Genomic DNA, 115,343 nt, shown 5'->3' with positions numbered 1-115,343 from the left:
ATGGATTTTATGACGCAGACATAGTCATCAATACATTACCACCAGCACTGGCATGCGAGTTGACTTATAATCCAGGACTTCCCGATGACTATCTAGAAATAGCCAGAAATACACATACCTGGATGCAAGGCAGCATTAAGTTTGGTTTGGGTTTTAAAACCGCTTTTTGGAAAGAACTCAACATTCCGGTAACCGCGTTTAGCAACTTTTCAGCGGCAAGCGAGGTGTATGATTATTCAAATCAGACCGGCGACCGCTTTGCCATCATGGGATTTTTGAATCCGCAAGTGAGCGCCATGGATAAAGCGACACGCAAGGATCAAGTATTGGAGCAGTTAAGTTCCTTTTTAGGGAAACCTGTCATGGATCATGTTTCCTATGAGGAATATGCCTGGAATGAAGAGCCGTTTACCGCTTCTGCAGGGACCATGAATCTGCCACCGCACCAGCATAACGGTCATCCTATTTTAAGGTCCAGTTTTAACAACAACAGTTTGATCATGGCTGGTTCTGAAACCAGTGCTGTCCTTCCGGGTTATATGGAAGGTGCTGTAAATTCTGCTTATAAAACCTTTGATCGTATAAAGGAATTGATTTGAGGTAGATTCGCTTTCGCGAAAGCGAAAATCAATTCATATCTTTAGGAACTTAATTTAGTTTCATGAAGAATTACACATTTTTACTACTTCTATTGTTGCCTTTACTGGCCGTTTCACAAAAGCTAGATCTGGATCTGGTTAAAAATCTCAAACCTAGAAACATAGGACCTGGCGGCATGTCGGGCCGTGTTACTGCCATCGATGTGGTAGAAAGTAACCCAGACATCATCTATGCAGGTACTGCCAGTGGTGGTTTGTGGAAATCTGAAAGTGGTGGCATCGCTTGGGAACCCATTTTTGACGATCAAGTCACGGCTTCCATAGGTGCAGTTGCAATACAGCAGTCTAATCCTAGCGTTATCTGGGCTGGAACAGGAGAAGGAAATCCTCGTAACTCGCTCAATGGTGGTTATGGGATCTTCAAATCGCTAGATGCTGGAAAATCCTGGCAATCTATGGGTCTCGAGAAGACACGACACATTCATAGAGTGATCATTGACCCTACAAATCCAGATGTTGTTTATGCCGCAGCCATAGGCTCTCCATGGGGCGAGCATCCAGAACGTGGTGTATTCAAAACCACAGATGGCGGGAAGACCTGGAACAAGGTTTTATACACCAACGACAAGTCTGGTGCGGCAGATCTAGTGATGGATCCTAGCAACCCTAATAAACTAATTGCAGCGATGTGGGAACACAAGCGTGATCCATGGTTCTTTAAATCTGGAGGTGAAGGTTCTGGTCTTTATATCACTCACGATGGTGGTGCAAACTGGAAAAAAATGACCGATAAGGAAGGTCTTCCAGGCGGTGAGTTGGGACGCATAGGTGTTGCCATAGCTCGCAGCAATCCAGATATTATTTATGCTCTGGTTGAAGCCAAAAAGAATGCACTTTACAAAAGTGAAGATGGTGGTTTTAACTGGAAGAAAATTAATGACAAGAGCGACATAGGTAACAGACCTTTCTATTATTCTGAAATCTATGTAGATCCCATTAATGAGAACCGAGTTTATTCTGTGTTTACCTACGTCAACGTTTCTGAAGATGGTGGTAAAAACTTTGAACAATTAATGCCAGCTTACGGCGCTAACAATGGTGTGCATCCAGACCACCATGCCTGGTACATACATCCAGAAGATGGCTCGTTTATGATTGACGGTAATGACGGTGGTTTGAACATCACTCGAGATAGAGGTAAATCCTGGAGATTCATAGGCAACTTACCGGTTGCACAATTTTACCATATTAATGTAGATATGGATATACCCTACAATGTTTATGGCGGTATGCAAGATAACGGTAGCTGGCGTGGTCCTGCCTATACCTGGCGCGATCAAGGAATAAGAAATAGCTACTGGCAGGAAATTAGCTTTGGCGATGGTTTTGACGTGGTTCCAGATCCAGACAACAGTCGTTTTGGATACTCCATGAGTCAGCAAGGCTCTGTGCAACGATTTGACTGGCAGACAGGAAATAACTACAGCGTTAAACCTACACATCCAGATCCAGATGTTGCATTGCGATTCAACTGGAATTCGGCAATAAACATCGATCCATTTGATAGCAGTACGCTGTATTTTGGGAGCCAGTTCGTACATAAGTCCACTGACAAAGGTTTGACTTGGACCGTGATCAGTCCAGATTTGACCACTAACGATCCTGAAAAGCAAAAACAAGGAGAATCTGGTGGATTGACCATGGATGCCACTGGAGCAGAAAATCATACCACACTGCTTGTCATCGAACCTAGCGCCGCAGAGCGCAATATTATTTATACAGGATCTGACGACGGTCGCGTTCATGTTACTAAAGATGGCGGCGGCAGCTGGACAGACATTAGTAAAGGACTTAAAGGCCTGCCTGAAGGAAGCTGGATTGCACAAATCAAAGCATCTGCAACAAAAAAAGGTCATGCCCTACTTGTTGCAAACGACTACCGCAGATTTAATTACGAGCCTTATGCCTACCGTACCACAGATTATGGTAAGAGCTGGAAACGCATTGTAGATGCAGACGATGTAGAAAGCTATACGTTAAGCATAATCGAGGCTCCAGACCAGAACAATCTCATGTTCCTTGGTACAGACGATGGACTTTACATCTCGATTGATGCTGGTGAGAATTGGGTAAAATACACCAATGGATTCCCTACGGTTTCTGTAAAGGATCTAGTGATTCATCCTAGAGAACAGGATCTAGTTATAGGAACCTTTGGACGTGCCGCATGGGTTTTGGATGATATTAGACCTTTGAAGGACATTGCTTCCGCGAAAGCGAAATACGATCAACCCATCAAATTATTTGAGCCGCCTATCGCTTATCAAGCAAGATATCAACAACCTACCGGAAGCCGTTTTGGTGGTGATGCCATTTATCAAGGTGAGAACCGCGGCAGCTCAGGATCTTTCAAATATTACTTTGACAAAGAACTTTCCAAGCAGGTGGATAGCACGGCAAGAGACACCATACGCCTTAAGATATACGATGGTGACCGTTTGATCAGGACCTTGGAATCCAAAGTTCCCAAAGAAACAGGAATCTATCAATGGAGCTGGAGACTGCGCGAGAAAGGTGGCAATTATCCATCGCGCAATATCAATAAGAGCAAAAGAGAAAATGCTGGTGTAGATGTATTGCCAGGAACCTATAAAGCAGTGATGGAATATGGAGATGTCACTAGTGAAACCATGATTACGGTTGAGGATGACCCACGAGTGGATGAATTGACCGCAGCAGACCGTAAGGCAAAATACGACGCCATGAAAAAGCTGGAAGCGTTGACCCAAGAGGTTTATGACATCACTCAAAAACTTGCCGAAAACAAAAAAACGGCCACCACTTTTAATGAGATGCTTAAAGAAAAAGATAAAAAAGCATATGAAGAACAAATAAAAACCACAGATTCCATTATCAAAGCCATTGAAAAGGAACAGGCAAAATACTTTGGATCAATTGATGAACGTCAAGGAATCACACGCAATCCAGAGGTTACCGTTACTCAACGTATAGGTAGCGCACGTGGGTACATCGATAGCCGTCAAGGTCCACAAACTAAAACGGAAAGCCAGTTGTTCGAGCAAGCCCAGCAAGCTGCCAACAAAGCCATGACCGAAACGCAACAGTGGCTGGACCAGACATGGGAGCCCTACAAAAACGAAATGAAAAATGTCCAGATCAACCTTTGGGAATAGTAGCCTATGAAAATGGAAAAAATCACCTTCCAGAATGCAGATGGCTATGAACTAAGTGGTCGCCTGGAACTACCTGTTGATCAAAAACCGCATAATTATGCGGTTTTTGCACATTGTTTCACCTGTAGTAAAAACTTTACGGCGACCCGCAATATCACGCGAGCCTTGACATCTTCGGGTTTTGGCGTGCTCAGGTTTGACTTTACAGGTTTGGGCGATTCTGACGGTGATTTTGGGGACACAAATTTCTCTGGCAATGTCGAGGATCTACTGGCCGCCATAGATTACCTGTCGACTCATCATAAAGCACCATCACTCGCCATAGGACATTCCTTAGGTGGTGCTGCTATAATTTTCGCTTCCGCGAAAGCGGAATCCATTCAAGCTGTAGCAACTATTGGAACACCTAGCGACACAAAGCATGTGAAACACCTTTTTGGCGATCAAATTGAAGCCATTATTGAAAATGGAGAAGCCGTGGTAGAATTGAGCGGTCGCCCGTTTAAAATCAAGGAGCAATTCCTGCGCGATGTGGATGAACAGATGTTGACGCAAACCTTGAGAGATATGCGCAAACCTCTATTAATTTGCCATTCACCACAGGATAACACGGTTGGAATACAGCATGCAGAACGATTGTATCACGCCGCGATCCATCCCAAAAGCTTTTTAAGTCTAGATGGTGCAGACCATCTTCTTACCAACAAGGAAGACAGTCATTATGTAGGCAATGTGATTGCGGGTTGGGCCAGTCGTTATCTGGAACTACCAGAAATAAAAACCATTAAATCCCGACATGAAATAGCTGCAAGTCTTAATGCCGCAGATGGTTTCACTACCCAAGTTAAAGCTGGAAAACATTACTTAACCGTGGATGAGCCGCTAGAAATTAAAGGAAATGACTACGGTCCTACTCCATACGATTTATTATCCAGCGGACTAGCGGCCTGTACCGTGATGACGATACAGATGTATTCCAAGCGCAAAAAATGGCACGTGGAAGATGTAGAATGTCATGTGACGTATGACAAGCAACATGCCGCTGACTGTGAAAACTGCGAGGACAATAGCTCCAAAATTGACACCTTCACAAGACACATCAAATTCCCTAAAGAACTGGAGGATCACCAAATTAAAAAACTACTGGAAATAGCCGATAAATGTCCCGTGCATAGAACCCTACATTCCAAAACTCAAGTGATCACACACCTGTTATGATCTTCACTTTTGAAACCACATTGACGCATAATGGTTGGGTTGGCGCCTTGATCATACCAGAGGATATTTCAGAACAGCTTGAATCAGCAAAAATCAAAAGAGTCGTAGCAGATTTAATCGTTTCAGGAAAGGAAATGACGCTCTATGCTGGCGTTATCAAAAGAAAGGGTATCAAATACTTGATGCTCTCTAAGGCAAACAAAAAAGCCTTAGCAATAGAAGAAGGCAATACCGTCAACGTCACCATGAAAGAAGATACCAGCAAGTATCAAGCGCCAATGACGGAAGAATTGGAAGCGGTTCTATTAAGTGATTATGAAGCTTATGAAATCTTTGAATCCCTATTGCCTGGTAAACAACGCAACATCATTTTCATGATTTATGGCATCAAGGATTCGCAAAAAAGAGTCGATGTGGCGCTCAACGCGATGGAGAATCTGAAAATGGGAAACCTCAACCCCATCAGGTTTGAGAAACTACTACCCTATTAAAATGAATTGATTTTTAAAGAATTGTGAAATGGTTGGTCGTGGTAAAGCACTTGACTAACTTTAACCATCAAATCTAATCACTAAAAAAAATCAAATGAAAAAATTAAACGTAGCCATCATGATCATGGCATTAGTTTTCACAGTCTCTTGTAAAGAAAAAGAAAGCGACGCAATGGACGAAAACAACATGGATACTGAAGAAGTTGAAATGAACGACGAAATGGATAACGAAGGCATGGATGAAAAAAAATCGATCGTAGTGCCTATGGGATCCAAAAGTGAAAGCAACGTAACTGGATCTATATCGTTTGTAGAAGAAAATGGTGTGGTCACTATGAGTGCAAACCTAACAGGGTTTACTGCAGCTGGGACACATGCGATCCATATTCATGAAAATGGGGATTGTAGCGCCATGGACGGTTCAAGCGCAGGTGGCCACTGGAATCCTACATCAGATGAGCACGGCGATTGGGGTGATGGTAGCTACCACATGGGCGATATAGGAAACCTTGAAGCAGATGAAGAAGGTACAGCTGTCCTTAAGTTTTCGACGGACCAATGGTGTATAGGCTGTGATGACGAAACTAAAAACATCGTAGGCAAAGGTGTTATCGTACACGCAACTGCAGACGATTTCACATCACAACCTAGTGGTGCAGCTGGCGCAAGAGTCGCATGCGGCGTGATTGAATAAGTACTTCCTATCCTGAAAATAAGAAATCTACAAGTCTCTAGCTTGTAGATTTTTTTTTGCATCTTTAAAAATCCTTAAAATACATTATGAATGCACAACCAGATCTATTAATTGCTCGCTTACAAGAAGGCAGCGAGGTCGCTTTTAATAGAATATATGAACGATATCACAAGGCATTGCATGGAGTCATCTTTGCGATTGTAAAAAATGAAGATGTTGCACAAGAGATTCTACAAGATGTATTTATTAAAATTTGGAAAAATGCAAATAGCTATGATAAATCCTCTGGAAGGTTTTTTACCTGGACGCTCAATATAGCTCGTAATGCATCAATAGATTACTTGCGCAGTAAAAATCATAAAAACAGCCTCAAAAACTTAAGTACCGATAATTTCGTAGATGTTATAGTGTCCAATGAAAATCTCGATGATCAAACAGATGGAATGTTTATCAAACAATGGGTGGAAAAACTAGAGCCCATGTGTGTAAAAATCATCGATATTATTTTCTTTAAAGGATTCACCTTTAAGGATGGAGCTAAAGAGCTGGATATGCCATCTGGCACATTAAAGACCAGACACAGAAGGTGTCTGAATAATTTACGAGAAATGATGATCAACTAATGACGTTAGAAGAATTAAAAAATAGCGGAGATCTAGAGGCGTACGTTTGTGGTGTATTGTCACGTGAGCGTTCTAGAGAGATCTCAAAGCAGATCAACGAGAGTGATGAGCTTCAATTAGAAGTTCAGCAAATCGAGGATGCTTACTTTAAACTTGCTGCTGGAATATCTCCTAAAATTGACGAGGTCAAAATTTATGAGAACCTACGCAGATATATAAAGGAACAAGGTCGTGATGAGGATGATTCCATCAACTGGAGTCAATATCTAGGATGGGCAGCTGCCGTATTGCTCTTTATTGGAGCTGGGTACTTCTTCCGTGAAAATACAAACCTTAATGAACAGCTGGTTGATACGGAGCGTACCAACAACATACTAAATAATGAGTTAGAACAACTTGACGAACTCAATGCTGATTATCAAGAAGCTCTTGCATTTATTAAAGATAAAAACACCGTTAAAGTCAATCTTGCTGGTCAAGGTGATTATGCCAACACTAGCGCTGTTGCGTTTCACAATCCGGTTAGAGATAAAACTTACGTAGATGTTTCTGGGTTGCCAGAAGCTCCAGAGGATATGACTTATCAATTATGGTCCTTAACACTAAATCCATTGACTCCTACTAGTCTAGGTGTGATGGCCATGAATGATCAAAAGTTCATTGAATTTGAAAACTCTTTTGATACGCAAGCCTTTGGTATTACTCTAGAAAAAGCTGGTGGAAGCCCATCTCCTACTCTAGAGAGACTATATACTTTAGGAGTTATAGAGTAATCATAGCACCACATTAATTTGCAAAGCCGCGACCTTTAAATAAGGTCGCGGCTTTTTTAGATGATGCTCAAAAGAATCCTGCGCAATTGCAAAACTTGTATATACCACATCTATATTTGAAATTGTAGACTACTATATCGGTAGGTTCATTTCAAAACAAAAAAATGCCTGACTCTTGCGAATCAGGCATTCCTAAACTAACCAACCAATAGTACTCTAGATTTCTCAAGCCTAGAGTGACTAACTATCTGTTTATAGATACGTAGAATAAGTAGTTATGGTTTTAAATAGACTGGATTTCTTTATAGGTCATAGGACCCATTTCATATTCTGTTTCCAGTAATTCCTCTTTAAAACTATTGGCCTCTTCTATTCTACCATTTTCTTTTAAAATCAGTGCAGAATGGAATTGTGCTACCGGTTCAAAGGTTTTACCTATCACGTGTTCTTCATGATTTGCCAGAGCCTCTTTAGGATTACCATTTTTAAGCAGCGCATATCCTAATAAGTCATACGTTTCAGGTGTGGCACGGTGGCTTACTTCCATATAAGCCAGTTCAACAGCTTCCTGCGTTTTTCCAGCATCAATGAGTTCATTAATTTTATAAGCGTTGTACATCGCTCCATATGCAGGATTACTGACTTTTTTCATGAAATCCTCTTTCAACGCGTTTGCCTCGTCTGTGTTATTTTCAAAAGCGGCAACCTCTGCCAGTTCAAGATTATAATCTGGTATAGGGTGACGTTCTTGAAGTTTTTCTAAAATTGTTCTAGCTTCTGCAGGATCGCGATCATTGGAATAGGCAATCCAAGCGATACCTTTTAAGGCATACGTATTTGTTGGATCCAATTCCAAGGTCTTTAAATAATATTCATAGGACTTATCTAATTGACCATTGTGGCCATAATAATCGGCAATGTTGGAATAACTCCATAGAACCTTGGCATTGCTACCACTTTGTTCCGCTAATTTCATGGCGCGCTCCATGAGCGATATCGTAGTTTCCAGTTGACCTATGTGGTCGTTCCATTTTGCAGCGCGTATGAGGTAAGAGTAGTCGCTGGTATTGCGTAGACTGTCCAGAAGGTTTTCAGCGGTAGAGTAATCACCCAACTCCATCGCAATATCAAATTGCACGAGCTGGCTCTCTGGAGCGCTGTAGATTTGAGTAAAGCTGGACATTAAGCTGTCTGCTTTTTTGAATTGGTGTTGTTTTATATAAGCTTGCGCCAGTGCTCGCTTTGCGTTCTCTGGTTTTATGGCTGTTTGTTTTACTACGCTTTCGCGAAAGCGTACTGACTCATTCAAATATGCTACATCTCCAGTGAGATCAAACAAGGTGTTGAGCTTTCCTGCAATCCTAGCATTCCAAACGATTCTTGTGGAGTCTCCATTGACCTCATCCTTGAGCTCTTGAATGTCAGTCTTTAATTTCTGAATGATCTGCTGTTCTGACTGGTTGAGATACTGCTCATAATCTTCAGGATCTGTGATGTTTTTGGAGACTGTTTTTTCAGCTTCTTGACAAGAAACCAAAATCAGCAACAATAGGGTAACGTAATATATCTTTTTCATAAGTGTAAAAATAACAAAGCCGATTCCAGTTAAAGAATCGGCTAGGTTTATAAATTCTAGTTTTCTAGAAACTAGCTGGTACTAAGTATGGGAACGTAGGAGATACAACCCCAGTTTCCAATCCAACATTATCGGTTACAAGTTCTGGCAAACCACCTTCACCATTAAAACGTGCTCCATCATTTCCACCAAAAAGTAGGATTAAAGAAACGTCAATAACGTCATCTTGTAATCTTCTTCCTGTCAAAAAGTTTGAAGTGCTTTCAAAATAGGTTGTTGGTCCAGTTGCATTAGGTGCTACTTGTAGAACATCCAAGGCTAATGCTGTAGTCAATAAAGTTTGGTTCAATCCTAAAATATTAGTTTCATATTCGAGAGTTGTTCCAGCAGTATTACTGTAAGCAGCATAAAGTCCATCTACTTTATCAGAAAAGACACCTTGCCATTGGGAAATTTGATTTGCAGGGATCGTAACGTTAAAAGCATTTTCCTGGGCATTTGTAGTTGGAAAAACAGTGTTGATTCCTGGACGACCCATTTGATCTTGTTGTACAAAAGTTCCAGTGAAATCAGTACTTGCGTTTATTGGACCTGTAATGTCATCATCATCGTTACAGCTTATTACAAGAGCGCTAACGGCTAGAGCAAAAACCATGTATTTTATATTAAATATTTTCATTGTATTCAGTTTTATAGTGTTGATTATTATCTCTTTTTGGTTTCTACCCAAACGTTGTAGGCAGCTGGTAAACCAGTAGTTGTATTCAATAATTGATCTACAATGTGTGGTGGTGCTGTTCCCAACATAGAATTAGGTATTTCAATAACAATCGCGTTAGTATTCAACGGTGCAAATGTATTGTTTCCAGTAGTTCCAAAACCTTCTGCTGGAGCGGTAGCGACAACATTATTAAAAGCTTCAAAATCAAAGAAGAAAGCATCTTGACGTTGACCGGCAAAGTAGCTTACACCACCTTCAGTTTTAGTACTTCCTATATCTACAGAAGTTTTGAATTGATTCACATCGATGGTGCTATTCAATCCTGTTTCACTAGGTCTGTATGGACCAAAGAAATACATCTTATCTCCTTGACGTAACGCTTGGATTACAAGATCTTCAACTACTCCTGGAGGCGTACCTTCTGCACCAGTATTGTCAATGTTGATTTCAATTAGTACGTTTTCATCAAATTGAGCACTTGCATCACCTGCAGGAAGTGTCACCACAAAAGTGGTAGCATCTACATTGTTTCCTTGAAAGGCATAAAAATCTGCAATATCAGAAGTTGTGTTAGCGACGGCTGGAGCGTCTAGGTGGTCAGCTGCGATAAACACGGCAGCTGCGGCACAAACCGCAATACTTGACCAAAGGGCAATTTTTTTCATAGTTGTTTTTGTTAGTAATTAGTAATATCTCTCTAATTAACGAACAACAACCGGTTATGGATTTGAAGAATATGTTAAACCATACTTAAAATTGCTAAAACAGGCCGTTTGACAGCGATTATCCTTCCAACCAACCCTTAAATTCCTTCACACGTTCCCTACTTACCACTAAATCAAATTCATCAAACGAGCTGATTTTAACCTTTAATCTAGAATTGGTGTACGCAACAATATCATTTATAGAGTCAATACTCACGATGGCCTGACGCGAAATTCTAAAAAACTTCTTGGGATCCAATTCGGTTTCCACATGTTCCAGTTTGGAATCGATCAGATAATTGCGGCCATTAAGTAGATTGATGTACGTTCCCTTATTTTCTGAATAGAACAATTGTATCTCGTCTGCCGTAAATAGCTTGATGTGTTCCCCAACTTTGACCGTATACCTGTTTTTATAAGAAGTGGTCTGATTAGTAAGTAGCGCAGCAATTTGCTGCAAGTCCGCAGGATTAATGTTTGCGACGGTGCTTTGAGAGTTATCGCTTTCGCGAAAGCGTAACTTATATTTATCTACAGCCTGTTCCAACTCTTCTGCATCGATAGGTTTCAAAAGGTAGTCAATGCTGTTAAGTTTGAAAGCTTTTAAGGCGTACTCATCATAGGCCGTTGTAAAAATAATGGCGCTGTCCACTTGAACGTGCTCAAAGATTTCAAAGGACAACCCATCGCTAAGCTGTATGTCCAGAAAGATCAAATCTGGAGCAGTGTTGCTGGATAGGTAATCCACGGCTTCTTTGACAGAATGCACGTTAGCACTAGCCTGCATTTCTATCTTTTCTAGCATCCGCGTTAACCTTCTGGCGGCAGGCTTTTCATCTTCTACAATCAATATCTTCATTGGTTGTTAGTTAAAGTTTGCGATTGATCCTGGTCCATGAGCTCACGCAATTTACGGTCTTCCCAGTCCTTGCCTGTGAATGGATTGAGCCTATAAACGCCAGCAGCGTGGCTAAGCAGCCCTATGCCCCAACCTAGTAATGGAAATAGAAACCATGGAAACCTCCATTGATCACCGTAATAATTAAGTGCTGCAAGACCTGCGTTTACAATAAAGTATATAATGACGTGGTTGTAAAAACTTTTGAGCTCTTCAACACGTGCTTTTGCTCTAGTGTATCGTTCTTGATATGTTTCTTGTGTATTCATGGTTAAAAGTTTTTATCGTTCATTAGTTCTTTGATCTTGTTTTGTTGCCATCTTGAGTTAAAGAAAATACTCTTGTCAAAACTGCGCTGGTACTGGAAGAAAAGGCCTATTCCCATACCTATGGCTGGAAAAATTACCCATGGAATACCGCCAGTAAAGTAGTTGAGCAATCCTAGGAAAAATAGGATGAACAGCATCTTGACTGCATCGTCATAGAACTTTTTCATGTCCTTGACCTTTTCCCTAGCCTGGACTAGTTTAAATTCTTCTATTTTAACTTCCATAACTTCGGTTTTTGAGGCTTGAATTTGGTTTTTGTTTAGTAACGGTAAGGACACTTTAAAATATTCCTTGTTTTTTTCAATAGTCATTTGATCAGTTGTCAATAAAGCATATCTAGATGCGATATTATTGAGACCAACGCCGGTACTGTTTTTAACGACTGCCTTTTCATGAAGGTTATTTTCCACCACTAATTGGTTGCCATCTTCATAAATGGAAAGTTTTAAAGGCTGGCTGTCGCTTATGGTGTTATGCTTGACTGCATTTTCAATAAGCAGCTGCAGGGACAATGGGACCATCTGTAAATCGGGATTTGAAACACTATCTGGAATGGAAATATCCAGGCTGTCTTCAAACCTCATCTTGAGAAGTCTTACATAGGTTCTGGCAAAAGCCAATTCTTCTTCCAGTGACACCAATCCTTTACCGCGTTGTTCCAGCACGTAGCGGTACACCTTGGACAGCGACGTGGTAAAATGGACGGCAGCTTCAGGATTTTCTTCAATGAGGGAAACTAAAACGTTGAGACTATTGAATAAAAAATGAGGATCCAGCTGATTCTTAAGTGCATCAAATTGAGCGGTAGCAGATCCTGCGATAACTTTTTGCTCCTTGATCTTAGATTTTTGAAGTTCCTTATAGAAAAAGAAAGCGTGAAAAATAAGCGTAATGATGAGTGTAATGATCACTCCAGAGGCATACCATTCCAGACTTTGCTTATCCAGATATTCCTGGACCGTCACATCATAAATAACTATCTGAATAAATCCAATGAGGAAAAACAGCGTCACCATAGTGACGATGATTGAGCCTATAATACCTGTAATCAATCGCCATACAGGTTGTTTTTGCCAGGATAAAAACCGATCCAGATAATCTACCAGTGCCTCATTGACAAACGTGAGAAAGAAGGCAAAAACACTATTCATGCCTATGTTTGACAAACTGTCCTTCAAGGTGGTATCAAAACCAGAAAGAAATAGGTTGACCAGTGTGATCCCAACACCTATAAGGATGCTGATAAGAATAAGACGTATGAGTTTATTGAATTTCATGATCTTGCGCGTTCCTTAAATGTAAATCTTATTGAAGAACGACACAAAGATGCCATGAAGTTACAGTTGGGACAAAAATGCGTCTACCCAACTGTTAAAAACCGCTACTGAATTGTAAAAAACACCAGTTTATGGTGCGCTTTTAATAGCGACCTCAGGAAATTCCGTTTTGATTTCACTCATCAATACCAGCTGTCCAGCTTCAAATGCAGTGTCCAGATCCTCTAGTGTTGGGTCAGAATTTGATGATCTATAATTATTGTAGTCCTGTATTACTATCCCATCAATGGTTCGGCGGTTGACGCTTTCGCGAAAGCGAAATCCACAATCATCCTCACAGTAAGAATAAGCCAGATAGTCCACGAGAAAATCTGTGGTATCGATCCAGTAAATGAATTCGTCCTCATGGTCCTCACCGCCACCATCTTCTTTAAAGGTCACCTTGATTTGATAATATTCCTGATCATTGATCTGATCCGTTCCCAGATTTTCCAGAATTACCGCATCACCATCCAGACTGTAGGGCAATTGTGCAAAATATACCACGCTGTTAAGTGAGGCGCTGTACCTGCTGCGCAGGGAATCTGGCAAGGAAACGATGCTGTCACTTATACTTCTTGTGAACCCATCATTATTAAGCTGATCCTTTACAAGGTCATTGCCTTTAGTAAATTCACGCTCATAGGTATAACGACCTCCATAACGGTCCACTTTGTATTTGATGCCTCTAAAGGTAAAGTCTAGCGTTGCATTTGCCGCAACGTCTGCACCGTGTGCCGTGATGCTTTTGGCAATGATTTCTTCAGCGGTTGGAGCATCTTCCTCGCAGGAAGTTAGAAGCAACATTGAAATACTAAGTAGGGAAAACCAGATCTTTTTCATTTCACAAATATATAACGATGCTCACGGACTGTTAAATTATATTTGCGTTAATGGATTTCAAGAACAACGTACAGATTAAAAACCGTAAGGCTCGCTTTGAATATGAACTGCTGGATAAATATACCGCAGGAATTGTTTTGGGCGGCACAGAGATTAAAGCCATACGTTTAGGAAAGGCCAGTATTGCAGAGGCTTTTTGTGAATTCAAGGATAATGAGTTGTGGATCATCAACATGACCATACAGGAATATTCACACGCTACACATTTTAATCATGCGCCTAAGGCAGCTCGTAAGCTTCTACTACAAAGACGCGAGCTGAAAAAACTGTATAAAGACGTGACCAACTCTGGTAATACCATCATCCCATTAGTCATGTTTATCAATGATCGAGGTCTTGCCAAAATACAGATTTCACTCGCAAAAGGTAAAAAGCTCTACGATAAAAGAGAGACGATTAAAAACCGAGACAACAAAAAGCGAATGGACCAGATCAAAAAAACTTACAACGCCTAAACAACTATTTGCACTTTTGAACGTCTATTAATTAGAGCATGGCTTAAAAATTGTTTGCATTGTTCTTAAAACACTAACCACCAAGCCGTTCATTTATGAAAGTATTTTACGCGTTTATTTTTCTCATTCCATTTTTATCCATTTCTCAAATTAAAGGTACCGTTACTGATTCTAGTGGTGAACCTATCCCGTTTGTGAGCATTTTTGTCAAAGACACCTACACAGGCACATCTTCAAATGTGGACGGCGTCTACAGTCTGGACGTAAAAAAAACAGGAAAAATTACGATCGTTTTTCAAAGTTTGGGCTACCAGACCAACGAAGTGAGCGTCACCGTTGATCAGCTGCCTTATAGTTTAGACACAACGCTGCAAAGCGAGACTACCTCGCTGGACGAAGTCGTCGTGCGCAGCGATGAGAATCCAGCAGACCGTGTGATACGTGAGGCGATCAGGAACAGAGGAGCAAATCGGCTTAAGAGTTCCAGCTATACTGCAAGTTTCTATTCTCGAGGCCTATGGCGCATGGATGATGTTCCAGAAAAATTCTTGGGGCAGGAAATAGGTGATTTGAATGGATCTCTCGATTCTCTTACTCGCAGCGGTATCATTTACCTATCAGAAACAGTAAGTAATATCTCCTATCAGGCACCAGATAATTTTAAGGAGTTCATTACGGCCAGTAAAATAAGCGGCGATGATCAAGGTTTTAGCGCTAATAGTGCAGAGCAGGCCAACTTTGATTTCTACAACAACAATATTGATTTGAATAATAGGATCGTCTCTCCTATTGCAGATTATGCTTTCAGTTACTACAAATACAAATTGTTGGGAACCTTCTACGACACTAATAATTTCTTGATCAACAAGATTGAAGTCATTTCTCGCAGGCCTAAAGACAACACCTTTAATGGTGTAATTTATATCGTGGAAGATCAATGGACTATCTACGGTCTGGAACTCACTACAACTGGCCAAAATATAAATGTGCCGGCCATTAAGGAATTGACCTTTGCACAAGATTTCTCATATGAATCCAAAACTAAGGATTGGGTCAAGCGCACCCAAAACATCACATTCTCCTTTGGGCTTTTTGGCTTTAAGGGTAACGGCAGATTCATAGCCAATTATTCTGATTATAATTTCAATCCGCAGTTTGATAAAAAGACCTTTGGAGCAGAAGTTCTAGCCTTCAAGCCAGAGGCCAACAAGAAAGACAGCTTGTTCTGGAAAAAGATCAGACCAGTGCCACTTACCATGGACGAAACAAGAGAATACGTCAAGAAAGATAGTATTGCGGCAGTGCGTAACGACCCTAAGTATAAGGATAGCGTCGATCGTGTGGAAAATAAATTTGGCGCACTGGATGTTCTCACGGGTTACACCTATCGCGACTCCAACGAGAACTATCGCATAAGTTATGAAGGCGTCATAGGCGCAGGTAATTTTCAGGGCTTCAACACCGTACAGGGATTTGTACTAGGTAGCGGCGTCAATTTCTCTAAAGGCTTTGATGACGACTACAACCGCAGCTTGTACACCGCTGTAAATTTTAATTATGGTACTAGCGATGACCGGTTGCGGTATGACGGTCGTATTTCTTATAGATTCAACCGTACCAATCGCAGGAGCATTACCCTTTCAGGTGGTACACAGGTATCACAAATCAACGCTACCAATCCTATTACTGGATTGGAAAATTCCATTTCCAGTCTGTTTTTTGAACGCAATTTTGCCAAGTTTTTTGAACGCGATTTTGCAAGAATCAGCTATTCTGAAGAAGTTACTAATGGCTTTTTCCTAGGTGGCTCCATAGGCTATGAAAACCGCCAACCGCTACAGAACACTACTGACCAAGTATGGTTCACCCAATCTGATGTGGATTATACGCCTAACAATCCGTTATTTCTGGATCAAAATAGATTGGCTTTTATTGATAATCATGACTTGCTCAAGGTAAGTGCTGGATTGACCATACGACCTGGCCAAAAATACCAGAGCTATCCAGATCAAAAATTCAACATCGTCAATGAAAAGTACCCTACCATAAGATTGGCATATGAAGGTGGCTTTGCGGCCAGCAACAGTAATTACAACTATCAGCAGATTAGTGCCAGCATCTGGCAAAACTTTGATCAAGGCAATCTGGGACGCAGTAGTTATTGGGTCAATGCAGGAACCTTTTTCAATGCAGACGGCATCTCGCTGGTAGATGCGCAGCATTTTAACGGCAACCAATTAAGATATAAGCTTGCCGCCTTGAATCCCTACGGTTTTGGATTGTTGGATTACTACGATTACAGCACTAATGAATCCTATGCTCAAGCACACGTACAGCACGACTTTAAAGGCTTTATCCTTGGGAAGATTCCTGGTATCAACCTACTCAATTACGATTTGATCGTGAGCGGTAAAGCGCTCATGACCCAGCGCAAGCCCTATTTTGAGGTAAGTGCAGGAATCGATAACATAGGTTTTGGTAGTTTTAGGCCATTCCGTGTGGATTATGTGCGCAGCATCACCAGCGGTAGAAACTATGGAGCTTTTGTGGTTGGGATTAATTTTGGGTTGTAGAAGGAGTTCGCTTTCACGAAAGCGAGATATTCAGTTAATAATTTATTTGTAGCTTAGAGTAATTGATTCCAAAAGTTTCGAATCCTGATGATGCTGTGACAATTGTTTTGTCAATGGACGTATAACCTAGTTCAATTATGAAAAGTTTCGAATTAAAAATTGATCAACCTTGTTCAGAAAATTGGCAAGACATGACCTCTAGGGAAAATGGTAGTTTCTGTTCTGCATGTCAGAAAACAGTGATTGATCTTACCATGTTATCTAAAAACGAATTATCCGCAAAATTTTCAAAGAAAAAAGCTGGGCATTGTGTGAGAATAAGCGAGGATCAAATGTCCACCCTAATGGCAAAAAGTGATTTCTTTGATGATTTTTCAATTCCATTTTCATCAACAGCGGCAACTGTTTTTATTGCTGGTGCACTTTTAGGTCCGGCTGCTTATGCAGAAGATGCAACTGTAAGTTTGACTCATTTAGTTGATCAACAAACTTCATCAAGTGATTTGAGAAGGTATTTGGAAGCTGGTAAGTCTAGTAATTGTGAAGTTTTAGAGCCGATTGTATTTAAAGGAACTGTTACTTCAGAATCTAACAATGAACCTATAGAAAACGCAAAAATTATTTTTATCTCTCAAAACACAGTATTAGTAGCTTACACAGATAGTAAGGGTTCGTTCAAACTGCCAATCCCGGAAAATCAAGTTAACGCAAAAAACTTAGTAAGGATGAGCTTTGATAAAGCGTTAGGAAATAATTTGAATCAATACGGCGATACTGATTTTATATACACCAGAGAGGAATTGATAGAATCACAAAAAGTAAAAGCTCAGCCGAAAAGATTTATTCTAGGTTACGTTACGTCGACTCGCGTTGTTGGTGAACCATTGGCCTTGTATCGAGGAAATGAAATTGATTTTAAGGATCTAAGATGGGCAATTTCGGGAAAAAAAGGAAAATTTAACTTAAATGGTAAAACGTATGAGCATTTTAATCCTGAGATTTCTCAAGAGGTCTTTGGCAAGAAAGCTAAATACGGTTTGTATGTGGTTATTGATGAGACCTTAAACCATTAATGCTTTCCGGTTTCGCGAAAGCGAAAAAATAGCCCACAAAAAAATCCCGCCTAGATCAGCCCTAAGCGGGATTTTGTAATTATTGATCAGCTTGAAAATGATGCTGGTAACTGCCTACTGGATCAGTCCCATTTCTTGCCAAAAAACTTAGATCTTCCAGATCCTTTTTTTCCGCCTTTGGAAGACGAACGGTCTCTTCCAGCGTCGCTATCGGTTGTTTTGGTACTGCGACCTTTAAAGCCACCAGATCTAGGTGCAGATCCAAAATCACCGTTAGAACGTCGCCCTTTGAATCCACCACCAGAATCACCATCTGATCTGCGGCCTTTAAAACCACCGCCATCGCGTTTGCCTTTAAAGCCACCACTACGACCACCACGATCTCTGGATTCTGTTACCTTACCATGATGCTCATCAACTCTCAATTCGCGACCATCGCGTTGCGTACCGTTAACCTTGAGCATTTGAGAGGCAACTTCTTCTTTTACATCCATAAAAGAGTGTGCGCCATCCAGAACGATACGTCCTATATCGTCACCAGTAAGACCGGTAACATCACATACGTAGCCTAACAAGGCACCTTTATTAATGTTGTCCTTGCGGCCTAGATTGATAAAGTAGGTTTTCATTCCTTCTTCCTTACCTCTATCATTCTTGCGACCACGATCACGACCACCACGTTCACCTCTACCACCGCGATCATCGTCACGTCCTTTGGAACGGTCGTTCACATCTTTGATGGAATTGCGTTTATAGATGGAGTTATATTCTTTAGTCAATAACTTGGCAATAAGATCTTCTTTGGAAATATCTTCCAATCTCTCTACCACACTCGTCATAAGCTCGTCGCTTATCTTAGGATTGACCTCTTGATTTTTTAGGTTGTCTGACCAGCGAGAAATACGCTTTTCAGTAATGGCATCCAGTGCGGGAACCTCTGCAGGTGCAAAGTTGATTCCCAATTTACTGGCGATATATTTAAGCTTTCGGTTATCACCTTTAGTAATCAACGCTAGTGATACTCCTTTTTTGCCAGCACGAGCAGTACGACCAGAACGGTGCGCATAAAACTCTGGATCATCTGGTAAGGCAAAGTGAATCACGTGCGTGATATCATCAACATCGATACCACGAGCAGCAACGTCTGTCGCGATCAAAAGTTTCAAATTCTTATCACGGAATCTCTTCATCGCAGCATCGCGTTGCGCTTGTGACATGTCACCATGTAGTGCCTCAGTGGCGTAGCCGTTGTTGTTCAGCTCATCTGCTACTTTTTGAGTATCGCGTTTGGTGCGACAAAACACCACACCAAACATATCTTCATGATAATCCAGGTAACGACGCAATGCTTCTGTCTTATCAGACGCCTTGAGTTGTACCGACTGGTGCTCAATGTTGGTGTTGACAATGTTTTCTTGATTGACACGTACTTCTTCTGGTTGCACCATGTACGTATCTACAATGCGCTTGATCTCACGCGCCATGGTAGCACTAAACAACCAGATCCTGCGACCGCCATCACTCTTTGAAAGAATAAAGTCGATGTCTTCCTTGAAGCCCATGTTAAGCATTTCATCTGCTTCATCCAGCACCATGAATTTAAGAGAGTCAAGGTTGACTTCCTTACGTTTCATTAGGTCCATCAAACGACCAGGCGTGGCCACAACAATCTGCGCACCGCGACGTATCTCGCGTATTTGTGTCATGATGTTGGCACCACCAAAAACAGGAACCACGTTAAGCTTGCCCATCTTTTGGGACATTTGCTCCATTTGCCCACAAATTTGCTGGGCAAGTTCTCGAGTAGGTGCAAGAATCAATGCTTGCGTTTCTCTCGAGTTAATATCTATAAGATCCAATAAGGGTAAACCAAAAGCAGCAGTTTTTCCCGTACCAGTTTGCGCAAGACCTATGAAGTCTCCGTCGTGTTTCAATAAAATGGGAATGGACTGTTGCTGAATCTCTGTTGGGGTTTCAAACCCCATTTCAGCGAGGCCGTCTAGTAACGGCTGTGAGAGCCCTAAGGCTTCAAAATTTTCCAAATAACTATATTTAATTATTTTGCAAAAGTACGATTAATTAATCGCATTATAAACGGTATTAACGTTTTGAAGATCAGCTTTTAATAGGCTGCTATTTTTGCAAGGTCTCGCTGGAAAATCAGTCGATAAACTCTGTGAATTCCTCGATGGATTTGCGCTTGGGCAAATCGGCAGATTGATTTGCTACGGTTCCCATGTAGAAAAAACCTAGAAATTGACCGTTGGGACTGGTTTCAATCGCCTCAAATTCGTTCATGTTTGCAAAACTCTTAGGCGAGCTCCAGTAAGCGCCATAACCCAATTGATGGGTCATAAGCCACATATTTTGCACGCTCATGGAAACCGCAGCAACCTCTTCCCATTCTGGGATGCTTTCCTTCTTGTCCCTATTGAGAAAAATGAGAATGATGGCAGATGATTGCTGCATCTTTTCGGCCATCTTTTTGGTCTTCATGCTGCCAGATTTTCCAGTACTTTTTTCAAACTGCTCGCCCATAAAGGCGCTCAGTTTTTGCAAGCCAGCACCACGCACCACCTTATATTTCCACGGTTGTGTTTTTTTATGGTTGGGAGCCCATCGCGCTGCTTCCAGAATTTCGTGAAGATGCTCCTCTGCAATGGGCTCACCTGTATATTCCGCTGGAAATTGCGATCGACGTTGTTGTATGGTTTCTAACAGTGTTTTCATCGTTTAAAGATAGCGTGGAGTTCGCTTTCGCGAAAGCGAAACAACCTTTAATCACGATGCTCATCATAAACAGAAAAAGTCTTTAAAAGCCATTGATCACGCCAGTAATGTGAGCATGACATAATATCCCAATCCAAGTACCGACAGCATGATGGTGGACCAAAACCAGGCGCGACCTACCGGTGAATCGTAAAGTATAATGCGATACACAATGCTCATGGTCAAGCACAGGAAAATATGAACAACCGTGTAGATGGAGGACACCAGAACAACCTCTAGCAGCTCAAACCTTGACGCATCTTGAAACACCAAGAAAATCAATCCGTTCCCAAACGCGAAAACGATGAGATTGATGAGAATAATAATTTTGAATTTGGCTGGATTCATTGAATAAAGAAAATTACAATTATAATTGTGATTAACATAATGTCCAACAATTTCCAGATATTTTAAAAAATAACTCAACAAAATCAATTCTAACTGTATCAAAACAAACCTGTAGTAGATTCTTAAATTTTCATTTTCTAAGATTTACACTACATTTAAGTAAACGAATGTAGCATGTTGACTAAAGTTTACGGCAGTGCCGTTTTTGGTGTAGAAGCACAGACAATTACGGTCGAAGTAAACGCGGCCACTGGGATAGGGTATCATCTCGTTGGGTTGCCCGATAAAGCGATAAGCGAAAGTTCCTATAGAATAGCTGCAGCATTGACTAACGTGGGTTATAAAATGCCCGGCAAGAAACTCATCATTAACCTATCACCTGCAGACTTGCGTAAAGAAGGTAGTGCCTATGATCTACCTATTGCCATAGGAATCATGGTGAGCTCGAATCTGATAAAAGCAGACGATCTGGATCAATACATTATTATGGGTGAACTATCACTTGATGGAACGCTACAGCCCATTAAAGGTGCTTTGCCTATTGCCATTAAAGCACGACAAGAAGGTTTTAAGGGGTTTATCCTTCCAAAAGCCAACGCCAGAGAAGCTGCGATTGTTAATGATCTAAAAGTGTATGGTGTCGATAACATCTCTGAAGTGATTCAGTTTTTTGACAAAGGCGTCGATCTGGAAGAAACCATTGTGGACACTCGTGATGAATTCTTTCAAGCATTGGAACATCCTGAATTTGATTTTAGCGATGTGAAAGGTCAAGAATCGATCAAACGTTGTATGGAAATTGCCGCGGCAGGTGGTCACAATATCATCTTGATTGGACCACCAGGAGCTGGAAAAACCATGCTGGCAAAGCGTCTGCCTTCCATCCTACCACCCATGACCTTACAGGAAGCGCTAGAAACCACAAAGATTCACAGCGTCGCAGGTAGAACGCTCGAGAAGGCTGGATTGATGGCGCAGCGCCCGTTTAGAAGTCCGCATCATACGATATCAGATGTAGCCTTAGTAGGCGGTGGAGCTTATCCGCAACCTGGAGAGATCTCTTTATCGCACAACGGCGTACTTTTTCTCGACGAACTACCAGAATTTAAAAGAGGCGTTTTGGAAGTCATGAGACAACCTCTTGAGGATCGCGAGGTGACCATTTCAAGAGCAAAATTTACGATTACCTATCCATCCAGTTTTATGTTGGTGGCGAGTATGAACCCAAGTCCAAGTGGTTATTTTAACGATCCCAGCGCACCGGTGCAAAGTAGCCCAGCCGAGATGCAACGCTACCTGAGCAAGGTTTCTGGGCCATTGTTGGATAGAATTGATATCCATATTGAGGTCACTCCAGTGCCCTTTGAAAAGCTTACCGAAGATCGCCCAGCAGAAAAATCGACCGTGATTAGAGAGCGTGTTACAGCGGCGAGAAATGTTCAAACGGCTCGCTTTCGCGAAAGCGAAAAAACCCATTACAATGCACAAATGGGAACAAAAGAGATAAGAAAATACTGTGCACTTGATGATGCAAGCAAAGATTTATTGAAAAATGCAATGGAACGCTTAAATTTGAGCGCTCGCGCGTACGATCGCATCTTGAAGGTGGCTAGAACCATCGCAGACCTGGATCAAAGCGAGCATGTGACCGGCACGCACATTGCCGAAGCCATACAGTACCGCAGCCTGGATCGTGATGGTTGGTTGGCATAAAATAATTGAATATGAGCAAGAACGATATACTTGAATTAGAACAGTTACGGGAATCCTTTGGTGATGATCCTGAAACTTTTGTTGCGGTACTGGAAATGTTCATGCAAGAGGTTCCCATGGATTATGACGACCTCATAAGCAAAATGGGCCAAGAAGATTATTATGCCTCTGGTTTACTTGCCCATAAAGTCAAGAGCAGCTACCGCATGCTGGGCATGGAAAAGGAAACTTTATTACTACAAGAAATTGAGGATAGGGCAAAACGCAAGGAGAATACCCATGAGATTCCAGTGCTATTTAAACAATTTCAAGATGGTTATGAAGAAGGTTTAAAACTGATCATGCGCACCATCAAGCATCTTAAAAAGAAGATATAATTATTTCTTGTTCCAGATGTAAAGTCTATTCTTCTCAATCTTCTATAAAGTCTTTGTATTCCCAGAAAAAGGCTTCCAATTTATCCATATTCTCATAAAAGAATTCATACACGTCTGGCCAGTCAGTTTTTCTGGTAATCTTGACATTTTCCATAAAAACAAAGATTCTAGAGATCACTTTACCCGATTCTAAAAGGTAATCGCGCTCAAAAATCAGGTCGTCACTTACTTCTTCCCGCATAACCGATTTGAAGCTCTCAAACTTCTCAAAATAGTAGTGCCTAAAAATCTCATCGTCGTGCTCTATATCGATAGAAACCATCGCACAATGGTCTTCCATAGAAAACTTGAGGACAACATCCTTAATTTTGGTATTGTACAACGTCCACTTGCGCTGGAATCTCTTACCGAAAAACGTCCAAAAATCCTGACGTACCTGTTTTGCTTCTTCCTTTGAAAACATAAGCGGCAAAAATACAACCTTGCCCTTGAAGGAGTTCGCTTTCGCGAAAGCGAGATCATAAAAAATGCGGCTCTCATGAAAGAACCGCATTCTAAAATTTTAATTACTCCGATGATGTTTTAGGCCTGATTAGCCCTTCATCTTGGCATCTGTTTTCATTTCGTTGGAAGTTGTGGGCTTGTTCTTGACATATTTTTCAAGCCACTGATCTTGCTCCCATAACACGTGAAGAATTGACTCTTTTGCCGCATAACCATGGCTTTCCTTAGGTAGCATCACTAACCTTGCTGTGGCTCCTAATCCCTTCAAAGCGTTGAAATAACGTTCACTTTGCAATGGATAGGTACCACTATTGTTGTCTGCCTGTCCATGCACCAATAGAATAGGCTCATCCACTTTTTCTGCATTCATGAATGGTGACATCGTGTTATAAATGTCTGGTGCTTCCCAGTAATTGCGTTCTTCACTCTGGAAACCAAAAGGTGTCAAGGTTCGATTATAGGCTCCTGATCTCGCGATACCAGCAGCAAATAAATCAGAGTGCGCAAGTAGGTTTGCTGTCATGAAGGCGCCATAGCTGTGACCACCAACTCCTACTTTATTTCTATCGATGTAACCCATCTCGTCCACGGCATCAATGGCAGCTTTGCCGTTTGCCACTAATTGCTTGATAAAGGTATCGTTAGGCTCTTCATCTCCTTCACCTATGATAGGGAAAGCAGCATCGTCCAGCACGGCATAGCCCTTCATGACCCAGTACACAAAACTACCATAGCTAGGATAGATAAACTCGTTAGGGTTTTGGGTGTTTTGACCAGCGCTGGCCGCATCCTTATATTCACGAGGATAAGCCCATACCAGCATAGGAAGCTTCTCCTTTTTCTTCATGTCATAATTAGGTGGTAGATAAAGAGTCGCACTCAAGTCCACACCATCATCACGTTTATAGGTAATCAGCTCTTTATGGACATTTTGCAATCCAGAAAATGGATTCTCAAAAAAGCTGATTTGATCCAGTTTATTTTTCTTTTCAATGTTGCGTATGTAGTAATTGGGATATTCTGTAGGACCTTCAATTCTTACCAGAATTTTTCCTTTATCCATATCCAGCGCCTCCACCAGCGTTTCCTTTTTATCTGTATAAGCAGATTCATATAAACGTTTAGTCGTTGCCGCGTTCAGGTTCATTTGATCCACAAATGGGAATTGGCCTTTATCACTGTAGCCATCGCCCATTAAATAAACATTGCTGCCGTTTAGTTTTAGGACACTGTTGCCGTATTCATTTTTAGTGGTAACAAAATTACCAGGGTCTGAATACACATCTTGATAACTGCGGTCAAAAATCACCTTAGGTTCAACCGTGTTGTCTGATGGATCAAAAACATAGGTTCTTGTATTTCTTGTATTCCACCAATAATCATAAGCAATCGCTGTATTCTCATCACCAAACAAAATTCCTGAAAAACGGTCTTTAGTCTTAAGCAACTCTGTAGCTGTGCCTTCATTAAATGGAGCTTCCCAACTGTAAACAACATCACGATAAGGAACTTCCCTTTCTGGATCGCCACCATCTAGAACCTCTGCATACATCAAAGTATGAGGTTTATCTGCTCGCCAGCTCATGTTGCGTTTCCCTTCACGTTCTGCCATGAATCCTTGAGGCATCTCTTCTATGAGTGGCACTTCATTTACCACAGTTACAAGATTACCAGCCGCATCATAAACAGTAGATTTTTGAGGGAATCTACCATAAGTTACTATATAAGAAAACGGTTTTTGTAACTGGGAAACCATCACGTGAGAACCATCTGGTGAAAAGCTCACGCCTGTGTACATAGCACCTGGCAAGAAATCTGTCGCGGTGCCGTCAAGGTTTACTTTAACCAATTTGCTAAGTGCAAGCTGCTCAAAATTGTGCTCGTCTGCCGGGTTTTTCAAAAGATCCTGATAGGTTCTATTCTGGGCTTTAGATCCATCACTGGTAGAGATCGTAGGACCTTCTGGAATGGCGACACTGGTATCGATTAGAGGTTGACGATTTTCTGCCAGCATTTTTACGATTAGAGATTTACCGTCCTCAAACCAGTCAATAGGGTTACCCATATTGGCATTCACGGTATCATCAGTCAATTTACGGGCACTTGCCGTTGCAATATCCAGTACCCAAACTTCAGTACCATTAGACGTAGTATGCGTCATGGCGATCATGGATTCATCTGGCGACCAGTTCACGTTAGAGAGTTTGGGTTTTGCAGGCAATCCAGTTACCGGTTTTACTTCTTTAGAGCCTACTTTTTGAATCGCAACCTTGTCATAAAATGTGGTACGACTACCTATGTTGGTTTTAGGATTGATACGTAGACCGCCCAATCGCATTTCTTCTTCAGACAAATCTGCAATGGATTTGTAGGTATCCCGATACAGCAGTATCATGTTTTCGGCCTTTTCGTCAATGAGTGCCGATGGTGGTCGATCATAGTCCACCAGTTTCATTATTTCTTCAGACGGTTGTTGATAGGTAAGTTTTTCTTGTGAGTTCGCTTTCGCGAAAGCGATATAAATCATCGCGATACAACACAGTTTTATTATTCTCATGAGTTCAAAAATTTTATGTCTTAAATATAAAAAGAGAAAAGATGAAAAACTAGAGATTGATAAGCAACCCAGCTAATCTATAGTAGAAAATGCATAACAGCGTTTTAGAATGTACCTTTGTAGTATGTACAAAAACGATACGATTGTGGCGCTTGCGACGCCGGCTGGTTCTGGTGCCATTGCAGTGGTGAGGCTTTCTGGTCCAGAATCCCATGATATTGCTGCGGCTATTTTTGTTCCCGCTTTTGCGAAAGCGAACTCAAAACCAACAGCCAAACTCTATGAAAGACTGCATCCCAACACTGTAACTTTGGGACACGTTTATGACGGTGACCGTATCGTAGATCAGGTGCTATTGACCAGATTTGATGCGCCCAGATCTTACACCGGTGAGCACGTAGTTGAGATTTCTTGCCATGGTTCCATCTACATACAGCAGGAAATCATAGGATTGTGTTTGAAACAAGGTGCGCGCATGGCGGCTGCCGGTGAGTTTACCCTACAGGCATTTCTCAATGCAAAAATGGACTTATCACAAGCAGAAGCCGTTGCAGACCTGATTTCTAGTGAAAGCGCCACGGCCCACCAAATTGCGCTGCAACAGATGCGAGGTGGTTTTTCTAGCGAGCTCCAAGATTTGCGCAAGCAATTGCTCAATTTTTCAAGTATGATTGAGTTGGAACTGGATTTTAGCGAGGAAGATGTAGAATTTGCCAACCGTGACGACCTCAAGGTTTTACTGGCTAATGCCCAAAAAACTTTGCGCAAGCTTATTGATTCTTTCGCGCTGGGTAATGTATTGAAATCTGGTATTCCCATCGCGATTGTAGGAGAACCCAATGTGGGAAAATCAACCCTTTTGAATGCCTTACTCAACGAGGAGAAAGCTATTGTGAGCGAGATCGCCGGTACGACGCGTGATAGTATTGAGGATGAGATCAATATTGACGGCATCAGGTTTAGGTTTATAGATACTGCAGGCATACGTGAGACGACAGATACTATTGAAACCATGGGAATCCAACGGAGTTATACAAAGGCAGAACAATCCAGACTTGTTTTATATCTGCTAGATGCGACACAGCTGGATTCCAATCCGCGAATAGTGCATTGCCTGATGCGCATCCAGATTTTGAAGGAGCGCTTTCCTGACAAACCGGTTATTGTTGTCCTCAATAAACTTGATGAAATCACGGGATTACAACACGCCGAAATCACGAAACAAATCAAAAAACGCTCGCCAGAAACGATCGTTATCTCACTTAGTGCAAAATCAGGTATTGGAGTTGACGAGATGAAAGAGGCATTGGTCGCCAGCTTTCAAAGCGGTGCTTTGAGCGGTGATGATAGCATCGTGAGCAACGCCAGACATTACGACGCTTTGCAAAAAGCCTATGCTTCACTTCTAGAAGTCCAGCAAGGAATCGCTAATGATATTTCCAGTGAATTTCTCGCTATCGACATCAAAGCTACCGCCGAATCTTTAGGTCTCATTACCGGCGAGATCACCAATGACGAGCTGTTGGGTAATATTTTTAGTCAGTTTTGCATCGGGAAGTAACCCTCTTTCTCTTATTTCGTAACTGCTTGTTATTGTTGATATTATTAAATTTTTACCTCTCTTTTTTGTTGCCTTTTTGCTCTTTATAAGATAAATTCGTTTCCTATTTGTTGCCCATTATACAGATTTGTTGCCCAAATCTGATGGCAACAAACCTGGGAGAGATGATGCACCATATTGCCCCATGTTGCACCATTTCGCTACTTAATGCACCATTTATGAGCAGCAACTTACATATTCCTAAAAAATGCCAGCAATGTGGCAATGCCTTCATCGCCCGAACTACAGTAACCAAATACTGCGGAGATAGATGTGCTAAGCGTGCGTACAAAGCACGCAAGCGTGCTGAGAAAATAAAGGCTACGCTTGAAGAAGAAATGCAACCAAAGGTTGCTATTCCTTCAAGCACTAATTCCATAAACCAAAAAGACTTTTTGAGTATTTCTGAAGCATCACAACTTATTGGTGTGAGCAGATGGACCATACAAAGAATGATTAAACGCGGCCAGCTTAAAGCTGTCCCGTTTGGAAGAAAACATATTGTCGCCCGATACCATATTGAATCCTTATTTAACTAACGCCGTACCTGATGAAAGTTACATTGAGACAACGCAGAAAAGGTAAAAAAATCAGCCTCTATCTTGACTATTACCAAAATGGAAACCGAAGCTATGAGTATTTAAAACTGTACTTGTATCCCGAACCAGAGCAGGGTAAACTCACAAAAGCCCAAAGAGACGAAAACAAAGCTTCCTTAGAATTGGCAGAAAGCATACGTGCTAAAAAGCACGTTGCTATTCAAAGCGGTTTGTATGAGTTTCAAGACAAGGAGAAGATGAAGGGCAACTTCATCAGCTACTTAGAGGTCTTAGCAGAAAAGCGCAGCAGTAGTAAAGGGAATTATGGCAATTGGCTTAGTCTGGTTAAACATATGAAAGCTTTTCAACCTTTAGGTATTTCGTTTGCTGAAATAAATAAACAATTCGTTGAGGAGTTCAGAGAATACTTGGACAAAAAAGCCATTGGAAGAGCTAATAAACAACTTTCACTCAACACAAAGTATTCTTACTTTGGTAAGTTTAACGCAGCCCTTAAACAGGCTGTAAAAGACGGAATCTTAAAGCTCAATCCAGCCGATCAGGTTAAAGGTTTCAAACAAGGTGATGCAGAAAGAGAGTTTCTTACCCTTGACGAATTGCAAGCATTGGTCAAGGTAGATTGTGAGCTACCAGAACTTAAAAAAGCGTTTATATTTAGTTGTCTTACTGGATTAAGATGGAGTGATATTGAAAAATTAGTGTGGTCAGAAATGCAACATTCTAAAGAGAACGGTCATTACATCAGATTCAGGCAGAAAAAAACGAAAGGGTCTGAAACATTAAACATCTCTGAACAAGCAAGGGGTTTATTAGGTGACGAAGGCAAACAGGATGAGACGGTTTTTAAAGGGTTGCACTACAGTGCCTGGACAAACCTTAAATTACAGCAATGGGTGATGCAAGCTGGAATCAGCAAAACAATAACATTTCACTGTGCACGACACACCTTCGCAACATTACAGTTAACCTTAGGAACTGATATTTATACAGTTTCAAAGTTATTGGGGCATAAGGAATTAAAGACGACACAGATTTATGCTAAAGTAATCGATCAGAAGAAAATGGAAGCCGCTAATCGTATCCAATTAGATTTATAAAGCCATGGAGAAGCCTTACATTGAAATTGAATCTAAAGATTTTATTCAGTACCCATTTGAAACTCAAAAACCTGATGGCTATGAGCTACCTGAAAACTATCCCAATTGTTGCGATAGCCACATCCATAATTATAAGCTCCTAAAAGATTACTTAAAAAAGTTTCCAAATTGTTGTCAAAAGCATAGAGAGTTTTTTGAACGATTTAATTTTAATAAAAAGCAGATTTATGGAAACACTCCTATTTGGATTCTCAACTCTGTACAGTACACGCATTTTAAAATTCTAGAAGCTTTACCTAAAGAGGATTGGTTTGAAGATATTACAGAATACATAGAATATTGTGCTTGGAGTATGGGCACTCCTGCCATTGGATCCCACATTTATATAGAATTAGTTACTTTATTCATTCAAAAAAAAGAAGTCAAAATTCCGTTTGAAAAGAGGAAAGCGCTTTTAAAATATTTTAAGGAGATTGAAAACACAAATCCTGCAAATGAGAAGGTTAGTATCAATCTACTTTATAATATTTATCAAAAATGGTTAAATGCGTTTCCTTTTGATCTGCATTTCTTCAAAGAATTGAAACCTTTTTTTTCAAGTAAATTCCCTGTTCTTCATGGAATAGAGCGAACTAATCGGTATTTAGGAATATCAAAAGCCAAAATAGTTACTCCTACAGAGTTAGTGCAATTTCTTTCTAGACAAACTAACGAACTACTCTCTTGTATAGATACTGTTCAATTAGTCAATGATGGGTATATAGACGATGCTAAAAAAATAAAGATTGACTTTATAAATCAGGCACACAGGGCAACTCAAAGAGAGCTAACAGTTCAATACAACAAGGGCGAAAAAAAGTACATCAGAACAATTAAAAAATGGCTCGACAATGAGAAAGAATACTTTAAAGAGATTGAACCTCAATTAAAGGCCGCTCCTGCTAGCGCAGCTCGCAAGCCTAAGGAACCTATTAAAACCTTCGGTTTTAAAGGAGACAGCGCTCCACTACTCTCAACGCTCAAATCATTACAGCTTAGAGTAAACCTACTTAAAGAGGATCATACAACCGTAGAGCAATTGCATACGCTGCTTATCTCTAAAGACTTTTCCAATTTAGGAATTAAAGTACATCTAGACTGTGAAACCACGCAATTCCGATATATAATAAAGAAGATGAAGGATCATTTCACAAGGTTTAGACCTATAGATATATCAGACTCACAATTATTTTTAAGCAGCAATTCTTCATTACTAAATAGTTCAAATCTCAGTTCAGCTAACATCGATGACCCTAAAGAAAAAGAAACCATAGACAGAATATTTAAGGAAATGCAATAAAATACAATGACTTTACTGACTTAAGTCAGTACCACATCATGGATGCTTTCGCTGCGCTCAGGCATCACTATTTCTTTGTTCACATAATCATAAAATCAAATGACGATGGAACAAGAAATCATTCTTCAAAAACTCGCAAACATTGAGACGATGTTGCAAGAGCAAAACCTGCTCAAAAAAGAAGTGTTGAATCTAAATGAGGCTGCCGCCTATTTAGACATCAGCGCATCACACCTTTACAAACTAACCAGTCAAAAGCAAATACCGCACTTCTGTCCGCAAGGAAAGAAGCTGTATTTCAATCGCACAGAATTAGACCAATGGTTGCAACGCAATCGACAGATCACCACTGACGAGATTGACGCGCAAGCTACAGAATACCTCATTAGAAATAGTTAGTGAGGTGTACGACACCATCCACATAGAAAAGCAGTTACAAACACTGCCAGATAAGGCTATGCAAAGATCTACAGAGCCTTTTGAATGGTGTAACCTACTGTGGATTCCTAAGTACCATAGAAGCGGCTTAGTAACCGGTTACACTTCCAGTATTAGAAATCTATGGCTTTCACTTAGAGAAGATAAATTATTGATCAGGAACTCCTTACAAAAATTCTATATGGGTAACAATTATGAAGTGTTCGCTTTCGCGAAAGCAGTACAAGCCCTAAAGCTTCTGGATGACTATTTCCCTTTCAGCATCTACGATGCCGAAGTGAAACACGTTGCCTGCGGCATCGTAATTCAAGAGGACGCACAACTCATTTTTGAAAATTGGGCCGACTACAAAGGGAAGTTCCCTCATGTGATGCGCAATGGCACTAAGGTGTACGGAGCACACTATAAAGCGACAGACTACAATATAAAAGGGTATGATAAAACCTATGAAGTAAGTATTAGCGATCGCCAGAAATTAAACGCTCCCTATTTTAGGTTTGAAATTGAAGCTAAAGCGAAATACTATAATACTCGCAAGGATCCAATACCCATTTATACGGTGAGCGATTTAGTAAGTAAAGAGAATTACGATCGATTAGCAAGTAATCTGTTAGATACCTATCAAACCATAAAAAAGAGACCTCTTATTCCCTATGTTGCTTTACAGCCTAAAGAAATAAGATTGATAGCGGTAATGAACGATAAAAAGGCCGTAAACGGTTTAAAAAAGTACCACAAGCATAGCTATAAAACAGACCGCAAACGATACACAGCTCTAATAAGCTCATTACAACAGAACCCTTTTGAAAACCAAGTAGAAGAAAAATTGAAATCAACAATCCAACAGCATCTATAATATGATGTTTTTCAACTTGTAATATACCCTAAAACAGGGGTAAAAATAAAAGCCATGGAACTACAGCACCCAAACAAAGAAAGATTAAAATCCATAGAGAATCGATTAGAGAAATTAACCTCAGAGTTATCCACTATTAAAAAGACGGCATTACAAGCACTTTTAATTGATAATGCAGACTTCTTAAAATTAATGAACATAAGCTCAAGCACCGCTCAAAATTGGCGTAACAAAGGCATCATTGCGTACTCTCAAATAGAAAATAAGATTTATTACAAAGTCAGTGATATTGAGCAGTTACTGGATCTTCATTACAGACCGTTTAAAAGAGCTAATTAAAAAATTAGTTGTTATTTCTTCTTATGAATTTGTCTATTTTTAACAAATCATTTATAGACAAGCGTAAAATGAACAAATTCGGTGACTTAATAAGGTCTAAAAGAGAAGAAAAGGAAATGTTACTAAGACATTTATCTGCCGAGCTAGACATTGATACCGCAATGCTTAGTAAAATAGAAAGAGGAGAAAAAATAGCAAAAAGGGAACATATAGAACCTTTAGCAAAACTTTTCAAAATTGATTATGATGAACTGTTCTCACGATGGCTGGCAGATCAAGTATTTCAATTGGTAGAGAATGAAGGACAAGCATTGAAAGCTTTAAAAATTGTACAAAAAGAATTGAAAACCTTAAAGAAAAACTTTTAGATAAATGAATTTATTCGAACATATAAAATCTGTACTGTCAGAAAATGAAACCTTTTGTAAGGATGGCGTTTTATTTAAAAACTCTGTAGTAGAAGCTGGTTTAAAACTTGACCCAAAGTTACTAAAGCTTTTACTCAAAGATGATAAGGCAAGAAAACATTTCTTTACTGAAATAGATGATATTACAGTATTTGATAAAACTAAGTTTCAAAAGTTTGTATCTAACAAGCAGTTTCTTCCGGATAGCTTCACCGCATTCAAAAACAGGATCGGGCTAACCGCTAATGGAGAATACCTAACAGAAGCCAATGAAGTAGTTTTAGATTTCCCTTACAAGGACTGCGTCCTTGAAGGTGGTCAAACTAAAGAGGATCAAAAGCGACAAGAAATATTTTGGAATGAAACTCTTGCACCAGATGAAATAGATAGACTTTTTGAGCCAAAAGCATTGTGTAATTGGAAAAAATATACAGCCAAAGGAATAGAGACCAAATTCAAAGCAGGTAATAACGAAAATTACATAATAAAAGGGAACAATCTACTTGCTTTACATACAATCAAAAAAACATTCAAGTCCAGGATAAAACTGATTTACATAGACCCACCGTACAACACAGGTAATGATGGCTTTAATTACAATGACAGCTTCAATCATTCAGCTTGGTTAACTTTTATGAAAAATAGAGTTGAAGTTGCAAGAGAATTACTCTGTTCAAATGGTGTAATATTTATAAGTTGTGATGACAATGAATTTGCTTATCTGAAAGTATTAATGGATGAAGTGTTTGGAAAAGAAAATTTTATTGAAATGTTCTCTTGGAAAAAATCAGACACACCTTCAAACCTACCTAAAAAAAGCAAAAAAGTATTAGAGTATATTTTGTGTTATGAAAAAAATAAGGATAATGTAAAATATAAGGGCTTTACCAGTGAATCTAAAAGTAGTAATGGCTTATTAAATAAGGTAAACAAGGTTGGAATATTAACATTTCCACCAAGCATTGTAGATACAGGTTTAGCGAATGGTAAATATACGAAAGGTAAATACGGCACTGATAAGTATTCAGTTGAACTATTAGAAGATACTGAAGTTAAAGATGGTTTTTTCATAAAACCAATAATATTAAAAAGCAACTTCAAATGGGGACAAACTAAACTTGATGAAGAAATTGATAGAGGTACAAAAATTTCAATCCGCACAAAATCTTTATCACCTTCCTATATGAAAATAGAATACGAGCCAGAAGTACCAATTAACTACATAGATAGTTCAATGGGAGTGCATACAACTGAAAATGCAGGTAAACAGTTGACTAAACTTTTTGGAAAAAGTGTTTTTACATATCCTAAATCGGAAAGCTTGATAGAATATCTAATCAATATGGTTTCTAACAAACTAACTAAAGATGATTATATCCTTGACTTCCATTTAGGTAGTGGAACTACTTGTGCCGTAGCCCATAAAATGGGTTTCAATTATATTGGTATTGAACAAATGGACTATATCGAAACTGTAAGTGTTGAAAGACTTAAAAAAGTTATTGATGGAGAACAGACTGGAATATCTGAGAAGCTCGAATGGAAAGGAGGTGGCTCTTTCATATATGCTGAATTAGCAGAGTATACTCAAAAAGTCATTGATAAAATTATTAATGCCTCAGACAGTAATGCTATTCTGAAAATTATCAATTGTATCTCAGATAACTACTATATAAAACACAATATTGAAAGCAATCTTTTATCGAATAGTATTGAAGAAATAAGTTCATACAGTATAGATGAGCTAAAATCAACCGCAATAAGTTTAATAGATAAGAATTATATGTATGTGAACTATGCTGACCAGGAAGATAGCACCTTCGATATATCTGAAACAGACAAATTGCTTAACAATACATTTTTTTCTACAATCTAATAATATGATAATAGATACAAATTTTAAGGAACTCAAAGAACGAGCATATCAACAGGCTAAAAAAATGGTTGACAATGGGCTGTATTCAAGATTTGGTTTATCCTTAAATCAACGAATAGATAAAGCTCTTTTAGGTTGTTTAGGTGAATTGGCTTTTGAAGAATTTTTAAAACAAAATAATGTATCATATTCATTGGATACTTCTGATTTTACAAAGACTAATTCTGATGAATATGACTTTTTAATAAACGAAAAAAAAATAGACGTAAAAGTTGCTAAGAAAACTACTCAACGGCCACCTAATGACAATTGGACTTATGGCTATCCTGAAGAGCAAAACCCTTCTTCAAAAGACTTTGTGGTTGTTGGATGGATTGATTTTAATAATGAAGTTATAGGATTTTACGGGTGGATTAAAGGAAGTCAAATAGCAAAATATACCGTTGTTACCCATAATTCTTTTGCAGGATATAAATATATGACACCGAATCACGAGTTCAAATGGGGAGCAATGAACAAAGATTTTGATGCACTTATTCAAACGCTAAAAAACTGATGCAAACACTTGAACGACAACTAACAGCAGGTATCAATATGAATTTTATTCCTATTGAAGTGCCTTCTTATATACATACCAATCTTAACCCAGCTTTTGCCTTACGTCCATACCAGTCAGAAGCATTTGCAAGGTTTAAGTACGTTAGTTCTGATTATCAGCAAAGAATAAAGCCTACACAATTATTATTTCATATGGCAACAGGTAGCGGTAAAACCCTAATTATGGCAGGATGCATTCTGCACCTCTACCAATTAGGCTATCGCAATTATATTTTCTTTGTCAATAGTTCTACCATTATTGAAAAAACCAAAGACAATTTCCTCAATAGCTTATCCTCAAAGTATCTATTCAATCAGAGTATCTCTATTGCAGACCAACAAATTCAAATCAAAGAAGCAGACAATTTTCAAGCGGTAAATGATGATGATATTAATATAGTATTCAGCACTATTCAAGGCTTACATACAAGATTAAATACGCCAAGAGAGAACAGTATTACTTATGAAGATTTTGAAGATAAGAAGATAGTTTTAATATCAGATGAAGCCCACCATATCAATGCAGAGACTAAAAAAGGAAAGCTCAATAAATCTGAAAAAGAAGATATGATAAGTTGGGAAAGTACAGTAACTAAAATCTTTAATGCTAACATTGATAATTACCTATTAGAGTTTACCGCAACAGCTGATTTACAGAACCCACTAATCAATGAAAAATACCAGGACAAACTGATATTTGATTATCCATTGAAACAGTTTAGAAAAGACAAGTACTCAAAAGAGGTTAAAGTATTACAAGCCGAATTAGACCAGTTCCAAAGAGCACTACAAGCCATCATACTTAGTCAGTACAGGTATAAAATTTTTGAAAATAATTCTTTGTCTACAACGCCAGTAATTCTATTCAAGTCTAAAACCATTGCAGAAAGTCAATCATTCTTTGCAGAGTTTGTAAGCTCGGTAGAGAAATTGAAGCCAAGCGATATTCAAGCCATCCAAAACTCAAATAAAGGTAATGTTATTGAAGAAGCATTTACTTACTTCAATGCAAATGACATTACAATACCAAATCTTATCGCAGAGTTGAAAGAAGACTTTAGCGGGAATAAATGTATCGTAGTTGATAGCAAGTCTGATAGTGAAGAAAAGCAATTAATAGTTAACAGTCTTGAAGATATAAATAATGAATATAGAGCAGTATTTGCAGTTGATAAATTGAATGAAGGATGGGACGTTCTTAATCTTTTTGATATTGTGCGATTATACAATACTCGAGATGCTGACCATAAGAGCGGTAAAGTTGGTAAAACAACAATGTCTGAAGCTCAGCTTATCGGTAGAGGTGCAAGATATTGCCCATTCAAACTTTCAGACGAACAAGAATTGTATCAAAGAAAATATGATGATGATTTAACCAATCCAGTAAGAGTTTGTGAAGAGCTTTATTATCATTCTGCATATAATCCAAAGTATATATCTGAACTTAACAAAGCATTAGAGCAGATAGGTATTAAGGACAGCAGAACAAGAGAACTTCCTTTGTTTGTTAAAGAGGATTTCAAAAATTCAGACTTCTATAAAAAAGGAATACTCTATGTCAATAAGCAAGTAGCAAATGACAGGAAAGATATTGAGGAATTAAACAAGGATACTAGAGAAAAGGAACGAAAGGTAAAATTAACAACAGGCTTCACTACCGTTTCAACAGCTTTTGAAAATACGACCGCTGTAATTCCCAACGGTAAGCCAAAGGTTCACCATTTTAAAGATTTTTCAATGTCTATAAAACGTAAAGCCCTTAACAAGTTAAGGTTTTACCGCTTCAATAATTTACAACATTACTTCCCTCATTTAACTTCCGCAAGTGAATTCATCACAAGTGATAAATACCTCAATCCTGTAAAAATTCTTTTTACAGGTACAGAAGAACAAGTGAATAATCCAACAGCTGAAATGAAGTTGGAAGCAAGTGTAAAAGCGTTAGATGAGATAGCAAAAGAAATACAAGCGGGTTCAGTTGAGTATAAGGGTACTAAATCGTTCACACCACAAGGAATAGAATATACTTTTAAAGATAAGACCCTAAATATTACAGTAGGTGAAGGAAATGCAGAGTATGGTATCCCTCAATCGAGAACAACAAATAGTGCTTTACAATTAGATCTATCTACAGTTGATTGGTATGCTTTCAATGAAAATTATGGTACTGACCAAGAAAAGTATTTAGTTAAGTATATAGAACAAACCTATGACAGCCTTAAAGCTAGATACAGCGATATCTATTTACTGAGAAATGAGAAGCATTTCAAGTTATACTCTTTTGATGACGGGAGACCATTTGAACCGGATTTTGTACTATTTCTTAAGGAAAGCAAAAAGAGTAAACCAATTATCTATCAATTATTTGTAGAGCCAAAAGGTCAACAACATATAGCCGGTGATAAATGGAAAGAAGATTTCCTTAAACAAATCGAGCAAGAACATAAGTTGGATACCGTATTCGAGAATAAAGAATTCAAGCTCATCGGCATGCCTTTCTATAATGAGCAATTAAAAAAGAATGAATTTGACGGTGAAATTCAAGCAATCATTGATTAAATAAAGGATATATTATGATAATATATGATTATAAAGGTGATAGATTATCCAAAATTAATATAAAACCATTTACACTTGAACGTGAAATTCAAACAGTATTTGAGAATGACCTCGAAAAAATAATGGGCTTGTCACTTATTAAGTCTGAGCTTACAATCAAGAATAGACGTATCGATACTCTAGCTTTTGATAGTCATTCAAGTGCTTTTGTAATAATTGAATACAAAAGGGCTAAGAATATTAGTGTAGTTGATCAAGGCTTTACCTATTTGAGTTTAATGCTCGAAAATAAAGCAGACTTTATTCTAGAGTATAATGAGACTTTAAAGCAAAATTTAAAACGTACTGATGTTGATTGGAGTCAAACAAGGGTTGTTTTTGTTTCAACAGGTTTTACCGAAAATCAAAAGACAGCAACAAACTTTAAAGATATTGCTATTGAGTTGTGGGAAGTAAAGCGATATGAAAATAATTTAATCAGCGTAAATCAAATAAAGAAAAGTAAATCTGCAGTAAGTATTAAACCTATTACATCGAGTAATGCGCAGTTAGCTAATATTACTAAAGAAATTAAAGTTTACTCAGAAGAAGACCATACATTAAATAAGTCCGATAATGCTGTAGAGTTGTATGAAACATTAAAAGATTCTATTCTTAACTTTAACGAAGACATAGAAATTATACCACGAAAGAAAAGAATTGCATTTAAAGGTAATCGTATTATTTGCGATATATTAATTCAAAAAAGCGGTATAAAACTATGGATAAACTTAAAAAGTGGTGAACTCGATGACCCAAAAAACTTGATGCGTGATGTTTCTAATGTTGGTCATTGGGGTAATGGAGATTATGAATTAGTAATCAAAAATACAGACGATTTAGAATACATAATGAGTTTGATTAAACAAGCTATTTGATAAGTGAAATTACATCTAATTCTTTATAACCCCACACTCAAGGCACTTACTCGTTGATTCGTTCCGCAAGCAACACTCATTCACTCACAAGAGCCTGCCGTTCCGCGCGGCACTAGCTATAACGCTACCACACCTTATGGTCATAAGCTGCTACAGCATTACAGCCAGTACCTTTTGCCTTTGCGCTCTTTAATTTTGCAACTAAGTAACTTCTGTAATAGCAGGAATGATTCAGGAAGGCAGGTAATATGGTATATCTCAGTCATTACATTTTGTTCCATAAATCATATCTGCAAGAGCTTTATCTATAAACTCAGGATCCTGGAACTTTCTAGTACATTAGTAAACATCAGCTTCAAATTCACCCGCTCTTGCATATACCATAAGAACCGCTGCCTTACGCACAGCGACGGCAAGACGGTTCTTACTTGATTTATTCCACACATTTCATTCCTTCGATATCCGCAATTCTCTTGCACCCATACCCAATAAGGAACGCTGCGCTATGCTTTTTTATGGGTACAACCATTGCTGAATGTTTTGCGAGCCTGCGTCCGCTACGGGCTTCAGGATGTCACAGTTTTTGTGCCGGCCATGCTGCAATAAGAAACCCACTGCCAGTAGAATACTGCTGATAACTAGAACTCAAAATATCACAGTTTTGAACCTTTAAAAATAAAAATCTTTGCACACAGTGTCTTACTTATTTCAGCCGCTCGCAAGAGCCGCTCAATCTTTCGGTAATTGAAATCCATACCTCTCTCCTTTTTCAATTACCTCTCTCTATCACAGCACTTGCCCTCCCCTCTCGGAACAAAAAACAGCGCCATCCCTCGTGTCAAGAAATGAACGTGAGAGCATTCCGCTAAGGCTGCATGCTATCACTCACATTACCCTCCGCTAACTCGCAGGCGGCTCGCGCCTTTTAGATTACCTGCCTAACGGCATTATGACTAAATTTAGGTCATGAGAATAAAATCATTTCAAGAATTCATCTGTTCATTTCCATATGAATATCAAGCATCTAACATATCAAGAAAGAACTGGATAAGGTTTTTTCCGATTAATCCTCTAGTAAAAGAGGTTTTCAACAATAATGAAGTCATAGCAATTACTCGAAAGGAGCTCTATGACACCAATAAAAACATTGAACTCTTTATTGTAAAAGTATTGATTTGGGGTTTTGCAACCGGAGGTCGTGGCAACAACGTACTAAAACTTCTATCAGAACCTAACTTTTCCATTTTAGTAGATAAACTAAAAAGCTATCGCAATGCTGATTTGGAGATGCAAAAAATAGAATCAGACATGAATCAAATTTCTGGGTTAGCTATATCAAGTATAACGAAGTTTACCCACTTCATGAATACTACTGTCAACGGTCACAAGGCTATCATTCTTGACCAGCAAATAATGAATACGATTCAGTTAAATAGATTTAAAGACTTGGAGCCATTAATGGGTGTAAAACCAACTAATGCAGTTAGAAGATATCCCGATTACATAAAAATAATAGATCAACTATCAATTGACTTAAACGCAACACCAGACCAGATAGAAATGTTCATATTTCTATTCGGAAGAACAATGGTGATTAAATAAAAAGATAACTTTTCGATCCTTAAACTATTAATGGGCCACAATCACTGGGCTTTACCAGTTTTAGTAATAACCTAATTCCTTCTTCATTCCATAATCATCCATTTCTAGTCGCTTATTAAATGGAATTTCCTCTTTAAAGACAGCCTCAGATTTTCTCATGTGCCAGTATTCATTATAGATACCTGGTTGCAGGTAGCAATGTATAATTTGCTTACTTCCTTCAAAATAATGATGCTTGGACTCAACAAAAAACATATCAGTATTTAATTTACCTCTCAATAGAGGTAGGGTAATATCATCTCCTACTTGCGGCACCTCTCTTAGAGACTTGATTCTTAAAAACATAGAACCAGCATAATTCCTAGCCGAAAACTCAATTTCTATTTCTGAAAATTCTAAAAAAGCATCATTTTCATCTCCATAGATAAGATCATTTAGTTCAACAATCAATTTTCTTACTTGGTAAGTATTTATTCCAGTAACCTCACTAATAAGCTTTATAGATGGTACAGGTAGTTCATCATCATAATAAAAGTCTTTTGACATAAAGTATTCGAGTAGTTTATTATATCTGCTATCATTTTTGAACCTTTTATACAACTGCTCTTTAATCGATAGCAAAGACAAAATAATTTGCTTTATTGGCATTTTGTAATTCATATTGGCTTGTATTTATTTCACAATCATTCAGAAAAAATAAAAAAAGATCACAAATTTAGATGGCTAGCCCTCCCGACGCATAATGCCGAAAAGGTCAAGCCCTAAAGGGTTTTAGAAAAATTTTTGCAGGTTATGCTTGTGATGGTTTTGGTGTGATTCGCGTGTAGCAATAATTTTCCCAAAAACCTTGTCGCCATTCCCCCAGCCATCTGCCCATAGGTTTTCTTTTTTCTGTTTTTCTTTTTAAAAATATATCTAAATGCTTTGAAGTGCTAATAGAGAACAAACGAAAGCAAAAGAAACCAGCTGGTTAAAACGATTGACAAATACCCTTAATATTGCTCTTGAGTTTGTTTAAGCAATGATAAGTCCGTACCAAGTCCAAGAGAATATTAATTTTTAAACAAAAGTAAGATGGGAAAAATTTCACAAGGAATCTTAGGCGGACTATCTGGTAAAGTAGGAAACGTAGTCGGCGGAAGTTGGAAAGGTATTGATTACATCAGAATCAAGCCTACAAGCGTTGCCAACCCAAGAACGGAAGGGCAAGTAAACCAAAGAACCAAATTTGCTGTAACATTAGCCTTTCTACAAGCTAATAAAGCATTTATTAAAGTTGGTTACAAAAACTTTGCAAGCAGGCAAACAGAGTTCAATGCAGCGATGTCCTACATCCTAAATAATGCAATCACAGGAGTGGCTCCGAATTTTATGGTTGACTACAATAGTGCTCTTCTAAGTAGAGGATTGTTAGCAGGAGTTTCCAATGCGACCACAGACTTAACTTTTCCAGGTGAAGTTACATTTAGCTGGGACGATAATTCTGGAGAAGGCAATGCTTTCACTTCAGATAAGGCAATGTTAGTGGTTTATAACCCGAGTAAAAACGATTCCATTATCAACTTATCTGGTGCAGATAGAACGGTTGGTACTCAAACAATCAGTTTACCAAATACATACTCAGGAGACATTGTAGAGCTATTTATGGCATTTGTTTCAGCAGATGGTAGACTTGTATCAAACAGCATCTATTTAGGCTCTGGTACGGCAGCTTAAACGCATCTAAATAGAAATGTAAGAAACCGTTCCCAAGGGAGCGGTTTTTTTATGCGTAGTATTTATCTTCAGTGAAATCAATAAGATGACCTATTTGTTAATATATGTTCCAAATATTCTTTTGATACACTATTAATTGTTTCCCATTTGTTGCCCTACCCTATTTAAGGACTGTGAATAATAGAAAGTTATATTCTGTATCGGGAAGTAATTGGGAGAAACAACAAGAATCAAAAGATTATTAAAACGAACAAACAACTGATTTACAGATAATTGTTCACAACTTAAGTTGTGTATGTTCAATGATGGTTCTACATTTAGTACCTCATTAGTACATCTTTCCTTACAGAATTTTCCATAAGGTGTACAAAGTACATCGAAAATGAAGATTACACTTAAAAGTAAAAAACTCAAAGGTTCCAGAGAGAGCCTTTATATTGAGTATTATAATGGATCTACCGTTGATGAGACTGGAAAGAGAAAACACAGAAGATCCTTTGAGTATCTAAATCTCTATTTGGATAACAGTTCCCAAGAAAGGAAGCTTCAAAATCAAAATAAAGAAAATCTAGAGTTAGCTCACAATATACTATCAATACGAAAGTCAGAACATCTCCAGGGGAAGTATAAAATCGCAAACACCAGAAAGAAAAACACAAACTTTCTTGAATACTATACTAAGCTCAAAGAAGAGAGATTTGAGAGTAAAGGAAACTATGATAATTGGGATGCAGCCGGATTACATTTAGAGCGATACTGTCCTAGCCATTACACATTTGAAGATATAAACGAGGATTTTGTCAGAGGATTTAGAAGATACCTAGATCAAACCGCTGAAACAAAATCTCACACTCGTCTATCTCAGAACACCAAACATACCTATTACAATAAGTTCAAGGCTTGTTTAAGGAGAGCATTCGAAGAAAATTTCTTAGACAAAGACTTAAGAAAGGCTGCTAAGTCCTTTGAAATGGCAGAATCTAATCGTGAATATTTGACCATGGATGAGCTAGAAAAATTAGCTCGTACTTACTGTAAATACCAGCAATTGAAGAATGCTTTTTTAGTTTCTTGCCTGTCAGGATTGAGGTGGTCCGATATTGATAAGCTTAAATGGAGTGAAGTAAGAGATGAGAGTGAAGGGTGTCGGGTTAATTTTAGGCAAAAGAAAACTAAAGGGATGGAGTATTTACCTATAAGTCAACAATCTCGCGAACTCATGGGAAGTCGACGAGGGGAAAATGATAAGGTTTTCAAAGGGCTTAAATACGGCGCAACCTATAACGCTGAATTACTAAAATGGTGCATAAGAGCTGGTATCCCGAAACACATCACATTTCATAGCGCTAGACATACAAATGCTCTGCTCCTACTTACTATGGGCGCTGACATCTATACGGTATCTAAAAGGTTAGGGCATCGTGAGCTTCGAACTACAGAGATTTATGCTAAAATCATTGATAAAAAAATGAAGGAAGCTGCCGAACTAATACCACAAATTGAAATATCTAATAATGATTGACCAGAGATTCCAAATTGACTATAAAACTACACAGCTAATTGATTGTATAAAATCTAGAAATTGGGATCCAGAAATATTAGCTATGCAGTTAGATAACAACCTTGATGAATTGAGTCAATTTCAATTTTATTCTGTTTTCAAACAATTAATACAATGCTTTCCTGGTTCATATTCACATTTTGAAATACTATTAGAATATAGATTTATATATTTTTGGGAAGATGTTGAACAGCCCACACTATCTGTTGAAAAAGAAAAAATTAGTTTCAACATTTTTCATCAAACCTTTTTTGATCCATTAGATACATTTAACGATTTAATCAATTATTCACAACACACCTTTCTATTAAACAAGCTGTACGTTGAAATTAAAGATGAATTGGAATCTCAAATCAGAGACATTAAAGACTTTAATTTTAATGGAACTTTTAAAATAAATAAAAGGGATAAAGAATATCATTTTGAAGTAATAGAACTTTTAGAGGCAACCAAGTCATTCTGCTCAAATCAGAGGCAGGTCAAACATTCCTTTAGCGAATATTTTGCTGAAAAAAATCATATTTTATTAAGTCTTAGAGAGTTTTATCAAAATGACAAGGTTGATTTTGGTTTCTTGAATAAAGAACGTTCTTATTTATATTCCTTGCATATCCAAGATTGGCTCTTGAGATACAGCAAATACTTCAATGATATTTCTTCGCTAGAAACCCTTGAAGATAAAAAGACGAATCTTATAAGATTACTTAAAAGAGATGCTATTCATGCTCAGAACTTATTTGTCCAGTTTCAAGAATATTATTCATCATTTGATCGCATGAAAAATGTTGGGTACTATGAAGATGAAACTATTTGGGATATAGTAGATCAAACCATTAAGGAAACAACAAGACAAGCTCGGGAGTTATTTGAAACAGGTGCATTGTATGAAGAGGACGGCAGCTTACATATTAATGATAGAATCAAAGTAGAAGAAGATACTTTGATGGAGTCATGGCTAGATTCTCAAAATCAAAATCTTATAGATTGGGTAAAGGATTATGTGCCTGGTAAGGCGAATCCTACTCACATTTTCCAATATCAACAGTTAATGCTAGGTCCTAATCTTTCCAAACAAGATATTTCAGAGGTTCTAATTATGGCCATATCGCAAAAACCCGAATCAACAGCTGATAAAAATAAAGTTCGCAGCAGGATAATTGAATTAGTTGAAATATTTTTTGCTAATTCGGACGATTCCACAGAAACTAAATTTCTTAGTTACGGTTATTCTCGAAACAGACTCAATTTGACAAACTACAATCACATTCTTATGAATGTAATTTTTACTCTCGTAAATAATAAGCATATCATAAGCGAAGATAAAGCTCCACTGTTTCACACTCTTGAACTAATGTTCAAGTACGACATACATAAAGGTTTTAGAAGAAGAAATCTTGGCATTCAGTTTAGTAATTTCAATAATAAAACTTTAAAAAAGTCCATTAATAAGGTCAGATTAAGTCCTGAGCTTCAGCGCCTATTGCATCGATAATATTTAAGGCGAAATACCTAAGTACCTGTCTTAAATATAGTTAAATGCTATTTTTTTGCATAATAAATGGATGCAATTTTTAATTCGTTTAGTTTGATACATATTTGCTTCAGATATCAGATCAAAAAGAACAAGGCCTTGTTCATTAATCTTAAAATAAAGATCAATGAACGATTTAGAACTAAAAGATCAATTAAATAGAATTGAGGATGCATTATGTAATACTAAGTCTGTCCTCACAGCAGATGAAGTCTCAATTTTCACAGGACTTTCAAAAAAGTACATCTACACTTTAACTTCAAAAAGGCAGATACCCTTTTACAAGCCTATGGGCAAGGTCCTGTATTTCAGTAAAAAGGAAATCGAAGAATGGATGCTGACTAATGGTGTGATGTCTTCACAACAGATTCAAGATAAGGCTAGCAGTTATATCCTTAGAAAAAAAACTTGAGAAATTCTGTTACACTGAATTTTGAGAGTACGCTTCAATTTATAGAATATTTCAACGTGTAGTTTTAAAATCCATGCCTTTGATGTGATAACTACATATGATTTATATCCCTTCACCAGATAATTAACTAACACATATCGCCAGTTAATATGAAACCAGCAAAATACAATATCATACACGCAAATTTTTTTAATCGTAGCATATGCAAGTTTGATAATGAAATACAAAAAGATATTGTTTATGTAGTTCAAGGCAAAATTGATTTTTTTGGAGAGCCTCAAGATCTTATCAGAATACCATACTCTGACTATATAATGTTTAAAAACACTAAAAAAAACAACACTTACTCTTTTATTGAATTCACTCAATTCGTGGCTGAGATAATAGGTGTCGGCGGTGCTTTTTTTAATAAAATTAATAACTCGTTTATTTCTTTCAATCTATTTGATAATGTGCAAATCGATGTTGAAAATCCAGAAACTTTGATAATTCAACTAGGTCGATTTGGTAAGATTTTCTTTTTTCAGAAGAGTCTCAAAAATTACATTGAAGAGATAACTCCTAAAGGAAAATCTATAAGATATATAGGACATACTCAAATTGACAACGATTTATCAAAAATACGTGGGTTAAGACGAAAAAAGTTTTTTGAAATTATTTCTCAATTTAAAAATACTGGCTTTTGTAAAATCCGTGTTTTGGAACTTAAAATGTATTTAGGATATATCGAAGTTGTAGATAAAGATACTGGAGAAGCGCTCAGTCAAAAGGATCAATTAAAATTCATCTTTATTCCTCAAGATCAATTTAAATTCAAAGACAATCACGTTCAATACGGTCAGTTTGAAAGGGATTTTCTAAAACCTGCAATAAGATCAATTAATGAAGACAAGGGTAATCCTATTAGAAATCTAACGTTATTTAAGAAAAGTAAAACAGGTAGGAAAATTACACATCTCGAGTTCAGGTTTGATCCATTAAGCGATAATCTAAGCGCAAAAGAATTGGAATGTATAAAACTCTTTGAAAAACTCAATCTAGATAGGGGACAAATAGTTTTTTTAATCAAACGGATTGGATCCGAAGAAATGTTGAATCGTTGGATCCAGAATGTTGACAGAAGAGTGCATGGCGAGAACAAAATTCCCAAGTATTATGAACGCAATAATCAAAAAGAAATTGAAAATATTTCAGGGTATTTGTATAAGGTTCTATTTAAAGAACTGAATTGATTGTTAATAAGTACTTAAAGTAACAATTTTTTTAAGGATTTGAACTCACAATTAAAGGATAGAACCTCACACTATAAGTACAGGCACTCATACTTTAAAGACACAGCCTCATACCTCAAGGATGAGCACTCACATATAAAGGATAAATCCTCACACTTAATAAAAGCCAAAAGGACTTGATCTCATACTTGAAGGACGAAACCTCATACATTAAGGATGCACCCTCATATATGCCCAAGGATATACCCTCATAGTTAATTAAGGACGCACCCTCATACTATCATCTCGCAGCCCAATGATAGCAATGCATTCAAAGCCTCTAAAACACTACTGTTAAATAATAAAATTGCAAAATAAACTACAGCATTTATAATGGTAAAACCATATGCAGCAGTAGAGTTGCTAGTCAAAAGAAAAAGTATGAATTGTAGAAACGCAAACAAGATATCTATCGTGGAATTCTTAAAGAGAGAAGGAATGAGAATAGCGAAGGAGAATGAAAGAGATTCGTGGTTCCTTTCACCTTTTAGAAGTGAATCCACACCATCCTTTAAAGTTGATAAAACAAAGAATCTGTTTTATGACTTTGGAGAAGGAATCGGTGGTAATCTAATAGATTTTGTGATGATATATAAAAAATGGGATTTGAGGAAGACTTTAAATGAGCTCTCTAAAGGATCATTTTCTTTTAACCAGCATAAACCTAAACAACCAACAAAGAAAGCAGCTAAATATACTATTAAAGAAGTGAGATCAATATCAAGCCCTGCACTAATTGCTTATCTGGAGGAAAGAGCAATAAACTTAGATTTTGCTCAACAATTTTGCACACAAGTACACTATCAATTCACATCCGAAAAAACATATTTTGGATTAGGTTTTAAGAACGATGTGGGTGGTTACGAACTTAGAAACAGATATTTCAAAGGGTGTTTAGGATCCAAATCTACCACAACAATAACTCAAGATTCAAGCACACTTTCAATGTTCGAATCTTGGTCAGATTTCCTGTCTTATTTGACACTCAAAAAACAGATCCCACATGAAGATTTCATCGTTCTCAACAGCACCTTTTTGGCTTCAAAATGCGTCAATAAATTGAACGGTTATGAAAAGGTTAAAACCTTTTTTGACAATGATGAAGCTGGATATAGAGCAACACTCCTACTCCAGTCAAAATCAACTTGCGCATTTCGAGATCTACGAAAACACTATTCTGATTTTAATGATTTAAATGATTTTTTATTACATAAACGTATTGGTTAGTGAATGATAATTTAAGTGGGTATTCGAGTAGTGTTTAGCGGCTCACATGGTGAACCTCTAAACGTACTCGAAATGCTCACAGCTGTTCGGCATTTATAAAAAAGACTTATGAAAAGAAAAAAGAGAATTCAGTTCAGAGTGACTTCTATGGAACACTCAAGATATACGCGAATGGCCAAAATAAATAGAATGAACTTGGCCGAATTCATCCGAAAAAAACTAGATGGACAACATCTAAATCCTAAGCTGACCGATGAAGATTTAGCCTTAATGAAAAAACTGTTTATAGAATCGAATCGATGGCAAAATATCAGCAATCTTTTCAGAAAAAAAGATCCGAGATTATCGTCAGAAGTTGACGAACTAATTAAGGATTTCAGGGAGATCATAATAAATAATTTCAAATGATGGTGCTAGCACAAAGTATCTCTCATACTTCTGAAAGTATGGAGTACGGATGGAATGAAAAGGAGAAGAAAGCTACAGTTATTTCTCAAAAATACATGATAGCCGATAACCCTAAAGAAGCTACGGAAATGTTTAAGGTGGTTCAAGCTAGTAATTCAACATGTCCTAAAAATACTATTAGCATAGTTCTTTCTAGATCAGCTACAGCTGAAAAAAAGTTTACAAATAAGAATTGGCAACAATATATAGATGATTTATTAGAGGGGTTGAGATTAGAAAATCATCAGCATATAGCTTTTAGACATTTTGATAAAAATCACGACCACGTGCACTTATATATAAATAGAATCAATTTTCAAGGAAAGGCATTCAATGATTCATTTATAGGATCCAAAGCTGGGGATATAGCTGATCAATTAAATATAAAATATGGCATTGAACGTCCTAAGCAAATTAAAAAAGACAATGAAGAAAAATTAAGAAATGAATACAAACATGACAGGAAATCGATTCATTCACACAATATGTACGTAATAGAGCACGTAAAACCTAAGTCATTTAGCCATTACGTTAGCGCTTTCGCAAAAGCAGATATAAATGTTGTTGCTATCACAAGTAAAAATGGAAATTTGAATGGTTTTAGATATGAAAAGGGTGGATTATCCTTGAAAGCTAGCTTAGTTCACAGATCTATGAGCCTAACAAATTTAATTAAGTCTCTTTTCCCAGAGATAAAATTATCTGAACTGAGAAAACTAAACTTAAAAACTGACGGTGGAAAGTATGGTTCCCAAGCCAATCAAAAACAAATTTTGGATCAGTTAGATGATTACGTAAAGGGTCATGCCAAAGGAAGTGCAGAATCGATTCAGTACGAATCAAAAGTGAATGAGGAAGAAAGTCGTCATGCTATCTACTTGCAAAATTTACATATTAGAAACCTGTCAGCAGTTATCAGTGAAGAGGAGTATATCAAAGCATTTGATAAAGTAAATATAAAAGTCACTAAAGAGCTAAGTACGGACGGCTCGGCCAATGAGTATAGATTTGAGCGATCCGGATTTAGTTTCAAAGGAAGTTCAATACATAGCTCAATGTCTTCAACAAACATTATAAAATATCTTTCACTCAAAGAATCAGTCAATAATAACAGGGTACTAAAAACTCCAAAGGCAAATTTTCCAAGTCATGAACTTTTCAGTGATGATATGGCTGATAACAGAAAGGATGTCACGCCTATTCTTAGAACTAGTTCTAGGGACATGAGTATTGAAAAAGGAGTAGACGCAGATTATTCAGAAGGAAGAATCCCAACTCGAACGGAAGTAAATCACAATAGGCAAGATGAAAGATTTGTAGAATGCAGTAAAGTCATTTACATAGAACATCAGCACATTACAAATCAACTACGGGTTAACTGTGAGCATGAATATGTAAGCGCTTTCGCGAAAGCAAATGTAAAAGTTACTAGAGTTCAGAATTCCGATGGATCCTTCAAAGGTTTTCAATTTGAAAGGTCTGGATTTTCTTTTAACGGAAGTGATATTCACAGTTCAATGTCGTTGACAAACATTGAAAAAAGTTTCTCAATTAATGAATTGGCAGGCAACACAGCGACAACAAAAATCTCACAGATAAATCAGTCAGATCAAAAAGTTGATAATGGAAAAACCGTTAGTCTCAAGAAAAATATCTCTAACCCAATTGTACCTAGTTCTGACAATTCACTGAATGAAAAACGAACTACCGATAATGGTTATGTAAGCGAAACCACCTCAGGTAGAGAAGCACTTTCTCAAAAAGGTCGAAATAAAAATTCTGAAGAATGCCTCCAGACTATTTATCAGCAATATTTAATTCTAGTAGAAAACTTAGAAGTTAGCAATGAGGATGACTATATAAATGCTTTCGCGAAAGCGAACATCAAAGTAACTAGAGCCTCAAATCACAATGGATCTATAGATGAATTTAGATATGAGTTAGCTGGACATTGCTTTGAGGGTGGAGAAGTTCACAGGTCGATGACTTATGAGAAAATAAAAAGTAATTTCTTCATCCCAAAGGTAGCAATCAATAAAGCTCCGATTGATGGATTATCATACAAAAACTCAAGTCAACAGTCTTCCAGCGATGAGTCCGTACCTCAAAAAAGGAAACCTGTATCACCATTTTCATCCAATTATAAGAGTACATCGAACGAGAGAAGAGCAACCTATGAAGATAATGAGAATGAGAAAACCTCAGGGAAGTCGGAAACAGACCAGCAACCACAACAAAAAAATGTAGAAGAATATCGTCAGGCCATTTACTTACAACACTTGTTTATAATCAACAATATTCAAGTGAAAAATGAGGAAGAATATATCAACGCTTTCGCAAAAGTGAATATCAAGGTGACAAAACTGATGAACCCGCAAGGAATTGTGGATGAATTTAGTTTTGAACTAGCTGGACATAGTTTTAAAGGTCGTTCAGTAAATAAATCTATGTCTTTAAAAAATATCAGAAATAATTTAAATGCTGATGTAAGAAATTCACCAGTGGTAACAAACTCAAATAAATTAACAACAACTCAAGAGTCAATGCCAGACGTACGAACCATGGATGTTATTGAATCCATTACGTCTCAATTCATTCCTAGTTCACCAATAATGCATGACGAATCAGAGGGTGGCATTGATGAAACTTTAGGACACAAGAAAAAACGTAAAAGAGGATTAAAACGATAATTATGGCAAAACAAAACAAGTTAGAAACAGGCCAAGACATCATGGTAGATAAAATAGATCTTCTTCATAAAAAAATAGAGGAGATTCAAATACACCAAGCACAGGTTCCTAGTGTAACCAATGATGATATCATGGATAATGTAGATATTCTTTTGAAAAGTTATTCAAATGGGATAATAAATAACTTGAGAATATTCGATAAAAATATACAAGCTGATATAAGGAAAGAATGCAAAGTGAATTTTCAAGAGATTAATGCATTATTAAATGCTAATAAGAATTCTCAACATTTAATCGCAGGAAAGGAAGATCAACTTGAGATGAAACAATTGCTTAAGAAAAACTATCATTTGAGCAAAAGTTTAGCCGCTTATCTGAATGCAGATGATAGAAAGCAGCTGTTAGTTAAGAATTTCAATATCATTCAAGATAGATTGAAATGGTACGGTATTTATCATTTTATATCGACTGTATTACTGTTGATAATTCTCGTGTCACAGATATATTTCACTAATCACATGAACACTAAGTCCTATGAACGAGGTAAAAAAGAAACCAAAGAGGAAATTGAAGCTTTCTACAACGTCAAACTCAATGAACTCTATGAAGACTAATATTATCCTTATCACACATCAGAAGGGAGGCGTAGGTAAATCTACCCTGACTTTCAATCTGGCACTTAACCTTGCGGATAATGCCAAAGTCGCCATTATTGATTTTGATGCCCAAGGCAGTTTGATGCAATTGCAATCAACGAGAACAACGATGGACATATTAGAAAGTCCAGCAGATTTGGATTCAATAAGCTCTCTAGGTTACGACTTTATCTTTATAGACACACCTCCTTACTTGTCAAGTTCATTGCCTCAATTAATAAGTGTTGCTGATCTAATCGTTGTTCCTACTAAGGCTGGAATCTTAGATCTAATGGCTATTAACAGTACGATACTTATGATTGAAGAGAGACGACGCCTAGAAAACACATTAATCGTTTTAAGTATGGTCAAGCCTAACACAACATTGACTTTAGATGTACTAATTGAGCTAAATAAATTAAACGTCAAGGTGGCTAACACTCATATAAGCGATCTGGTTTCTTACACGAGATCAATTCTATGCGCTGGTTTAGGCAAGGATCAAAAAGCTAAAAATCAAATTGATGACCTGACGCGCGAGATACTTTCAGAGCTATTACAATTGTAGAATAAAAGAAATATAATTAACTACATAACTAGATCTCTACAATACTTTAAATCTATTAAACTTAACAAATGGACAAAAATGAAATGAGTGAATGGATGGACATGATAAAAAAAGAAAAACCTCCTACCGTTCAACAAAAAGTGGTACCTATTAAGTCGTCTCAATTAAAAAGGAACAAATACGGTGAGGAGGTACAATTATCTTGCTATATGGATAAGGGCTTGATGAAAAGACTGAAGCTGCAAGCCTTAAAGGAAGATGAAACAATTAAAAATATTATAAACAAGAGTATAACCTTATATCTCAAAAGCAATGATTAATTTTATAGTCGTCGATAAGATCGATTAATAAAATACATATTGTAAGCGTTTAGCTTGATTGGACCTTTAAAATCGCCAAAATTTAAATTTCCTCCACATCAATGTTCAGCGCCCATGCCATGGCGTGGGCTGTTCTATGATGGAAGGAAAGGTGTTTGGCGATACCTAGAGGTCTCTAGTTCAGTTCCACGCTTCTTGCTTTTGATTTATGAAGTCACCTCATAAATCGCCAAATATGAATACACTATTATATATTTTACATATCAATGGAAGAGAATATGTAAAAATCGGAATTACCGCTAACATCAGGCAAAGAATCAAAACGATTAAAGCCTCTAGTGGTTTTACCGTAGACCCTCAGAAGTCGCTAATAATAACGAATCACAATAAATCTAACATTAGACTTCTAGAACGAAATCTTCTCGCAATTACAAAAGAATTTGCATTGAATTGGAGGCAAGATGTGGACTTCTCTGGCATGCATGAATTCAGAAAGAATTCCTGTACTAAGCGTATAGTGCAATGGATTAAAGATCAAAAAAATTACGGCTTTGACTTTAAAGTCTATACGGGTCTCGATATTTGTGGTAGATACTCTAAAGGCAAAATTCCTAAACACTACTTTCCCGTTGATAAGCAAATTAAAGGGGTTTCTCCTATTCTTAAAAATGATGTAAGTGCCTATTGCAAAAAGAATAACATCCAATACGCTGATTTACTCAACCTTGCATTATATAAATATGCGGTCGAGCTCGGTATTGACCGTAAGGAAGATTTTACAATTGAAGGTTACAATAACTATTATAAAATATAAATTATGCACATTAACAAGAAAATCGCTCCTGAGAAATCAATTAACTTAAGCGAATGCTATTTCAATCCAAAAAACGGTAAACCCTATACTTATGAGCAAGTATGCATTATACACGACTACGACGGTCCAAGAACAGATCCTAATGATATCTTGAAGAATCACAATAATGATCGAGCATTGATTGATTTTGTAGATGATAAAGCTATACAGGAAGCTAAAAGGGCAAATCCATATAACCCAGAAAACAAGCTATTTCCAGATTTATAAAGCATATAACACTTTTACATTTAATGTAGTTTTCTAGAAAACTAGAAATACAGCAATCTAGAAAACTACATTCGGTTATGTATCTTAAATACAGATTCTTAATAAATTTTAGTTGTTCAAAACCCAATGAAAACTTTGTAGTCCAAATCCTAAACACTGCCATTCCAACCCAAACCTTATGACTAACTTAGTGCCATATTCTTTCCTATTTAATGGCATTATTCCAGACTTCTGTACTTAAATCACATCTAGCGCAACTTGACGAGACTACTGTTGACAAAGCCTATAAGAAATTCCAAAAGTACTTTTGGAATACCACCATACAGACCAACATTAGAACGGCCAATGAAGAACAGTACCAGGCGACCTTCTTGCACGAGCTCTTTGTCAACATTCTAGGCTACACGCTCTTTCCTAATCCCAATTCAAACCTAACGACCGAATTTAAAAACCAGACCAATGCACGCAAGGCAGACGGCGCGATTCTTAAGGAGGGCAACGCACTGGCAGTGATTGAATTGAAGGGAATGAATACAAAGGATCTGGAGAGCATACGCAAGCAAGCTTTTGATTACAAGAACTACCAGACCGGCTGCGTGTATATCATTACGTCCAACTTTGAGAAACTTCGCTTTTACATCAATGATGCAACAGAGTTTGAAGAGTTTGATTTGTTTACGCTTTCGCGAAAGCGGTTTAACCTACTGTACCTGTGCTTACATAAAGACAAGTTGCTTCAAAACGCACCGCTCAAAATTAAGCAAGCGTCCATCGTTGAAGAAGAAGAAATCACCAAAGCATTTTATAAAGATTACTCCGTTTTCAAGCGCGAACTCTACAGAGACCTAGTCAAACGCAATTCCAAAACGGTAAAGTCAAAATTAGCAACTTCTGGTGCCAACAGTCATGCTGAGCCTGTCGAAGCAGAGGTCGATACCAATGAAGACCTACAACGCTTGGAGAAGAACGTAAAACTCACACTATTTAAGAAGTCCCAAAAGCTCATCGACCGCTTCCTCTTCATCTTTTTTGCAGAGGATCGATCGCTATTGCCTTCCAACTTTACCAATACCATCATCACCGACTGGAAAAAGCTGGTGGACATGCATGTGGACGTCACGCTCTACGAGCGTTTCAAACTCAACTTCAATTTTCTGGATCAGGGACGCGCGGGCAAGGAAGGCCACGATGAGATCTATGCCTACAACGGTGGGCTTTTCAAGCCAGACTCCATTCTGGATGCGCTAGAGATTGATAGCGAGCTGTTGTACAAGCATGCCTTAAAGCTATCTAGATATGATTTCGAAAGCCAGGTAGATGTCAATATCCTGGGGCATATTTTCGAAAATTCCCTGAATGAGATCGAGAGCGTTAATGCAGAGATTGAGGGCGGCGAGTTTGATAAACAAACCAGTAAACGCAAGAAGGACGGTGTGTTCTATACGCCTAAATACATCACCAAATACATCGTGGACAACACAGTAGGCGAGCTGTGTGAAGAAAAGAAACGTGAGCTCAAGATTACCGACGAGCGATTCGGCAACGCAAAGGCGCGCTCTAAAAAGGGAATCAGCGATCTGGAGACCTACCGCAACTGGCTGCTGGAACTCACCATCTGTGATCCTGCCTGTGGCTCTGGGGCCTTTCTCAATCAGGCGCTGGAGTTCCTCATACGCGAGCACAACTACCTGGATGAGCTGTCTGCAAAATACCACGGTGGTTTTGCCTTTCCAGATATCGAGAACACCATACTAGAAAACAACATCTATGGCGTTGACCTCAATGAAGAAAGTGTAGAGATCGCAAAACTGTCGCTATGGTTGCGTACCGCACAGCCACGTCGCAAACTCAATGATTTGAGCAGCAATATCAAATGCGGCAACAGCTTGATCGATAGCAAAGCGGTTGCAGGCGATAAAGCCTTTAAATGGGAGACCGCTTTCGCGAAAGTGTTTTCACGAGAAGGATTTGATGTCGTGATTGGGAATCCGCCTTATGTCAGACAAGAGCTTTTTACTGATATCAAGCCATACTTGAGTAAGAATTTCAAGTGCTATAACAGTACAGCTGATTTATATACTTATTTTATTGAAAAAGGGATATCAGACTTAATCAAACCAAATGGACTTTTCAGTATAATAGTTGCCAACAAATGGATGAGATCCAATTATGGTAAGGAGCTCAGGAATTGGTTAATAAGTCAAAATATAGTTGAGATAATTGATTTCAAAGATTTACCTGTATTTTCTGATGCTACTGCTTATCCATGCATTCTCACAGTAGGTGGCGAATCGGATCGTAAAAAATTTATAGGTATTGAAGTTGATAATTTGGAATTTGCAAGTCTTGATCAATATGTTGACCAAAACACTCAAATTGTAAACAAAGATTATTTGAGTAGTGATGCATGGTCATTAGCAGATGAAAGTGTTGCGAAAATCGTTTCTAAATTGACTGAAAAGTTTGGAAGCTTAAAAGACTTTATTCAAGGCAAAATGTTTGTCGGCTTGAAGACTGGCCTCAATGATGCATTCATTGTAGAAGAAACTTTTTATAAATCACTACAGTCAAGTTCCGTTGATTACACAGCTATTGTAAAACCTTATGGAGTAGGTAGAGATTTGTCTCGGTACGGTAAACCAACCATCAATAAATATATTATCGCAATACCTAGTAAATGGACTAATAAACAAGGTGAATTTATCGACGAATTTCAAGCTTGGAATTGGTTAGAAGCGAATTATCCAATAGTAACTAATCATCTTGAGCCATATAAAGAAAGAGCAAAGAAACGAAGTGATCAAGGGAACTATTGGTGGGAGCTTCGAGCTTGTGATTATTATAATGAATTTGAAAAGCCAAAAATCGTGTATCCAGAAATTGCGACTGAAGGTAGATTTACAATTGATCACGAAAACACATATTTTGACATGACGAGCTTCATAATTGGTTCAGATTCTCAAGAATTGTTAGGAGTATTGAATTCCAAACTCATTAGCTTCATTTTTAGCGAAATTAGTTCTGAAATAAGAGGAGGTTTCTTGAGATGGAAACGGCAGTATGTATATAATCTTCCAATACCAGAAAACATTGAAAATTTGGAACTGAGACATCATGTACAAAATGCGCAAAATTCAAAATTACAATTTGACACCATAATTGATAAGTTTGTTCAATATTTTAAAATAAAGCTCAACCTCACAAACCTATCAAGAACCATGAGAAATTGGCACGAAATTACGTTTGCCGACTTCCTAAAAGAACTCAACAAAGCCATAAAAGCCACCAATAAGATCAGGAGCAAAGAAAATCAATCAGAGATTCCGGCATTAACAAAGCTGGACGAGATGGACTGGATGGAGGCCTTTGAGGTCAAAAAGAAAGAGGCCCAAGAACTTCAAACCCAAATCCAGCAAACCGAGAAGCAAATTGATCAAATGGTCTATGAACTGTATGGGTTGACTGAGGAAGAGATAGCTATTGTAGAAAATAGTTAGAACAAGTAATTATGAGTAGTAGCCCTAAGATAACATATTGGTTTGGTGCAGGTGCAAGTTATCATTCAGTTCCAATTCAGAAAAAGCTTACACAGTCTATGTATGATTTTGCTGATTATCTGGAATCCTTGCCTTCGCGAGATTCATATTTTGATCACAAAAATCCATTATATAATGATCGGGCTCATTTATCGACTCTGATTAAAGAGTATTGCAAAAGAGCCTTTGAATACGGAACTATTGATACGGTAGCAAGAAAACTCTGGTTTTCATTTGCTGATAATGATCTCGATGTTCTAAAATTTTGCGTCGATTCCTATTTTTCGTGGTGGCATTACAGAACCATTACAAATCCAAAAGCTATTCCATATTTAAATAACGATAAAAAGGAACAGTACGAGTCTATAGATCATAGATATTTTGGATTATTAGCAATTCTTCTAGACAGAAATAATAGTCAATGGGCACACCAACTTGATAAAAACATTAATTTTTTGACCTATAACTATGATTTGCAATTAGAGTGCGCTATTTGTGAATTGTCAGGAATTACATTCGATACAGGCTTTTTTTTGGAGAATTTAAACACGGGCATGTTGCCTAAAGACTCAAAAGATTTTAAGAATAGGCAAATCATTCATTTAAATGGTCATTCTGCATTTCATTTGAACAAAAATGGAGAGCTATCTCCCAATTTTAGACAACAAAACCTACAAACGGAGAAAACTTTTTATGCTACTTTAATCAAACAGTTTAGCGAAAGAGATCAAAACAACATTGGAAAAGACATATCCTATGCTTGGGAAATGGATGCCGAAAAGCTTGAACGTAGTCGTGAAATCCTATCTCAAACAGATCATCTAGTGATTGTGGGCTACAGCTTCCCAGCATTTAATAGGCGAATAGATTTAGACCTGTTGACTAATCTTAAAGTTAGCGCCAAAGTAACATTACAAGATTGTAATCCTCAAATGGAAGCTTTAGATAGTATTTTACCGGAAGATATAAATAGGGATCGAGTAAAATTTAAAAAAGAAGTTGAACAATTTTTTATTCCTCCTGAAATTTTTGGTCAGCGTAAAAGAAAAAAGCAACCTCGTATAACAGTTCGATAACTCTGTTTCGCTTAGAATTAGTAACTAATTTGCTCTATTTCCCAACAATATAAAATATATAATGGCATTCAACCCAAAATCAGCATACACCACAGTCCCTAAAGAAATAAGTATAAAGGACTTTTTTGATTATAAAGAGGACTATGTGACTAGACCTCCGTACCAGCGTAAAGTAGTTTGGAAACGTAAAAAGAAGCAATCCTTGATGGACAGTTTATTTCGTAGATATTACATTCCAAAACTGGTAATTAGGGAAGTACGTCTAGATGATAGTAATGTGCTATTTGAAATTGTCGATGGCCAGCAGCGTATTACAACAGTTCAAGATTTCTTTAATAATGCATACCCATTACCTAAATCATTGAGCGATTTGGGTGATGGTGTTGCCGGTAAATATTACAAAGATTTGGGAACTGATGTGCGAAAGTTTATAGACAAGTCTTTGAAGTATCAGGCAGACATAATTAAGGATATTGATCAACCAGAAAGTGTAGAGCACCAAATCATCGCTACGGATATCTTTTGGCGCTTGCAGCAAGGCGAAACCTTGAACTATATGGAAATCGCACACGCACAATTATCCAGCCTTAGCAGAAACTTTATCGTGAAGTATGCAGATGATTTGACGTTTGATTACGAGACATACGCTTCCGTGGACGGCAACCCTGATAAGATGCCTTTCTTTTCCCTATTGAATGTAGACAACGATAGAATGAAACACTTGCAATTTATGGCTCGTTTTCTACTAATTGAAAACGCGGATGGTTATGCTGATGTAGGAGATAAAAAGATTACGGAGTTCATAAATGATCATAAAACGGTAAAGGGAATTGGAGATTATACCTTTGAGAATTCAAAAGTTGCTGTAGAAGTTCGCAAGAATTTAAAAGCGATTCATAACATCTTTAAAGATGATCCTATCCTGGATGAAAAAAACGGGATTAAGGAGTTGTCTACAGAGTACTTTATTATTTCAATTTACATGCTGATTAGGCATCTGAGAATGTATTACGTTTTAGACGAGAATATTCAGAAGCACATCCGAGAGTTCGTTTACAGCTTTCATAAAAGATGGAAAACATATGATGAAGCGAGTGACACAGATTTACTTACGTTCAGCAATAGAAGACAACAATCTGAAAACGACTTAGAAGTCAGAGATAGGATATTACGTCAAATATTTTTTGAGTATTTGAAAAACAATGAAATCGTCCTACTTGAAAAAGACGAGAAACGTGCATTTTCAGAGTTGGAGCGCTTAATTATATATAGAGATGGAAAAGGCTTCTGTCAGGAATGTTTGAGAGAAGGCAAGTCTGAAAAAGAGTCAAAAGTCAGTTGGTCTAACTATCAAGCTGATCATGTAATTCCTCATTCAAGAGGCGGCCAGACAGTTATTGAAAATGGAGAGTTGCTATGTGCACCTCATAATTTATCAAAAGGAGCTAGAATTAAATAAGAAAGAAATGATTTCGACATGTTCAAAAATAAAAAAGGCTATTCATTGAACTATTCCATTAAAAATTTAAAAAGACAATAGGTTCAAAAATGACTTATAAGTTTAAATAATAGATATGAATAGAAGCGCTGTAGATACGATTAAAGGATATTATTATCAATTTGACCTAACGATTTTAAAACTATTAGAGTCTCAAAGCTCTACAGATACGGTGATTGTTGAAAACGTGGAAGATATTGATTTATTAACTGCCACGGAAACTACAGCTGTGCAATGTAAATACTATGCAAAAACAGAATACAATCATTCCGTCATTGCCCACCCAATAAGGCAGATGCTTAATCATTTTTCTAATCTCAAAATCCAAAAAGAGAAAAATATAAGGTACCATCTTTATGGTCATTACAAGAGTGGTCAAAATAAATTGATACTACCATTAACGTTGGATTACTTAAAAAAGCATTTTTTAACTTTTAAAAAACGAGGGAAAAAAATTGAGTACCATAAGGATTTAGGGTTGAAAGATGTAGATCTTGACGAATTTATTCAACTCCTAAGCATCGATAACAATGCTCAATCTTATGATAGTCAAATAGGCAGTTTAATAAGTCTTTTGCAAAAAGAATTTAATTGCACTAATGATGAGGCCCGGGATTACTATTATAATAATTCACTACGAGTAATAAAGGATAAGTCAGTAGAGCAAGACTCTTTATCAAGAACAATTACGCGCAGACAGTTTATCAAATCAATTAATAAGAAAGAAGACTTATTTAATATCTGGTATGCAGGTTATCTAGGTAGGTCAAAATTTTTAAAGAAAATTAGATCTGAGCATTTTACATTTTTAAATATCTCTCCTTTTGATAGGTTTTTCCTCATTGGAGTCAATCCTTCTATGTATTCAAGAAATGAGTTAAAAGAAATGATTCAGCTTATTTCGAAAAAGTGGAGCAATTTATCAAAAAAAGTAGAAAAACCCTTTTGCCCATATATTTATATATCGGGAATTTCCGAAACAGAAATTACAGAATTGAAAAAAGAATTTTTTAGAGAAGGTTTTGTTTTTAATGATGGACACCCTTTCTTAGGCTCTGACTTTAGTGCTGAAAATATTATGATTCGTCCAGATCACAACAATGATATCCGAATCAAAATCATTAATGAGCTGAATCAACTGGATACCATCCTGTATAGATCTACTGTTACTAAGCAAATTTTTCAATTTTATACAGGTATCCCTTTTTATAATAACGATTCTGAGAATCTCAAGCATATCAAAGTTCAACTACACACCTTAACCGAAATAAAGAAAATTATATGAGTACTTATGAAGAAGAAAACAAATTGAATGCGGAAGTAATCTCCGTCTATCCTGATAAAGTTAGAATCTCAGTTGAGGATTTAGAAAGTTTTAAAATTGCTGGAGAGGCTCTCAAAGTGGGCTCTTATGTTAGAATTTCTGACAACGAGAATTCAGTTTTAATTGCCATAATAGAAAATTTTTCTATAGAAGTTGCAGATACCGGTTCGAGAAAATATATTATCGAAGCAAACCCTTTAGGTGTAATTAGTAATGATGTCTTTACTCGTGGCGGAGACTCAATTGCAATTCCACCCAAAAAAGTTGAGCCAGCAAGGGAAGATGAAATCAAAAAGATATATGAGCAATCTATTACAGCTGAGGATAACTTTACGTTTAGTATGTTATCATCAAATCACAACATAAAAGTGCCTGTAAATGGCAACAAATTTTTTAATAAGCATATTGCAATAGTTGGTTCTACTGGATCTGGAAAATCACATACTCTTACAACTATTCTACAAAAAGCGGTTGCAACTAAATCAGGGGATTTTGCCCTTAACAATACTCACGTAGTCATATTTGATATTCATTCTGAATATAAATCTGCTTTTCCTGATTCTAATTTAATTGATATAAGCAACTTAACATTGCCGTATTGGATGTTAAACAGTGATGAGTTACAAGAGTTATTTTTAGACACTGACGCAAATGATCACAATCAACGTTTTATTTTTAAAGATGCTGTGGTAAGTAATCGTAAAGATAACTTTGTCGGCTCGAAAGATGAAAAAGATAAAATTCACTTTGACTCACCTCTATTCTTTGATATTGAGGAGGTACTTAAATATGCTCAAGCTAAGAACACTGAAATCATTGAAACAGGAGAAACTTACGCTTCTGGTGCAAAAAAAGGACAACCAAAGACAACACAAGGAAGTCTCTACGGCAAATTAACCAATTTCGTAAATAGGCTAGAAAACAAACTGAATGACAAAAGACTGGAATTTCTATTAGGCAAAAAGGCTAGAAAAATAAGTTTTCAAGAAGCTATTTCAAACATTTTAGGTTTCAAAAAGGAGAGCTTATCCAATGTTACAGTAATTGATCTTAGTGGGGTGCCATTTGAAGTATTGAGCATAACAGTTTCTTTAATATCAAGAATACTCTTTGAATACGGATATATTTATAAACGTCTACGTACCAGCAAAAATCCGCAGGAAAAGGTCAATAATGATATTCCAATATTGCTAGTTTATGAAGAGGCACATAAGTATGTTCCAACGAGTGATTTGATAAAATATAGAGCTTCTAAAAATTCAATTGAAAGAATTGCCAAGGAAGGAAGAAAATATGGTGTTTCACTATTACTTGCCAGTCAAAGACCTTCGGAAATTTCAGAAACGATATTTTCCCAATGCAACAACTTTATTGCTATGAGACTTACTAATCCTAATGATCAGAATTATGTCAAAAGGTTATTGCCTGATACTTTAGGAAATTTAATAAATAAGCTACCGACGTTGAGAGCAGGAGAAGGTTTATTAATTGGAGAATCCATTGTGCTACCTTCTATAATTCAAATGGAAAAATGTAAGCTACCACCTTCTTCTAATGATATACCGTATTGGGAATTATGGAAAGAAGAGTGGAAAGATCTTGATTTTGATGCATTAAAAGAAGAGTGGTATAAGTAATAATCTATGAAAAACTTTGAATCCTTTACTAACCATATAGTTTACCTAAATGGTGATTTACCAAAAGGAATGAATGCAGGTCTCTCTGGCTCATTGCCCAATAGAGTTGCAGGAGATAAAGCCGAACAATATATAGTTAGAAAACTTAATACACTGAACTACGAGGCTTATATAACGCCAGGAAGCAAATCGCCAGCAGATATTTTTGCAGTAAAAAGACGACAAGGCTATTGGCATATAATGCTCATTCAAGTGAAATCTTCTAAAAAGGTCTCTTCCATTAAAAAGCTTAACGAAGCTAAGATTGAAGAGCTCAATGATCTTGGAAAATTTGTCAAAGAAAAGCTTAAGAAAGTTGAAATAATGAATGACTATTCCAGTAAGCCTGTTTTAGTGAGTACGGGCTACGCAGCAGTTCATAGTCTAGAGTCAAAAAGCGGCCTTAGAAATCTAATTAAGAATACTGAATTTTATTCTGCATTTAGATCAAATTTTACTAACCTAGATTTTGCGAAAGCGAAAGAAAAAGCAGAAGCTGCTCACAGCTTGAAAGTTTAACCCTATCGTCCAAAGTTTACAATCTACTTAAAACATCCAGTATATATTTGAGCCATTATTAATATTAAAACCCAAAATCATGGCAAAGTCAAGCGGATTAAAAAATGCACCAAGTACAACTGGAAATCCTTCAGGAAAAGGTAGAAGCAACGCAACTCCTAAATCAAGTCCTGCAAAAACAGGTAACTCGGGTTCTAAAGGAAAAAAGTAAATTTTTTAAATGGTCGCAATTTTGAAAAATTGCGACCATCTTTATCTATGACTGAAGAAGATTTAAAGAGACGAAAGTTTGAAAATGGAGTGCCATTTTGGTTCGTACTAATGTGCCTATTAAATTACAACTTCAAATCTTTCAGACGCTTTCTTATTTATTTATTGAATGCTGGTTCTTTAATTGATCTGAGAGAGAGATCTTCAGCTCAGATGACTAACGAAGAAATAGTAGTCTATTTTGAACCTATGTTGGGAAGCCGTGTCCCACGACCTTTAATTAGGGATATCATTGGTGTCCAGTCAAGAACCACCTTTAATAAATACTTTGGAGATTTCATAAAAGAGAACAATTTATCCAAGCGTAACGGGTTCACCTTATTGGAAGCTTATAAACTATTAGAGTTCTGGCAAGGTGAAGGAAAATGGGGAAGATTTAAAGCGGCAAAAAAACAAAAGCTTGCAAATATTCTTCATAATAAAAATTATGAAAGAACAGCCGAGGAATTTAGAGGTGCCGTCGATTTAGATGAATACAAACCTAATCTGCTGAGTCCAAAAACTATTAAAAACTTTATTAGGCATGTTGACCTTACGGATGATGATAAAGTAGAAGCTCTAATAGGTTATGGAGAGTTTAAAAAAAGTTCGTTATGGGCTTTTGGAATTTTAATGTTTTATCATTCATTAAATGAAAAAGGAATTAGGATGTATAATCCAAGAGATGTCAGAGAGCCCATGATTTTCCAAAAAAACAAACAGTCTGGGCCAATGGAATGGTCAGAAGCACTAGCAGAGATATTAGGGCACACTGAAAAATAAATCTCAAAAAGGATTTATTTGCGTCATTCAATTCCATGTATCTTCATTCTGAAAGCAAGAATTTAGTATTGGGAAGCGCATTGATGTTTTCTTATAAGATCTATTACCTGTTTGATGACAAAACCCTTCACCATAGTCCATATTTTTCCATTCTAGCCATTCATAGTATGCATTTTTTGATAGCGGCTGCGATGGATTAAACGCAATCTGTTCTCCGGTCCTTATACAGTAACCCTGAGAAGGATTTTCATAGATAGACTCTTTTTGTTTTTCAAACTCAATCTCTGCTCGCTTTTCAGATCGAGATTTAAGTACTGGAACCAGGTCTTTTTCATCGAGACTGATAATATCAATGTCCTGATAAACTATTCTTTCATAATTAGGACTGTTATGGTTGAAAGAATCAAACAGATCCAGTAAAACCTCTGATTTAGTGTAGTTTCTACTCAACCCGAAAAGAGCTGTTTTAAAAACTGGTCGTTTAATAAATATGCAATGTGCAGATTCTTCAAGAATTTTGTAATGATTATCTAGGTGTACCTCATACACTTTTTCGGCTAATTTAGTTCTACTGAATCCCACACCATATTCAACATTATTCTCCGCAGAATAATCATAAAGATTCATAGAGGTCACTATGCCATTGCTCTCGTTTGAATAACTTTTTGCGTGCAGTCTAGGCTCATATATGATTGAAACGTTAGGAAACGTTTTGAAATATTCTAAGTCCTCACTTCTAACGCTTCGATAAAAATCATTTTCATTTTTACCAAACATGACCTGAAGGTAAATAGATGGGTCATTCTTCACTAAATCAAACCGCTCCTTATAATGATCATCAAGCTTTATATAAGGAGAAGTGATGTAAATAAACTTCTTTGCGTCGGTAATAATGTTGTCTATGGCGTCGTTAAGTGCGTCACCAGTTAAAAATGTACTCATTTATAAACTTTGTTTCAAATTACTTTCCTATCAAAATCTTCTTGATAGATATCTACAAAATCTTTGGCTTGTTGCGCAACAGATTCAACTAGACTAGAAAAATATTTCTTATCGCTAATTAAGTCCTGAAGTATATTAATGCTTGATAAGTTAAGGGGATTTCCTTTAGATGTAACAATTGTTCTTGCCGCCTGCCAGCCATAATTGAATCTGACATCTCCATCTTGCAGTAAATCTATCTGAGCTGCTTTATCGATAACACCCACAAATAAACGACCGTGATTGTGTCCCAAACCTGAAAACGATTCAATACCGAATATAATATTTCGACCAGCGTATTGCCCATCAATCCATAATTGTGAATGGGTAGCGGTTATGTCATTACCTTCACGAATATTGAAACGCGAATCCAGTATAGATTTCAACCTCTTATGAATTGCTTCTTTGAATTCTTTGCGAATGGATTCAACTGTTTTCTCATAGTGAGAATGAATAAATTTTGCCTCCTCAAGATGATTGCCAATGATATTCTTAAGTTGAATTTCTAGCGTGTCTTCCATTGTATTAGTAAGCCTTTTAATCAGAATATAATATTGTCGTATTGAGGTTTCAATTATAGAACCAGATGGCACCACTTGTAAGCATCTTTCTAACCAGCTAATGATATGGTTTCTGTATGACATAACGGAATATTCATCATTAGTCAGGCTATGTAAACTATCCTTTGATGGTTGATTGCCAAATAAGGTCAAATAATAAAGCCTACATGATCCCTGGTTATATTGACTATACCTATACATTTGACTAGGTTGATCACCCGCATATATTTTATTCTCTATTGCAATGCTTTGTCCATCACTTAGTGAAATCAAAATATCAATAAAGCCACCTCTCAGATAATCTTCTGAGATTTTACCTAGATGAAATTCTGTTTGAACCCTAGCAACATTTAAATTCTGCAGTTTATGATCATACCCTATTTCCTTTAAGAACAATTTTAAAAAAGCGTCACCTTGATAGTGATTTTCTTTAGGATCTAGCAAAGCCCTAATCATGCTAGAGTGCGTTTTAGTTTCATTAAATTCCATCGAGAGAACTGAAAATAAATTAAAATCCTCACCTCTTTCTCTAGTTTCAATCTGATGCTCCTGTACTATCTCTCGTGTTGACTTCAAGAGATCATTGGCTTCATTTATATCTATCATAATTTTCAATGTCAGTTGATGATGATTCCGCTTTCGCGAAAGCGTAATTATATCCTAGAATTTGTTTTTAAACTCGTTGTTGAGATGATAATTGAGCTGCTGCATTTTCTTGGCAACCTTCTGTAATTTAAGAATGCCTTCCGCTATCTCTTGTAAGATTAAAGGATCACTGAACTGCGATTGATTTTTATGGGTGCTGTAAATATACAGACCCATTGTACGATGATTATTGGCAATTCCCATATCTGCATCAATTGCGGCATCGGTAAGATGCGTATCGGTCTTGATGGAACTGTAATTCGAGTAAATATCCTCCAATAGCTGAGTTTTACCCATCTGTTCGGCAAATTCTTCAAGTGATCTATACTCATTTAAACCTACATGTTCCCAGGCAAAAATCATTAGTTCCAATTGATTGTCCCTGATGTGACTGCGCATATCAATCGTCTGATGGCCATCTATTGTAAAAAGAATGCGTGCCGTTGTTTGCACTCTCTTACCATGTATTTTGTAATTGCCCTTCAGCTCTGGTTTAGTATCATAATAATCAAATATTCTTTGTCGCAAGTGCTTTAGAAAACTACTGTGATGAACTTCTACTGGAGGCTGCTCTACATCTGTCTCGACACTAGTTACAGACGACAGCTTAATGACCGATTGTATTACTTTGCCTACGCTCTCCTCATTCCCAGTGCTATCTTGTATGATGGTCTTGACCCGATTAAGAATCTGCGATATACTCAAAGCCTTCTTTTGCAAGTAGCTATCTCGTTGACAAAACTGGTATAGCACTTGCTCCCAGGTTTCATCAAATTCATCTAGTTGCTCAATTTTTTCAACTACCTCGTTTGACAAGGGCTTCAGATTAAGTTTATGAGCCGTTTTGTTATTCCAATTTGGAAAATCAGGATGTGCGGCAAGTATCCCATAAACAGGTGGATAAGATATCTGAAGACTCACAAGTGCAAAATTCACAAAAAGAGAAAGGTCATCTCCTCGATGATTATTATTGCTACTCTCTAAATCTGTAACGTCCGTAGCTCTTTTTGCGATATTGATGCAGGCTATTAACGACAAGGAATTGACCAATCTCTTGAGTGACCTTGGATTGGTACCTACGCTATGTTTAGCGATCTCTACGAGCACATCGATTCGATCTGGGAAATCCTCAAGTTGACTAGGCTCGTAATAATTAATTTTGACCAGACTCTCTTTCAAAAAATCGTCTATTCCGTATGAGGCGACAGGCATAGAGAACGGCACTTGAATGATCTTGTCAAAAAATGATCTGAACTCGCGCTCATTGGCATCAGTCTTAGGTCCAAACTTTGGCTCTAGTCCCTTTACAACGACATCATAATCGATGGCCAAAATGAATATGCAATTCTTGAGATTGAAGATGTTTTTAAGCAGCTCCAATAGATTCACCGCCACCGGTGGATCGATTCTATCAAGATCATCGATGAAAAATATGAAACCACGATATGTACTATTAGCCACATGATTGTTAATGATTTCTTGCAAATCATTTTTCAACGTACCTATACCAGATTGATTTTCTTGACCCGCCATCATTTCATCCATGAAATCTCCAGCACCATCGACGAGTTTGTTACCAATGGTTTTAGTAGCAACTCTGCTCGCTTTACTCATGACGTTCCAGAGAGACTTGCTTATTTTTTGCATCTGGGAACTGTCCACATGCGCAATAACAGAAACTTCTCTTACAAGCGCTGCTAAGATTGCAAATAGCGTACTCTCTGCATCTTTCATCAATGAATGCTCCCATGTATTGAGCCATACCGATTGAAAGTCGCTATTGTCCTGCGAGCACAGCTGATAGTTTAAGCTATTCATTAAACTGGTCTTTCCACTACCCCATTCACCCTGTAAGGCAATTGTGATAGGAGTTTCAGTATTTTCAATAAAACGAATTAGTCCATTCTCAAAAGTTTCAATGCCAAATTGGTCTGCTTGATCGTTTTGACTTTCTCTAGGTATGTCTGTTACACTTGTGGTTTTCATGGCTTGGAATAGTTTCGACTTAATTTCTTGGCGTTTGCATCATAGGTCTCAACATAATTTCCATCCTGGATGGAGAAGGTATTTCCCGATACACCTATAAAACCATCTATTTTCTTGTAGAACCGTTTGAGCTTTTTGATCTCTTCGTCATAGATTTCAATATAATTGCCATCTTGCGCAATAATTATCTCACTGGAGTTTCCTAGAAGATCTTTCTTAAAATAGGATCTTTTTATTCTTTTACCTTTTTCGTCATAGACCTCCAGGTAATTACCTTCTTTCTTTACTCGTGCAATCATATATTTTTGGCTGTTGGTTGAAATTTAAAGCCCCAAATGAAGTGACTCTGTAAGGAATCAATTCGTTTGGGGTTGATGAAGATAACGGATTATGTTTTTATTAAGCGGTAAAGTCCTACAAAAGCGAGATAAAAATTCTCAAGTGTACTGATTATCGTAGATTAAATATGTAAGTTAATAAACCTATCTTTTTATGACTAAACAAGTGTAAATTTTAAAATCAAGTACACCTATCCTCAACCCAATCGACTTGCAAAACAGTCATATCAACGCATTGAACATTTTGCATCGGCAAATAAACAGATGGAACGTGTAGAATAAAGCTTCTCTACGACAACTTCCTCCAGTCCGTATTGGTAATCATTTTGAAAATTGATGGAGATGTATTACTAATGCATTTTGCTTTTGCAAGTTTCGCTTTCGCGAAAGCGAATTCTATTATCACAGTTTTTTATGAAAAAAAACTTTGCTCGATATGAACTGTATTTTCTCAATGCCACAATAAAGTAACGGCTGAACGACCTGGTAAGTCATAACTGACCGTTTTTCCTTCCCAATTAATCTGAATTGGTTTCAAAGTATCTGATTTGTTGTAGGCCAAAATAATGATTTTTCCATCTAGGTTTTTGAGTGCCACATTAACGATGGTATCATTTTGAGTTGATGCTATTCTATACGCTCCTGGATTTATGAATTTAGAAAGCTGACTTATGACGTAATAAGATACATTTTTAGTAAAGTCAGTTTCATTTTCTATGGTTACGGCTCCTAGACATTGATCGCAACCGCCAGTTGTATGTGGTCCATAAGCGGCATCTGTAGCAAGGTTCCACTCAATTACAGCCTTAGAATGATTTCTTAGAGAACCCACGACGACATTTTCCAAATGCCATCCAAAATCTTGATCAAAATTACTGTTTGAACTTGTGTATTGTTCTGTAAAATATACATTTTTACCCGTTTGATCATATACGGTACCCATTGCTGAAATATCACCAGCATAGAGATGAAAAGCTGCACCATCCACATATTGAGAATTATTCAACACATCAATAGGATATGCTGTATTATCGCAATTATGATCAAAGGCTATAATTTTTGGAGAATATTCTGAATTTGCTAGAGTTGGTCCTAAATGATCGTTGATAAACTTTATTTGCTCTGCAGAGCTCATAAGCATACTAGGTTCATTACCTGGGTGTTCTGGTTCGTTTTGAGGTGTTATGGCCCATATTTTTATACTTTCCTTGTCCATTGCTTGGAGATACTTTAAAAAATAGTTTGCATATGCCTGATAATGGCTAGGTTTCAAACTACCTCCTATCCATGTGTTGTTGCTTTTCATCCATGTAGGTGGTGTCCATGGTGTCGCCATTATTTTGATATCTGGATTGATTTGTAGGATTTCCTTCAGCAATGGAAGTACATAAATAGAATCGGGACCTTGCAAGCTGAATTCGCTCATATCAAAATCACCATCGGTTTCATTGTAAGAGTAAACGGAATTACTCAAGTCTGAAGCACCAATACTAATCCTCAAAATGGAAATTGCGTTACCATCCTTCTGATCAAATAAATCTTTGAGCAAACTTTCCTTGATTGCTGGTTTTAAACTATTTAAAACTTGAGCGCTGCCTTGTGTTAAGGCAAAACCTAAGCCGTCAATTGTTTGAAAAGTTTTAGAATCATCAACATTGATGACATATTGCCCAGTAATTGCTCCAGGTTTGAATGATACCGATTCTTGTTCCTGTAATAGGGCGCTTTGATCACCTGTAGTAAGCCATACAGTAGCTGTTTGAGCAGTAGAAACTTTAAATATTACAATAAGGGAAACACATAAAATTAATGCAGCTTCAATCTTAATTCTGGTTCCGTTAACTAAGTTGGTAAAAATGGAAGTCATGTCTTCGTAATTTATGCGTTTTGTGAGAATGATTTACTCTGGTATTTAAAACAAAGCCAGTCCTATCACAACAATTAAGGACTGGCATCATTTAGAAAAAATAAATTTAAAAGGCTAATTGATTTATTCTACAACAATTTTTGTCACTTGAACAGATTCATCGCTATTCAAAATACGAACTAGAAAAAGTCCTGTCTTTAGATTACTTACATCCAACACGGTATTTTGAGAAATACTTGAAGAATCAAAACTGTTCGTCATTCTACCTTGAAGATCAAAAATCTGCACCTTGGGGCTGTTCAATGTTTTATTAAAATTGATATTCAATCCAGTTTCAAGGTTATAGAACACAGATGCCGTTGTCACTTTTATTTCTGGAGTATTCAAAGTAGATGGTTCTACTGTTTTAAACTGTTGATTGACATTATCTGAAGCACTGTCAAACGTTTGAATTTGACCACCAGCTACACCATTTTCTACATCCCAAGCACGAATAGGACTGTTTACCGAACCAAAACCACAGCTCGTGTGAGCCACTTGAAAGTTGTACGCACCTGCTGCATCTGACTGCACAAGTTTGAAATCGATATTGTTATCACTCGCGCTAAAAGAAGCACGCACATCTCCAAATTGACCACACCAATTGTCTTTCATTCCCAGATAATTACCAGTTGCAACGTTTTGAATTTGATATTCATCATTACCTTGATGAGTAAAAGTCCATATTTGTGCATCGTCTGATGCGTCTGGATCAGTCATGAATGCATCAAAATCTGGAGAATTAGGAGCTGTGACCGTTTGATTAAGATTCTCGTTAAGGATAGCATAGTTACCATTAGGAATGATCTGGCCTGATGGTCCTAATTTGCTAGGGTCTATGATAAAAAATTGCTGATTGGCATTAGTTGGATCATTATCAAAAGTCTGCAATTGACCTCCAGCGGCTCCACTTTCAATATCAAATGCACGTACTGGAGAATTAGTGGAACCGAACCCGCAATCTGTAAAAGCGACGGTAAAAAGATAACTGCCTGGCAATTGACCAGGTATCAATTTAAAATTGATGTTTGTATCGGTGCTGGCAAATTTTGCCTGAACATCTCCAAATTGTCCACACCAGTTGTCTTTTATCCCTAAATAATTTCCGGTTCCTACATTTTGTATTTGATAAACATCATCACCTTGATGTGTGAAGACCCATTGCTGAATGGGATCAGTATCGCTGGGAGACGTCATTTGTGCGTCAAAATCAGGTTGATTAGGTGCTGTTACAGCCTCGTTATTTACAGATGAAAAGATCGCGTATGTACCATCTTCTATCACCTGGGAAAAACCAGAGGCATAGACACCAAATAGTAATGATGCCATTATTAATTTTAATGAAGTAATTTTTTTCATGATGTTTAATTTTTAGTTTGTTATTATTTCCGTTTTTGATAGGTTAATTGTTTTACTTTGATCACTAATGAGAATTTCAAAGTCACCTTGTTCCACAGTCCATTTTAAATTCTGGTTGACAAATGCTAAATCCTCAGCTTTAAGGATGAACTCTACTCTTTGCGATTCTCCAGGTTTGATTTCCACTTTCTTGAATCGCTTCAATCGTTTTGTGTCTGGAGTTATAGATGCATATAAATCTGACGTGTAGAGCTGTACTACTTCTTTTCCAACTCTATTTCCAGTATTGGTCACTTTGATAGATACCTTGATCTCATCATTAAGGTCATAATCATTTTTGTCAGTTCTTAAATCTGAGTATTCAAACGTGGTGTAACTTAGGCCGTAACCGAATGGATATTGAATCGCAAAATCAGATTCATAATCATAGACTCCGTCCATCTTGTTTTGGCTTTCTGATGGTTTATAGTTATAGTTTACCAAACTGTTACTGTACAATGGATACGTATATGGCAACTTGCCAGAAAAGTTTGCCTCACCATACAATAGCGTAGCCAAAGCATCTGCTCCATAGTTTCCTGGTAAATAGGTTTGAATGATAGCAGACATGTGTGGCTCAATCTCACCTATAAGTCTAGGACGTCCTTCATTAAGGACAAGAACCATTGGTTTGCCTGTTTTAGCGAGCGCCTTAGCCAGATCTATTTGATTCTGTGAAATTTCAAGATCATGTAAGTCTCCTGGTTTCTCTGTATAAGAATTCTCTCCTAGGCACAAAATAATGACATCAACAGTTTGTGATGCCTTAACTGCTGCATTTATATCAATGTCTTTTTCTTCCCAGTATTTGCCCTCATGGTCATAAGAGACACCTTCCTTATGTATTACATTATCAGCTCCCAGTTGATTGGTAATCGCCTCTAAAATCGTATTGTAACCTTGTGCAAACTCTTCTACCTTTTCACCTTGCCAGGAGTAGCTCCAGCCACCATTGAGTGTGCGCATCGAGTTACTGTTTGGTCCCGCAACTAAAACTTTTTTACTTTTTGATAGTGGTAATATTGCGTTTTCGTTTTTCAGTAACGTGATGGATTCCAGTGAAGCCTGAAAGGCCTTTTCTTGAAATTCTGTGCTGGCAAACTTGGGGTATTCCGCTTTCGCGAAAAGCGATACGTCAAACAATCCTAACTTATTTTTGAGCTTAAGAATACGTTCTACAGCATCATCAATGCGGCTCATCTCTACCTTTCCCTCATTCACCAGTTCTACAAGATGCTTGCAAAAATCAAAATTGTAAGGGATCATGGACATATCTACACCAGCATTTACTGACATCATAACAGCTTCTTTCATTGTAGCCGCAACTTTATCCCTTTCATGAAGGTTCTCAATATCCTTCCAGTCAGTAACGACTAGTCCCTTGAAATTGAGACGTTCTTTCAACAAATCAGTAATTAATTCCTTATTGGCATGAACCGGTACACCGTTGATAATTCCAGAATTGATCATTATGGAGGATGCTCCAGCATCAATGGCCTTTTGGAATGGTGGAATGTGTAGTTCTTCCAACTGTATATTAGATATGATCGCTGGAGTGCGGTCTTTTCCATTTGTAGGCACTGAATAGCCTAAAAAGTGTTTCAAGCAGGAAGACACGTGAAATTGGTCAATTGCTGTGGATGAGTTGTTTCCTTCATAACCCATTACCATTTGCTCACCAAAAACCGAAGCCAGGTAAGGGTCTTCTCCAAAACTCTCCCAAATTCTAGGGAATCTAGGGTCACGGCCTAGATCAAGTACTGGAGAGAAGTTCCAAGGAATCCCAGAAGCTCTGGTTTCATAAGCGGTAATTTCCGCCGCGGTTTTTGCAATTTCTGGATTCCATGTAGCCGCAAGTCCTATCTGTTGTGGAAAAAAAGTAGCTCCTGCTGTATACGTAGTGCCGTGGATGGCATCGATACCATAAAGTATCGGTATTTTAAGGCGTGTATCTTCTTTAGCTACTTGTTGAAGCTGACCTATTACCTCGTGCCACTTATCTCTAGTTCTTGCTCTATTATTTGCTGTATTGAGAACAGAACCTATCTTGTAATCAACTATTGCCTTTTTTACTAGCGCGGGATCCAATGCCAGCGGTTCATCGCTTTCCATCTCATTTTTTCCCTTTGTGATAACATCTAGGGTAATTTGCGCCATTTGACCTACTTTTTCCTCTATGGTCATTTTCTCTATCAAGGATCGAATTTCAGCATTTGAATAGGTGACCGTCTGTGATTTTGAGAAATTGCAGACCAGAGCAATGAGTATGAATATGTATAGCTTACAGTGTGACATGAGTACGCTGGATAATTTTAATTGTTAATGGAATAAACCGGCTGCTGGCCTGAAAGATTGAGCGTGACCGTAGCTTGTCCTAATTGGGATAATGGGATATCGTCGACTGTAATTCCTTGGTTATTAGCAATGTCTTCGGCTAATACTTCATTGCTACCTACAAGCTTTTTGATTACAAAGCCCCAATCTTGATTAGCTCTAAAAATGAAACGGTCGTTAGGGTCGCCAGCGTCAGCATCAATAAATTCATAGGTTAAGGCCCATGTTCCATTTCCCTGATAGGTCATAGGAACATCGCCGCCCCAACCATTAGTGATCACATTTCCAACTATACTCCAAGTGATAGGTTGCAACTCATAGGTACTGTTTACAAAGTCTACTCTAATCCTGTACGTAGTGGTTCGTTCTGGCGATATAGGGTCACCACCAGCACTTATAGTTCCATTGCTACCACCAAAGACTAACGATCTATTTTGAAAGCCGTAAAAGCTAAATGTTCCAGAAGAGTTCAATGAAGTATAGCCCTCGTACTTATTAATAGGATCTCCATTAGCATTAAAAAGACGACGTAGAAGAATCCCATTTTCAGGATTGTCACCTACCTCAGTTGCTGTTCCTGCTATGTACAGTTTTTCTGGTGTTTCTGGAAAATCAAAACGTGTCATTGAGATCGTTCTTAATGATATCTCACTGTTTTGTTGTGCAGATGCGACAACTGCCCAGGACAGATTTATTGACTCGCCAGAATTCAAACCTGCGTTACTAAGTGCCTCATCTAATCGTTCTTGAGGTATACTAATGTATGTGGCTTTACCGCTTTCCGCGGAAGCGGAACTATATAAAGGATCAGATAAATCTGCTCCATCTTCTACCAGAAGAAATTCATAGGTTACAAGAAACCCAGAATCTGTGGTTGCGGAATTCCATGAGAATTCAACATTTGACTGCGCTTGTTCTAAATTCAATGCAATTGATGCATTCTCTGAAGGATAAGACAATTCAGCAGCACTAATAGTGAAAGCCTTAAGTTCGTCTAGGTTGTCCTCCTCATCTTCACAAGAAGACAATACCATCGTTGACAAAAAAATCAGTGTTAGGTACTTGAATATTTTCATGACTTATTATTTAAATTAATTTGAATCTGATCACTAATCCCATGTAAATGTGGTGAGGCTGCCGTTGGGAACTGCATAATTAAAACGCTGCCCATTCATTTCTATATCTACTCTAATGTCCTGACCACTCAATCCAGAATCATTATATAAAACCAGTACTTTAGAGCCATCAGGATTTTTGAATGCGACATTGAGTAGTTGTCCTTCCACTTGTGTTGAATTGATTACTACTGCTCCAGGTTGAACAAATTTTGAGAAATGACTAAGTATGTAGAATTCTGGATTTTTTCTAATAGCTCCCGAAGAGCTAACCTCGATAACGCCTGTGCAGATATCACAACCACCATTTGTTGGTCCGCTGTTTTCGTCCAAAGCTAGGTTCCATAACAAAATCGCCTTTGCACCTCTGCGCAATGTACCGATGAATACATTTTTCAAAAAGAAGTTAAGTTCTCCTCCAAATGTTGTATTTCCGGTGCGTATGCCAGATTGTTCGGTAAAATATATTTCTGCATCTGGATAGACATCTCTAAAGGCATCAATATCTGATGGTTGACCACCATACGCATGGTAAGCAACAGCATTGGTATACTGTGCCGCTAACGGATTTGATAACACTGTGGTAGGATAATCAGGATCTTCCCCAACAAAGAAATTATGATCGTAGGATATTATTTTTGGAGAGATAGAAGTATTAGCCGCTAATCGAGGTCCCAAGTGCTGACCTATAAAGGTTGCCTGCATTTGAGCACTCATGAACATCGTAGGATAATCATCTGTAGCAAATAAAGGTTCATTTTGTGGTGTAATGGCATCTATTTCAATACCAGCATTTTTATAGCCTTCTAGATACATTTCCCAATAACGGGCATAAACTGAGTAATTTGATGCCAACAGAAAGCCGTTTTCCAAAGAATTATTGCTCTTCATCCAGGCTGGAGCGCTCCATGGAGAGCTCATGAATTTGATCTCGCTATCGATACCTAGTATTTGTTGAGCAACTGGAATGATCGGATTATCGTCTATCATATCCTGTTCTAAGGAAAATAGAGACAGTGTAGGGTCTGGCGCGCCTCCAGTCTCATTGTACGAGTAATTGCCAATCTTAGTAAAATCAGAAGAACCAACGGTTAACCTCAAGTAACTTAAATTCAATTGATCCTGAGCAAACAAGGTGTTCAAAGCCTCCTGATTGTTGTTCAAGAGAAAGGCAGATGAACCAGTCAGTGCAGCACCAAAACCTTCGACCTCTTGTCTGATGTCATTTTCATCAATTGTGATAACTAAATCACTGCGCACTTCAGTGGAGAATTCAAACTTATCGGGTAATTCCTGTACTAAGGAATTTTGATCTGGTGTGGTCAAAAATGCAGTAACCTGACCATTATTGCTAGTGGTATCTATTGTATTTAAAGCAGTGCTATCATCATAATCACAGCTAGTTATGAGCGTGATTACCGTTAAGAATACCACGGTACGTTTTAAAATAATCATTTTCAATGTCATCTTTTGTTTATTTAGTATCCTGGGTTTTGTGTCAAATTAGGGTTCCTATCCAATTCCGTTTGTGGGATAGGTAGTAGTAATTCAAATTCTGAAATACTGATATCCTTTGATTCGTCAAGAGCCTCTGTCACTGCCGCAAATCCTTTGCGCTTCAAGTCAAACCAGCGGTGACCTTCGTACATGAATTCCAATCGACGCTCTTGAAAAATAGCTTCGTCCACTGAAACGGTATCTGTTTGACCACCATAATTAGGTAATCCTGCACGTAGTCTTACTCGATTAAGCAAGGTAATGGCATCACCAGTCCTATTAATTCGATTCAAAGCTTCGGCACGCATTAAAAGTACATCTGCATAGCGCAGGACAATCGTGTAGTCTGCAGATTGAAAAGCTTCTCCATTGCGCCACTTATAAAGGAATGACTCACCATTTCTTTGAACAAATGATGACGCTGCTCTATTATCACCACCTTGAAATTGATTGATACTATTAGGAGTTGGCGTGTTAAACTTGATGAAATCAAAGGAAGCCTCTGGTGTCGGTAGAACCAGTTCAGGAAATACATTGCCTTCAGTATCTCCTAGATAACGTACCGCAAAAATCACCTCATTATTGAACTTATTTTCTTGATTAAAGAGATTATCAAATCTTGTTTGCAAACCATAGCCTCTTCTCATTACCGCTTCCGTCCATACATCCACATTTGGATAATCCTCGAGCGTTAAGTATACCTTTGATAATAAGGCTTCTGCCGCACCTTTTGCCGCTCGTTCTGGATCGATAGGCACATCAGGAAGCATACTTTGAGCTTCTAACAAATCCGTAATAATCTGATCATAAACCTCTTGCTGGGCAGTTCTAGAAACGTTGAGTTGAGCGGGATCTAGAGATGTGGTTTCAGTAGTTACTAGAGGTACATCACCAAAGAGTCTAACTAAATTAAAATAATGCAACCCTCTTAGAAATAACGCCTCACCTAAAATGCCTTCCTTTCTGCCAGTATCAAAAAGTGCTTCATCCATTTGTTCTACACGATTTAGCACTGTATTTGCACGATTAATAGCGCTGTACATCTGGGAGAAGGATCGTGTAATAATCGCGTTAGTTGGATTAACATTAAAGTTGTCTAACTGAAAATTAGCTGCATTATCTCCACCAGCAAAACAGTTATCTGATCGTACATCACCGTAAACCAGCATGTCAAATCCATAGTATGAATCTGGTTGGAGGCCGTCATAACAGCTTATCAAAACAGCTTCTGCATCTTCTTGAGTTTGATACAGATTACCAGTAGAAATCTGGGTGATAGGTTCTTTGTCTATGAAGTCATCTGAGCAAGCCGTAAGGAGAAAAGCAGATAACAAAGCGCATATATATGGGTTTATTTTCATCTTTTTAAAAATTTAAGTTTGCACCAAATAAGACTGACTTAACTTGAGGGTAAGTACCAAAATCAATATTTGAGGATATCGTACTACCGCCATCTCTACTTACCTCTGGATCATATCCTGAATAACCTGTCCAGGTATAGAGATTTCTACCTTGCATGTAAACCTTGAAACTTGAAACATTTAGGTAATCCAGAACACTGTCAGGCAGATTGTAGGATAGCGTGATTTCCCTAAGCTTTATGAATGAACCATCCTCGACCCATCTTGATGATGCTCTACCATTCTGTGCAGGATCTCCAAAAACTGCAATAGGTAAAGAGCCATCTCGATTTTGGGGCGTCCATCGGTCTAGAGTAGTGGTTAATTGGTTTTTAAAAGACGATTGGTTCTCAAGTTCGAAACGCGAGGCGTTGTAAATGTCTTGCCCTTCATTTCCTTGAAAGAAAACAAATAATTCTAGACCTTTATAACTAAATGTATTGCTTAAGCCATAGGTATAATCTGGTAACGCGTTACCTAGAATGGTACGGTCTGATTCATTTACGATTCCATTGCCATCTATATCAGAGAAGATCACATTTCCGGTGTTGGGATCAATACCTTCTGCCACATAACCAAAGAAATTACCTATAGGCTCACCTTCTCTAATGATAGCGACGTTACCTTGATCTGGAACACCACCGCCAAAAATAGGACTACCTCCTATATCTATTACTTCATTACTATTAATACTAATATTGGCATTTAAAGTCCAGTTGAAGTCATCTGTTTGTATTGGAACAGCAGTCCCGCTAAATTCCAATCCTTTATTCACCATCTCACCTATATTTTGCAAGGAATTTGAAAACCCAGAGGTGGTTGGAATCTCTCTATTTAATAGTAGATCATAAGTACGCTTGTAATAGGCCTCTGCCGTAAAAGACAATCTTCTATCTAAAAGAGTCAAGTCTAGCCCGATGTTGTGGCCTTCTGTTGATTCCCAAGTCAAGTCTCTATTTTCAATTTGAGATGGAAAAAACGCGGGAGCTATCTGACCATTGATGGGATAATTAGCTCCTGGACTATAAAGGCCAAAAGAATTGAAATCACCTATTAGTTGATTACCTAACGTCCCATAGCCGTATCTTAATTTTACGAGGTCTATCCAATCGTAATCATCTAAAAATGTTTCTTCAGACATTAGCCAAGCCGCTGAAGCAGCATAGTAAGTAGCATATCTGTTATTGACTCCAAATCTGGAAGAACCATCTCTTCTCAATGTAGCGTTCAACAAATATTTATCCTTGTAGTCAGCCGTCAATCGAGTGAAATAAGAAATGTTCGCCCATGCTGACTCTGATGCTCCAACGTCTACTGCTTCAGATGCGGCTTCCGCTGTTTGAACTGATGCGTTAGTAAAGCCTTGACCGACCAAAAAAGAGGATTCAAATTTAGATTCCTGAGCAGTGGTTCCCAGCAAAAAACCGAGGTTTAAATCTTGATTTACATCAAGGTTATAGTCAATCGTATTGTCCCATGTCCAGACCAATTCATCAAAATTTTGATTGGTGGCCTGTCCACCTAAAGCCCTACCGTTGCCAGTCGTAAATGGATCAATAAAATTATCCACCTTAGCGGCATTAAGATCCACGCTAAAAGAAGATTTCAATTTTAGATTATCTATTAAATCGTATTCACCGTAAACGTTAGAAATAATCTTGTAGGTCAGACTTTCTAAATTTTGACCACGAACCAGTGCAATTGGATTTTCAAGCGCTTGATATGGATTTAAAGGATAGGTGCCATCTGCGTTTTGGACTGGTATAGTTGGTGGAGTTTGTAGAGCACTTAAAACTACACCACCTTGATTGACTCTGGCATTATCACTAATGGCAGAGCTTTCTGTTCTCGTTAATGCGATGCTGGTTCCTACTTTAAATTTATCAGTTAAGTCAAAATCACCATTGAACCTCAATGAATATCTCTCAAATTCTGAAGGATCTATAACGCCTTCCTGATTTCTATATCCACCCGATAAATAATAATTGGAATTCTCACTACCACCAGAAAAAGCCAGTTGGTAGTTTTGAATAAATGCTGGATCGTAGAGTTCTCTCTGCCAGTCTGTATTGTTTTGAAATCCAAATGGATCTGTTACTGGATCAAGACCTGCATTTGCTAATGATATGTTCAAATAATCAATATACTGTTGGCTATTTAAAACCGGTAAAGTATTGATGACTTGATCTTCTCCTACATAAGAAGAAAAATTAAAAACAGATCTATTGCTTGAGCCACGTTTAGTAGTGATAAGAACGACACCATTAGATGCTCGTGACCCGTAAATTGCAAGAGCAGAGGCATCTTTTAAAACATCCACCGATTTGATGTCAGATGGATTGAGACCTTGGGTATTTAAAACCTGTACACCATCTATGATGTAAAGAGGTTCCACACCAGCAGATATAGAATTAGCTCCACGTATTCTAACCGAGACACCACCGCCAGGACTTCCTGAGGATTGAATGACCGAAACTCCTGGAACGGTACCTACCAGAGCCTGTTCTGCAGAAGTAAACGGCTTATCTTCAATTTGTTCTTCATCTATAGAGCTGATGGAAGTAGTTACTTTACGTCTAGAACTTTCTCCATATCCTATGATAACAATTTGATCCAGAACATTTTCACTCACTTCCATCAAAACGTCCAGACGATCATCGTTTGCGATCGTAATTGTTTGAGTCGCATATCCTTGATAGGAAAATTGAATTTGGTCACCTACACTGGCTGTGATTTCATAATTACCGTCAATGTCAGTGGCCGTACCTTTATTGGTAGTCAGATTTACAACGGTTACACCCAATAATGGGCCATCTGCGGTTGTAACTTTTCCTTTGATCACATCTTGTGAGACTAGATAAAAATCGCCCAACGTGACACTTTCATAAGTAGTAGTGTTTTCAAGATCAAGAGAGCTTAATGTTATTTCGCTTTCGCGAAAGCTGCTTTCATCATCAAATAACGTGAAGCTCGAGGCTTGAAGAGGATTTACAAAAGCTATAAGAAATAGCCCTGCCAGATAACAACTACCTCTAGAAAGATGAATTAATGATTTCAAAATTGATTAGTTTTTAGGTTGAAATGTTATAGATAATACGGGATAAATGGTTGCAGTTTAGCGAAATGGCTAAATTCTGATTCAGATGTAATCGACTAGATTTTGTTTTGTCTTAAGGCGTTTTTAAAAGTTTGTATTCTCATTTTTTAAAAGAATTAGAAGTTAAATACTCTATGGTTACTTATTAGCTGTTGAAACAATGGTATCGAGTTGGTGTTTTAAATATTCATCTCATTTCTCAAGAAAATCTGGTAATCCTGTTCCTGTCATTCAGATAAGTAATTTGGAAATGGAATTCTCCTGCGGTAGCTACATCGATGTAGTAATTGCATTTAAAAACTCGTTTCATTTTAAGATTACGTGATGAGCAACTACAAAATTGTAAGGACAATTTTTCATAAGATTTAGATTTAAGTGAGGTTTCTCACAGCGCTTACGAAGAAAGGAAGATTTAAGGCTCTAAACCATCACGAAAAAATTAAAGTGGATCTATAGAAGCTTTTTAAACATTTAAATATCTAGTTTACAGATATTTAATTAAAAACATGATTAGAAATAAAGTAGTAGAGTTTTTTGCACATAAGGCAAAAATAGTAGCTGAAATATCCTAATTCGATAAAAGATTCGTCAGGACTTTTAAATTGGAGGGCGATTTTAAGTAATTTGTTTCACCTCTTCTTCAAACAAATCTCTATCACCTCTAGACTTGTTTTTCAACTTTACCCGGTAATTATATATCGTGTTTACAGAGTAATGAAGTAGCTCTGCTATTTTGGAACTGTCACAAATTCCTAATCTTATTAAAGCATAAATTCTCAACTCAGGTGTAAGAAGTTCGTCCTTTTTGATTTGGATTTGTTCGTCTTCTCTTAAGAGACCATTCACTTGTGCAACAAAGTCTGGATAAATTTGAAGAAAAATATTGTCGAAATTATTATAGAATGAACGTTGTTCCTCTTTAATGACATCGTGGGATTTAGTTCGCTTTAATAACTCATCGTACTCTTTACGCAACAGCATTTTAGTCACGGTTTTTCTATATCCATCAAGTTTGTTCAGGTAATTGGAACTTAAACCGAGCAGACTACCTATGTAATGCTCTTTGATTGTATTCGTTTTACGTAATTCCTCAGATAAATCAACCAATTCATTATTTGTACTCAATAGCTTTTCATTCACTTTCTCTAATCCACGTCTTGCTTCAACAATTCTCTTTAGCTGTTTATTGATATAAATTATGGCCAGTGTGAGTAAAACAGCCATTAAACTGATTACTATTATACTAACCCATAAACTTTTCTTTTGAGCTTGAAGTTCTGTTTCATAGGCTTGATTAATGGCTGGAAGTACGTTGGCAATAGTTACAAAACGCAGCTTTGAATTATACTGCTTAGCATCTTCAAAGGCTATGTTGATGTATTCATGTGCCTTTTCAACCTCACCTTGCTCAAACCGGTCTACCGCTAAGTCAGCTAGCGAAGCATTGTCCTTTACAGCTGCCTTAATATCAGCCGTAGCGGACTTTGCTAAATAGGCTCGACGCTTTTCAACATTACCTAATGAATTATATATGGTTGATATGAAAAATGTCAAGCCCGCATACTCTCTTGAGTCGGGAGACAATTTCTCAAGTAATTCTAAATTTATACCAAGGCTTTCCTTGAGTTTTCCATCATCCCTCAATCGCATTTGCAACATATACTTATAAAGGTCTGATTGGCGCGGCAATTCGTCCAGCAAGGAATCCGCATAGGTTTTATATTGCATTAAGTAAGAATCGCTGGATTCTTGAAGAGGTGTGTAATTCCCCATTTGTTTATAAAGCAAAGAAAACTCATACAAATAAGTGTAGCGATTTGCCTTAGTCAAGTTGTCTTTGGGAATGTTCTCTAAAATGTCAAAGGCCTCTTTGTAGTTTCCTGAAGAGGAAAGTTTTGAAGCTAACTGCAATTGGGACTTGATCAATAAGCTGTCATAGCCTATTTTTTTCGCAGTACTTATATTCTTGGAAATATGGTATACCGTACTGTCTAGGTTATAATCCTTATAAAGGTCTATAAGTTTTTCTCTTTCTCGATAAGCCTGATAATCATTAGTCACAGCTTGCTTCAGCCTTGACTTTATTTTCTTTATGTTTTGGAGCTTTGCACTCTCATACTCCTTTCGTTTGTTTATTGCCGCATCAAGATCATTCAAAAGCTCATTTTCTTGAGATAAACCCAAGAAGGCTGAAAAGATAATAAGGAGAAATAAAAAAGATTTTAGACCCATTATCCGAAGATATAAAATAAGGTCAAAATCAACGCGACCATAAAAATACTTGAGTCTACCCTAACTTTATATTTCAAGAAAATCTACCGTAAATTTTTTGATTTCCTGTAAGTATTATAAAAAGCAATGACCTAAGCTTTAGGCATATGACATTTTATGAAATCGGATTTGCTGAAACGCCAGTAAACCATTTCAAAATCATTGGATAGCTGATAGTAAGAACTGTAAACTATCCAGCTTATCAAATATTTGAACATTACAGTTCAATGCTTATAGATGGGAAATCCTTCCCTCGGAGTATTTTAGGAGAAATAAATGTACACCTATCCTCCACCTGATTATGCAGAATACCAGTAATATCAAGACATTGAATATTCTGTATTGGCAAATAAACAGATCAGCACAGTGTTTTTATAATATAATTTAAATCTATTTTTCGCTTAAATTCGGTTCTCAATTGCAGCGCGATAAAAGAAAATCAGGAAATGGTCAAGGAGCTTTAATTTGCTGATAAACCTCTAAAATATCAATCGAGCCTCCGTTCCTCTAGGCTCTAGGTTCCTTAATTGTATTTTACCTTGATGCAGTGTCATGATTTGTTTGGAAAGACTTAGGCCTATGCCGCTACCACGATTTTTTGTGCTGAAAAAAGGCACAAAAACACTTTCCATGATTTCGGCTGGAATTCCGCTACCGTTATCTCTAATGATGATTTGAATATTTCCCTTGGAATTGGTCATCGCTTGAACCATTACTTGTGGAGACTCAAAATCTTCTGTTGCTTCAATGGCGTTTACAATCAAATTGATCAAGACTTGCTCAATTAAGTAACTGTCGATTTCTAACTGTAGCTTAGGATTTGATACCTCAAATTCTAGCTTGACTTCCTTTTCCTTTATAGATGGTTGCAAGAGGTTTTGAATACTATCAAGTAAATCTTTTGCATATACCTCTGTTCTGTTTAAATGAGTCACTTTATTGAGGCTGCGATAGGTTTGAGCAAACTTCATAAGTCCTTCACTCCTCTTCTTGATACTGGATATTCCTGCCAGAACATCCTCTGGATCTGTGAGTTGAAGCGCAGGCTTTTCAATGGACTCTTTTAAATTAGTTTCTAATGTTTCTGCAAGTGAAGAGATAGGCGCGATACTGTTCATGATCTCATGGGTCATGACACTTAATAGCTTTTTCCATGCCTCGCTTTCATTATGATTTAACGTGTCCTCAATATTTTGAATGACCACCAGTTTAAAAGAAGTATCCTCAACTTCAAAAACAGTATCTGAAATTAGCACCTCAATATCTTCTTGTCGCATGCGCAAGGTCGTCGATGTGATGGTGGTATGGTATTTATCAAACAACTCTTCAAAAATTTCAGGCCTCCTTGACTTGACAAAGCTGATGTTCTTAAAACTAGGAAAGTCAAGTAACTTCAAGAACGAATCATTGATCCATAGCACGGCACCTGTTTCTACATTGAAAGCAATGATCCCAACGTTGACCATCGCAAGAATTTTCTGTAAATACACAAACTGCGCTTGACGATCGTTATTGATCTCTTTGATGGTTCTATTTACCAGGTTGAACCCTTTATGCAATCGTCGCATATCTTGAGAACCTCGATCTTCCACAAACCATCTAGAGAAATCTCGATATTTGACCGATTCAAAGAAATCATCCATTTCTACAAATCGTTTGGTAACATAACGATAGATATTGATAAAAAAACCGAGCGTGAAAACAGCGCCACCAATAATAAAATACAATTGCGATTCTAAAACTCCATACGACAGAATAAATGCTGACGATAAAAGTCCGCAGATCCTGAGAAAAAGAAAAAAGGCGTAATTGTTATAAGTCATATTTATTCAGCCTGCGGTACAGCGCGGTTCTTGTTAGTCCCAATTCTTTGGCTGATTTTGAAATATTGCCGTTGTTTTTATCAATGACATTTAGAATCGTAGCTTTTTCTAAATCTTCTAAGTTGCTTGTTTGAGGAGCTTGATCTGGAATAGCATCACTCTCCATCGCTGAGAATGTCAAATCATCACCATCTAATACATTACCATCATTCATAATGATAGCACGTTCAAGAGCGTATTGTAATTCCCTAACATTCCCAGGAAATCGGTGCTCGTGTAATTTCTTCAAGAAACTAGGCTGCATTTGTGGTGCTACCTTGCCATATTTTTCAGCGTATTGATCAATGAAGTAATTTGCAAGTAATTCTAGATCATTATCACGGTCGCGCAATGGCGGTACGGTGATGTCAACCGTATTGATGCGGTACATCAAATCCTTGCGGAATCGCTGCTCATCTGCAAGATTTTGAATGGTGAGGTTGGTAGCACAAATTAGCCTAATATCAATAGGGACGGATTCATTTGAGCCCAAAGGAGTAACCCTACGATTTTGCAACACAGAAAGCAATCGAGCCTGCTGTTGCAAGGTGATATTCCCTATTTCATCCAGAAAAAGTGTACCGCCATGAGCGGCTTCAAACCTTCCCTTTCTATCCTCGCGAGCGTCTGTAAATGCTCCTTTTTTATAACCAAATAATTCGCTTTCAAACAATGTGGACGTCAACGCGCCTACATCGACTTTCACAAACGGCATGTCCTTGCGGTGCGATTGCTCGTGCAAGGCCTGTGCAATGAGCTCTTTACCAGTTCCATTTTCTCCTAGAATTAGAATATTAGCATCTGTTGAAGCTACTTTTTTCACTTTCATAAACACATCCTGCATGGGTGCGCTATCGCCTATCATACGTGTTTTGGAGTCGAGTGCAATTTTTTTCGGCCTGCCATTGCCTTTTTTAGCAAGCAAATCTGTTATGGTTTCCAGCACCTTGACATTCTTCCAGGGTTTGACCATAAAATCAGAAGCTCCCAATTTCAACGAGCGTATGGCAAGATCGATATCAGCATAGGCCGTGATCAAAATAACGTCCATGTCGGGTGAATGCTGTTTGATTTTGTTGAGCCAGAAAATGCCTTCGTTACCCGTATTTACCAGCCCATTGAAATTCATATCTAGAATGACTAGATCAAACTTTTGGCCTGCCATAAGGCTTTGGATCATGTTCGGATTCTTATTGACGACTACTTCCTTTACTTTGGACTTAAGCAGTAACCGCATGGCAATCAACACATCTTCATCGTCGTCGATGACTAAAATTTGGGCGTTCTTAAGCTGCATAGGTTACAATAATACAAATTTGTATTCCGCTTTCGCGAAAGCGAGATCGCCTTTATTCTTCATAACCACATCTGTATCAACTGCGTACACCAAGTGTATCAAAACCGAACACTTTTATTTTATATTAAAATCGTAAGTAACTGATTACCTGTAAATAAAGTTTATGGCATCATTATGCCAAAGAGTATAGAAAACAATACCAATCCAATGGATATCCAATTAGAAAAAAAACGCTTTAACAAGAAAACAGTCCTGATGATTGCTGGCGTTGTGCTACTAGTAGCCCTGATTATTTACGTGATTTTTTCTTCCATGGGCGGTTCTAAATTAAACGTTGAGAAAGAACGTATCAGTATTGCAGCAGCAACACAGGGCGTTTTTCAAGAAAATATTCCTGTGAATGGGATCGTCTTACCTATCACTACTATTTATCTGGATGCACTAGAAGGTGGTCGTGTGGAGGAAAAGTTTGTGGAAGATGGTGCCATCATGAAAAAAGGAGAGCCTATTATGAGATTGTCCAACACCGACCTTGAATTAAGCCTCGTCAACCAAGAAACGTCGGTGTACAATCTCTTGACCCAGATGCAAATCTCACAAAATGCGGCGCGTCAAAATACCATTAATAGATTAAATCAAAACACAGACGTAGAAAATAGCCTGATCGAAGCGCGTCGTGTTTATGAGTTGAATAAAAAACTGTATTCCAAAGATGCCATCGCAAGGCAAGAATTGATTCAGTCTGAAAATAATTATAACTACCAAGTAGAACGTATGAAACTGTCTAAGGCATTGCTAAAAGAAGATTCACTTTCCGTAAAACAAGAAGCTGGTCAGGCGCAAAGTTCGTATGCCAGAACACAAAATGCGTTGGAATTAATGCGCCGTAAGGTGGCTGACCTCATCGTTAGAGCGCCGGTTGATGGTCAATTGACCTCGCTAGATGCAGAGATAGGTCAATCCAAAAATAAAGGCGAACGATTAGGTCAAATAGATGTGCTTAGTGGTTTTAAAGTTCGTGCTGAGATTGATGAGCACTATATCTCTAGAATCTACAATGGACAAACGGGAAGTTTCTCATTCATTGGTGAGTCGTATGAGTTGGAAATCAAAAAGGTATTTACGCAAGTGACAAACGGACGCTTTCAAGTCGACATGGTTTTCAGTCAAGAAGTGCCAGAAGGCATACGCCGTGGACAGACGCTACAAATACGACTTGCCTTAAGCCAGGAGAAGCAAGCGATGTTGATCCCTAAAGGTGGATTCTTCCAGCAAACCGGTGGGAACTGGATCTTCAAGGTAAGTGAAGATGGAAATACGGCCTACAAAGTAGATATAAGACTAGGCAGTCAAAACACAGAATATTACGAAGTCCTAAGCGGTCTTGAACCTGGCGATAAAGTGATCACCAGTAGCTATGATAATTATGGCGACGTACAGGAATTAGTTTTGAAGGAATAGTTGCCGGTGGCAGTTCCAGCCTAGTCGAGAACTATTAGGGAAGAAAATAAAACAACAATAAAAGCCTGAACTAGTCGAGGGCGAATAAAAAAAATAACCAACGAATAAAAACCTACACCATGATCAAAATAACCGATTTAGAAAAATACTACGCCACTGAAGAAGTGCGTACCGTGGCACTCAACAAATTATCCTTTACCGTTAATGAAGGAGAATTTGTTGCCATCATGGGACCATCAGGTTGTGGGAAATCCACATTACTCAATATCCTTGGATTACTGGACGATCCAGATGGCGGTAGTTTTATATTCAATGGCACTGAGGTTGCTGGTTTCAACGAGCAAAAACGTGCAGAGTTAAGAAAGCACAACATAGGATTCGTATTCCAAAGCTTCAACCTTATTGATGAGTTGACCGTTTTTGAAAACGTAGAACTTCCTTTGATCTACACTGGCGTCAAACCTGCTGAGCGTAAAAAGCGTGTGGAAGAAGTCCTTGAAAAGATGCAAATCATGCACCGTCGCAAACACTTCCCACAACAACTTTCTGGTGGTCAACAGCAACGTGTTGCCGTCGCTAGAGCAGTAATAAATAACCCAAAACTCATCCTTGCCGATGAGCCAACGGGAAATTTGGACAGCGCTAATGGTAACGAAGTAATGGACTTACTCATTGAGCTCAATCAAGCTGGAACGACCATCATCATGGTAACTCACAGCGAGCACGATGCAAAATACAGCCACAGAATCATCAGGATGCTAGACGGTCAAAAAGTGACAGAAAATGTGCTTGCAGATTACAAAGCTGCCGTAGACGTGTAAATTTTTTATGTCTTTTTCGCTTTCGCGAAAGCGAACTCATCAACCAACTAAAACCAAGAAGCATGTTCAAGAATTATATCAAAATCGCATTCCGTAGTCTGAAGAAGCAACCCTTTTTCACCTTAATCAATACGCTAGGTCTTGCTATAGGCATGGCTGGCGGTGTTTTGATAGGTCTTTATATCTATGAAGAGCTCAATCACGATAATATGTTTGCAGATGCAGATCGTATTTATCGCATTGATATGGACATCAAATTTGGTGGTGCTGAAATCAAAACAGCAGAAACTGCTCCACCACTAGCACAAGTCGCAAGAACAGATTTCCCTGAGGTGGAAAATAGCGTACGCTTTAGAAATCAAGGCAGCAATTTATTTAGAGCCAGCGATAAAACGGACAACATCAAAGAACTCAACACCACATTTGCCGACTCTACTTTTCTAGAATTCTTTGGCCTTGACCTGATCGCTGGGAATGAAAAAACAGCCCTAAAAGAGGTCAATACCATGGTGATTACACGCAGTGCGGCTATGAATCATTTCGGGACTATTGATGCCGTTGGTAAAAGTATCATCCTTAATAATAACACCACTTATAAGGTGACTGGCGTTCTAGAAGATCTACCCAAAAATTCCTTCTTGAAAGACTATAGTGTTTTTATGGCGATGGCTGGCAATGTAGCTTCTCGCGAAGATATTTGGGGAAGCAATAACTATTTCACTTTTATTAAAGTGGTGCCTGGTACTGACATGGTAACCTTTCAAAATCAACTGGACGGTTTGTTGGAAAAGTACGTTTTGCCATGGGCGCAACGCACTTTTCCTGGTATGACGGCAGAATCCTTCGAAGCTTCCGGTAATTATTTGAGATATCATACCATTCCTCTAACTGATATTCATCTGTACAGCGATAGCTCCATAGAAATGGGTGAAAAAGGAACGATTCAGAACATTTATATCCTATCCTTCATAGGCTTTTTCTTGATTTTTCTGGCTTGTGTGAACTTCATGAATTTATCCACCGCCCATTCTTTGAAGCGATCTAAAGAAGTTGGTATACGTAAAACACTAGGCTCTAATAGAAGTCAATTGGTCATTCAATTCCTAACGGAATCTGGACTTGTGGCGTTTGCCTCTATGGTCGTGGCATTGATCATTGCATTTATCGCCATGCCCTATTTCAACGATCTTGCCGGTCGCTCCATCGAGATACCGTTTGCAAAGCCATGGTTCTACCTTATTATCCTTGTAGCCACTTTATTGTTAGGGTTATTCTCAGGTAGTTATCCTGCTTTTGTGATCTCAAAATTTGTCCCAGTAGAAACACTAAAAGGCTCCAATTTTAAAAGCAGCAGCAAGTGGAACATTAGAAGCTTCCTGGTGGTTTTTCAATTTGGCATATCCGTATTCCTGATTGTAGGAACACTGGTTGTTTTCCAGCAACTCGATTTTATACAGAGTAAAGATCTTGGATTTGACAAAGAACAAGTCCTTATCATCAATGACGCTTATGCCGCAGGTGACCAAGTCGCTGCTTTGAAGCAAGATATATTGCAATTGAGCGCCGTACAGAATGCCACAGTAAGCAGTTTTATGCCAGTGCCTTCTTCCCGATCAAATAGTTCATTTTTTCAAGAAGGGAAGTTGGATCAACAAGATGCGGTACAAATGCAAACCTGGCGCGTGGATGAAGATTATATCAAAACTCTAGATCTAGAAATGATCACGGGACGTAATTTTAACAGTCAATCGGTTGCTGATTCTACTTCTCTAATTATCAATGAATCAACGCTTAAAACTTTAGGTGTTACTGCAAATGAGGCGCTAGGTAAAAGAGTTACACAAGAGCTTGATCAAGAAGCGCCTGTATACTTTACCATCATAGGTGTGATCAAAGATTTTCATTATGAATCACTACGTGACGACATAGGAGCACTTGGGCTTTTTATGGATCGCTCCACGGGTTCCATGGCAGTAAAACTAAAAACAGCGGACTTTGCTGGAGCCATTAGTGCCATTGAAAACATTTGGACAAAAAGAGCACCAGGCCAGCCATTCGACTATCGTTTTATGGACGATGCATTTGATACTTCTTATAAGGAAGAACGTCGTCTTGGCAGCATTTTTATCGTGTTTACAGGACTTTCCATTTTCATTGCTTGTTTGGGACTATTTGGACTCGCCGCTTTCAACGCTCAAAACCGAACCAAAGAAATAGGCGTTCGCAAAGTTTTAGGCGCAAGCGTTACTCAAATCACAGTTGGACTCACTACTGACTTTTTGAAGTTAGTTGCCATTGCCACCATCATCGCATTGCCGTTAGGCTGGTTTGCCATGAATAAATGGCTACAGGACTTCTCGTACCGTATAGAGATAGGCTGGCAAGTACTTACCGTATCTGCATTATTGGTCATTGTTGTAGCTATTGTTACGGTGAGTTATCAAAGTATCAAGGCAGCCATTGCAAATCCCGTCAATAGTTTGAGATCAGAATAGAAGTTCGCTTTCGCGAAAGCGTAAAAACATCAACCATAAAACAACACATCATGTTCAAGAATTATATCAAGATAGCCTTAAGAAACTTGTGGAAGGAACGCACCTTCACAGCGCTTAATATCCTAGGTCTCACTGCAGCTTTTGCTGTTGCCTTTATACTAATTACGTTTACCATTTTTGAGCTGTCTCACGACCAATTTCATGAAAATGGCGACTCCATTTATCAAGTGTACACAAATGAGCAAACACCACAAGGAACGGTCTCTGGTGTAGCAAATCCAGTTCCCTTTGCTCATGCCTTGAAAGAAGAAGTTCCTGGAATTGCACATATTACAAGATTTCAATCGGGCTCGCCATCCATTATTATTGATGACAAAAGCTTTACCGCTAGTGCCTCTTGGGTAGACCCTTCATTTTTCAATATATTCACCTTTCCCGTTGTTGCTGGGAATGCTAATAAATTACTAACCGATAAAAATGATGCTGTAATTACAGAGTACGCCGCCAAACGATTTTTTGGAGAAGAGAATCCTATTGGTAAAAGTTTTATCCTTCAACAAGAAGGAGAACAAGTACCGGTTACCGTAACTGCAATACTCAAAGATTTCCCAGATACCAGCAGCCTTGGATTTGACGTGATTTTCAATTTTACAAATCTGCCCGCTGGAATTTATGCAGACAATGTAGATCGCTGGGACAATCACAACCATGAGGTTTATGTTCAATTAAAAGATGGGATTGACCCCAAGACCTTTGAATCTTCAACTTCAGCATTCTCTGCACTTCATTATGCAAATGATATTGCCAATTCAAAACGTGATGGCGCACAGGCAGATCCTAATGGAAACTATAGACAAATAAAACTGCTGCCGCTTACTGATATCAACTTTACCAGTATTTCTAATGGTATGATAAAGGTGAGCAAGAACCTGCAGTACCTTATCCTGTGTATTGCCCTACTTATCATTTTTATTGCCAGCGTGAACTTTATCAACATGAGCATAGGTAAAGGAACCAAAAGACTTAAAGAAATAGGGATGCGTAAAACATTAGGCGCCAATGGGCGCCAACTCTTCTTTCAATTTTGGGGAGAAAGCATGCTCGTTTTTATAAGCTCCATCATCCTCGCCTACGGCATCGCACTCATATTACTGCCATCCTTTCAGAATCTATTTAGAACAAAAGCCACATTTAACGTGTTGACAGATCCATCAGTTTTACTATTTATGGTTTTAGGATTTGTAATCATCACACTTCTTGCCGGTGGTTATCCAGCCCTTCTTATGAGCCGATTGGAAACATTACAAGCACTTAAAGGAAAGGTATTGAATACAGGTAAAAACTATTTAAGAGATAGCTTGATGGTTGTTCAGTTTTCTATTGCCATTTTACTGATTAGCGGTACGCTGGTATTGTGGAATCAGTTGGAGTTTTTAAGATCCAAAGACCTTGGCTTCAATAAAGAGCAAGTAATTTCTATACCACTGAAAAGTTCCAAAGATCCAGAGCAACTTATAAAACTGTTGCGTGATGACCTTTCCAGTAAACCTGGCATCATAAGTATTACTGCTGCTGATAATATACTAGGAATGGCTAAGGATAATACCAGGTCTAGAAGCGTCGTTGGGTTTGAATATGAAGGTCGTGAAATTAAAACAGATATGTTGAGTGTTGATTATGACTATCCCGAAACACTCGACATACCTCTAGTTGCAGGACGAACCCACAATCGCAACTATACTGCAGACAGCCTTTCTATAGTTGTCAATGAATCGATGGCTGCACAGTTTAATGTGGAAAATCCGCTAGACGTGGTAGTCGATTTGGATTTTGCAAAATTCAATGTGATAGGTGTTATCAAGGATTATAATTTTCAAAACCTGAACAATAGTATAGAGCCACTTACTCTATTCATGTATAATGGGGCGATCATGCGATATGCTTATGTAAAAGTAGCGCCTGGTGACCTGCAGAGTTCTTTTGAAACAGTAAAGCAATCTTGGGAAACTATCGAACCAGACCGTGAATTTATTGGTTCATTCCTAGATGAAAATATTGACCGGACATTACAAAAGGAACGGTACATGACCACGATGATTTCTAGCGGTTCCATACTAGCCATAGTGCTTAGTTGCATTGGTCTATTTGCCATCTCATTACTAGTAGTTGCCCAACGTAAAAAGGAAATAGGCATACGCAAGGTTATTGGCGCCAGTGTTTCTACGATTACAGTTTTGCTAACTAAGGATTTTTTGAAATTGGTAGGTATTGCCTTCTTAATTGCTGCGCCACTCGCCTATTATTTTGCTGGACAATGGCTACAAAATTACATCTATAGGATGGAGTTAAACATCTGGATTTTTGCTGTGGCAGGTATTATCGCCCTAGTCATTGCGGTCGCTACCATAAGCGTGCGTACGATAGCGGCGGCACTTGCAAATCCAGTAGATAGTTTAAAGACAGAATAGGACTTCGCTTTCGCGAAAGCGTAAAAACATCTATCGTAAAACAACACATCATGTTCAAGAACTATATCAAAATCGCCTGGCGAAGTTTGTGGAGAGATAAGATCTTTTCTCTTATCAATATTATCAGTCTTTCTATAGGACTTAGCGCTTCATTTGTCATAGGAATGATGGTGTACTATGATTTTACGTTTGACACCTTCCATAAAGATGGTGATCGTATCTATCGATTAGTTACTGATATGGAAGATGCGCAAGGCACAGAATATTACAGTGGCATAACAGCACCTATGCGTTATGAAGCTAGAGAAGGTATCGTTGGCATTGAGCAGTCTGCCTACTTTTATAACTGGTGGGTCGGGAAATCTAGAGTAGAATCCTCTGATCAATTATTTACAGATCTAGAAAAGATTATTCTAACTGATAAAGGGTATTTTGAATTGTTTGATTATGAATGGATCGCTGGATCAAAAAGCAATGCTTTGAGCCAACCTAATCAAGTCATTCTAACCACAAAACGTGCTAAGGAATACTTTCCAGATCTACTTCCCAACGATGTAATTGGTAAAACGATTACCTATGACGAGACTATCACCGCTCAAATAACAGGCATAGTTGCTGATTTTGAACAGCGGACTGATTTGATCTTTAATGAGTTCGTATCTCTAGAGACTGCCAAGCAAACGAATGACAGCGATCAAATATTTACAGATGATTGGGGAATGACCAACACTGCAAATAATATTTTTATCAAACTTCAAGAGAATACTAGTTCAAAAACTGTCCAAGCGCAGCTTGATCAACTTGCTTTAAACCATAAGGATGAATATTCAGAACAATTTGGGCAAAAGCGCCAATTTAGAATGCAACCCTTATCAGATCTACATTTAAATGACGATTACGGCATCTATGACTACACGGTTCTACAATCCAGCAAAGAAGTTCTCCTAGCCATAGCTGGAGTAGCTCTTTTTTTGCTGCTACTAGGAAGCATCAATTTCATCAATCTCAACACTGCACAAGCTACCAAACGAGCTAAAGAAATAGGTGTACGTAAAACATTAGGTAGTTCTAGAAAACAGTTGATCGTTCAGTTTTTGACAGAAACATTTATAATCACTGGAATATCTGTAATAGTCTCCATTGCTCTATCGGTCTGGATGCTTCAAATTTTTGCAGAGTTTATACCTAAAGGTCTAGATGCGACTATACTACTACAACCTCAAATAATCCTATTTATAATAGTCTTATTCATAACGGTAGCTCTTCTCTCTGGTATCTACCCTGCACTTGTTCTCTCTCATTTTAAACCTGCAAAAGTAATTAAGGGAAATGCTGCCATTTCCAATAATAGTAATGGTACGCGCAAGGTGCTTACTGTTTTCCAGTTTACCATCGCACAGGTATTTATCATTGCCACCATCCTTGTAGGCAAGCAAATTCATTTTATGACGAATAAAGACTTAGGTTTTAAGACAGATACCATTGCTTTTATAGAGACGCCTTGGCAAGATCAAACATTTGATAATAGACAGGTTTTGGAAAATGGTATTAAGAGTATTTCAAATATTTCCCAAGTAAGTCTAGGTGGAAGACCACCAGCTTCCCAAAATATGGCTACTCGTACTGCTGTTTACAAAAATGGTCAAGAAGAAATTACTACAGAAATTCAAGTACTGAACGGTGACACAGATTATCTCGACATCTATAATATACCATTACTGGCTGGTAGAACAATAATGAACGATACGATTGAAGAGTATGTGATCAATCAAACCGCCATGCGAGATTTTGGCTTTAAGAGGCCTGAAGATGCCATCAATAAGTATATTGAAATGAATGGCAAGCCTAAACTAATCGTGGGCGTCATGGGAGATTTCAACCAGCGGTCGCTCAAATCGGGAATAATCCCTTTAGTTTTTACTGGTGATACGAGCAGGGATCGCAGGACACAGTTTAGGTATGCGCATATTACTGTGGCAACGTCTTCCACTGGCTGGCAAGAAACTTTAGACCATGTAGAGCAAGAGTTCAACAAGGTCTATCCAGGTGAAACCTTTCAGGTAACTTTTGTAGATGAAAGCATTGCAAACTTTTATGTAGAAGAACAACGCATCTCTACCTTACTTCATTGGGCTACAGGCCTCGCAGTTTTGATAAGCTGCTTGGGGTTATTGGGACTTGTGATTCATACCACAGAACGTCGCACGAAAGAAATAGGAATCCGCAAAGTGCTGGGCGCTACGGTCATTCAGATCAACAATTTACTGTGCAAGGACTTTTTGATATTGGTCATTATTGCTTTTGTAATCGCTACTCCTATCGCCTACTATTTCATGAACCATTGGCTCACTGATTTTGCTTACAAGACCGAAATCAGCTTTTGGGTATTTATGGCCGGTGGAACAGGAATGATCATCATTGCACTTGCGATCATGAGTTTTAAGACGATAAATACAGCCATGAAGAACCCTGTCAATAGTTTGAAAACGGAATGATCAAACGCTAAAACTTATGTTTTCGCTTTCGCGAAAGCGAACTCATTAAAAACAATAAAACTATGTTCAAGAACTATATCAAAATCGCCTGGAGAAATCTGAGAAAGAATAAGATCTTTTCTCTAATTAACATCATTAGTCTGTCCATAGGACTAAGCGCCTCGATAGTCATTGGAATGATGGTATATTATGATTTTACCTTTGACCAGTTCCACACAGATGGTGATCGTACGTATCGAGTGACCAGCGTATTCAATTCTGCTGACGGGCCTTCATTTTTCGCTGGTGTCCCACAACCACTGGCTCAGGATGTAAAAGAAAATTTTACAGGCGTGGAAGGCAGCGCGCAAATCTTTTTATACCGTCCATCTAATGTAAGTATTTCTAAGGATGAGAACCCTATAAAAGAACCAACATTTATAACACTGGCAGATCAAGATTACTTTGAAATATTCGAATACCAATGGATTGCTGGTTTTAGTAACCAGCAACTACTCAATCCTAACGAGGTTGTATTGACTCAATCTAGAGCTAACCAGTATTTCCCCAATATAAATCCATCACAGATCATGGGTAAAACCTTGATCTATAACGATTCTATAAATGCAACCGTCACAGGGATTGTAGCAGATTTTGAAGAACGAACTGATTTAGTGTTCCAAGAATTCATTTCACTCGCAACCGTCGATCAAACAGATATAAATAAGTACCAAACACCCAACTGGATCAACATCAGTAGTTCCAGTCAGCTATTTGTCAAATTAGATGAAGGCACAAGCATTGAAAACTTTCAAAGTCAACTGGATAAAACTGCTGCAGCCCATGATGACCAGGAAGATCGCAAAAAGGGAATGTCAAGGGAATTTTACGCCCAACCTTTAGCCGATTTACATTTTGATCAACGTTTTAGGAACTTTGATAACACCAGTAGTACTGCAGACAAAGAAGTCATGCTCATGCTGGGCGGTATTGCATTGTTTCTATTGCTTTTGGGCTGCGTTAATTTTATTAACCTAAATACAGCACAGGCATCGCAACGTTCTAAGGAAATAGGAATACGTAAAACGTTAGGAAGTTCAAAAAAGCAATTGATTGCACAATTTTTGGGAGAGACTTTTATTCTGACGATCATCGCAGCTTTGGTCTCCTTAGGCTTATCGGTATGGCTGATTCATATATTCAGTGATTTCATTGCAGATGGTATCAGTTTATCCATGCTTGCAGATCCATACCTGTTAGGCTTTATGGTGGTATTAATCATAACGGTAACATTTTTAGCAGGATTTTATCCTGGTGTGGTGTTGTCAAAATTCAAAGCTGCTAAAGTTCTGAAAGGTGAAAGCAAAACAGATAGCGGGAAGAATGGTCTGCGTAAGTTTCTCACCGTTTTCCAATTTACCATTGCCTATATTTTCATCATCGCAACACTCTTGGTGGGAAAACAAATTCACTTCCTGCTTAATCAGGATTTAGGTTTCAAAACAGACGCTATCGTTTATATCGATACGCCAGCTCAGGTAGAAGGCATTGAAAGTAGAGAACTACTGGCCCAAAAATTACAAAACCTACCTCAAATTAATAACCTAAGTCTAGGTGGCGGAACACCAGTACAGGTGAATTATAAGACATTATTTAAAATCAATGGAGAAAATGGTGAACGTGAGACAGATATTGATGTTGTCTTTGGAGATTCCAACTTCTTAGACCTTTATGAGATTCCTCTAGTCGCTGGACGCATGCCATTAAACGATACGATTAATGAAACTGTTCTCAATACAGCAGCTCTTAAAAAGCTAGGTTTTGCAACACCAGAAGAGGCACTCAACCAAACTATAAATCCAGATACTTCTCCATTAATAATTACTGGAGTGATGAAAGACTTTCAGAATGGCTCCTTAAAGTATGACGTCAAACCAATGGCGCTCACAGGAGATATTTATCGTAGGCACTTCTCGCAGTTTAGTACTGTTCATATCGCGATCAATAATAATTCAAATGACAATTTATCAACCACTTTATCAAATATTGAAGATCGTTTCAATGAAGTGTATCCAGATGATGAAATGACCATCAATTTCATGGATGAGACCGTTGCTCGCTTCTATGAAAAAGAACGTAGCATGTCAAAACTACTTAATTGGGTAATGGGCTTATCGGTATTAATTAGCTGTTTGGGACTCTTAGGACTTGTTATCTACAATACAGAAAGACGCGTGAAGGAAATAGGGATACGCAAGGTGTTGGGAGCAACGATCACTCAACTGAATGTATTGTTGTGCAAGGATTTCCTATGGCTTATTGGTATCTCGTTTTTGATTGCAACACCTATTGCTTATTGGGGTTTAAATAGCTGGTTACAGGATTTTGCAAACCGTACGGAATTGAGTTGGTGGATTTTTGCAATTAGCGGTCTAGGGATGGTAATTCTCGCTCTTCTAATCATGAGTTTTAAGACGATAAATACAGCAATGAAGAACCCTGTCAATAGTTTGAAAACGGAATGATCAAACAGTAAATCTCAGATTTTCGCTTTCGCGAAAGCGAAAACATTTTAAAAAAATACAACCATGTTCAAGAATTATATTAAAACCGCATACCGTAGCCTAAAAAGCAACTCCACATTTACCATTCTTAATATGGTAAGCCTAGTCACTGGATTACTTGTTATCTATTTAGCTATAAGTTACTTGCGATTTGAAAATAGCTTTGACCAGTTTCATGAGAAGAGTGATCAATTGTACCGAGTTGGAAGAACGCAGCGCACACAGGATTATGCGGTAGTCGGTTTTGGCAATTGGAGTGATGCAAGTGGCGAGAATCAGGTGAATCAGGTGCAAGTGATAAAAGATGTGGCTGGTATCAACAATGCAACTCATTTTATTGTCTCCAACGATCTGGAATACCTTAATTACCGCGATATAGAATTAGAGCAAAACGGAATTTTAAAAACCAATACTCCAGCGAGTTTTACAGAAATGTTCAGCTGGAAAATCATTGCTGGAAGTTTTAAAACCTTTGCCGAGGTCGGAAATTCTGTGCTCATCAATGAATCAACTGCACGTAAATTAACTACAGGAACGCTTGCTACACTAGTCAATCAACCTATTCAACTTGCTGGCGAGACTAATACCATTGCAGCAATTATTGAGGATGTTCCTGTGAATTCGCATTTTGATTTTCAGATCGCAGTACACCAAGAAACTGTGCCTTATTGGGGAAGTAATGTATATATTGAATTATCAAAAAATACGGATGCTACGGCAATTGCGCAACGCATCGATCAGAATATTTTAAAGGTAAATCCTAGTCTCGCTACAAATGATACCTACAAAGGCCATTTTATACAGAAGATCACCGATATACACTTAAAATCCAACATCCTGTACGAGCTCAAAACTCCTGGGAATTCGACGTATATATATATCATTGGTGCTTTTGGAGCATTGATAATTCTAATCACCTTATTTAATTATGCCAACTTTACTATTGCGCTTAAAACCAAACAATCGAAAACGATTGGTGTGCGTAAGGTTCTAGGAGCCAGCAGCACTTATATTGCTATTCAATTCACCGTTGAAGCGATGATGCTCGTACTGGCAGCACTTCCCATTTTGATTCTATCTCTGATCGTGGTTGTACCTCTATTTAATGATTTTATGAAAGTAGCGTTAGTTAGCAATCCATTGCTTGACCTAGAAACTTTTGGATTGATCGTTTTGATTTCTATGATTATTGCTGCATTAGCGAGCATTATTCCAACTTTATTACTAGCTACTAAAAATGTATTGAGTCTCTTTAAAGAAAAACTAAGCGAGCGCAAGTTTGAACATTTCTCCTTGCGCAAATACATAATTGTTAGCCAGATTGCGATCTTGATCGGTGTAACATCGGTTTCCTATTTTATGTATCAGCAGATTACTTATATCAATGGGAAAGATCTAGGTTTTCAAAAAGAAGGTGTCTTATTTACGTTTTCATCCCCTGAAAATCTAGATGTCTTTCAAGATCAATTACGCTCCATTCCAGAAGTGAATTTTGTAGGTAACGGATCTTCATTTGGGATTGAACCGTTCAATCAATTAGAATATAAACTTGAAGGTCTGGAAACTATTTATGATGATAGCAATCAGTTCTACCTGGATTATGCAGCGATACAGGCGTATAATTTAAAAACCACTTTATCGCCTGCCGTTTTTGAAAATCCCGAAAACAGACCTAACCGCAACCTTATCAACCGATCTGCTGCCGAACGTTTTGCTCAAATCAAAGGCGTTCCCATCGACGATCTTATAGGCACACAAATCATTACCGAACCTACCTATCAAACTGAAAGTGGTGATTACGGGATTCCATTTACTATCGATGGTTTTTATGAAGATATCAATGTGTTTTCTCTTAGAGAATCGATCAAACCATATTTTATAACCGTGTCAGATCGAGTGCGCATGGGCGGCATGAGTATAATTTCTTACGATTTCAACTTAACCGAATCGACCGTAAAAAAGATCCAAAACTTGTACGCTGGACTTGAAAATCCTTTCCCACTAGAAATCGAGTACCTAGATCAAAAATTTGAAACCTTGCACGCTCAAGATACTAAAACAGCGCAACTCATTTTCATACTCAATGGAATCGCTATTTTACTAGCATCCATCGGTATTACTGGAGTTACTTTACTATTGATTGTAGGTAGAACTAAGGAAATTGGGATACGCAAGGTGTTGGGAGCATCAGTTGCTCAGATCTTGAAATTATCCGTTAAAGAATACGTCACTTTTGTGTTGATAGGACTCGCCATAAGCGCTCCCGTAGCCTGGTGGGTAACTAATTTATGGCTCAACAATTTTGCTTACAGTACAGACATTCAGCCACTCGTTTTTGTGGTGGCCGCCGTTATGGTTCTGATACTTTCGTCAATAATTGTCAGTATCGTATCGTATAAATCTGCTACTGCAAACCCTGTCAATAGTTTGAAAACAGAATAAAGGATAGATGCTTGCAAGCATTTTTATCGAGATATCACTTTCGCGAAAGCGTAATTCCTTAAATAATAAAATTAAAAAACAAACATGCTATTACAACTAAACAATCTTTACAAATGGGTCACTCAAGGCGGCAAGCGCGTCTTTCTTTTAAATGATCTAAGCCTTAAAGTAGAAGAAGGCGAATTCATATCCATCATGGGACCTTCAGGTTCTGGGAAATCAACTTTGCTCAATGTTATAGGTATGCTAGATGGATTTCAGGAAGGTGAATATGAATTTCTGGAAGAATCAGTTCATTCGCTCAAGGAAAAGCAGAAATCTAAACTCTATAAGGAATACATAGGATTTGTGTTCCAGCAGTATCATTTGATAGACGAGTTGACTGTTTATGAAAATATTGAAACGCCATTGCTGTATAAAGGAGTCAAATCTTCAGAACGCAAAGCGCTAGTCGCAGATATCCTTGACCGCTTCAATATTGTAGGGAAGAAAGATCTGTTTCCTTCTCAGCTTTCTGGTGGACAACAGCAACTTGTAGGTGTTGCAAGAGCCTTAATTGCAAAACCTAAGCTCCTTCTTGCAGACGAACCGACCGGAAACCTGAACAGCGCCCAAAGCGACGAGATCATGGAATTATTCCGCGAGCTAAATAAAGAAGGCGTGACCATCATTCAGGCCACACATTCAGAAAAAAACGCCAGTTACGGTACGAGAACAATCCATTTGCTGGATGGTATGCGTAATTCTAAAAAAGAGAATGCTTAAGGTAAATAGAAACAAGCTTATCGAATATAGACCAAATACTTGCCGCTAATATACTCATAGACCAATAATTGCAACATGAACAAAATCATCATATACCTCATTTCCCTACTCTTACCGCTGCTGCTCTGTGCACAAACTGACGATGCGATCTCGTTGCAGGACTGTATTGAAATGGCGCTACAGAATAATCCAGAATTTACCTCTTCCAAGCTTGCGGCAGAAACCAGTTCTATCAACTTCAAGCAGAACAAGAATGCGTTACTACCCAGCATCAACGGAAACTACAATTTAGGTGTTGCCGAAGGTCGTAGCATTGACCCTTTTACCAATGACTTCATAAATGAGGAGTTGACTTTTTCCAACCTTGGTGTAAATTTAAATGCCACCATTTTTAACGGTTTCAATCTCGTAAATCAGTGGAAACAGGCCAAACTGAATCTGCAGGCCTCTCAAATGGAGGTAGAGGCCGCAAAACAAAACCTCATTCTAAATGTGACACTTGCCTATCTTCAGGTACTTAATTCACGTGAACTAGTCAAGCTTTCCAAGAACCGAGTACTCAGTACGGAAGAACAACTCAATAGGCTTAAGTCTTTATTTGAGGAAGAAAGTGGCAGTCCTGCTGCATACAGAGATCTTCAAGGCCAATTTGCCAACGATAAGGCTGCAGTCATCAATAGCAAAAATGCGCTGGACCTTGCTTTGATTGACTTGAATAGACTGGTCAACTCAAACGATGACATTAATCAAAATGTGCAGGAGATCCTTTTGGATGATTTGGATTACAAATATACATTTGAAGAGGTTTACGTTCAGGCATTAGGAAACTTTCCTGACTTAAAAGCCAGCGATTTAAGAGTTCAAGCGACCGAAAAGAGTATCGCAGTCGCCAGATCCCAATACGTTCCAGAAATCAGCTTTTTTGCAAATCTAAACACCAACTATTCTAGTGCTGCACGATTATTTAACGATAGCGGTACAGTTGTGGAAGAAACAGGCGACTTTGTAACCTTTAATGGTACTGATGTTCCTGTACTTAGAGAGAGTACTACGTTCGAATCTGCAGAGATTGGGTATCGTGACCAGTTTGAAAACAACCTTAGTACGTCCTATGGATTGGCTGTACGCATTCCCATTTTTAACGGTTTCAATGCAAAGAATAATGCGGGTCTTGAAAAGATTAGAAATAAACAAGCTCAAGTAGAGCTGAATCAGACCCAACTCGACCTTAAACAAGCCATAAAGACTTCATATACCACCATGGTCGCCGCTCGTGAGAATTATAAATTACTAGAAGAGCAGGTGGCAGCCTATGAAGAGTCTCTGCGCATCAACAACGTCCTATTTGAAAACGGCGCGTCCAACAGCACAGATTACATTTTAAGCAAAAACACCTTGGAAAATGCGCGGATTAGTTTAACCAACATCAAATATTCATATGCGCTGCGTATCAAGATTCTTGAATACTATCGTATTGGCATAAATTGAAAGATTTATTTAAAAGGTTTAATTCCTGGAAATAAAGTACACCTTTTCTACACCCTATTTGCATCTACACCAGTAATATCAACACATTGAATATTCTGCATCGGCAAATAAACAGATGGAAACTTTAGATTTTACAAAGAGCAATAGAGTTGGCTTATTAAAAAACTATCTGGAATACCAGTTCTCCTACATTTAAATCGTCTCCTTGTGCAAATTCTATTTTACTAAAGGAGGCTTGTAGTTTCAAATTGTGATCTAAAAAATATTTTGTCAAACCTATAGTATAGCTGTTGGAGTCACGCAATAGAGAGCTTAAGTTATTTTCAAACTCTGGATTGGTATTTTCATACCTCAAGTCTAAGCTAAAACCACTTTTAGTCACATAGCCAGCTTGTAAACTATAGCTATCCCCTAATACTAAATATTCACTGACCTCTGTTGGAGCGAGAATATCATTTGCATTAGTATCTAAAAATGGGGTTCCCAAATTACTAGCGCTTGAATTCACGTATTCTCCTAAAAAAGAGAAACCCTTGTACTTCATTAATAGATCAACATAAGCTTGGGAATAGTCTGGAAGTTCCTCGTTACCATTAATATCATAAAAAAGAAAATCTCCATGACCTTCACCACTAGCGTTACTAGCTCCATTATTTTGACTCACCGCTCCTCCGATCAACACCTTCAAGGATTCTTCGCGACCTAGATCTGCTGTATATTGATCATTCCCATCTTTAAAATACCCTAATGGATAAACATCTAGACGTGCTCCATATTTCAATCCTCCTTTATCAGCATCCCTTGAATCAGAACCAAAAGAATTTCTACCGTCACCCGAAGTCATTGCAATCCCAGGAGCAATTCCAAAACTCTCACCAAACCTTCCTTGAACAAACAAACCAAACTCCCTACCTGTATTGCTATATAATTGACTCAAGCGACTACGCTCTGTGAATTGTAGCTTATCCTCTCTATAAATCATCTCCCGATTGTTCAAGAAGGTCTGTTTTTGACCTGCTGTTATTGTAATACTTTTTGTGGGATGATAAGCTACCCAAGCATCTAGCAAAGGCTCATTAAAACTAAAATCGGTCTGCAATAGGAAGCTGACCTTTTCCTTTACTGCGGTACCGTCAATGATAAAGAAAGCTCTTTTAGCATTGAATTGGTAATCTGCACTCGCCTCTCCTAATTTTTCATAACCTACTGCAGGTTGAATAAAACCACCTATGTGAAATTTATAATCTCCTTCATTCAAAGAGAATTGAAGGCCTTGACCCAAACGAAAATCTGCTGTGTTAGGTTCTCTTTCTCTATCCTCATCGTCGTCTCGATCTACTTGAGCACTCATGGTCATGACACAACTTGCCAAAAGAAAACAGGTAATATATTTTGTCAATGTATTCATTATGGTATTGTTTTAGGTAATCTGTAAATAGGTAGTTCTCGGTTCAAATCAGTTTCTAAGACTCCAAAGCTTACGAAGCTATTTGGAGCTTCAGGTTCCAATACCTCAGTGATAATTGGAGCGTTTTTTTGATCTGTGTATATGATGTAAGTCCCTCTTGGGAAAGTGATTGATTTCTTTTCCAACTTTGTTCTTACATCTTGTAAATTCATTTTCTCATACTTGGCGTTAGCACGATCATAGTTGGTCACTTGAAAACTTTCAACGCTATAATTTTTTTCTTCAGAAAGCTGCTCTAGCTCTACTCCTAGAACCTTCAACTTTTCCACAATCTTTTTTTGATTTTTGTTTATCAAATAAGCTTCTGGTCGCTTTCTAGTTAATTCTGGATTCATTTTAATGGCATCCCTTAAGGTGACCTCCATTTTAATTATTTCTCTAGTATCCACATCAATCGCTTCGATAGTTCCTTCATAAACAGTTTTGCTACTCGTCACACTTATAGATTCTTGCCCTTTTTGCGCTTGCTGAATGGTTTTTCTAACTAATTCATCATTGTTATACGCTGTTTCTAAATAAGATAACCCAACTAAGAAAGTCGTGGTTATTCTTCGTTTAAAAGATGTCTTATTCAATTTCACACCCCTAACTTCTATTAAAGAGGATACGGCATTTGTCAATGCATAAGAGGTAGCACTAGATCGAGAATTGTTAGAACCTTGGTTGAAGTGAATCGCTCCCTTATAATCTGTGGTTGATATGTATTGATGATGCGTCAAACCGTTTTGATCTAAAACCTTCATAGTGTTTCCAACAAAAAGAGAATCAGTTAAGGTTCTTAGGTTTTGAGGAACATTTAGGTTCCCTGAAGTAAGAAACATGATGTCATACAACCCTATAATGCCGAATGAACTCATTTTTGCAAAATCTCTTCTAAATGGATTGTACTCATGAAAATCAAGCGCTACTTGGGCGTCATAATTTGAGAATTCCTGCTTTAGGAAAACGCTCTCTGGAGCCATCAGTTTTGTTTGATCCCTATTTAAATCAAGCCCGTTTTTGGCATAGCGACTCTGTTTTAAATAACCATCGATATTTGCCATAGGCACTGCTCGTATATCCAGCTTATCTAATAAATACGTGTACTCTGGATTATTGACCAGCTCATGTAATAAGTATAGTAAACCTTCGGTACTTGCTGGCTCGTTGCCGTGCAGTCCTGCTTGCATCCAGACTTTTATCTTTTCGCCTTGAGCGGACTTATTAGATATAGTGATCATAGGAACTTTATAGCCTTTTTGAGACTCTCCTATATAACTGACATCAATCCAGTCTGGTTTTTTAGATTCCAAATTACTTAAGAAACCAGTGAGTTCTTCATAATTAGTAAATCCACGATCTTTTTGAAGCGCAGGTGTGACATTTTTGATTGTATCTGCATCTGCAAAAAAACGTTCTGTGATCTCTTTTCTTTGAGGTACGGGTTGTGCCAAAGGCGAGCAGCTTACACCTATTGCTCCTAATAATAAAAATAGTATGCTTCTCATATTTATAGGGATAAGGTTAATTGTATTCTGGCGATCCATTCATTCACATCTCTAGGATCACCAATGCTATTTACAAAAGCTTCTCCTTGATTGTCATTAATTCCATCACCATCTACATAGGTTACTGATGCCTGAATTTTAGCTCCATAATTTCTTGCTAGATATTTACTAACCCCTAATGTGTAGTAATTGGGTCGATTGTAAAAAGTGGCGTTGTTTAAGAACGAATTTTCATCGGCATTAAGATGCGTAAAACGTCCATCTACTGAAATTCCATTTTTAAATAAATATCCCGCTTGAATATTGAAACCATCACCTAACATCATTCTACCTTTCACATAGTTTTCTACGTCTTGCTGACCATTAACGTCAAAATTGGTCGAAGTCGAGCCATCGTTACGGACACGCTGTGTAATATCTGTTGGAACTGTAGCAAAGGATTTCACGTATTCTCCTAGAACAGAGAAACCGTTGTATTTAAACATGAAGTCTACACCTACTTTAGAATAATCTGGAAGCGATTCTTCATCATTGTCATTCAAATACAAGATTGCACCGCTTTCACGACCTCTTCTTGAGCTAATACCGCTGTTGTAACTACCGTTGACACCAACAACTAGTTTCGGTGACAACTCTCTTACCACATCAGCTTGTCTGAACTGACCGAAGTTGGTAAAAAGTCCAAATGGTAAGAAGTCCAATCGACCTCCTACTTTTAAACCTCCGAAGTCTCTACCAAAAGCGTTGGAACCATCACCGTTGGTAACAACCAAATATGGCTTGAGATAAGATCCACCTCCTGTTCTAAACCTTCCTTGAGCAAAAATTCCGAATTCTCGAATGGACGCAAAGGCAGATGTAAGTCTACTACGCTCCACCAGTTGTAAAGAATTAGACAACATAAACAATTCCCTGTTGTCTGTGTAAGTAGAACGTTGTCCAAAAGCAATATTGATGGTTCTGGTCACATCATAGGCAACATAAGCATCTAATAAATAATTCCCAGTAGTGTCGTCACCTAGTTCAGATGTACCGCTCAAGTCAACTTGTAACCTGTAGGAGAAACGTTCATTAGCAGAATTACCATCCAGACGTAGACGTGCTCGACGCAGTCTAAAACGACTTAACTGTCCTATTTCATCCTCATCGGTATAGTCTTTTATTTCATAGGCAGGTTGTAGGTAGGCTTTGATATTGAATTCGCTGCCACTTCCCGTCTGAAATCGAAGCCCTTCACCGAAAGAATACGTATTCAATTGTACTTCCTGTGCTTGAGTCACGACTCCTAACAAAAGAAAGAGAATGGGTATTATATGCTGTAAAATCTTCATCGATCTATGGTGTTGCTATTGTTCAAAATTCCCTTTTATTATTACTTCATTATCCTTCATCATCTGTTTGCCACGTGCAAAAACATCTGTTAATTTCAAGTTGTCGTCAAGAAAACAAAGGTCTGCATCGCTGCCAACAGCTAGATGGCCTTTAAGCTCTAGACCTAAATTCTTAGCTGGACTAGAGGTTATTAATTTCAAAGCTTCTTCTGCAGTTACCTTTCCTGTTTGGATCAATTTCACCACTTGCTCAAAATTGGTGTTGAATGGTGCGATCTTATCACCTAGGTAATTTCCATTTTCATCACTTCTTGTAAGTCCTGCATGACCGTCAGAACTAAATGTCATAAGGTCCATGGATACGCCTTCTTCAAGCGCATATAAGACAGATTTATGTGGCTCTGTGTACTGTGATGCTCCAGTGGTTATATCTATGCTGCCACCCGCTTTCGCGAAAGCGATAGCCTGATCAAACAGTTTTTTAGAACGACCTACATGTGTGGGCGAGATATGCTGAATAGGAAACTTGTAATGGTTTACCAACTCGAACAATATATCCATACCTGAATCTAGATTCCCCAGATGTACGTGAAGTATTCCTTTTTTGTTAGCGGTAAAACCACCAACGCGAACTTCTCTTAGCTTGCGCAATAACTCTAGGGCCGTAGGATAGGAAGATCGTATGTCACTAATGGCTATTTTACAACCAACAACCTGATCGATAAATACCATATCACTCTGTATACTTTCAGTTATGGTCAAGCTATCAATGCCATAATAACCACAAAGTAAATATGCCGTTATTCCTTCTTGTTCTAGTGCTCTTGCCTTAGCGTATAGCGATCTAATGTCCCTAGTCGTCCCATCAGTTCCTGAAAGTCCTACAACTGTGGTTGTGCCGCATTTGATCAAATCACTCAAAGAAACTTCTGGTGTCATAGATGCAAATCCATGTTTACCACCAGCACCTGTAATGTGAATATGCTGGTCTATAAAACCCGGTGTGACCATCTTGCTTTTTGCATCAATAACCTTAGCATCATTTTCAAATCGGTTTAGATTACTATCAATGGCAATCACTTTTTCACCAGCAATGAGAATATCATTCTTACCTAAGTGTTTAGGTGCATATAGATCTGCATTTTTTATGAGTGTGAGCATACTTATATAAATAAGAGTAAGAGCATTACTACTAATGCTACGGTTAAGGGTATTAAATTTCTTTTAACGATGGCAAGAGTTGATACTCCAGCAATTTCAGAGACAGCGATGATCACTCCAGCCACTGGAGAAACTGTTCTACCCATGGAAGCAGACAACTGCATAGGTAATATCATTTTAATGGGGTCTACACCGAGTTTAGCGGCAATTTTCGGTACCAGTGGTCCAAAAGCAAAGAAAGATGCGTTACCACTGCCCATAAGCATGGAAGCAAGAAAAATCATTACCGTCATGACGATAATCACACCTACAGCGCTAAAGCCAATAGTTCGAACAAGATTTAACAAACCTTCAATAAAACCTAAACTGATAAGTCCTTTGGCAAAAATATCTGCAGCTATGATGAGTGTAACAACTGTTTTAAAGATGTTTCCCATTCCATTCCAAAACACCTTTAATGAAGTAAAAACAGTAGTAATATTTCCTTTTCTTATCCACTCAAAAATTAGTGCTACAAATAAACTGATGAACATTGCTGTAGTAGTGTCTAATATTATAGGTGTTCCAAATAATGTAAAAAGCTTTGAAAACATGATAAGCAAAATGATAGGCAGCAACGGAATGATTGAATAAATCAGTGGGGCCTTAACCTCGAGCTCATCTTCATCTGTAGGCTCATCAAATTGTCGGATTGGGTTCTTTTTATCAAAGTGCTTATTGACAAAATAATATGTGACCATCATTGACAAGGTTAAAGGCAATACCAATAGAACTTGATGGTTGACGAAAAAAGAAGCCGAGTCTGTTTCTAAGATACTGACTGCACTTGCTGTTATTGCCGATGCTGGTCCTATACCGAAAGCTGTACAACCTGTAATCACAGAAGCTGCTGACAACTTACTAACTCCTAGATTTATTAGAATAGGGTACATTGAAGCCATTAATAGTAAGCCGAGGCCAGCGGCAGAAGGTATGGCCACAAATAAGATTTGACCTATTGGAATTACCAGTGCCGCGGCTAGGTAAGGCCGCTTTTTGAATAACTTAAGTGGCTTTAAAGCCACAAAAACTAAAGCTTTAGAAGCTCCAATGTGATCTGAGTAAGCAACAAATCCACCAATAGTCATGATCATGAGACCTACACCAGCATTGGTTTTAGCAAAGGATTCCTTTATATACCTGAAGAGATCAAAGCCTTCAAAACCCGTAGGTGTAAGAATATTGGGCATATTAAGGTCCAATAATAAGGACACTAACAACATTGTTAAACCAGAGATCAACAATACCGCATGCGGGTAATACTTTTTTAGAAGTAAAGTCGCGGTTATCACGATAAACACTAAAGACAGTATGGGACCTAATAGGTTCATTCAGTTATGTGGTTTTAGAATGAAGTTCCGTTCAACTTAGTTCCTGGTGAGAACAATCTTCCTTCAGCGGCATCTATTCGCGCATGTTGCTCAAAATCTCCTGTTAGATCTGGGTTTCTGGTGTAGGATTCATCTGGGTTACCAGATAGCGGATTAATATCAAAACTTACCACAGTAGCTCCGCTAGTATCTGTAAGTATGAGCATATCTCCTCCATTATTCAGATTAAGATTGCCGTCAGCTCCATTAGCGGTTTGGACTATAGCTCCTCCAAAGTTTCCTGTGGGAGTTCCACCTCCAAATAGAACGAGAACACCATTTCTTGGAACGATAGTGCCAGCAGGAAATACATGCTTGGGATCACCACTAATAAAATTGTCTTCATCAAAAACTTCATATCCACTAATATCTAATGCTTCTCCAGAATTAAAAAATTCTACAAATTCATCATCACTAGCACTACGAGATCCATCTCCATTAGCATCTCCAGGTAAGTCTGATGGTGGATCATACAACACCTCATTAATTATAAAGCCTAAAAATGGACAACCATTATTATTTACTTCTCCAGGTGTGTTCACACAATCATCCAGCGCATCTACTACTCCGTCATTGTCGGTATCTGCGTCATCATCTAGTATAGAAATACTTGCAGTGTATTCGCCTACCAAATTAGCGTTTTGAACTGCAGTGATAGTGAATTCTATGGTTTCAACTTCTTCTAAGTCGTTGTCTTGAACTGCATTAATAGTTACCTCGCCTGATGTAGCTCCTTTAGAAATCACAATCTCGTCAGCAGAAACCGTGTAGTCTGTTCTTCGCGTTGCGGAACCAGAAATAATATAAGAAACAGTTACATCACTTGCGGCTGGCGCATTCAAGGCTGCAGTTACAACAACGCTACCATCAGCCTCACTCAGACTATTTTGGGATGCTTCTAGCTCTACTAAAGAGGCTAAAACATCATCAGTCTCGCAAGCTGTGATAAAAGTCACTATCAATAGTGAGTAAATGACTCTAGAAAATATTGATTTCATATTCAAAAAGGTTTTGAGGTACTGGCGCTATTATTGGACAATCAGTTTTAAGGTTTGCGTGCTATTCTCAGTTGATACACGCATCAAGTAAATACCTTGGGATACACCAGAGATCGTAATTTTATTGATATCTGTTGTTTGATTATAGACTTGACGGCCATTCATATCAAAAAGAATAATGTTTTTTGTTCCAGCTGGCGCACCTTGTATGGTGACTATACCATTACTTACTGGGTTTGGGTAGATCGTAAAATTTTCTTGAGTAAGGCTAGAAGTGGTTAAAGTACCTCCATCTACCTTCAATCCTGGTGAATAAAGCAAGGATGCATTTGCATCTGTATGCAATACAAATTCCCCTGTAATGTCAGGGTTTCTAGTAACGGATTGGTCTTCACCGAAAGAAACGGAAACACTGGAACTATTAAAATCAATCGCGATTTTACTATTAGGGTTTGACAATACTACATTGTCACCAGAATTATTCAAGTTTAGCGCACCTTCTGAAGCAGTCTGAACTATAGCTCCACCAAAAGTTCCTGTTGGCATTCCTCCACCAAAAACCACAAGTACTCCATTCGCTGGTACAACGGTAGGATCAGGAAAAATATGTCTCACTTGAGAAGCGTCAGATAATGTGAATCCTGTTAATATTAAAGGAGTATTAGAGGTGTTGATCAACTCGACAAACTCATCATCTGAGGCATCCCTTACACCATCACCATTTGCATCACCACTAATGTCAGAAGCTGGATCAAAATGCATTTCATTAAGAACTAGAGGAATACATGAAGGGCTTGCAATACTGCGTGATAAATCACATACTCCACCATCTGCCGTGTCGTTAATTGTTATTGTAACATCTGTACCTTCAGGAATGTCAGTCACAATGATGGAACCAGATTCAGTAGTTGTAGGATCGTCACCGCCTACCGTACCAGCAGAGGCCGTGACTGTATAGGTGTTGCCGCTATTCGCTCCTGAAAAAGGCAATGTTGCTGTATAAGTGTCATCATCAAGCCCAACGCCTTGAGTAATACAACTTACACTATCCTCTCCAAGTAAAACCGAACATGCTGGAGTCCAACCAGAACCTGATTGCAACGGGTAACTACTACCTAGTGTGGCAAGATATGCTTCCACACCAGAACCGCCATTACAAGCAGTTTGACCATCCAGTGAATCTACTCCAGAAAAGTCCCAATGGGTAATATCGAAAGTTCCTCGATCTGGAATACCACTTTTTCTTGATGCAACTGCATCTACAGTTTCCCAAGCGGTACCTGTACCATCAGTCAAAGTTTCACCAAACTGACTTACTACAACACCATTCAAAACAATTTGGTAACCATCATCACCATTAGTAGAAGTACCCACCACAATAGTATTATTTGAGTCAAAAGTTGTCGAAGGAAACTCGGCTTGATTCAAGACTTCATCTCTTACAATATATAGGAACTTATCGCTTTGTACGCCAAAAGCAGAGATATCGATTTGTCTATCTGCCCATGCATCACCATTCTGCATATAATTTAAAACAACCTCTGTAGAAAAATCAACCGTTCCATCCACGTAAAGCTCTACTGTTTTGACAAATGGAGACGGACAGTCTGTTTCAATTATCTTAGTTATGGTCACGTTTTGTGCCGTACCTAAGGAACAACAAAGAAGAAGTAAAAAGTAAATTTTTTTCATAATCAATGATTTTAGGTGAAGTAAGTTTGTAAAGTCGCAATAAAACTAGGGCTAAACTGCACTTCTAATAAATACCAATTGACTAAATTTTATGATACCAATTTTGATCTTGGTATCTATTAGGCTCACAAAACCTTTCCCATCTGTTTCACTTTCCTTTTCAAAACCGCAGGTCTTACTGAAGAATATCCCAATATCAAACCTGTCATTTTGGCTTTGGAGATGTAACATTTGCTTAATGAAAAGGCTGTGATCTCAAGGTCTCCTAATTTTCTGATCATTTCTTGCTCTTCCTCGACGGTTGTTGATTCTTTAAATAACGCGAGCACATGAAAACTAGAGAATGGAGTTGGTTGGATGTACATGGAAGTACAATGCTCCTCAAATTCACTTTTAAATAGTTGGAATCTCGCTTTCGCGAAAGCGATACTCTTCTCAATGTGTTGATACAAGTAGTTTCTCTCTATAAACTGATTCATCACGATCTGAATGGATGGCGAGACAAATCTATGCGAGTGCTCCTGAAGAGCTTCTACTGCTTTGATGAGATACTGAGGCACAATCATATACCCCAATCGTATAGAAGGATGCAGTAGCCTGTTGAAAGTCCCCATATATATTGTACGATCCTCATTATCCAGACTGAAAATTGTTGGAATGCCATCGCTAGAATTTGCAATTTCATTTTCATAATCATTCTCGATGATCAGAGCTTTGTTTTTGGAAGCCCATATAAGCAGTTCTTGCCTTCTCTTAAGGCTCATTCGAACTCCTAATGGATAATGATTGGAAGGAGTTACGTGAACCAACTTAGCCGACTTATTTTTAGAACGACTCAATTCTTTAATATCGATACCTTCCTCGTCCAGACCTACTGGAATAAGTTGCGCCTCACTACTTTTAAAAACTGAATGGACATTAGGGAATACAGGGTCTTCTAGAATTACCTTGTCCCCTTTATTGATCAAGGTATTCGCTATCAAGTATAGTGATTGTAATGATCCAGAAACAATAACAATTTGATTGGGATCACATTTTACACTTCGACTTACATTAAGATAATTACTGATGCTCTTCTTAAGTTCCAAGATTCCTGCGGATTGTGAATAGGTCAATCCAGAAGATTTGATATGACGCCAGTATGCATTCAAAAGCTTTTTCCATTGATTAACAGGAAACGCGTCTAAAGGTGGCAAGCCAGGACGGAAAGCCACATCGTTGGTAGGTAGTCTATTGATTAATTTAATATTCTTTAGGTAAGACTGACTTTTAAGAGACAGTTCTGGATAGCCGCTGCCATCAGTATTATTTGTGGGTGACTTAGGACTTGATGTAGATTCGCTCTTGTAACGGACACGATTGCCAGAACCTGCTTTAGAGACTATGAGTTTTTCTAGCAACAACAACTCATAGGCTT

General features: G+C 37.9%; 90 protein-coding genes (2 of these 90 only partly in view). 55 read left to right on the top strand and 35 right to left on the bottom strand.

Annotation, left to right across the window (positions count from 1 at the left end):
- The 7 genes from BST86_RS04090 to BST86_RS04060 form a co-directional block, all read left to right on the top strand.
- Positions 1 to 599, top strand: the 3' portion of a protein-coding gene (locus BST86_RS04090; protein WP_146126703.1) for a flavin monoamine oxidase family protein. Its footprint begins 457 nt before the window's first position; only the last 599 of its 1,056 coding nucleotides appear in the window; its start codon lies beyond the left edge, outside the window; its stop codon occupies positions 597 to 599.
- Positions 600 to 661: 62 nt separating this feature from the next.
- The gene (locus tag BST86_RS04085; protein ID WP_105982153.1) at positions 662 to 3,793 is read left to right on the top strand and encodes a WD40/YVTN/BNR-like repeat-containing protein; all 3,132 of its coding nucleotides are present in this window, start codon (positions 662 to 664) and stop codon (positions 3,791 to 3,793) included.
- Positions 3,794 to 3,799: 6 nt separating this feature from the next.
- A complete protein-coding gene (locus tag BST86_RS04080; protein ID WP_105982152.1) occupies positions 3,800 to 5,011 on the top strand; it encodes a bifunctional alpha/beta hydrolase/OsmC family protein in 1,212 nt (403 codons plus the stop codon).
- Entirely contained in the window at positions 5,008 to 5,502 is a 495-nt protein-coding gene (locus BST86_RS04075; protein ID WP_105982151.1) for a YdeI/OmpD-associated family protein, read from the top strand. The genes BST86_RS04080 and BST86_RS04075 overlap by 4 nt, the downstream gene beginning before the upstream one ends.
- A 94-nt stretch (positions 5,503 to 5,596) precedes the next feature.
- The gene (locus BST86_RS04070; protein ID WP_105982150.1) at positions 5,597 to 6,196 is read left to right on the top strand and encodes a superoxide dismutase family protein; all 600 of its coding nucleotides are present in this window, start codon (positions 5,597 to 5,599) and stop codon (positions 6,194 to 6,196) included.
- Positions 6,197 to 6,282: 86 nt separating this feature from the next.
- Positions 6,283 to 6,819, top strand: coding sequence for an RNA polymerase sigma factor (locus tag BST86_RS04065; protein WP_055412597.1), 537 nt, complete (start codon positions 6,283 to 6,285; stop codon positions 6,817 to 6,819).
- Entirely contained in the window at positions 6,819 to 7,592 is a 774-nt protein-coding gene (locus BST86_RS04060; RefSeq protein ID WP_105982149.1) for an anti-sigma factor, read from the top strand. Before BST86_RS04065 ends, BST86_RS04060 begins: the two co-directional genes overlap by 1 nt.
- Before the next feature lie 283 nt (positions 7,593 to 7,875).
- Here the strand turns inward: BST86_RS04060 and BST86_RS04055 are convergent, their stop codons facing one another.
- From BST86_RS04055 to BST86_RS04025, 7 genes are all read right to left on the bottom strand, one after another.
- Complete coding sequence (locus tag BST86_RS04055) at positions 7,876 to 9,168, bottom strand: tetratricopeptide repeat protein (RefSeq protein ID WP_105982148.1); 1,293 nt, start codon at positions 9,166 to 9,168, stop codon at positions 7,876 to 7,878.
- A gap of 64 nt (positions 9,169 to 9,232) precedes the next feature.
- Positions 9,233 to 9,847 carry a DUF4331 family protein gene (locus BST86_RS04050; RefSeq protein ID WP_105983938.1) on the bottom strand — a complete coding sequence of 205 codons (615 nt, stop codon included), beginning with the start codon at positions 9,845 to 9,847 and terminating at the stop codon, positions 9,233 to 9,235.
- Positions 9,848 to 9,873: 26 nt separating this feature from the next.
- Positions 9,874 to 10,554 (bottom strand): DUF4331 family protein, encoded by a 681-nt coding sequence (locus BST86_RS04045; RefSeq protein ID WP_105982147.1) that lies wholly within the window; start codon positions 10,552 to 10,554, stop codon positions 9,874 to 9,876.
- A 118-nt stretch (positions 10,555 to 10,672) separates the two neighbouring features.
- A complete protein-coding gene (locus BST86_RS04040; RefSeq protein ID WP_105982146.1) occupies positions 10,673 to 11,452 on the bottom strand; it encodes a LytR/AlgR family response regulator transcription factor in 780 nt (259 codons plus the stop codon).
- Positions 11,449 to 11,760 carry a 2TM domain-containing protein gene (locus BST86_RS04035; RefSeq protein WP_105982145.1) on the bottom strand — a complete coding sequence of 104 codons (312 nt, stop codon included), beginning with the start codon at positions 11,758 to 11,760 and terminating at the stop codon, positions 11,449 to 11,451. The genes BST86_RS04040 and BST86_RS04035 overlap by 4 nt, the downstream gene beginning before the upstream one ends.
- 2 nt (positions 11,761 to 11,762) lie before the next feature.
- Positions 11,763 to 13,097: a histidine kinase gene (locus BST86_RS04030; RefSeq protein ID WP_197709219.1), complete on the bottom strand. Its 1,335-nt coding sequence runs from the start codon at positions 13,095 to 13,097 to the stop codon at positions 11,763 to 11,765.
- Positions 13,098 to 13,226: 129 nt separating this feature from the next.
- Positions 13,227 to 13,979 carry a DUF6503 family protein gene (locus BST86_RS04025; RefSeq protein ID WP_105982144.1) on the bottom strand — a complete coding sequence of 251 codons (753 nt, stop codon included), beginning with the start codon at positions 13,977 to 13,979 and terminating at the stop codon, positions 13,227 to 13,229.
- A gap of 50 nt (positions 13,980 to 14,029) precedes the next feature.
- Between BST86_RS04025 and smpB the strand changes: the two genes are divergently transcribed.
- The 3 genes from smpB (at position 14,030) to BST86_RS04010 (ending at position 18,140) form a co-directional block, all read left to right on the top strand.
- On the top strand, positions 14,030 to 14,494 hold the full coding sequence (gene smpB, locus BST86_RS04020; protein ID WP_055412590.1) for an SsrA-binding protein SmpB: 465 nt from the start codon (positions 14,030 to 14,032) through the stop codon (positions 14,492 to 14,494).
- A 95-nt stretch (positions 14,495 to 14,589) separates the two neighbouring features.
- The gene (locus tag BST86_RS04015) at positions 14,590 to 17,067 is read left to right on the top strand and encodes a DUF5686 and carboxypeptidase regulatory-like domain-containing protein (RefSeq protein WP_105982143.1); all 2,478 of its coding nucleotides are present in this window, start codon (positions 14,590 to 14,592) and stop codon (positions 17,065 to 17,067) included.
- A gap of 137 nt (positions 17,068 to 17,204) precedes the next feature.
- Positions 17,205 to 18,140: a peptidase associated/transthyretin-like domain-containing protein gene (locus tag BST86_RS04010; RefSeq protein ID WP_105982142.1), complete on the top strand. Its 936-nt coding sequence runs from the start codon at positions 17,205 to 17,207 to the stop codon at positions 18,138 to 18,140.
- Between the two features lie 122 nt (positions 18,141 to 18,262).
- Here BST86_RS04010 and BST86_RS04005 read toward each other — a convergent pair whose 3' ends face one another.
- The 3 genes from BST86_RS04005 to BST86_RS03995 form a co-directional block, all read right to left on the bottom strand.
- Positions 18,263 to 20,182 (bottom strand): DEAD/DEAH box helicase, encoded by a 1,920-nt coding sequence (locus BST86_RS04005; protein ID WP_105982141.1) that lies wholly within the window; start codon positions 20,180 to 20,182, stop codon positions 18,263 to 18,265.
- A 118-nt stretch (positions 20,183 to 20,300) separates the two neighbouring features.
- The gene (locus tag BST86_RS04000; RefSeq protein WP_105982140.1) at positions 20,301 to 20,870 is read right to left on the bottom strand and encodes a nitroreductase family protein; all 570 of its coding nucleotides are present in this window, start codon (positions 20,868 to 20,870) and stop codon (positions 20,301 to 20,303) included.
- 96 nt (positions 20,871 to 20,966) lie between these two features.
- Positions 20,967 to 21,257 (bottom strand): hypothetical protein, encoded by a 291-nt coding sequence (locus BST86_RS03995; protein ID WP_105982139.1) that lies wholly within the window; start codon positions 21,255 to 21,257, stop codon positions 20,967 to 20,969.
- 174 nt (positions 21,258 to 21,431) lie between these two features.
- Between BST86_RS03995 and BST86_RS03990 the strand changes: the two genes are divergently transcribed.
- Together BST86_RS03990 and BST86_RS03985 are read left to right on the top strand one after the other, a co-directional pair.
- On the top strand, positions 21,432 to 22,970 hold the full coding sequence (locus tag BST86_RS03990) for a YifB family Mg chelatase-like AAA ATPase (protein ID WP_105982138.1): 1,539 nt from the start codon (positions 21,432 to 21,434) through the stop codon (positions 22,968 to 22,970).
- 11 nt (positions 22,971 to 22,981) lie between these two features.
- Positions 22,982 to 23,347 (top strand): Hpt domain-containing protein, encoded by a 366-nt coding sequence (locus BST86_RS03985; RefSeq protein ID WP_055412549.1) that lies wholly within the window; start codon positions 22,982 to 22,984, stop codon positions 23,345 to 23,347.
- 34 nt (positions 23,348 to 23,381) lie between these two features.
- Here BST86_RS03985 and BST86_RS03980 read toward each other — a convergent pair whose 3' ends face one another.
- Together BST86_RS03980 and BST86_RS03975 are read right to left on the bottom strand one after the other, a co-directional pair.
- Positions 23,382 to 23,900 (bottom strand): DUF4268 domain-containing protein, encoded by a 519-nt coding sequence (locus BST86_RS03980; protein WP_242446456.1) that lies wholly within the window; start codon positions 23,898 to 23,900, stop codon positions 23,382 to 23,384.
- A 39-nt stretch (positions 23,901 to 23,939) separates the two neighbouring features.
- A complete protein-coding gene (locus tag BST86_RS03975) occupies positions 23,940 to 26,408 on the bottom strand; it encodes a S9 family peptidase (protein WP_105982136.1) in 2,469 nt (822 codons plus the stop codon).
- Positions 26,409 to 26,532: 124 nt separating this feature from the next.
- Between BST86_RS03975 and mnmE the strand changes: the two genes are divergently transcribed.
- From mnmE to BST86_RS03910, 13 genes are all read left to right on the top strand, one after another.
- Positions 26,533 to 27,969, top strand: a complete 1,437-nt coding sequence (mnmE, locus tag BST86_RS03970) for a tRNA uridine-5-carboxymethylaminomethyl(34) synthesis GTPase MnmE (RefSeq protein WP_105982135.1) — start codon at positions 26,533 to 26,535, stop codon at positions 27,967 to 27,969.
- Between the two features lie 143 nt (positions 27,970 to 28,112).
- Positions 28,113 to 28,547, top strand: coding sequence for a helix-turn-helix domain-containing protein (locus BST86_RS03965; RefSeq protein WP_242446455.1), 435 nt, complete (start codon positions 28,113 to 28,115; stop codon positions 28,545 to 28,547).
- 11 nt (positions 28,548 to 28,558) lie between these two features.
- Positions 28,559 to 29,665: a site-specific integrase gene (locus BST86_RS03960; RefSeq protein WP_105982134.1), complete on the top strand. Its 1,107-nt coding sequence runs from the start codon at positions 28,559 to 28,561 to the stop codon at positions 29,663 to 29,665.
- A 4-nt stretch (positions 29,666 to 29,669) separates the two neighbouring features.
- Positions 29,670 to 31,004 carry a DUF6617 family protein gene (locus tag BST86_RS03955; RefSeq protein ID WP_105982133.1) on the top strand — a complete coding sequence of 445 codons (1,335 nt, stop codon included), beginning with the start codon at positions 29,670 to 29,672 and terminating at the stop codon, positions 31,002 to 31,004.
- A gap of 105 nt (positions 31,005 to 31,109) precedes the next feature.
- Positions 31,110 to 31,403, top strand: a complete 294-nt coding sequence (locus BST86_RS03950) for a helix-turn-helix domain-containing protein (RefSeq protein ID WP_105983935.1) — start codon at positions 31,110 to 31,112, stop codon at positions 31,401 to 31,403.
- The gene (locus BST86_RS03945) at positions 31,363 to 32,298 is read left to right on the top strand and encodes a hypothetical protein (RefSeq protein WP_172443311.1); all 936 of its coding nucleotides are present in this window, start codon (positions 31,363 to 31,365) and stop codon (positions 32,296 to 32,298) included. Before BST86_RS03950 ends, BST86_RS03945 begins: the two co-directional genes overlap by 41 nt.
- Positions 32,299 to 32,352: 54 nt before the next feature.
- Complete coding sequence (locus tag BST86_RS03940; RefSeq protein ID WP_105982131.1) at positions 32,353 to 32,637, top strand: helix-turn-helix domain-containing protein; 285 nt, start codon at positions 32,353 to 32,355, stop codon at positions 32,635 to 32,637.
- A 68-nt stretch (positions 32,638 to 32,705) separates the two neighbouring features.
- Positions 32,706 to 33,005, top strand: coding sequence for a helix-turn-helix domain-containing protein (locus BST86_RS03935; RefSeq protein WP_105982130.1), 300 nt, complete (start codon positions 32,706 to 32,708; stop codon positions 33,003 to 33,005).
- Positions 33,006 to 33,009: 4 nt separating this feature from the next.
- Complete coding sequence (locus BST86_RS03930; protein WP_105982129.1) at positions 33,010 to 34,920, top strand: DNA methyltransferase; 1,911 nt, start codon at positions 33,010 to 33,012, stop codon at positions 34,918 to 34,920.
- A gap of 4 nt (positions 34,921 to 34,924) precedes the next feature.
- Positions 34,925 to 35,476, top strand: coding sequence for a hypothetical protein (locus BST86_RS03925; RefSeq protein WP_105982128.1), 552 nt, complete (start codon positions 34,925 to 34,927; stop codon positions 35,474 to 35,476).
- The gene (locus tag BST86_RS03920) at positions 35,476 to 38,076 is read left to right on the top strand and encodes a DEAD/DEAH box helicase family protein (protein ID WP_105982127.1); all 2,601 of its coding nucleotides are present in this window, start codon (positions 35,476 to 35,478) and stop codon (positions 38,074 to 38,076) included. Before BST86_RS03925 ends, BST86_RS03920 begins: the two co-directional genes overlap by 1 nt.
- Positions 38,077 to 38,090: 14 nt before the next feature.
- The gene (locus BST86_RS03915; RefSeq protein ID WP_105982126.1) at positions 38,091 to 38,993 is read left to right on the top strand and encodes a DUF5655 domain-containing protein; all 903 of its coding nucleotides are present in this window, start codon (positions 38,091 to 38,093) and stop codon (positions 38,991 to 38,993) included.
- 966 nt (positions 38,994 to 39,959) lie between these two features.
- On the top strand, positions 39,960 to 40,595 hold the full coding sequence (locus BST86_RS03910; protein ID WP_105982125.1) for an 8-oxoguanine DNA glycosylase OGG fold protein: 636 nt from the start codon (positions 39,960 to 39,962) through the stop codon (positions 40,593 to 40,595).
- Positions 40,596 to 40,655: 60 nt separating this feature from the next.
- On the opposite strand, the gene BST86_RS03905 is transcribed toward BST86_RS03910, so the two are convergent.
- Positions 40,656 to 41,255 (bottom strand): hypothetical protein, encoded by a 600-nt coding sequence (locus tag BST86_RS03905; RefSeq protein ID WP_105982124.1) that lies wholly within the window; start codon positions 41,253 to 41,255, stop codon positions 40,656 to 40,658.
- Positions 41,256 to 41,669: 414 nt separating this feature from the next.
- Between BST86_RS03905 and BST86_RS03900 the strand changes: the two genes are divergently transcribed.
- The 21 genes from BST86_RS03900 to BST86_RS03805 all read left to right on the top strand — a co-directional run bounded on the left by BST86_RS03900 (position 41,670) and on the right by BST86_RS03805 (position 64,715).
- The gene (locus BST86_RS03900; RefSeq protein ID WP_105982123.1) at positions 41,670 to 42,311 is read left to right on the top strand and encodes a DUF6266 family protein; all 642 of its coding nucleotides are present in this window, start codon (positions 41,670 to 41,672) and stop codon (positions 42,309 to 42,311) included.
- A 382-nt stretch (positions 42,312 to 42,693) separates the two neighbouring features.
- Positions 42,694 to 43,833 carry a site-specific integrase gene (locus BST86_RS03895; protein ID WP_105982122.1) on the top strand — a complete coding sequence of 380 codons (1,140 nt, stop codon included), beginning with the start codon at positions 42,694 to 42,696 and terminating at the stop codon, positions 43,831 to 43,833.
- The gene (locus tag BST86_RS03890; RefSeq protein WP_105982121.1) at positions 43,826 to 45,364 is read left to right on the top strand and encodes a hypothetical protein; all 1,539 of its coding nucleotides are present in this window, start codon (positions 43,826 to 43,828) and stop codon (positions 45,362 to 45,364) included. The genes BST86_RS03895 and BST86_RS03890 overlap by 8 nt, the downstream gene beginning before the upstream one ends.
- Positions 45,365 to 45,530: 166 nt before the next feature.
- Positions 45,531 to 45,815: a helix-turn-helix domain-containing protein gene (locus BST86_RS03885; RefSeq protein ID WP_105982120.1), complete on the top strand. Its 285-nt coding sequence runs from the start codon at positions 45,531 to 45,533 to the stop codon at positions 45,813 to 45,815.
- A gap of 149 nt (positions 45,816 to 45,964) precedes the next feature.
- Positions 45,965 to 47,047 (top strand): replication initiation protein, encoded by a 1,083-nt coding sequence (locus tag BST86_RS03880; RefSeq protein WP_105982119.1) that lies wholly within the window; start codon positions 45,965 to 45,967, stop codon positions 47,045 to 47,047.
- 372 nt (positions 47,048 to 47,419) lie between these two features.
- Entirely contained in the window at positions 47,420 to 48,313 is an 894-nt protein-coding gene (locus BST86_RS03875) for a CHC2 zinc finger domain-containing protein (RefSeq protein WP_105982118.1), read from the top strand.
- Between the two features lie 108 nt (positions 48,314 to 48,421).
- Positions 48,422 to 48,721, top strand: a complete 300-nt coding sequence (locus BST86_RS14865) for a plasmid mobilization protein (RefSeq protein ID WP_105982117.1) — start codon at positions 48,422 to 48,424, stop codon at positions 48,719 to 48,721.
- On the top strand, positions 48,718 to 51,450 hold the full coding sequence (locus tag BST86_RS03865) for a relaxase/mobilization nuclease domain-containing protein (protein ID WP_105982116.1): 2,733 nt from the start codon (positions 48,718 to 48,720) through the stop codon (positions 51,448 to 51,450). The genes BST86_RS14865 and BST86_RS03865 overlap by 4 nt, the downstream gene beginning before the upstream one ends.
- A gap of 2 nt (positions 51,451 to 51,452) precedes the next feature.
- The gene (locus BST86_RS03860) at positions 51,453 to 52,064 is read left to right on the top strand and encodes a hypothetical protein (protein WP_105982115.1); all 612 of its coding nucleotides are present in this window, start codon (positions 51,453 to 51,455) and stop codon (positions 52,062 to 52,064) included.
- Complete coding sequence (locus BST86_RS03855; protein ID WP_105982114.1) at positions 52,054 to 52,653, top strand: ParA family protein; 600 nt, start codon at positions 52,054 to 52,056, stop codon at positions 52,651 to 52,653. Before BST86_RS03860 ends, BST86_RS03855 begins: the two co-directional genes overlap by 11 nt.
- A gap of 68 nt (positions 52,654 to 52,721) precedes the next feature.
- Positions 52,722 to 52,973: a hypothetical protein gene (locus BST86_RS03850; protein WP_105982113.1), complete on the top strand. Its 252-nt coding sequence runs from the start codon at positions 52,722 to 52,724 to the stop codon at positions 52,971 to 52,973.
- Between the two features lie 235 nt (positions 52,974 to 53,208).
- Positions 53,209 to 53,787, top strand: coding sequence for a GIY-YIG nuclease family protein (locus BST86_RS03845; RefSeq protein WP_172443309.1), 579 nt, complete (start codon positions 53,209 to 53,211; stop codon positions 53,785 to 53,787).
- 3 nt (positions 53,788 to 53,790) lie between these two features.
- Entirely contained in the window at positions 53,791 to 54,054 is a 264-nt protein-coding gene (locus BST86_RS03840; protein ID WP_105982111.1) for a hypothetical protein, read from the top strand.
- A 212-nt stretch (positions 54,055 to 54,266) separates the two neighbouring features.
- Positions 54,267 to 57,551 (top strand): Eco57I restriction-modification methylase domain-containing protein, encoded by a 3,285-nt coding sequence (locus BST86_RS03835; protein WP_105982110.1) that lies wholly within the window; start codon positions 54,267 to 54,269, stop codon positions 57,549 to 57,551.
- 11 nt (positions 57,552 to 57,562) lie between these two features.
- Positions 57,563 to 58,666, top strand: a complete 1,104-nt coding sequence (locus BST86_RS03830; protein WP_105982109.1) for a hypothetical protein — start codon at positions 57,563 to 57,565, stop codon at positions 58,664 to 58,666.
- Positions 58,667 to 58,727: 61 nt separating this feature from the next.
- A complete protein-coding gene (locus BST86_RS03825) occupies positions 58,728 to 60,125 on the top strand; it encodes an HNH endonuclease family protein (protein ID WP_105982108.1) in 1,398 nt (465 codons plus the stop codon).
- A gap of 115 nt (positions 60,126 to 60,240) precedes the next feature.
- On the top strand, positions 60,241 to 61,449 hold the full coding sequence (locus BST86_RS03820; RefSeq protein ID WP_146126702.1) for a DUF4297 family anti-phage-associated protein: 1,209 nt from the start codon (positions 60,241 to 60,243) through the stop codon (positions 61,447 to 61,449).
- On the top strand, positions 61,446 to 63,125 hold the full coding sequence (locus BST86_RS03815; RefSeq protein ID WP_105982107.1) for an ATP-binding protein: 1,680 nt from the start codon (positions 61,446 to 61,448) through the stop codon (positions 63,123 to 63,125). The genes BST86_RS03820 and BST86_RS03815 overlap by 4 nt, the downstream gene beginning before the upstream one ends.
- 6 nt (positions 63,126 to 63,131) lie before the next feature.
- The gene (locus BST86_RS03810; RefSeq protein WP_105982106.1) at positions 63,132 to 63,683 is read left to right on the top strand and encodes a hypothetical protein; all 552 of its coding nucleotides are present in this window, start codon (positions 63,132 to 63,134) and stop codon (positions 63,681 to 63,683) included.
- 79 nt (positions 63,684 to 63,762) lie between these two features.
- Positions 63,763 to 63,894 (top strand): hypothetical protein, encoded by a 132-nt coding sequence (locus tag BST86_RS15070; protein ID WP_262497910.1) that lies wholly within the window; start codon positions 63,763 to 63,765, stop codon positions 63,892 to 63,894.
- A 47-nt stretch (positions 63,895 to 63,941) separates the two neighbouring features.
- Complete coding sequence (locus BST86_RS03805; protein WP_105982105.1) at positions 63,942 to 64,715, top strand: hypothetical protein; 774 nt, start codon at positions 63,942 to 63,944, stop codon at positions 64,713 to 64,715.
- A 27-nt stretch (positions 64,716 to 64,742) separates the two neighbouring features.
- On the opposite strand, the gene BST86_RS03800 is transcribed toward BST86_RS03805, so the two are convergent.
- The 14 genes from BST86_RS03800 to BST86_RS03735 form a co-directional block, all read right to left on the bottom strand.
- On the bottom strand, positions 64,743 to 65,657 hold the full coding sequence (locus BST86_RS03800; RefSeq protein ID WP_105982104.1) for a phospholipase D family protein: 915 nt from the start codon (positions 65,655 to 65,657) through the stop codon (positions 64,743 to 64,745).
- Positions 65,658 to 65,671: 14 nt separating this feature from the next.
- Entirely contained in the window at positions 65,672 to 66,862 is a 1,191-nt protein-coding gene (locus BST86_RS03795) for a PDDEXK-like family protein (RefSeq protein ID WP_105982103.1), read from the bottom strand.
- Between the two features lie 54 nt (positions 66,863 to 66,916).
- Positions 66,917 to 68,887 carry a KAP family P-loop NTPase fold protein gene (locus tag BST86_RS03790; protein ID WP_105982102.1) on the bottom strand — a complete coding sequence of 657 codons (1,971 nt, stop codon included), beginning with the start codon at positions 68,885 to 68,887 and terminating at the stop codon, positions 66,917 to 66,919.
- Complete coding sequence (locus BST86_RS03785; protein ID WP_105982101.1) at positions 68,884 to 69,186, bottom strand: hypothetical protein; 303 nt, start codon at positions 69,184 to 69,186, stop codon at positions 68,884 to 68,886. Before BST86_RS03785 ends, BST86_RS03790 begins: the two co-directional genes overlap by 4 nt.
- A 490-nt stretch (positions 69,187 to 69,676) precedes the next feature.
- On the bottom strand, positions 69,677 to 71,092 hold the full coding sequence (locus BST86_RS03780; RefSeq protein ID WP_105982100.1) for a glycoside hydrolase family 30 protein: 1,416 nt from the start codon (positions 71,090 to 71,092) through the stop codon (positions 69,677 to 69,679).
- A 123-nt stretch (positions 71,093 to 71,215) separates the two neighbouring features.
- A complete protein-coding gene (locus BST86_RS03775) occupies positions 71,216 to 72,490 on the bottom strand; it encodes an RICIN domain-containing protein (protein ID WP_105982099.1) in 1,275 nt (424 codons plus the stop codon).
- 12 nt (positions 72,491 to 72,502) lie between these two features.
- Entirely contained in the window at positions 72,503 to 74,824 is a 2,322-nt protein-coding gene (locus BST86_RS03770) for a glycoside hydrolase family 3 N-terminal domain-containing protein (RefSeq protein WP_105982098.1), read from the bottom strand.
- A gap of 17 nt (positions 74,825 to 74,841) precedes the next feature.
- A complete protein-coding gene (locus BST86_RS03765; protein ID WP_105982097.1) occupies positions 74,842 to 75,939 on the bottom strand; it encodes a SusE domain-containing protein in 1,098 nt (365 codons plus the stop codon).
- A 33-nt stretch (positions 75,940 to 75,972) separates the two neighbouring features.
- The gene (locus BST86_RS03760; protein ID WP_105982096.1) at positions 75,973 to 77,445 is read right to left on the bottom strand and encodes a glycoside hydrolase family 30 protein; all 1,473 of its coding nucleotides are present in this window, start codon (positions 77,443 to 77,445) and stop codon (positions 75,973 to 75,975) included.
- Between the two features lie 11 nt (positions 77,446 to 77,456).
- Positions 77,457 to 78,836, bottom strand: coding sequence for a RagB/SusD family nutrient uptake outer membrane protein (locus BST86_RS03755; protein WP_105982095.1), 1,380 nt, complete (start codon positions 78,834 to 78,836; stop codon positions 77,457 to 77,459).
- A 4-nt stretch (positions 78,837 to 78,840) separates the two neighbouring features.
- Positions 78,841 to 81,933, bottom strand: coding sequence for a SusC/RagA family TonB-linked outer membrane protein (locus BST86_RS03750; RefSeq protein WP_172443308.1), 3,093 nt, complete (start codon positions 81,931 to 81,933; stop codon positions 78,841 to 78,843).
- Positions 81,934 to 82,587: 654 nt separating this feature from the next.
- Positions 82,588 to 84,204: a DUF6377 domain-containing protein gene (locus tag BST86_RS03745; RefSeq protein ID WP_105982093.1), complete on the bottom strand. Its 1,617-nt coding sequence runs from the start codon at positions 84,202 to 84,204 to the stop codon at positions 82,588 to 82,590.
- A gap of 518 nt (positions 84,205 to 84,722) precedes the next feature.
- Positions 84,723 to 85,970: a sensor histidine kinase gene (locus tag BST86_RS03740; RefSeq protein ID WP_242446454.1), complete on the bottom strand. Its 1,248-nt coding sequence runs from the start codon at positions 85,968 to 85,970 to the stop codon at positions 84,723 to 84,725.
- A gap of 85 nt (positions 85,971 to 86,055) precedes the next feature.
- Complete coding sequence (locus tag BST86_RS03735; protein ID WP_105982091.1) at positions 86,056 to 87,402, bottom strand: sigma-54-dependent transcriptional regulator; 1,347 nt, start codon at positions 87,400 to 87,402, stop codon at positions 86,056 to 86,058.
- A 207-nt stretch (positions 87,403 to 87,609) separates the two neighbouring features.
- Here BST86_RS03735 and BST86_RS03730 point away from each other — a divergent pair, with 207 nt between their 5' ends.
- The 9 genes from BST86_RS03730 (at position 87,610) to BST86_RS03690 (ending at position 104,380) form a co-directional block, all read left to right on the top strand.
- Positions 87,610 to 88,863 (top strand): efflux RND transporter periplasmic adaptor subunit, encoded by a 1,254-nt coding sequence (locus tag BST86_RS03730; protein ID WP_105983934.1) that lies wholly within the window; start codon positions 87,610 to 87,612, stop codon positions 88,861 to 88,863.
- Between the two features lie 119 nt (positions 88,864 to 88,982).
- The gene (locus tag BST86_RS03725; RefSeq protein ID WP_105982090.1) at positions 88,983 to 89,684 is read left to right on the top strand and encodes an ABC transporter ATP-binding protein; all 702 of its coding nucleotides are present in this window, start codon (positions 88,983 to 88,985) and stop codon (positions 89,682 to 89,684) included.
- 62 nt (positions 89,685 to 89,746) lie between these two features.
- Entirely contained in the window at positions 89,747 to 92,179 is a 2,433-nt protein-coding gene (locus BST86_RS03720) for an ABC transporter permease (RefSeq protein ID WP_105982089.1), read from the top strand.
- Positions 92,180 to 92,229: 50 nt separating this feature from the next.
- On the top strand, positions 92,230 to 94,647 hold the full coding sequence (locus tag BST86_RS03715) for an ABC transporter permease (RefSeq protein ID WP_105982088.1): 2,418 nt from the start codon (positions 92,230 to 92,232) through the stop codon (positions 94,645 to 94,647).
- Positions 94,648 to 94,697: 50 nt separating this feature from the next.
- The gene (locus BST86_RS03710; protein WP_105982087.1) at positions 94,698 to 97,142 is read left to right on the top strand and encodes an ABC transporter permease; all 2,445 of its coding nucleotides are present in this window, start codon (positions 94,698 to 94,700) and stop codon (positions 97,140 to 97,142) included.
- A gap of 62 nt (positions 97,143 to 97,204) precedes the next feature.
- Positions 97,205 to 99,646 (top strand): ABC transporter permease, encoded by a 2,442-nt coding sequence (locus tag BST86_RS03705; protein ID WP_105982086.1) that lies wholly within the window; start codon positions 97,205 to 97,207, stop codon positions 99,644 to 99,646.
- 63 nt (positions 99,647 to 99,709) lie between these two features.
- On the top strand, positions 99,710 to 102,127 hold the full coding sequence (locus BST86_RS03700; protein ID WP_105982085.1) for an ABC transporter permease: 2,418 nt from the start codon (positions 99,710 to 99,712) through the stop codon (positions 102,125 to 102,127).
- A gap of 84 nt (positions 102,128 to 102,211) precedes the next feature.
- On the top strand, positions 102,212 to 102,892 hold the full coding sequence (locus BST86_RS03695) for an ABC transporter ATP-binding protein (protein WP_105982084.1): 681 nt from the start codon (positions 102,212 to 102,214) through the stop codon (positions 102,890 to 102,892).
- A gap of 75 nt (positions 102,893 to 102,967) precedes the next feature.
- A complete protein-coding gene (locus BST86_RS03690) occupies positions 102,968 to 104,380 on the top strand; it encodes a TolC family protein (protein ID WP_105982083.1) in 1,413 nt (470 codons plus the stop codon).
- A gap of 157 nt (positions 104,381 to 104,537) precedes the next feature.
- Here the strand turns inward: BST86_RS03690 and BST86_RS03685 are convergent, their stop codons facing one another.
- From BST86_RS03685 to pdxR, 8 genes are all read right to left on the bottom strand, one after another.
- On the bottom strand, positions 104,538 to 105,788 hold the full coding sequence (locus BST86_RS03685) for a hypothetical protein (protein ID WP_105982082.1): 1,251 nt from the start codon (positions 105,786 to 105,788) through the stop codon (positions 104,538 to 104,540).
- Positions 105,788 to 107,335: a M14 family metallopeptidase gene (locus tag BST86_RS03680; protein ID WP_242446453.1), complete on the bottom strand. Its 1,548-nt coding sequence runs from the start codon at positions 107,333 to 107,335 to the stop codon at positions 105,788 to 105,790. The genes BST86_RS03685 and BST86_RS03680 overlap by 1 nt, the downstream gene beginning before the upstream one ends.
- A gap of 2 nt (positions 107,336 to 107,337) precedes the next feature.
- Positions 107,338 to 108,666 (bottom strand): porin, encoded by a 1,329-nt coding sequence (locus BST86_RS03675; RefSeq protein WP_105982080.1) that lies wholly within the window; start codon positions 108,664 to 108,666, stop codon positions 107,338 to 107,340.
- Positions 108,667 to 108,681: 15 nt separating this feature from the next.
- A complete protein-coding gene (gene iadA, locus BST86_RS03670; protein ID WP_105982079.1) occupies positions 108,682 to 109,827 on the bottom strand; it encodes a beta-aspartyl-peptidase in 1,146 nt (381 codons plus the stop codon).
- Between the two features lie 2 nt (positions 109,828 to 109,829).
- A complete protein-coding gene (dcuC, locus tag BST86_RS03665; protein ID WP_105982078.1) occupies positions 109,830 to 111,197 on the bottom strand; it encodes a C4-dicarboxylate transporter DcuC in 1,368 nt (455 codons plus the stop codon).
- Positions 111,198 to 111,211: 14 nt separating this feature from the next.
- Positions 111,212 to 112,234, bottom strand: a complete 1,023-nt coding sequence (locus BST86_RS03660) for a lamin tail domain-containing protein (RefSeq protein WP_105982077.1) — start codon at positions 112,232 to 112,234, stop codon at positions 111,212 to 111,214.
- A gap of 30 nt (positions 112,235 to 112,264) precedes the next feature.
- Positions 112,265 to 113,926, bottom strand: coding sequence for a lamin tail domain-containing protein (locus BST86_RS03655; RefSeq protein ID WP_105982076.1), 1,662 nt, complete (start codon positions 113,924 to 113,926; stop codon positions 112,265 to 112,267).
- A 125-nt stretch (positions 113,927 to 114,051) separates the two neighbouring features.
- On the bottom strand, positions 114,052 to 115,343 hold the 3' portion of the coding sequence (gene pdxR / locus BST86_RS03650) for a MocR-like pyridoxine biosynthesis transcription factor PdxR (protein ID WP_105982075.1). It continues 205 nt past the right edge of the window; the window shows 1,292 of its 1,497 coding nt (coding positions 206-1,497); the start codon falls outside the window, past its right edge; the stop codon is at positions 114,052 to 114,054.

Source organism: Nonlabens agnitus, assembly GCF_002994045.1.
GTDB lineage: Bacteria > Bacteroidota > Bacteroidia > Flavobacteriales > Flavobacteriaceae > Nonlabens > Nonlabens agnitus.
This window is presented reverse-complemented; position numbering and strand designations above follow the sequence as displayed.

Excerpts from the sequence above, each read along its gene's own strand:
- BST86_RS04085 (WP_105982153.1), top strand. The coding sequence starts at position 662 with ATGAAGAATTACACATTTTTACTACTTCTATTGTTGCCTTTACTGGCC.
- BST86_RS04080 (WP_105982152.1), top strand. The coding sequence starts at position 3,800 with ATGAAAATGGAAAAAATCACCTTCCAGAATGCAGATGGCTATGAACTA.
- BST86_RS04075 (WP_105982151.1), top strand. The coding sequence starts at position 5,008 with ATGATCTTCACTTTTGAAACCACATTGACGCATAATGGTTGGGTTGGC.
- BST86_RS04070 (WP_105982150.1), top strand. The coding sequence starts at position 5,597 with ATGAAAAAATTAAACGTAGCCATCATGATCATGGCATTAGTTTTCACA.
- BST86_RS04065 (WP_055412597.1), top strand. The coding sequence starts at position 6,283 with ATGAATGCACAACCAGATCTATTAATTGCTCGCTTACAAGAAGGCAGC.
- BST86_RS04060 (WP_105982149.1), top strand. The coding sequence starts at position 6,819 with ATGACGTTAGAAGAATTAAAAAATAGCGGAGATCTAGAGGCGTACGTT.
- BST86_RS04055 (WP_105982148.1), bottom strand. The coding sequence starts at position 9,168 with ATGAAAAAGATATATTACGTTACCCTATTGTTGCTGATTTTGGTTTCT.
- BST86_RS04050 (WP_105983938.1), bottom strand. The coding sequence starts at position 9,847 with ATGAAAATATTTAATATAAAATACATGGTTTTTGCTCTAGCCGTTAGC.
- BST86_RS04045 (WP_105982147.1), bottom strand. The coding sequence starts at position 10,554 with ATGAAAAAAATTGCCCTTTGGTCAAGTATTGCGGTTTGTGCCGCAGCT.
- BST86_RS04040 (WP_105982146.1), bottom strand. The coding sequence starts at position 11,452 with ATGAAGATATTGATTGTAGAAGATGAAAAGCCTGCCGCCAGAAGGTTA.
- BST86_RS04035 (WP_105982145.1), bottom strand. The coding sequence starts at position 11,760 with ATGAATACACAAGAAACATATCAAGAACGATACACTAGAGCAAAAGCA.
- BST86_RS04030 (WP_197709219.1), bottom strand. The coding sequence starts at position 13,097 with ATGAAATTCAATAAACTCATACGTCTTATTCTTATCAGCATCCTTATA.
- BST86_RS04025 (WP_105982144.1), bottom strand. The coding sequence starts at position 13,979 with ATGAAAAAGATCTGGTTTTCCCTACTTAGTATTTCAATGTTGCTTCTA.
- smpB (WP_055412590.1), top strand. The coding sequence starts at position 14,030 with ATGGATTTCAAGAACAACGTACAGATTAAAAACCGTAAGGCTCGCTTT.
- BST86_RS04015 (WP_105982143.1), top strand. The coding sequence starts at position 14,590 with ATGAAAGTATTTTACGCGTTTATTTTTCTCATTCCATTTTTATCCATT.
- BST86_RS04010 (WP_105982142.1), top strand. The coding sequence starts at position 17,205 with ATGAAAAGTTTCGAATTAAAAATTGATCAACCTTGTTCAGAAAATTGG.
- BST86_RS04000 (WP_105982140.1), bottom strand. The coding sequence starts at position 20,870 with ATGAAAACACTGTTAGAAACCATACAACAACGTCGATCGCAATTTCCA.
- BST86_RS03995 (WP_105982139.1), bottom strand. The coding sequence starts at position 21,257 with ATGAATCCAGCCAAATTCAAAATTATTATTCTCATCAATCTCATCGTT.
- BST86_RS03990 (WP_105982138.1), top strand. The coding sequence starts at position 21,432 with ATGTTGACTAAAGTTTACGGCAGTGCCGTTTTTGGTGTAGAAGCACAG.
- BST86_RS03985 (WP_055412549.1), top strand. The coding sequence starts at position 22,982 with ATGAGCAAGAACGATATACTTGAATTAGAACAGTTACGGGAATCCTTT.
- BST86_RS03980 (WP_242446456.1), bottom strand. The coding sequence starts at position 23,900 with ATGCGGTTCTTTCATGAGAGCCGCATTTTTTATGATCTCGCTTTCGCG.
- BST86_RS03975 (WP_105982136.1), bottom strand. The coding sequence starts at position 26,408 with ATGAGAATAATAAAACTGTGTTGTATCGCGATGATTTATATCGCTTTC.
- mnmE (WP_105982135.1), top strand. The coding sequence starts at position 26,533 with ATGTACAAAAACGATACGATTGTGGCGCTTGCGACGCCGGCTGGTTCT.
- BST86_RS03965 (WP_242446455.1), top strand. The coding sequence starts at position 28,113 with ATGGCAACAAACCTGGGAGAGATGATGCACCATATTGCCCCATGTTGC.
- BST86_RS03960 (WP_105982134.1), top strand. The coding sequence starts at position 28,559 with ATGAAAGTTACATTGAGACAACGCAGAAAAGGTAAAAAAATCAGCCTC.
- BST86_RS03955 (WP_105982133.1), top strand. The coding sequence starts at position 29,670 with ATGGAGAAGCCTTACATTGAAATTGAATCTAAAGATTTTATTCAGTAC.
- BST86_RS03950 (WP_105983935.1), top strand. The coding sequence starts at position 31,110 with ATGGAACAAGAAATCATTCTTCAAAAACTCGCAAACATTGAGACGATG.
- BST86_RS03940 (WP_105982131.1), top strand. The coding sequence starts at position 32,353 with ATGGAACTACAGCACCCAAACAAAGAAAGATTAAAATCCATAGAGAAT.
- BST86_RS03935 (WP_105982130.1), top strand. The coding sequence starts at position 32,706 with ATGAACAAATTCGGTGACTTAATAAGGTCTAAAAGAGAAGAAAAGGAA.
- BST86_RS03930 (WP_105982129.1), top strand. The coding sequence starts at position 33,010 with ATGAATTTATTCGAACATATAAAATCTGTACTGTCAGAAAATGAAACC.
- BST86_RS03925 (WP_105982128.1), top strand. The coding sequence starts at position 34,925 with ATGATAATAGATACAAATTTTAAGGAACTCAAAGAACGAGCATATCAA.
- BST86_RS03920 (WP_105982127.1), top strand. The coding sequence starts at position 35,476 with ATGCAAACACTTGAACGACAACTAACAGCAGGTATCAATATGAATTTT.
- BST86_RS03915 (WP_105982126.1), top strand. The coding sequence starts at position 38,091 with ATGATAATATATGATTATAAAGGTGATAGATTATCCAAAATTAATATA.
- BST86_RS03910 (WP_105982125.1), top strand. The coding sequence starts at position 39,960 with ATGAGAATAAAATCATTTCAAGAATTCATCTGTTCATTTCCATATGAA.
- BST86_RS03905 (WP_105982124.1), bottom strand. The coding sequence starts at position 41,255 with ATGAATTACAAAATGCCAATAAAGCAAATTATTTTGTCTTTGCTATCG.
- BST86_RS03900 (WP_105982123.1), top strand. The coding sequence starts at position 41,670 with ATGGGAAAAATTTCACAAGGAATCTTAGGCGGACTATCTGGTAAAGTA.
- BST86_RS03895 (WP_105982122.1), top strand. The coding sequence starts at position 42,694 with ATGAAGATTACACTTAAAAGTAAAAAACTCAAAGGTTCCAGAGAGAGC.
- BST86_RS03890 (WP_105982121.1), top strand. The coding sequence starts at position 43,826 with ATGATTGACCAGAGATTCCAAATTGACTATAAAACTACACAGCTAATT.
- BST86_RS03885 (WP_105982120.1), top strand. The coding sequence starts at position 45,531 with ATGAACGATTTAGAACTAAAAGATCAATTAAATAGAATTGAGGATGCA.
- BST86_RS03880 (WP_105982119.1), top strand. The coding sequence starts at position 45,965 with ATGAAACCAGCAAAATACAATATCATACACGCAAATTTTTTTAATCGT.
- BST86_RS03875 (WP_105982118.1), top strand. The coding sequence starts at position 47,420 with ATGGTAAAACCATATGCAGCAGTAGAGTTGCTAGTCAAAAGAAAAAGT.
- BST86_RS14865 (WP_105982117.1), top strand. The coding sequence starts at position 48,422 with ATGAAAAGAAAAAAGAGAATTCAGTTCAGAGTGACTTCTATGGAACAC.
- BST86_RS03865 (WP_105982116.1), top strand. The coding sequence starts at position 48,718 with ATGATGGTGCTAGCACAAAGTATCTCTCATACTTCTGAAAGTATGGAG.
- BST86_RS03860 (WP_105982115.1), top strand. The coding sequence starts at position 51,453 with ATGGCAAAACAAAACAAGTTAGAAACAGGCCAAGACATCATGGTAGAT.
- BST86_RS03855 (WP_105982114.1), top strand. The coding sequence starts at position 52,054 with ATGAAGACTAATATTATCCTTATCACACATCAGAAGGGAGGCGTAGGT.
- BST86_RS03850 (WP_105982113.1), top strand. The coding sequence starts at position 52,722 with ATGGACAAAAATGAAATGAGTGAATGGATGGACATGATAAAAAAAGAA.
- BST86_RS03845 (WP_172443309.1), top strand. The coding sequence starts at position 53,209 with ATGAATACACTATTATATATTTTACATATCAATGGAAGAGAATATGTA.
- BST86_RS03840 (WP_105982111.1), top strand. The coding sequence starts at position 53,791 with ATGCACATTAACAAGAAAATCGCTCCTGAGAAATCAATTAACTTAAGC.
- BST86_RS03835 (WP_105982110.1), top strand. The coding sequence starts at position 54,267 with ATGGCATTATTCCAGACTTCTGTACTTAAATCACATCTAGCGCAACTT.
- BST86_RS03830 (WP_105982109.1), top strand. The coding sequence starts at position 57,563 with ATGAGTAGTAGCCCTAAGATAACATATTGGTTTGGTGCAGGTGCAAGT.
- BST86_RS03825 (WP_105982108.1), top strand. The coding sequence starts at position 58,728 with ATGGCATTCAACCCAAAATCAGCATACACCACAGTCCCTAAAGAAATA.
- BST86_RS03820 (WP_146126702.1), top strand. The coding sequence starts at position 60,241 with ATGAATAGAAGCGCTGTAGATACGATTAAAGGATATTATTATCAATTT.
- BST86_RS03815 (WP_105982107.1), top strand. The coding sequence starts at position 61,446 with ATGAGTACTTATGAAGAAGAAAACAAATTGAATGCGGAAGTAATCTCC.
- BST86_RS03810 (WP_105982106.1), top strand. The coding sequence starts at position 63,132 with ATGAAAAACTTTGAATCCTTTACTAACCATATAGTTTACCTAAATGGT.
- BST86_RS15070 (WP_262497910.1), top strand. The coding sequence starts at position 63,763 with ATGGCAAAGTCAAGCGGATTAAAAAATGCACCAAGTACAACTGGAAAT.
- BST86_RS03805 (WP_105982105.1), top strand. The coding sequence starts at position 63,942 with ATGACTGAAGAAGATTTAAAGAGACGAAAGTTTGAAAATGGAGTGCCA.
- BST86_RS03800 (WP_105982104.1), bottom strand. The coding sequence starts at position 65,657 with ATGAGTACATTTTTAACTGGTGACGCACTTAACGACGCCATAGACAAC.
- BST86_RS03795 (WP_105982103.1), bottom strand. The coding sequence starts at position 66,862 with ATGATAGATATAAATGAAGCCAATGATCTCTTGAAGTCAACACGAGAG.
- BST86_RS03790 (WP_105982102.1), bottom strand. The coding sequence starts at position 68,887 with ATGAAAACCACAAGTGTAACAGACATACCTAGAGAAAGTCAAAACGAT.
- BST86_RS03785 (WP_105982101.1), bottom strand. The coding sequence starts at position 69,186 with ATGATTGCACGAGTAAAGAAAGAAGGTAATTACCTGGAGGTCTATGAC.
- BST86_RS03780 (WP_105982100.1), bottom strand. The coding sequence starts at position 71,092 with ATGACTTCCATTTTTACCAACTTAGTTAACGGAACCAGAATTAAGATT.
- BST86_RS03775 (WP_105982099.1), bottom strand. The coding sequence starts at position 72,490 with ATGAAAAAAATTACTTCATTAAAATTAATAATGGCATCATTACTATTT.
- BST86_RS03770 (WP_105982098.1), bottom strand. The coding sequence starts at position 74,824 with ATGTCACACTGTAAGCTATACATATTCATACTCATTGCTCTGGTCTGC.
- BST86_RS03765 (WP_105982097.1), bottom strand. The coding sequence starts at position 75,939 with ATGAAAATATTCAAGTACCTAACACTGATTTTTTTGTCAACGATGGTA.
- BST86_RS03760 (WP_105982096.1), bottom strand. The coding sequence starts at position 77,445 with ATGACATTGAAAATGATTATTTTAAAACGTACCGTGGTATTCTTAACG.
- BST86_RS03755 (WP_105982095.1), bottom strand. The coding sequence starts at position 78,836 with ATGAAAATAAACCCATATATATGCGCTTTGTTATCTGCTTTTCTCCTT.
- BST86_RS03745 (WP_105982093.1), bottom strand. The coding sequence starts at position 84,204 with ATGGGTCTAAAATCTTTTTTATTTCTCCTTATTATCTTTTCAGCCTTC.
- BST86_RS03735 (WP_105982091.1), bottom strand. The coding sequence starts at position 87,402 with ATGCAGCTTAAGAACGCCCAAATTTTAGTCATCGACGACGATGAAGAT.
- BST86_RS03730 (WP_105983934.1), top strand. The coding sequence starts at position 87,610 with ATGGATATCCAATTAGAAAAAAAACGCTTTAACAAGAAAACAGTCCTG.
- BST86_RS03725 (WP_105982090.1), top strand. The coding sequence starts at position 88,983 with ATGATCAAAATAACCGATTTAGAAAAATACTACGCCACTGAAGAAGTG.
- BST86_RS03720 (WP_105982089.1), top strand. The coding sequence starts at position 89,747 with ATGTTCAAGAATTATATCAAAATCGCATTCCGTAGTCTGAAGAAGCAA.
- BST86_RS03715 (WP_105982088.1), top strand. The coding sequence starts at position 92,230 with ATGTTCAAGAATTATATCAAGATAGCCTTAAGAAACTTGTGGAAGGAA.
- BST86_RS03710 (WP_105982087.1), top strand. The coding sequence starts at position 94,698 with ATGTTCAAGAACTATATCAAAATCGCCTGGCGAAGTTTGTGGAGAGAT.
- BST86_RS03705 (WP_105982086.1), top strand. The coding sequence starts at position 97,205 with ATGTTCAAGAACTATATCAAAATCGCCTGGAGAAATCTGAGAAAGAAT.
- BST86_RS03700 (WP_105982085.1), top strand. The coding sequence starts at position 99,710 with ATGTTCAAGAATTATATTAAAACCGCATACCGTAGCCTAAAAAGCAAC.
- BST86_RS03695 (WP_105982084.1), top strand. The coding sequence starts at position 102,212 with ATGCTATTACAACTAAACAATCTTTACAAATGGGTCACTCAAGGCGGC.
- BST86_RS03690 (WP_105982083.1), top strand. The coding sequence starts at position 102,968 with ATGAACAAAATCATCATATACCTCATTTCCCTACTCTTACCGCTGCTG.
- BST86_RS03685 (WP_105982082.1), bottom strand. The coding sequence starts at position 105,788 with ATGAATACATTGACAAAATATATTACCTGTTTTCTTTTGGCAAGTTGT.
- BST86_RS03680 (WP_242446453.1), bottom strand. The coding sequence starts at position 107,335 with ATGAGAAGCATACTATTTTTATTATTAGGAGCAATAGGTGTAAGCTGC.
- BST86_RS03675 (WP_105982080.1), bottom strand. The coding sequence starts at position 108,666 with ATGAAGATTTTACAGCATATAATACCCATTCTCTTTCTTTTGTTAGGA.
- iadA (WP_105982079.1), bottom strand. The coding sequence starts at position 109,827 with ATGCTCACACTCATAAAAAATGCAGATCTATATGCACCTAAACACTTA.
- dcuC (WP_105982078.1), bottom strand. The coding sequence starts at position 111,197 with ATGAACCTATTAGGTCCCATACTGTCTTTAGTGTTTATCGTGATAACC.
- BST86_RS03660 (WP_105982077.1), bottom strand. The coding sequence starts at position 112,234 with ATGAAATCAATATTTTCTAGAGTCATTTACTCACTATTGATAGTGACT.
- BST86_RS03655 (WP_105982076.1), bottom strand. The coding sequence starts at position 113,926 with ATGAAAAAAATTTACTTTTTACTTCTTCTTTGTTGTTCCTTAGGTACG.